Consider the following 115,343-nt stretch of genomic DNA (forward strand, 5'->3'; position numbering starts at 1 on the left):
GCCACGCCGCGTTCGCCCAGGGCGTTGGCGAACAGCTCACCCCGGTCGACCCCGCAGAACCTTGGTACCTCGTGCTGGTGCCGCAAGTGTCTGTCAGCACAGCGGAAATTTTTTCGCATCCAGAGTTGACACGTGATTCCCTCCCCCTTAAGATGCGCCCCGTTCCCGAGGGAAACAGTCGAAATGACTGCCAACCGGTAGTTGAGCAACGGTATCCAGAAGTTCGCAATGCGTTGAATTCACTGGGTAAATACACCGAAGCCCGAATGACCGGAACTGGAAGTTGTGTGTTTGGGGCCTTCCCAAGCAAAGCCGAAGCTGATAGAGTTCTGGCCCTTCTTTCAGAGACCCAAACAGGGTTTGTGGCGAAAGGAAGCAATGTTTCGATGTTGCATCGCAAGCTGCAAAGTCTGCTCAAGAAGTCGAGTTCATAAGAGCTCGCAGCAATAGATACAGGGGCGTCGCCAAGCGGTAAGGCAGCAGGTTTTGATCCTGCCATGCGTTGGTTCGAATCCAGCCGCCCCTGCCATTTCTTATACTCATCCAGGTTACCCTCAGCCTTCAGGTACTGCGCGTGTCCAAGATGATGGTCTTCACGGGGAATGCCAACCCCGATCTGGCTCGGCGTGTCGTACGTCAGCTGCATATTCCACTGGGTGATGTGTCTGTCGGCAAGTTCTCCGACGGCGAAATCAGTGCTGAAATCAATGAAAATGTTCGTGGTAAGGACGTCTTCATCATTCAGCCCACCTGTGCCCCAACCAACGACAATCTGATGGAACTGGTAGTGATGGCCGATGCCTTCCGCCGCTCCTCAGCGTCGCGAATCACCGCCGTGATTCCCTACTTCGGATACGCCCGCCAGGACCGCCGTCCGCGTTCGGCACGTGTAGCCATCAGCGCCAAAGTCGTCGCTGACATGCTCACTGTCGTGGGTATCGACCGTGTACTCACCGTCGACCTGCACGCTGACCAGATCCAGGGTTTCTTCGATATCCCCGTCGACAACATCTACGGCTCGCCCGTACTGGTCGACGACATCGAAGACCAGCGTTTCGAGAACCTGATGATCGTCTCCCCGGACATCGGTGGCGTGGTACGTGCCCGTGCCGTCGCCAAGTCCCTGGGTGTCGACCTGGGTATCATCGACAAACGCCGCGAGAAGGCTAACCACTCCGAGGTTATGCACATCATCGGCGACGTCGAAGGACGCACCTGCATCCTGGTAGACGACATGGTCGACACCGCCGGCACCCTGTGCCACGCGGCCAAAGCCCTGAAAGAACACGGCGCTGCCAAGGTTTACGCCTACTGCACGCACCCTGTCCTGTCGGGCCGCGCGATCGAGAACATCGAGAAGTCGGTACTGGACGAGCTGGTGGTGACCAACACCGTTCCGCTGTCCGCCGCTGCTCAGGCCTGTGACCGTATCCGCCAGCTGGATATCGCACCGGTCGTCGCTGAAGCGGTACGCCGCATCAGCAACGAAGAATCGATCAGCGCGATGTTCCGCTAAGCGGAACACTCGCTGACGAAAAGCGCCCCGCCCCGACACTGGTTGTTGGGGCGGGGCTTTTTTGCCATCCCCGTTGGCGCTGGTCGCAAACGCCCTCGGGAGGCTATTTTGGAGAAACAAAATGACTGACTTCATCCTGAACGCCCAAGCGCGTACTGACCTGGGGAAAGGTGCGAGCCGCCGCCTGCGTCACTCCGCCAACATCCCTGCCGTTGTCTACGGTGGCGATAAAGAAGCCCAATCCCTGACCATCGTGGCCAAGGAAATCGCCAAGCTGTTCGAAAACGAAGCTGCCTTCAGCCACGTGATCGAACTGAACGTCGATGGCGCCAAGCAGAACGTCGTGGTCAAGGCCATGCAACGTCACCCAGCCAAAGGCTTCATCATGCACGCCGACTTCGTTCGCGTCGTTGCTGGCCAGAAGCTGACCGCCAAGGTACCGGTTCACTTCATCAACGAAGAAGCCCCGGTCAAGAAAGGCGGCGAGATCTCGCACGTTGTTTCCGAGATCGAAGTGTCCTGCGAAGCCAAGGACCTGCCTGAGTTCATCGAAGTCGACCTGGCCAAGGCCGAAATCGGCACCATCATCCACCTGTCGGACCTGAAAGCTCCGAAAGGCGTAGAGTTCGTCGCTCTGGCCCACGGTGATGACAAAGCTGTTGCCAACGTCCACGCCCCGCGCGTTGCCGCTGACGCTGCTGAAGGCGCTGCCGAGTAATCCACTCGCACGCCGGCGTTGATCGGGTTACAGTGCCGCGCGCACGGTAACCCACCAACTCCAAGGAAGAGCCCCTGACGTGACCGCCATCCAGTTGATCGTCGGCCTGGGTAACCCCGGCCCCGAATACGAACAGACCCGGCATAACGCAGGGGCTCTTTTCGTTGAACGCCTTGCCAGCGCCCAGCGCGTTTCGCTGTCCGCTGACAAAAAATATTTCGGCCTGACGGCTAAGTTCAGCCATCAGGGCAACGATGTTCGCCTGCTGATCCCCACCACCTACATGAACCGCAGCGGCCAGTCCGTGGCGGCATTGGCCAATTTCTTCCGCATCAAGCCGGAAGCGATCCTGGTGGCGCATGACGAACTCGACCTGCCTCCGGGCGTCGCCAAGCTCAAGAAGGGCGGCGGCCACGGTGGGCACAACGGCCTGCGCGACATCATCGCGCAGCTCGGCAACCAGAACGACTTCCACCGCCTGCGGCTTGGCATCGGCCACCCGGGCGACGCCAAACTGGTCTCCAACTTCGTCCTGGGCCGCGCGCCGCGCGCCGAGCAGGAGAAGCTCGACGCCAGCATCGATTTTGCCCTCGGCGTGCTGCCGGACGTGCTTGCCGGCGACTTCGCCAAGGCCATGCGCGAGCTGCACAGCCAGAAGGCCTGACTCTTTAGAAAGGGGAATTCCCATGGGTTTCAATTGCGGCATCGTCGGCCTGCCCAACGTCGGCAAGTCCACCCTGTTCAACGCCCTGACCAAGTCCGGCATCGCGGCGGAGAACTTCCCCTTCTGCACCATCGAGCCGAACAGCGGCATCGTGCCGATGCCCGACGCGCGCCTGGCGGCACTGGCAGAGATCGTCAAGCCTAACCGCATCCTGCCGACCACCATGGAGTTCGTCGACATCGCCGGCCTGGTCGCCGGTGCCTCCAAGGGCGAAGGCCTGGGCAACAAGTTCCTCGCCAACATCCGCGAGACCGACGCCATCGCCCACGTGGTGCGCTGCTTCGAAGACGAGAACGTGATCCACGTTTCCAACAGCGTCGACCCCAAGCGCGACATCGAGATCATCGACCTCGAACTGATCTTCGCCGACCTCGACAGCTGCGAGAAGCAACTGCAGAAGGTTGCGCGCAACGCCAAGGGCGGTGACAAGGACGCCCTGGCGCAGAAGGCGATCCTGGAGAAACTGATCCCGCACTTCACCGAAGGCAAGCCGGCGCGCAGCCTGATGAAGCACATGGCCGACGACGAGAAGGCCTTGATCCGCGGCTTCCACCTGCTGACCAGCAAGCCGGTGATGTATATCGCCAACGTTGCCGAGGACGGCTTCGACAACAACCCGCACCTGGACGTGGTCAAGGCCATCGCCGAGGAAGAAGGCGCGGTCGTGGTGCCGGTGTGCAACAAGATCGAAGCCGAGATCGCCGAGCTGGACGACGGCGAGGAGAAGGACATGTTCCTCGAGGCCCTGGGCCTGGAAGAGCCAGGCCTGAACCGCGTGATCCGCGCCGGTTACGAGCTGCTCAACCTGCAGACCTACTTCACTGCCGGCGTGCAGGAAGTCCGCGCCTGGACCGTGCGCGTGGGCGCCACTGCGCCACAGGCAGCCGGCGTGATCCACACCGACTTCGAAAAAGGCTTCATCCGCGCCGAAGTGGTGGCCTACGACGACTTCATCCAGTTCAAGGGTGAGAGCGGCGCCAAGGAAGCCGGCAAATGGCGCCTGGAAGGCAAGGACTACATCGTCAAGGATGGCGACGTGATGCACTTCCGCTTCAACGTCTGAGCCAACAGCCCACGCTGGGAAAAGCCCCTTGAGCGTTCGCGTTCAAGGGGCTTTGTTTTTTTGCGGGTTAGGTGAGCGTTTCGCTGACTGACTGCCAGCAGTTTTGCATTTATCGCCCCCGCAGCCGGGTTCAGGCTAGACGCTTTTGCGCAGACAGGACTCGCTCATGAAGCCCCCTCGCCCCCAGGCTATCCCCACCGTGCAGGTGGACACCGACGAAGTGATCGTCACCGAATGGCGCTTCGCCCCTGGCGCCGAAACCGGGCGTCATCTGCATGGCCATGACTATGTGGTGGTGCCAATGACCGACGGCACCTTGCTGCTGGAGACGCCGGAAGGTGAGAAACGGGCGGCACTGGTGGCGGGCCAGAGTTATTTTCGCAAGGCGGGGGTCGAGCACAACGTGATCAATGCCAGTGACCACGAGATCGTGTTCATCGAGACCGAATTGAAGTAGTTCACGTGTGCAGCCCGGCTCCTGGAGGGTCGGCGCCGCACCTTCACCCACCGTGCGCAACCGTCTACAATTGCTCCTGCTTGAACCGGGATAACCGAAGCACTGCCTCGAAACCCGATGGACCTGACCCTTGCCGGTCACCCGTCGGGACAAATGGGTCCGGACCTTGGCCGGCCTGTTTATCGGAGGCAACACATGACCCCGCGTATCTGGCTGCTGGCCCTGGCGACCTTCGTCACGGGCATGGCTGAAAACATCACTGTCGGCATCCTGCCGTCCCTGGCCAATGGCCTGGCCGTACCGCTCGGCATCGCCGGGCAACTGACCACGGTCTTTTCCCTGAGCTTCGCGCTCGCCGCCCCCTTCTCCCCGCTGTTGACCACCCGCTTGCCATTGCGACGCCTGCTGTGCATCAGCTTGGCGTTGTTCGCCTTGTGCAACCTGGCCGCGGCACTGGCGCCAGGCTACGGCGCCTTGCTGCTCGCCCGAATCGGCATGGCCGCCAGCAGCGCCCTGACCTGCCTGACCTGTACCCTGATGGCCACGCGCATGGTCCCCGAGGCCCTGCGCGGGCGCGCCATCGGGGTGATTTTCATGGGTATCTGCAGCTCGCTGGTGCTGGGCGTGCCCGCCGGCATGCTGCTGTGCGAGGTGCTCGGCTGGCGTGGCGTGTTCGCCGGGTTGAGCCTGCTGGCACTGGCCGTGCTGCTGATGGCCTGGCGCGGCCTGGAGCAGCTGCAGAGTAGCGAGCGCATCGCCCTGGGCAGTTACCTGCGCCACCTGCGTAACGGCCGCCTGCTCGCGGCCCAAGGGGTGTCGCTGCTGATGATCGCCGGGCACTTCACCGTGTTCGCCTACCTTGCGCCCTATGCCCTGCAGGTCGCCGATGTCCCCGCGCAATGGCTGGCGGCGCTGTTCGCCGCCTTTGGCATCGCCGGGGTTTCGGGGGGGTATGTCGGCGGCTGGATGGCGGACCGGCTCGGCCCGAGCACCTCCATCGCCCTGGCCCCCCTGCTCTACCTCGCCAGCCTGCTGGTGTTGCCGTTGAGCGCCGACACCCCCTGGCTGTTCCTGCCGATCATGATGCTGTGGGGCGCCTTGAGCTGGACCACCTCGCCGGTGGTGCAGAACTACCTGGCTAGCCGTGGCCCGGACACCTTCCCCGCGGGCATGAGCCTGAACATGTCCGCCATGCACCTGGGCGTAGGCCTGGGTTCGGCCATTGGCGGGGCGGTGATCGGCACGGCGACGCTGTCGGCCACCCCCTGGGCGGGTGCCGCACTGACCGCCGTGGCCGCGGTCCTGGCACTCTGCTCGGCGCGTCCGGCGGCCTCGACGGCGTTCAGCGAGCGCGATGTGGCCGCGTAGCCGCCTGCTCTTGCTCGAACGCCTCGGCCAGGAAGTCGATCAGCTTGCGCACTGCGGGCATCAGCCCGCGCCGGGAAGGAAACAGCGCCACCACCTCACCTTCCCGTGGCGCCCAGCCGTCGAGCACCAGCACCAACTGCCCGCTGGCCAGGTCGGCGGCGACCGCCTCCTCGGGCAGCAACACCACGCCGACACCGGCCAGGGCGCCCTCGCGCAATACCGCCAGGTCATCCGAGACGATACGTGGGCGAAACGGCACGGCGGCTTCGGCGCCCTGCGGGCCTTCCAGCAGCCAGGTGAAATCCTGCACGTTGACGCCCCAGCACAGGCTGGGCAGTGCCTGCAACTGCTCGGGCCGTTGCGGCTTGCCGTGCGCGGCCAGCAAGCCGGGCGACGCCACCAGGCACTGCCGGCTCGGCGCCAGGCGGCGCATGATCAGCTCACTGCTTTCCAGCGGCTGGTGACGCACGCTGAGCACCAAGTCGAAGCCTTCACCAATTACATCGACGCGGCGGTTGTAGCTCTTGACCAGCAACTCGACCACCGGGCATTGCGCCATGAAGCGCGCCAGCATCGGTGCCAGCCGCGAATCGAGCAGCGCCGTGCTGCTGGCCAGGCGTACGATGCCGCGCGGCTCGGCGCGGTTGCGCTCGACCGCGTCCTCGGCCGCCACGGCCTGTTCAAGCATGCCCAGGCAGTGGCGGTAGTACTCCAGCCCCACCTCGGTAACCTGGAACTGCCGCGTCGAGCGCTGCACCAGGCGCACGCCCAGGCGTTCCTCGAGCTTGGCCAGGCGCCGGCTCAGGCGCGACTTGGGCAGGCCCAGGATGCGCCCGGCCGGGGCGAAACCGCCGTGCTCCACCACCTTGGCATAGAGGTACAGGTCGTTCAGGTCGAACATCGGCAACGCACGTCCACGGGCCACTGCGCCATCCTCGCTCATGGTTCGAGGATCGTCACGGTGGCGGTGGTACCGGCGCGCAGCACCGGCCCTTGCCCCGGGTCCAGGCGCAGGCGCACCGGCACGCGCTGGGCCAGCTTGACCCAGGTGTAGTTGGGGTTGACGTTGGCCAGCAGGCGATTGCCGGGCTGGTTCTCACGGTCGGTGATGGCGTAGGCGATGCTTTCCACTCTGCCCTGCAGGGCTTCGCCGCTCATCAGCACCACCCTCGCCCGGCTGCCGACCTGGATCCGTGGCAACTTGGTTTCCTCGAAATAGCCACTGACATGGAACGAGTCGCTGTCCACCAGCGCCAGCAACGCCGCGCCCGGCTGGGCGAAGTCACCCTGGCGGGTCAACAGGTTGGTGACATGGCCGTTGACCGGCGCCAGCACCCGGGTGCGCTGCAGGTCGAGACGGGCCTGTTCCAGGGTTGCCTCGGCCAGCTGCACGTTGGCCTGCGCCAGGCCCAGGCTGGACTGCTCGCGCAACAGGTCGGCCTGGGCCACCGCCACCTCGGTGCGTGACTTCTCCCACTCCTCGGCGGAAATCGCCGACAACGATTGCAGCTTGCGCCGGCGCTGTTCCTCGCTGCCGCGCTGTTTGAGCAGCGCCTGGTTGGCGACGATGTTGGCCTGCGACTGCCCCAGTGCCGCGCGGGCCACTTCGACCGCGCGCTGGGCGTGCAGCACCGCCAGCTCATAGCGCGCCGGGTCGATCTGCAGCAGCAGGTCGCCCTTGTGCACGAACTGGTTGTCCTGCACCGGCAAGGCCACGATCGGGCCACTGACCTCCGCCGCCAGGGTCACCACGTCTGCGCGGACCCGGGCATCGCGGGTCCAGGGCGCCTGGGTGTAGTGCACCCAGGCGAACCAACCCAGCACGATGGCCAGCGCCACCACCACCAGGGTCAAACTGCGCGACAGCAAGGGTTTGATCGACGGCATCTACACACGCACTCCCATCCACAACAGCAAGGCCGCACATAGGGCGGCATACACGGCGCCCTGGAACAGCGCCGGGTGCCAGACGAACGCCAGCACCCCCAACCGGCGCAGCACGGCATCGACCAGCAGGAACAACGGCAGCGCCAGCAACAGCGCCTGGGCGATGGGTGGCAGGTATACCCCACCCACCTCGAAATCAATGGGCATCGGCCACCTCCGTCAGTGGCGCCGGGACATCCGCCGCCCATACACCGCGATAACGCGCCAGCAGTTGCCCGGCGACCGCCAGCGCGACCCGCAGGATGAACAGCTGGCGCAACGCCTCACGCCCGCCGGGCACCAGCGCGCCATGCAGGGTGTCGAGCACCTGGCCCTGGCGCTCGACGTCCTGCAGCAGTACGTCGAGCTCGACCCGGCCACGACCGCCGATCACCTCGGCCATCGCCTGCAAACCTTCGAGCAGGCGCTGGCGGGTCAGCAACGGCAGGGCCAGTTCGCTCTCGCACAGGTTACGCGCCTGCGCCAGGGCGATGGCCAGCGCCGGGCACACCAGCGCGCAGTCGAAACGTTCGCGCGAAGCGCTGTCGGTGGCCGCCGGCAGCACGCCAAGCATGGCCGACAAGCGATCCAGCTGGCGGCTCTCGAAGGCGAACTGCCCGGCCAGTGTGCCTGGGTCACTGACCTGCCGGTAGACATCCTCGCGGGTCAGGCCGAACAGCCGGGCGATACGCCGTTGCGGGTTGAACGGGAAGACCAGGGCGAACACCGTCATCGCCAGCACCCCGGCCATCAGGTAGCCCCCGGCGAACTCGAACCACTGGATGTCGCTGTTGTGGTAGGCACCGACATTCTGCGGCCCGATCATCAACAGGCTGATCAGGCCGATGCCCATGCCGATCCCGGCAGTCATTGGATTGGCCAGGCCCACCGCCGCCAGGTAGAGCAAGGGCACCAGGCACAGCGCCAGCATCTCGAAATCGGTGAACAGCGGCAGCAAGGCGAACTGATACAACGCCGACAAGCCCATGCCCACCAGCAGCCCGCGGTTGTAGTTCTGGCTGGCCAGCAAGGGCCGTGGCAGGGTCGCCATCAGCGAGCACATCACGCCCATCAGGATCACCGCCGAACGCGCGCCATCCCAGGCGGTCTCGATCCACAGCCCGCCGATCAGCAGCAGCGCCAGGCAGGCGCGCACGGCGTTCATCCCTGCCAGCGGCCAGTCCAGGTGCAGCGCGCCGGCGCGGCCAGGCGGTTGCGGGCAACTGGCCAGGCGCCCCTGCTGGATCGCCTCGTTCAGCTCGATCAGCTCGTCCAGTTGCTGCAGCAGGCGCGCCTGCTCCCAGCGCAGGGCCCAGGCCAGGGCACGCAGTTGCGCCGGCAAGGGTTCGTTGAGGAACTCGGCGCGGTCGGCGGCTTCATCGAAGCCTTTGTGCAGGGTACGCAGGGTTTGCCGGTGCTGCGCCGACAGGGCCATGCCCTCCCGGGCCAGCGCCTCGAGGCTGTTCAGCTCGGCGTCGCGCAGCAGCTGGATATCCGTGGGCAGCGGCCCCTGCCAGTGCGCCTTGACCAGCTCTCGCTGCTGGCGCAACACCAACAGCCGTGACACCAGCAACACCAGTTGGTTGGCGAACAATTGCACCAGCCCGTCGCCACTGCGCAGGTGCGGCGCGTCGAAATACAGGTGCCGGCGCAGGCCCTCCAGGGCGCTGATCTCGGCGATCAACTGGGCCTGGCGCTGACGGAAGGCGGCCTCGTCTTCTTCGGTGCGGACCACCTCGGCGGCATGCCGGGCAATCAGCTTGAGCAGGCTGTCGACCTTGGCGAAGTAGCTGCTGGCCACCGCCTGCGGGCGTGCCGTCAGCAGGCTGACCACCGCCACGCAGCCCACCGCCAGCAAGGTTTCGGTCACCCGGGTGACCGCCAGCATGAAGGTGCCCTCGGGCTCCGGCACGGCGAGCATGGCCACCACCACGGCGGTGAAGCCACTGAGCACGAAGGCATGGGAATCGGTATAGCGCAGCAAGGTGCCGCCAGCGGTGCACAGCCCCAGCCACAGGGCCAGGGCGACCACCAGGGTGTAGGGCATCTGGGCGAACAAGGCCATCAGCAGCACCGCCACCGCCGCGCCGACCACCGTGCCCAGCACCTGGGCCAGGCTGCGCTTGAGGGTCATACCGGCCAGCGGCAGGCTGATGATGATCACCGTCATCAGCGCCCACTTGGGTTGTTCCAGGTCGAACACGAACGCCAGGTAAAGACACAGCAGGCCGGCTACCACGGTGCGCAGCGCAAACAGCAGCACATCGCGACCGGGCTTGAGCGCCAGCCTGAAATAGGCAATCAGTGGGGCCATCCATTACCTCGTAACCGGGGTGACGCGCCCGGGCCCGCGCACGAGCCCGGGCAGGCGGTCACTTGTTCAGCTTGTCGAAGCTGGTCATCAGGTTACGGTAATCCGGGATGTGGTTGGAGAACAACGTGCCGAGCCCTTCGATGTCGTTGCGCCAGTCGCGGTGCAGCTCGCAGGCCACGCCGAACCAGGTCATCAGTTGCGCCCCGGCCGCTTCCATACGGCGCCAGGCCGAGTCGCGGGTCAGTTCGTTGAAGGTGCCGGAGGCATCGGTGACGACGAACACATCGAAGCCTTCCTCCAGCGCCGACAAGGCTGGGAAGGCCACGCACACCTCGGTGACCACGCCGGCGATGATCAGTTGCTTCTTGCCGGTGGCCTTCACCGCCTTGACGAAGTCCTCGTTGTCCCAGGCATTGATGTTGCCGGGGCGGGCGATGTACGGCGCATCGGCGAACTGCTCCTTGAGCTCGGGCACCAGCGGGCCGTTGGGGCCGCTCTCGAAGCTGGTGGTGAGGATGGTCGGCAGCTTGAAGTACTTGGCCAGGTCGGACAGCGCCAGCACGTTGTTCTTGAACCGGTCCGGGTCGATGTCGCGCACCAGTGACAGCAGCCCGGTCTGGTGGTCGACCAGCAGGACGGCAGCGTCGTTCTTGTCCAGACGCTTGTATTGGAATGCCATGGTGGATCTCCTTGCGTGGATTGAAAAGGGTGGCTTAGCTGCGTTGCGAGTCGAGCTGTTGGTGTTCGGTGACCACGGCCTGGGCCTTGGCGTAGCTCTCGATCAACAACTGGTAGTGGGGGAACACCGCGCTGTAGGCCTCGGCCCACTCGGCGGCATCCGGGCGGTTCCAGGTGCGCTGCACCTCGGAGCACACGGCAGCGGTGTCCATCGGCACCACGCCGGCCTGGACCACGCGCGCCAGGGTGACTTCCTGGGCCATCTTGGAGTAGGTGCCTGACGCATCGATGACAGCGAACACCTGGTAGCCGGCGGCCACTGCGCTGATGCTGGGGAAGGCCATGCACACGCTGGTGATGGTGCCGGCGATGATCAACTGCTTGCGCCCGGTGGCCTTCACCGCAGCGACGAACTCGGGGTTGTCCCAGGCATTGATCTCGCCCTTGCGCGCCACGTATTGCGCGTGCGGCGCGGCCTCGTGGATTTCCGGAATCAACGGGCCGTTGGGGCCCTGGGGCACCGAGGCGGTGGTGATAAGCGGAATCTGCGCCAGGCGGGCGACCTTGGCCAGGGTGATGGCGTTGGCCCGCAACTCGGTCATGGGCATGTCCTTGACCGTCTGGAACAGGCCGCTCTGGTGGTCGATCAACAGCATGGCGGCGTTGTCGGGGTCGATGCGCGGTACTTGGCCTTGGAAATTGGCAGCTTGCGAGAATGGGCTCATCGTTCTCTCCTCTCGTATCGAGAACCGGCCGTCCTGGCCTTGGCGGGCGAACCGCGCCCCACACAAATCCGCGGTGGGGATTATCAGAGTAGGCAACGCTGGCTGAGCGAAACGACCGTCAGTCGGCGGGCCCTGGCAGATGCCCGTGCGGCCTGTGGCCAGCCGGGCGACAGGGCTAACGGTAGAGAGCCCGGACGCAGGCCGGTAGGCCTATCGGTGCACCCTCAGCGTTGCGCTGGGGGAACGATGAATCACCCGGCGCCGCAAGGGCCTCGACGGCCCCCATTGGTTCACAAATCCCTGAACTGATTATTTGCCCACAGCGATTTGACGCCCTGCCTGCCGCCAGCAGAATCGCTTCGCCATAATCAAAATAATCGCGCCGGTACACACCATGACCCCTTCTCACTACATCGACGGCCACTGGGTCGAAGGCCAGGGCAGCGACTGCATCGTTGTCCATGACCCATCCGATGCCCAGCCGTTCGCCGAACTGCTGGCCGCCAGCAGCGCACAGGTCGACCAGGCCGTGGCTGGCGCACGTCGCGCCCTGGCATCCTGGAAAACCGTCAGCGCCGCCGAGCGCGCCGCCTACCTGCGCGGTTTCGCCGAGCAACTGGGCCTGCGCCGCGACGCGCTGATCGCCCTGCAGATGCGCAACAACGGCAAACCGCGCCACGAAGCACAGATCGACCTGGACGATGCCATCGCCACCTTCGCCTACTACGCCGACCTTGCCGAACAGCTGCCGGCGAAGAACCGCGACGTACCCCTGGCCGCCCCAGGCTTCAGCGCCCGCACCCGCCTGGAGCCAGTGGGGGTGGTCGGCCTGATCGTGCCCTGGAACTTCCCGCTGGTGACCAGCGCCTGGAAGCTCGCCCCGGCCCTGGCCGCCGGTTGCACCGTGGTGCTCAAGCCCTCGGAAGTCACCCCGCTGGTCGAACTCGCCTACGGTCAGATCGCCGAGACGCTAGGCCTGCCGGCCGGCGTGCTGAACATCATCAATGGCAAGGCCGAGACCGGCGCTGCGCTGAGCGGCCACAACGGCCTGGACAAGCTGTCGTTCACCGGCAGCAATGGCGTCGGCAGCCAGGTGATGCGCGCCGCCGCCGCGCAATGCCGGCCCGTCACGCTGGAGCTGGGCGGCAAGTCGGCGATCGTGGTGTTCGATGATTGCCAGGTCGACCAGGCGCTGGACTGGATTATCGCCGGCATTACCTGGAACGCCGGGCAGATGTGCTCGGCCACCTCGCGCCTGCTGGTGCAGGACGGCATCGCCGAGGCCTTGCTGCCGCGCCTTCGCCAGGCACTGGCGGCGTTGCGGGTGGGCAACCCGCTGGAGCAGGAAGTCGACATGGGCCCGCTGACCAGCCAGGGGCAATGGCTGAAGGTGGCTGGCTACTTCGCCACGGCCCGGGAAGAGGGCCTTGAGTGCCTGACCGGCGGCACGGCGCTGGATCGCGAGGGCTGGTTCGTCAGCCCGACCTTATATGTGGATGTTCCTGAAGACAGCCGCCTGTGGCGGGAGGAGATCTTCGGGCCGGTGCTGTGCGCGCGGCGCTTCGCCAGCGAAGCCGAGGCCATCGCCCAGGCCAACGACAGCCGCTTCGGGCTGGTGGCCACCGTCTGCAGCGCCGACCTGGACCGCGCCGAGCGCGTGGCCGACGCGCTGGAGGTGGGCCATGTGTGGATCAACTCGGTGCAGGCGGTGTTCGTCGAAACGTCGTGGGGCGGGACCAAGGCCAGCGGCATCGGCCGCGAGCTTGGGCCCTGGGGGTTGGCGGGGTATCAGTCGGTGAAGCATGTGACGCGGTGCCTGGGGTAGACCGCTCGCGATGCACGTGGGCGCTGCCCCACAGCGACTTGCTTGCACGATCCCTGTAGGCGCGGCCTTGTGTCGCGCCTACAGGGGCGCGGGAGCGCGCCGATGCGACCGGCCGCGCGAGGGCATCAAGCGGGCTCGTCGGCCGGTCGCCCATTCTCCTGCACCAGCACCATGCTCTGCGGCGACGACAAGGCGATGCCTGCCTCGCGCAGGCGCGCAAGAATGGTGAACAACAGGTCGCTGCGCGTGCTCGACACCTGGCGCGGCGAGCCCACGTAGCCGCTGACCGCGATCACCATGCCACTGCTGGTCAGGTCCTTGAACGTCACCGAAGTCGCCGGTGCGTCGAGGATCGCGTCATGCTCCTTGTACGCCGCCAGCAGCAACTCGCGCACCTGGCTGGCGTCGGTCTCCAGCGGCAAGGTCAGGGTCACGCCGACCACGCCCAGGGCATTGGCCATGGTCACGTTGCGCACGTTCTGCGAAATGAACTGCGAGTTGGGCACGATCACCGTCGAGCGGTCGGACATCTGGATCTCGGTGGCGCGCACGTTGATCCGCCGAATATCCCCCTCCACGCCCGCCAGGCTCACCCAGTCGCCCACCTTCACCGGGCGCTCGGTGAGCAGGATCAGGCCGGAAATGAAGTTCTGCACGATTTGCTGCAAGCCGAAACCGATACCCACCGACAAGGCACTGACCACCCAGGTCAGGCTGGTCAGGTTGATGTGCAGGGTGGACATCACCAGCATCGCCAGGAACAGGAAGCCCAGGTAGCCGACCAGGGTCACCAGCGAGGCGCGCATGCCGGCATCCATGTCGGTTTCCGGCAGCAGGCGCTCGCTCAGCCAGCGCTTGACCACGCGGATGGCGAACCAGCCGCCGAGGAAGATCGCCACGGCCAGGAGGATGTCCTGGGGCACGATCTTCAGGTTGCCGAGCACCTTGCCGCCGCTGCCGTCCCAGTCGGCCAGGCTCAGCAGCAACTCGCCCGGGCTGGTGCCCGAGGGCATGAACACCAGCAGTGCCGCGGCGAACAGCAACAGGGTGCGGCCGATACCGGCGAGAATGGTGCTGGCCTGGGCCTGGTGGCGCTGTTGCAAGCCCAGCGCCGAGGCCAGGGCCAGGCCCCCGGGCTGGCGCGGCGACAGCAGGGTTTCGCACAGGTCGCCGAACACCGTGACCAACAGGTAGGCACAGGTGGTGACCACGCTGACCCACAGCAACTTGCCAGTCAGGTAGAACGCCAAGGTGAGGTAGCCGGCGAGCAGGGTCAGCAGGATCAAGCCCACCCACACCACGATCACCGCCGGAATCAGCCCGGCCAGGCCGGTCGGACGCGGCAGCTCATGCTTGCGCAAGGTCCGCCGGTAGCGCACCAGGGCGAAGACGAACAACAGCGACACCACCAGCGCGGTCAGGCCGTTGGTGGCCAGGGTCAGCGCCAGGCTGGTGCCGATCACGCTGTTGATGCGCTCCTGGGTCAGCATCACCATCAGCACCAGGGCCAAGACCTTGGGGAACCAGCCCAGGGCACTGGCGACCTCGTCGGGGATCGGCGGCAGGCGCCAGGAAGGCCGCTGCAGCATCAGCATGGCGCGGCCCAGGCCGGAAATGAACGCGCTGAACACCACCAGGGTGAGCACATGGTTGGTCAGGCTGGCGATATCGGTGCCCAGCTCGGCACTGCTTTCCAGGCCCCAGCGCAGCAGCGATACCGAGCCGGCGATGGTGCCCAGGGTCGCCAGGCTCACGCTCAGGGCCAAGGCGCTGCGGCGCAGCCGGCCTTCGGGCAACCAGCGCACCATGGCGTCGGCCAGCAGGCGCTCGAGCATCCGCCGCACCCAGGTCCAGACCAGCACGGCGGCAATCAGGGTGCTGAAAAAGAACCAGCGGTGCTCGGCGCTGGTGGCGCTGGCCAGGGCATCGGCCGCTTCGCCGCGCAAGTCGCGCAGGCGCGCCAGGTCTTCGTCGGTGGGGCGGATCAGGCTCGACCAGAACGCCGGGCTCAAGGGGCTGGCTGCGCGGCTGGTGACCTGCGAGTTGAACAGGCTGCGGCGCAGGTTGACGATCTGCGTGGAGAGGTCGCGGGCCGACTGGGTCAGCTGCGTCGCTTCCTTCTGCTCGGCCTGTACCGCGTTCTTCTCCGCGGCCAGTTGCTGGCGCTGGCGGGTCAGGCTCTCGGCCTCGTCTGGCTGTGGCGGGCCGAACACATTGAGCTGGTCGTCGAGGCGTTCGACGTCGGCGGTGCGCTGGGTCGCCAGCACATCGGCCTGGCGCTGCACCTGCAGGGCCTGCTGGCGCAACTGCGACAGCAGGTCGTCGTTGGCATTGGCACTGACGCCCTGGCGGATCTGGTCGAGGTGCTCGCTCAGTTGCTCCAGGCTTGCGTCTTCGTCCAGCACCTGCTGCTCGGCCACGGCCAGGCGCGACACCGGCGTGGCCGGGGCGGCCCAGGCGGGGAGCGCCAGCCACAACAGCAGGGCTAGAACGCATGGGTAAAATCGGTCAAGGCTGACACGCCTCATCGAATGTTCCTCTATACAACTCGACAGGGCGCAAATTCTACGCGTTCCGCAGGCTCAGGAGTGTGCCGTTTCTCGGGCCAGCAACTGGCGTTTGCGCTCCACGCCCCAGCGGTAGCCGCTGAGGTCGCCGTCGCGGCGCACCACCCGGTGACAGGGGATGGCCACGGCGATGGTATTGGCCGCGCAGGCCTGGGCCACCGCCCGCACGGCCTTGGGCGCGCCGATGCGCGCGGCGATCTCGGTATAGCTGACCTGGGTACCCGCCGGCACTTCGCGCAGCGCCTGCCAGACCCGCTCCTGGAACGCCGTGCCCTGCACATCCAGTGGCAACGCCAGGCCCAGCGCCGGCGCCTCGACAAAGCCGATCACCTCGGCGACCAGGCGCTCGAAGGCCTGGTCGCCGCCGATCAGGGTGGCCTTGGGGAATTTGTCCTGCAGATCCTGCAACAAGGGCTCTGGCTCGTCACCCAGCAGGATCGCGCAGATCCCCCGCTCGCTCTGCGCCACCAGGATCGCCCCCAGCGAGCACTGGGCCAGGGCGAAACGGATGGTGGCGCCCTGGCCGCCGGCGCGGTACTGCCGTGGGCGCATACCCAGGCGCGCGTCGGCGCTTTCGTAGAAGCGGCTATTGGAGTTGTAGCCCGCCTCGTAGATCGCCTCGGTGACGCTGGTCCCGGTATCCAGCTGCTCGCGCAGGCGCCGGGCGCGAAAGGCCGAGGCATAGGCCTTGGGCGTGAGCCCGGTTTCGGCCTTGAACAGGCGGTGCAGGTGGAACGGGCTGACATTCAGTTCGGCGCCGAGCTGATCGAGGTTCGGCGCCGTGTCGCTGGCCTCGATCAGCCGGCAGGCGCGGGCCACCCGTTCGCTGCGGCGGCTGCCAAGGCCGGCCTTGCAGCGCTTGCAGGCACGGTAGCCGGCGGCCTCGGCCTGGTCGGCGTCGGCAAAGAACTCGACGTTCTCGCGCTTGGCCAGGCGCGAGGTGCAGGCCGGTTGGCAGTAGATTCCAGTGGTGCGCACGGCGTAGACGAAGTGGCCCGTGGCGCCGCTGTCGCGGGCCTGCACGGCGTGCCAGCGCTCGGCGTCGGTGGTGTAGGTCGCGGTGGGTTTCATGGGCCTCTCCTGGAGTTCGATGCCGTCAGCCTGGCAGGGCCGGCGCTGCGCGTAACTCCGAATCTTGCGTTGTTTTCAGCGGTCTGATTGCCCGCGAACACCGGCATGGCCGGTGCATCGCCTGGTTCGCCAGCAAGGCTGGCTCCTACAGGTATTGCAGGCCGTAACCGTTGTAGGAGCCGGCCTTGCCGGCGAACACCGGCACAGCCGGTGCCATCCTCCGCGTCGCCTGGTTCGCCAGCAAGGCTGGCTCCTACAGGTATTGCAGGCCGTAACCGTTGCAGGAGCCGGCTTGCCGGCGAACACCGGCGCAGCCGGTGCCATCCTCCGCGGCGCCTGGTTCGCCAGCAAGCTGGCTCCTACAGGTATTGCAGGCCGTAAGCGTTGTAGGAGCCGGCCTGTAGTGGTCCAGTTTTTTTGGACCACGACGTAGGAGCTTTTAGGCCGCCAGCTCCTCAAAAGTAGCTGGTGGCAGATCGTTCGAAGCGTAGTGACAGCGGTGATGGTTGTAGTGAGCAATAAACTCCATCACATCTTTCTCCGCCTCTCTGTGATTTGTATAACCATCCTCCGGTACCCAGTCCTGCTTCAACGTCCTGAAGTAGCGTTCTACAACGGCGTTATCCCAGCAATTGGCTCGTCGGCTCATGCTCTGCACGATACTCTTTTCAGCCAAATACCCTACAAAACGATCAGAGGTGTACTGACACCCCTGGTCAGAATGAAACATCAATCCAGAACCCGGTTTGCGCAGGGCAACAGCTAACCGCAAGGCCCGGAGCGAGAGATCGGTATCAGCTGTTTTCGAACAGGCCCAACCCACGATCCGGCGGGAAAACAGGTCCATCACCACTGCCATGTACAGCCAGCGTCCACCTGCCCGTATGTAGGTGATATCTCCCGCCCACCGCACGTTGGGATGCACGGGGTTGAAGCGGCGATCCAGGAGATTGGCAGCTGTAGGGGCTGGTTTCGTGGCTCGCCGATAATGCGCGTAGCGCGGGCGTTTCCAGTGCAGATCCAGCCTCTTCATCAAGCTACGCATGCGATAGCGCCCGACCGCGAACCCTTTTTTTCGCAGTTCCTTGGAAAAACCTCGACTACCCAAAGCACCGCGAAATGTCCTGTGCAATTGGCGTATTTCCTTTTCCAAGCGTCGCTCAATGGGCTTGATCAGCCGAGGCTTACGGCTCGCGTAGTGACTGCTACGTGGCACGCTCAGAAGTCGACACAAATGACGCGTGGACAGTCGACCCTTGAGCCGTGCGATCACTTTCTTCGGCAGAACAGTGCCCTCAGATGAGAGGGCAACTGCTTTTTTAGAACGTCGTTCTCGGCCTCCAGCAGCTCTAGTCTGGCCTTCAGTGAATCAATGAGTTCCTGGTCTTGAGGCCGAGTCGTTTGCGTGGCTCCTTCATGCTCCTTGCGCCATGCTCGAACCCAGCGTCGCAGGGCTGTGGGCCCCACTCCCATCTGCTCACATGCCTTGGGCACGGAGTAGTTCATTTCCACGACCAAGCGAACAGCTTCGGCCTTTTCTTCAGCAGGAACGTTACGAAAACCCATGATGCGTCCTTAGGTTGATGCTCCTACATCATGGTCCAAAAACATTGAGCCACAACAGCCTTGCCGGCGAACACCGGCGTTGCCGGTGCCATCCTCCGCGGCGCCTGGTTCGCCAGCAAGGCTGGCTCCTACGGGCATTGCAGGCCGTAACCGTTGTAGGAGCCGGCTTGCCGGCGAACACCGGCGTGGCCGGTGCCATCCTCCGCGTTGCCTGGTTCGCCAGCAAGCTGGCTCCTACAGGTATTGCAGGCCGTAACCGTTGTAGGAGCCGGCCTTGCCGGCGAACACCGGCATGGCCGGTGCCATCCTCCGCGGCGCCTGGCTCGCCAGCAAGCTGGCTACAGGAGGAGCGTCTGCGCCACGACTGGGCCTTCACGCTCGCCACAGATACCACGCCGCCACCGTGCGATACGGGCGCCAGGCCATTCCCAGCCCGCGCATCTGCGCGGGTGTCGGGGCCTTCTCCAGCCCTTTGAGGCGCCGATAGCCTTCGCGCACGCCAAAATCATCCACTGGCAGGATATCCGAACGCTCAAGGCTGTAGATCAACAGCATCTCCACCGTCCAGCGTCCCACCCCGCGCAGGGCCACCAGCCGTTCGATCAAGGCTTCGTCTTCCAGCACCAGGGCCTGCGCCCGACTCGGCACTGTCCCGTCCAGGCTGGCCTGGGCGATGCCGTGCAAGGTTGCCGTCTTGCTCGCGGAAAATCCGCAGGCGCGCATGGTCTCAGGCGTCACTGCCAGCAATTGCGCAGGCGTGGGGAATGCCGCTTCAGCAAACAGCGCCAGCAACCGCCCGAGAATCGCCTGCGCCGCCCGCGCATGCAACTGCTGGTAGGCAATTGCCCGGACCAACGCCTCGTAGGGCTCGCGCCCAGGCGTGGCGCGGTGCAAGCAGGGCCCGACGGTAGCGATATGCCGCGCCCAGTCTGCATCCAGCCCAGCGAGGGACTGCGTGGCCTGCATGACAGCGTGTGGCGAAAGGTCTGCAAGAATCATCGATGGCATCCGGCCCGGAACAAACCTGCAGCCTAGCCCAGCCGTCCAGTACTGAAACGCCGGATCTTGCGCAGTGACTCGCGGCTCAATCCACCGCCGCCTGCAGCTTGCCAGCCCGCCGATAGGCCTGGCGGGCAAAGCACACGAACAACCCGGCCATCAGCGCCAGGGCCATCGGCAAGCCATGGGGCGCGACGTCCATCGCCGCGCCGCTGACCAGCGGCCCGACCAGGCTGCCCACGCCCCACAGCAAGCCGACGCTGGCGTTGGCGGTCACCAGGTCCTGCCCCTTGAAGCGCTGGCCGATCAGCACCAGCGCCAAGGTGTAGATCCCCCCGGCCACCGCCCCCAAAACCACCAGCAATGGCCACAGCAGCCAGGTCAGTTGCAGCAGCCAAGGCAAGGCGATGCCGATCGCCATCGCCGCCAGCCCGCACACCAGGTGCAGGCCGGTGCGTTCGACCCGGTCGGCGAGCCAGCCCAGCGGCAGCTGGAAGATCATGTCGCCGGCAAACACCACGGTCACCATCAGCGCCGCCACGCCTACGGCAAAACCGTGGCTGGTGGCATACACCGGCAACAGCGACAGCACCACCGCGTCGAAGAACGAGAAGAACAGCACCGCCACGCACAACGCCGGGGCCACGCGGAAGAAGCCGGCCAGGCCGAAACTCTTGGCGTCCTCGGCATGCTCGACGTGGTCGTTGGGCACGGTGAACAGGATGCACAGCAGGGCCAGGCCGTAGCACAGGGTGACCACCCCGGTCAGCCACGGGCTGTCGGCGCCGAGCAGCGCCAGCAGCGCCGGGCCGAGCACCTGGAAGCCGGTGAAACTGGTGGCGTACAAGGCCATGATCTTGCCGCGGTTGTGCTCCGGGCACAGCTCGTTGACCCACGACTCGCCGAGGATGATCGCGATGCCCATGCCAAGGCCCAGCCCCAGGCGCAGCAGCGCCAGCCACAGCATCGAGTCGAATGCCCACTCCAGCAAGGCGATGCTCAGGGTGCACAGGCTGAAGCTGAGCAGGTAGATGACCCGCCGGGTCAGGTGCTTGCAGCAGGCATCGACCATGAAGGCCGAGAGCATCATGCCCGCCGCCGGGATCGCCGAGATGACACCGATCTCCAGCGTCCCCGCCCCCGCTTGGTGCAAACGCAACGACACCAGCGGCAGGCTCGCCCCGAGGCTGAAACCGACCACCGACACGGCGAACAACAGGCCCGCCAGCAAACGCATGTTCATGTACCACTCCTTGCAAGCCGGCGCGCAGGGGCTGTGGCCCTGGCCGACTGGAAACTCCGCTGAAAGATGTTCGAACGCAGGCGCCCGCGGTTACGCCGGGATGGCGCAGGACACAGGGGCGCGGATCAGTTCAGGGCAAGGTGTGGCGAGAAGGTGAAGGCGAACAACACGCTGCGCCGGCGCTTGAGCACCGTGTCGCTCGGCCACGCACGGCGCGCTGTCGGGGCGACAGACGGGCGGGGCGAACAGAAGACATCGGTACGGCGCATCGCTTGAACTACGCAGGTCAAAGAATGGAGGCGGCACTCTAGGCCAGGGGGGGCGTTACGTCAATCGCAGGGCAAGCCCGCTCCCACGCAGGGTTGTGGGAGCGGGATTGCCCTGCGAGTCCTTCAACGTTTACCGGTGGACGGCAAGAACACCGCCAGCAAGCCGAACAGCGGCAGGAACGAGCACAGCCCATACACGTACTCGATACCCCGCAGGTCGGCCACATACCCCAGCAACGCCGCGCCGATGCCGCCGAAGCCGAACATCAGGCCGAAGAAGATCCCGGCAATCATCCCCACGTTGCCCGGCACCAGCTCCTGGGCATACACCACGATGGCCGAGAAGGCCGAAGCCAGGATGAAGCCGATCACCACGCTGAGCACGGTGGTCCAGAACAGGTCGGCATACGGCAGCGCCAGGGTGAACGGCGCCACGCCCAGGATCGAGAACCAGATTACCGCCTTGCGCCCGATACGATCGCCAATCGGCCCGCCGAAGAAGGTCCCGGCCGCCACGGCGCCAAGGAACAGGAACAGGTGCAACTGCGAACTGGCCACCGACAGCTGGAACTTCTCGATCAGGTAGAAGGTGAAGTAGCTGGTGAAGCTGGCCATGTAGAAGTACTTGGAGAACACCAGCAAGCCCAGCACCAGCAATGCCAGCATCACCCGCTTGCGCGAGATGCCATGGTTGGCTTGCAGCGCCTTGCGTGCCTTGGCCTGGTTGAGGTGCTCCTTGTACCAGCGGCGCAGCATCAGGGTCACGGCCAGGAAGAACAGCCCGGCCACGCCGAACCAGGCCACATGGCCCTGGCCAAACGGAATGACGATCGCCGCCGCGAGCAAGGGGCCGAGGGCGGAACCGGCGTTGCCACCGACCTGGAAGGTCGACTGGGCCAGGCCAAAGCGCCCGCCCGAGGCCAGCCGGGCGATACGCGAGGTTTCCGGGTGGAAGGTCGAGGAGCCGATCCCCACCAGCGCCGAGGCCAGCAGGATCATCGGGAAGCTGCCGACGAAGGCCAGCATCACGATCCCCACCAGGGTGCACAGGGTGCCCATGGGCAACAGGTTGGGGGTCGGGTGCTTGTCGGTGAAGAAGCCAACCCATGGCTGCAGCAGCGAGGCGGTGATCTGGAAGGTCAGGGTGATCAGGCCGATCTGGGCGAAGCTGAGGTCATAGTTGGCCTTGAGCATCGGGTAGATCGCCGGCAGCACCGACTGGATCAGGTCGTTGATCAGGTGGGCCAGGGCACAGAAGCCGATGATGCGCATCACCAGCGGGTTGGCTGGGTTGCTCACGGGAGGGGGCTGGGTACTGCTGGTGGCCATGGGCTGATATCCGAGCACAGGGTGGGATCCGATTATCGTGAAACAAATAGATACGAAGCTAGCTTTTTATTCGCTCGCCGGGTGCCCAACCGCGGCGCAGGTTTCACCAGCAAGGCGGGGGCCTACGCAATCGTTCTCCCCATCTCACGCACTTGCAAATAATTCTCAATATAATTAGCATCCTTGGCATCATTATCCCCCCGTAAACACTGGGCCAACCCGCCCTCCCCCGCGAGCAGACCGATCCCATGAGCCCGATGCCCGCCCTGCAGCCGCCTGTCGATCCTGAACACGAAGCCCTGGAGTGGTTCACCCGCCTGCGCCAGCCCGGCTGTGACGAACGCTTGCGCCAGGCCTTCGCGGCGTGGTGCCAGGAGCCACTCAACGCCCATGCCTACGCAGCGCTGGAAACCTACTGGCAACAGTTGCAGGTACCCGCGGCGCGGCCACGGCCGCGCATCGTCAAGCTGCGTCAAAGCCGCATGGGCCTGCTGCTGGGGCTGTTGTTCCTGATGCTGCTGGCACTGCTGGCCTGGCTCTATTGGCCCATGCTGCAACGCCTGGGCAGCGAACTGCACACCGACGTCGGCGAGCGGCGCAGCGTGCGCCTGGCCGACGGCTCGACCCTGCACCTGGACAGCGCCAGCGCGATGAACGTCGACCTGCGCGGCCGCACCCGCCAGTTGCAGCTGGTTCAGGGCCAGGTGTACCTGGAAGTGATGCTCGATGGCCGGGCCCTGGAGGTGCAGGTCGACGACACCCGCATCCAGGTGTTCGGCAGCCGTCTGCAGATCGCCCGCCACGGCGATCATGACGAGCTGGTGGTGATCAAGGGCAAGGCTGCGCTAAGCCAGGGCGGTGACCTGCGCATGATCAACGCGGGCGAGCGCGTGACCTTCAACGCCGCGCATATCGAACCGGTGGCCAAGGTCGACACGCAAGCGGTCGATGCCTGGCGCAACGGCCAATTGAAAGCCAGGGACTTGCCGTTGGCGCAAGTGCTGGAACGTCTGGCCGGGTATCAAGGCCAGCGCCTGTGGTTACTGGACGAGCAGGCCGGGTATCGCCGCGTCAGTGCCGATTTCGACCTGGATCACCCGGCCCAGAGCCTTGCCAGGCTGGCCGACCAACAGCAGCTGCGCCTGCACAGCGTACTCGGCCACTGGCTGATCGCGCGCTGAGCCGGGTATTCCCGCTAAGTTTTTGAAAGGTTGGGAAAATTTTTTTGAAAACGTTGTTGACAGGATGGCGATTCACGCTAATAATGCGCGCCAAGTTGGCTACATAGCTCAGTTGGTTAGAGCATAGCATTCATAATGCTGGGGTCCGGGGTTCAAGTCCCTGTGTAGCCACCACCTTTTAAAAGGGCTTATCGAAAGATAAGCCCTTTTTCTTTGCCTGCGAAAAAGCTACTTCACGCCTGCCACCACCACGGCCAGCCCCAGGCCGATCAACGCCACGCCGATGACCCGGTCGACCACCTCCTGGCGCTCGATCATCGCCCGACGCAGCAAGTGGTTGGAAAAAAACACCGCCACCAGGCTGAACCACACCCAATGGGCGAACGACATGAACGCGCCATAGGCGAAGTCCAGCGCCAGCGGGCTGCCGGGCTGCACCACTTGGGTGTAGGCACTGACCACGAAGAGCATGGTCTTGGGGTTCAGCGCGTTGGTCAGAAAGCCCGTGCGCAAGGCGCTCGCCACATTTGTCTCGCTGTGCGCCAAGCCGTCGAGGCTTATACGCGTGGTATTGGTCAGCGACTTGTAGCCGAGGTAGATCAGGTACCCGGCGCCAAGCACTTTCATGGCCAGGAACAACACCGGGCTCTGGCTGATGATCACGGCGATCCCGAGCACGGTATACAGCACATGCACCTGCACCCCCAGGGCAATCCCCACCGCTGCGGCCAGGCCGGCCGTGCGGCCCTGTGCATAACTGCTGCGGGTGACCATGGCAAAGTCGGCGCCAGGGCTGATAACGGCCAGAAGGGTGAACAGGGCGACGGCGATGAGTTCGTTCACAAACAGGTATCCTCGATGAAAATTCACTGAAAGTGGGATTATCCCGATGCCTGGAACGAGTAAAAATCGATTTATAGTGAAGCTAATCTGCTAGTTTTCCTGACACAACCACGAGAGCGCCGGAACAGCCCAGCACATGAAACTGCCGCCCCTCAACGCCTTCCACTACTTCGACATTGCCGCCCGCGGCGAGAGCTTCGTGCGCGCCGCCGAACAGCTGCACGTGACCCACGGCGCCGTCAGCCGCCAAGTGCGCCTGCTCGAGGAAAGCCTCGGGGTGGCGCTGTTCGAGCGGCGCAACCGGGCCGTGTTCCTCACCGCCGCTGGCCGCGAACTGCACGACACCACCCAGGCGCTCTTCGGCCAACTCGAAGCCACCGTGCAACGCCTGCAACAACAGCCGGCGGACACCGTGCTGGTGGTGTCCTGCGAACCGACCATCGCCATGCGCTGGCTGATCCCGCGCCTGCCGCGCTTGCAGGCCGCCCACCCCGACCTGCAACTGCACCTGGTGGCCGCCGGCGGCCCGGTGGACTTCGCCCGCGGCGGCATCGACCTGGCCCTGCGCCGCGACGATTTCCACTGGGATCGCCAACTGCACAGCCTGAAGATCTGCGACGAATGGATCGGCCCGGTCTGCGCCCCCGGCCATCCAGTCCGGCGCCTGCTGCACAGCGCGACCCGCCCCGACGCCTGGGCCACCTGGCAACGCCTGAGCGGCCAGGCCATCGGCCAGGGCGAGCGCAGCGACTTCGAGCACTTCTACCTGTCGATCCAGGCCGCCAGCGCCGGCCTGGGCCTGGCCATGGCCTCGGCGCTGATGGTCCACGACGAACTGCACAGCGGCCAGCTACAGGCGCCGTTCGGCTTCCTCAAGGAAGGCTCTGGCTATCACCTGCTCAGCCCGCAAGCGCTGGACGATGGCAGCAAGCGCCAACGTTTCGCCGACTGGGTCCGCAGCGAATGCCAGGCGTGCCTGGCTCAGTTGGGCTTGCTGCAGAACGACGAGCTGGCGCTGCCATCGCCGCCCCAGGTGCGATAGCCCGCCGTGTCGAGGTGGATGCGCCCCGACGGATAGCGCCCCAGCCCCATGTTCCAGGCCTGGCCATGCTGCTGCCAGAAGCGGCACAGCGGGTTGGGGTCGGCCCAGGCCGGCAACAACAGGTCGACGGCGAAGGCGCGCATGTGTGCGCTGCTTGGCGCGCCACCGGCACAGGCGTTCAAGCGCGGATCGCGGTATGCCGACACCACTTCGAACTGGCGCAGGGCACCCTGCTCACCCAGCAGCTTGATCAGCGCCAGGGTCGAGCGCACCGCCGGCCAATGGCTGGCCGGTGGTACCGCGAACGGCGCAGCCCTGCACAACCGCCAATCCGAGGCCGAGCGCAGCAACTGGTGGATCGGCACCACCCCATACAGCCGTGCGTCCACCAGCATTTCACGAAAGCGGCGGTTTTCATGATCCCCCGCCCACTGGGCGAACATCCACAGGTCGCGCTCGTCAGCCTGGGCCATGCCCGGGCCGGACAGCGCGATAGCCAGTAGCCAGCACTTGGCGCTTTTCATGCCCCACCTCTTCATCCACCATGTGTCGCGCCCGCCGTCCTGGCGGCCACTGACAAGGAGTTAAGCATGCACAAGATGGCTGTATCGGGCCTGGCCGCCCTCACCTTCAGCGGCCTGGCCATGGCCGACGCGCAGATCGACCTGGGCGACGCCCAGCGCGTGACCCGGCTGTTCGCCTACCCCAACAACTGCAACGTCATCTGCTACCGCGACTGGACCCTGGAACAGACCGTCGAGCACTACCTGAGCCAAAGCGTGCAGCGCGACGGCTACGCCAACGCCAAGGTCAAGGTGAGCCGCGAGCATGACCAGCTGCACGCCAGCATCAGCGGCGTCCCGGCCAGCTACACCGAACCCCTGCGCAAGCTGCTCGACAGCGGCGAGCTGGCCTACCAGGGCGCGACCCAGCTCAACCAGAAAGGCGGCTGGGACTATAGCTGGTACCTGTTCCTGCCCCTGGGCATGGCCCTGGAGAACCGCCGCAGCATCGAGCTGCTGCACTTCCCGCCGGATTATTCGCTGACCCGCTACCAGGACTACCTGAAGTCCAACACCACCGACCGCTGGGCCCAGCTGCTGACCTTCAACGGCGTCGAGGCCACCCAGACCCCGGCCTACCAGACCATCGTCGACATCGCGCCGATCGCCGCCCCGGCCAGCGCCGGCAAGGACCTGGAAGGGGTCTACAGCTACTTCAACGAGTATCAGGTGCGCATGGTCAAGGAGGTCGCCCTGACCCACAACGGCAAGGCGGCCCTGCCGATGGTCGCCTTCGGCGCGCCGGTGCGTGCCTGGATCGAGCAGCAGTATGGGCCGAAGGTCAACGTGCTGGGGCTGGTGAGCATCAGCCCCGAGACCGCCAGTGCCAAGGTGCCGGTGCTCGGCGCCAACCACCCCAGCGCGATCTGGTACGCCGCCGACCCGAAAAGCTACGACGGCGACCAGGACAAGGCCGACGCGGCGGGCTTGAAGATGATGGGCCAGGACCTCTCCGCCGCCTGCTGGCAGGCCGGCATGGGGCGCAACCCACAGGCCGACGCCAAGCTCACCCTGGATGCCTGCACCAGCAAGTGGCAGGTAACTCAGAAGAAGCAGACCTGCGAGTTGTTCTACCGCACCATCCGCGAGATGACGCCAGAGCAGGCCGCAGCCAAGTGCAATAGCGGGCCGGTGACGCGCAGCCTGCGGGATTTGCGCAAGCCGATCGAAGTGGAACACCCGCAGATCTGAGCCGGTGCGCGAGGGGCCACCAATCTCAAACCTGGCGCGCCCCTTGTGGGAGCGGCCTTGTGTCGCGAAAGGGCCGCAAAGCGGCCCCGGCGATCTTTATGCGAACACTGAAATCCTGGGGCCGCTACGCAGCCCTTTCGCGACACAAGGCCGCTCCCACCGTGGCACGGTGATGCCACGGCGGGAAAGAGCCCTTCAAATACAGAGAACGCTGCTCAGTCTTCGAGCAACGTGCAGGCCATCACCAGCGCATCCTCGCGCCCACCCGCCAGCGGGTAGTAGTCGCGGCGCCGACCGATCTCGTTGAAGCCATAGCGCTCGTACAGGCGATAAGCCGACTGGTTGCTGGCCCGCACTTCGAGAAAGCACTCCCGGCCATTGAGCTGGTAGGCCCGCGCCATCAGGTGCTCGAGCAGCCGCAAGCCCAGCCCGCGCCCCTGGTTCTCAGGCTTGACGGTGATATTGAGCAGGTGCGCCTCGTCGATGATCACGTTGATCACGCCATGGCCAACCTGCTGCTGGCCGTCGAACATCAACCACACTTCGTAGGACTTCAAGGCGTCCTGGAAGATACCGCGGGTCCAGGGATGACTGAACGCGGCGTATTCGATCTTAAGCAGGGCATCCAGATCCGCCTCGGCGGCCGGGCGGAAACTGATCGAGTCACTCATTCAACGCTCTTCCAGCGCGCCATCAGCTGGCGCATGGCTTTCCAGACGTCCGCCTTGCGCTGCGGCTCGTCCATCAACAGTTCAAGGCCGGGCAAGGCCCAGGCATCGCCGAGCAGCTCGACCTTGAGTTCTTGGTAATAGGCCTCGGCCTCGGCCTGGCCGGCGTAACGCATGGCCGGCAGGCCGATCAGCCACAGGCAGGTGCAGGGGGCTTCCTCCAGGCGCGCTGCAATAAAGCCCTGGACGAAATCGCGCGCGGCCTCGGGCCCCTGGTCCATGTTGCCGCGCACCAGCAGTGGCCAGCGCACCGGCTCGCCGATGATCTGCGGCGCGTCCGGCAAGCCGGCGGCGCGCAGCATGTCCTTGAGCAGCAGGTAGGACGGGTCGCGGCTCTGAAACGGCTGGCCGGTGGCCAGCTCGACCAGCAGCAGGCAGCTGCCGGCACGCAGCAACTGCAGGGCGAAGCGTGGTGGCGGTACCGGCGCCGGGCGTGGCGCGGGGGCCTCCTGCTCGGCCTCGACCGGCTTGGCGGCCGGTTTCGGTGCGCTGCCCGGGCGCGGGATCTCGATCTTCGGCCGCTCGGCACGCGCCGGAGGGGCCGCCGGGGTGGCGCTCGACGCAAGCGCGGGAGCGGCCGGGCGCACCTCGAAGTCGACGTCCTCGACCGGCGCCACCGGCAACAGCAGCTCCGGCCGCGACGGGGCGGCGAACGGCAGTTCGGCGCGCGGCAGCCAGTGCACCACTTGCATGGCGGACAGGTAGGCGCGGCGGCGGGACTCGATCAGCAAGGCGCGGGTATCCGGTGGACGAAATCAGGCGGGCATTCTAACGCCGTTGCCCAGGATGCGCCGCAACAGATTGTCAGCCATCGCGGGGCAAGCCCGCTCCCACGGTGCCTGGTGGGCCAGTGAATCCCCCTTTGCGCCTCAGGGTTATCCCCATAACAGACCAAGGGGTGAAATCCTCCCCCCTGGATGCAGTACAATCGCCCCTTTTATTTGGCAACGAGTCGACCCGCCAATGATCGAACCCAAGCGCGTCCTGCGCGCCCTAGCCGAACACTGGGCCTTGATCGAGCCGCTGTGCGAGCGCTTCGACCAGGGCACCCTGAGCCTGGTCGAGCTGCGCCAGCAGCTGGCCCGCCAGCAGGTGGAAAGCACCCCGCAGGACATCACCCAGCTGCTCGACGTATGGATCCGCCTGGACATTCTGGTCCCGGTGGCCAAGAGCCCGAACCGCTTCGAGCTCAACGCGCAGATCCACGACTTCCTCGCCTACCTGCGCCGTGAGCACCGCCTGGGCCTGTGCCTGGAGATCGAGGCCTACCTGCGCCACCTGGAACGCCTGGCCGGGCATATCCAGGATGCCTTCGACAACCGCGACAGCGACGACCTGGCGCGCCAGTTGCGCCTGCTCGACATGCGCGTGCGCGACGTGCTGAAAAAACTCGACAACGACGAGCAGGCCCTGCAGGCCGTGGCCGAGCGGGCCAAGACCAGCAACCGGCAGATCCCCCTGCGCCAGCGCTACGCCGAAGTCCTGGCGACCTGGGACGAATACGTCGAACCGATGATCCAGCTGGTCAACGCCGACGGCGCCTTCGAACAGGGCGTGCGCAAGGTCGAGACCGTGCTGCTGCGCCTGCTGGGCGAGCAGGCGCGCCTGGGCCACCTGGTCGACGACGACATGCTGCTGCGCACCCACGCGCGCATCCTCGAAATGCAGACCAGCGCCCAGCTGACCCTGCGCCATGCCCGCGAGCTGCTGCTGCCGCTGCGCGAGGAAGCCCGCCGGCACAACGCGGTGACCCGCGGTGCCGCGCTGGCCCTGTCGGTGATTCGCAAGAAAGGCATCGACGCCGTGCCGCAAGCGGCCATGCCGATGTTCACCCGCCCGCAGAGCACCTTCCTCGGCAGCGCCAGCCAGGTCGAGGCCTACGTCTACGCCCTGGCCCGCTTCGAGCCCAAGCCGGCGCGCTTCCCCAAGGCGCACAAGACCCACAAGGGCCCGATCCCGCGCGCGCCGCGCACGGTCAAGGAAATGCTCGAGCGCTGCGAAGACGCCCTGCCGCTGCCGGACCTGATGGTCTGGCTGCTGGAGCAGGAGCCCGAGGGCGCCACCGACGAGCTGCTGTACTGGTTCTCGCGCCTGTCGCGAGAAAAGCGCTTCAGCCGCCAGCGCCTCGACCGCCAGCAATACACCACCCGCGAACACCTGGTCAGCCTGCGCTCCTTCGCCCTGACGTCCAGCCGCGCAAACCCGCCGGCCACCACGACCGAATCCACCGCGAGCCCCACCCATGCATCTTGATCTTTCCGAACTGTCCCAGCTCGCGCCGATCTTCCGCGAGCTGTTCAAGGGCTTCCACGTCAGCCGCCGCGACCCGGAGCTGTACGCCCAGCTGTCGAACTTCCAGGACCAGTACCGCACCCTGTTCAAGGCCCTGGGCTTCGAGCTGGTGTGCGACACCCGCGGCTTCTACTACTTCGTCCCCGAGCAGGCCGCCGCGCAGGTGAACAAGACCGCCCAGCGCCTGTCGCTGTTCACCTTCATCCTGGTCGAGCACCTCGCCGACCAGGGCCGCGACCCGATGGTGGTGCTCGACGGCGGCAGCATCGGCCGCGACGAGCTGCCTTCGCTGCTGGACAAGTACCGCGACCTGTTCCTGCAGGCCGAGGTGCAGACCGTCGAGGAGCTGGAAGAAAAGATCCTGCGACGCATGACCCAGCTCGGCTTCGCCCACGAGGAAGGCGGCATCTACCGCTTCCTGCCACCGATGCACCGTTTCCTCGACGTGTGCCTGTCGGTGCAGCAGGACCGCGACCTGGCCGCCACCCTGCACAGCGACCTGCCGCTGCCGGTGCCCGTGCTGGTGGTGGAAGAGACGCCCGAAGAACTCAACCGCACCGACGACCCGCTCGACCTCACGCCGTTTGCTGGTGAGGAAAGCGAAGAGGATGCCCTGGCCCGGGCGATCCGCGAAGAGCAACAGGAGATTGACGCATGAGCCAGGAACGCTACGGCATCCGCCGCTTCGCACTGCTCAACACCGCCGGCTACAGCCTCGGCCTGTTCCCCCTGGAACACCCGCTGTCGGTCTATGGCGCCAACAACCTGGGTAAATCGGCGTCGATCAACGCCCTGCAGTTCCCGATCCTGGCGCGCATGTCCGACATGAGCTTCGGCAAGTACAGCCTGGAGCAGTCGCGGCGCTTCTACTTCGCCAGCGACACCAGCTACATCCTCACCGAACTGAACCTGCCCCACGGCCCGCACGTGATCGGCGTGGTCGGCCGCGGGCCGGGCGGCGGCTTCGGCCACCAGTTCTTCGCCTACCAGGGCGAGCTGGACCTGGCCCACTACCAGAAAGATGACACCTGCCTGCGCCAGAAGGAGCTGTTCACCAACCTCGAGCGTCATGGCCTTAAAGCCTACGAGCTCAAGCCGGACGAACTGCGCCGGCTGCTGGTCGGCGGCCACACCTCGGTGCCGCTGGACCTGACCCTGATCCCACTGCGTTCGACCAGCGAACAGAGCCTGAAGACCTTCCGCGCCCTGTTCATCAACCTGCTGCACATGCGCGAGATCACCGCCGCCAAGCTCAAGCAGCTGTTCCTCGACGCCTTCGAGCACAGCCTGCGCTCGGGCAGCGTCGACTACATCGCCGCCTGTGAAGAAGCCTTCCGCGACGTGCGCCGCATGGAGGGCGACTACAACGCCCTGGTGGCTGCAGGCCCGCTGGTCGAGGCCCTGGCCGGCGGCGTGGCCCAGCGCGACATCCTGCGCGGCAAGCTGCACCGCATCTCGCCATTGCTCGACAACCTGCTGGGCACCTGGCAGGAATACGCCATGGCGCGCAAGGAAGAGCTGGTGATCCAGTCCGAGCACTACCGTGGCGAGCAGGACCGCCTGCAGAACGACCAGCGCGGCGGCACCCAGGAGCTGATGCGCCTGGAGCGTGAAATCACCGGCATCCAGCGCTGGCTGGGCGAGCTGTCGGTGCTCAAGCACCGCTTCGCCCTGGTCGACGACGTCAAGGTCCTGGAGCAGCAGTTGCTGGCGGCCAAGGACGCCCACGACGAACTGGCCGGCGCCCTGGCCCAGTCACGGCAGTTCTCGGCAGAAGACCTCGACGAGCGCGTGCGCGACCTCGAGAAACGCGTCAAGGCGGTCAAGCAGCAGCTCGACCACGCCGACAACAACAGCTATGCGCGCCTGCGCGAAGAGTTCTCGCAGCAGGACGTCGACCGCCTGATGCGCCTGTTCAACGGCGCGCTGTTCAGCCTGCCGCTGGGTGAGCGCGGCATCGAGCTGGACGAAAGCGATGTCTGGGTGAAAACCCTCGAAGGCGTGCTCGATCGCTTCAAGGGCGAACGCTTCGAAGTACCGGGCCTGTCCATCGACATCTCGCACATCGACCCGCCCGCACTGCAGGCGCTGGCTGACCGCGCCGCCCTGCGCGACCAGAAAGAGCGCCTGGAAAAGGAGCTCAAGCAGCTCAAGACCCAGCAGGCCGTGGCCCTCGACCGCGCCGCCAGCAAGGCCCAGACCGAAGCCCTGTACCAGCAGGTGCTGGATGCGCAGAAGGCCCTGGAAGACTACCGTCGCACCGAGACCCTCAGCGCCGAAGAGCCGGAGAAGCTGGAGCAACTGGGCCAGCTGGAAGCCGCCCAGGACGAGCTCAAGCGCTCCAGCGACGCCTTCACCGAGCGCGTCCAGCAGCTGTCGGCCAAGCTGCAACTGGTGGGCCGGCAGATCGCCGACCTGGAAGCCAAGCAGCGTACCCTGGAAGACGCCCTGCGTCGTCGCCAGCTGCTGCCGGCCGACCTGCCGTTCGGCACGCCGTTCATGGAAGCCATCGACGACTCCATGGACAACCTGCTGCCCCTGCTCAACGACTACCAGGACAGCTGGCAGGCCTTGCAGCGCGTGGACAACCAGATCGAGGCGCTGTACGCCCAGGTGCGCCTGAAAGGCGTGGCCAAGTTCGACAGCGAAGACGATATGGAGCGCCGCCTGCAACTGCTGATCAACGCCTACTCGCACCGCACCGAGGAAGCGCTGACCCTGGCCAAGGCCCGCCGCGCGGCGGTCACCGACATCGCCCGGACCCTGCGCAACATCCGCAGCGACTACGACAGCCTCGAGCACCAGTTGGCCCTGTTCAACCGCGAGATCAACAAGCGCCAGGTGTCCAACCTGGAGAGCTTCCGCGTGGTGCTGGCGCCGAACAAGGAAGCGCTCAAGCACATCGACCAGATCATCCACAGCGCCGGCCAGTACGAGGAAGGCGAAACGCTGTCGGTGTTCGACCTCACGCAAAGCGCCGAGCAGGATCACAAGAACGAAGAGGCCAAGGAGTACCTGGCGCGGCTGGTGGCGGCCAACCACAACCAGCTGGGCCTGAAGGACCTGTTCGAACTGGCCTTCGAGATCACCAAGATCAACGGCCAGCCGGTGATCCATGCCGACATCGACGGCGCGGCGTCCAACGGCACCACCATGACCATCAAGGCGCTGACCAACATGTACCTGTTGCTGCACCTGATGGACCGCGACCTGGCCGGGCGCATTCGCCTGCCGTACTACCTCGACGAGGCCGCGGACATCGACGAACGCAACCAGGCCGCGTTGCTGGAGACCAGCCAGCAGCTGGGCTTCGTGCCGATTCTGGCGAGCGTGAAGCCGCAGGTGTCGGCACGGGTGGCGATTGACCTGGAAGGCGGTAGCGGGCCGAACGGCATCTACATCGACGAGGCGGACTGGAAGTACATCAGCCGGCTGGACGAAGTGAAGGCCATCGTGCGCGAGGATGAGGCCGAGGAACTGGCCTGACATCTGTGTACTGGGGCCGCGTTGCGGCCCTATCGCGACACAAGGCCGCTCCTACAGGGATATGCGTTCCCCTGTAGGAGCGGCCTTGTGTCGCGATAGGAGGCCAAAGGCCTCCCGGCGATCTACCAGGCTATCAGTGAGCCCAAGGCAGGATCGGGATCGCAGTCACCGCATTCTGCGGGCTGCCTTCGATCATGCGGTCGCTATACACCAGGTACACCAGGGTATTGCGCTTCTTGTCGAGAAAACGCACCACCTGCATGGTCTTGAACACCAGCGAGGTGCGCTCCTTGAACACCTCCTCGCCATCCTTGAGCTCACCCTTGAAGTGGATCGGCCCAACTTGACGGCAGGCGATCGACGCCTCGGCACGGTCCTCGGCCAAGCCCAAGCCCCCTTTCAAGCCACCGGTCTTGGCCCGCGACAGGTAGCAGGTCACGCCGTCGACCTTGGGGTCGTCGAACGCCTCGACCACGATACGGTCATTCGGCCCGACGAACTTGAACACGGTGGACACCTGGCCGACTTCCTCGGCCCCGGCCAGCATTGGCAGCGCCAGCGCCGCCATGGCGATGATCCTTTTCAGCACGCTAATCTCCTTCAGACCAGAACCAGGTTGTCGCGGTGCACCAGCTCAGGCTCGGCGCTGTAGCCGAGCAGGCCCTCGATGGCGTCGGACGGCTGGCCGATGATCTTCTGCGCCTCCAGGGCGCTGTAGTTGGCCAGGCCGCGGGCCACTTCCAGGCCGTCGGGGCCGACGCAGACCACCATCTCGCCACGGCGGAAGCTGCCCTGTACGGTCTTCACCCCCACCGGCAACAGGCTCTTGTTCGATTCGCGCAACGCCTTCACGGCCCCGTCGTCGAGCACCAGGGTGCCGCGGGTTTGCAGGTGGCCGGCCAGCCACTGCTTGCGCGCGGCGAGCATGCCACGCTCGGGCGACAGCAGGGTGCCCAGGCGCTCGCCGGCCTTCAGGCGATCCAGCACGCGCTCGATACGGCCACCGATGATGATGGTGTGGGCACCGGAACGGGCGGCCAGGCGCGCGGCGCGCAGCTTGGTCTGCATGCCGCCACGCCCCAGGGCGCCACCGGTACCGCCAGCCACCGCGTCCAGCGCCGGGTCGTCGGCACGGGCTTCATAGATGAGCTGGGCTTCGGGGTTGTTGCGCGGGTCGGCGTCGAACATGCCGTCGCGGTCGGTGAGGATCACCAGCAGGTCGGCTTCCACCAGGTTGGCCACCAGGGCGGCCAGGGTGTCGTTGTCGCCGAAGCGGATCTCGTCGGTGACCACCGTGTCGTTCTCGTTGATCACCGGCACCACGCCCAGGTCGACCAGGGTGCGCAAGGTGCTGCGGGCATTGAGGTAACGCTTGCGGTCGGAGAGGTCGTCGTGGGTCAGGAGGATCTGCGCGGTGTGCTTGCCGTGCTCGCCGAAGCTCGACTCCCAGGCCTGCACCAGGCGCATCTGGCCGATGGAAGCCGCGGCCTGCAGCTCGTTCATCGCACTCGGTCGCGAGGTCCAGCCCAGCTGGCTCATGCCCGCCGCGACGGCCCCGGAGGAGACCAGCACCAGTTCCACGCCCGCTTCACGCAGGGCCACCATCTGCTCGACCCAGACCGCCATCGCGCCGCGGTCGAGGCCCTTGCCATCGGCGGTCAGCAACGCGCTGCCGATCTTCACGACCCAGCGCTTGGCGCCCGTCACCTTGCTTCGCATCTTCTCTTCCAACCTATGTCGAATCTGTAGATACCGTGGATACAAAAACGCCGCTCCAGAGAGCGGCGTTTAGTGTACTGCAACCGATCAGTCGCGCACGTAAATGATTTCCGGGCCGTCTTCGTCGTCCTCGAAATCATCCCAGTCGTCATCGTCGCCGATGTCGTGCACGCTCTTGACGCCGGTGCGGCGCAGGGTGCGGGCGTCGTCCAGGGCCTGCAGCTGGGCGCGGGCCTCGTCCTCGATGCGCTGGTCCAGCTCGGCCAACTCGGCGGCGTAGGCCGGGTCGTTGGCCAGGCGGTCGGCGCGGTCTTCGAGGTAACGCATCAGGTCGTGGCTGAGCTTCTCGGTGCCCTGCTTGGCGATGGCCGAGATCACGTACACCGGGCCGTCCCAGTTCAGGCGCTCGACCACTTCCTTGACGCGCGCGTCCTTCTCGTCGTCCATGATCATGTCGGCCTTGTTCAGCACCAGCCAGCGCTCACGATCGACCAGCGCCGGGCTGAACTGCGCCAGCTCGTTGATGATGATCTCGGCGGCATCGGCCGGGCTGCTGTCGTCCAGCGGCGCCAGGTCGACCAGGTGCAGCAGCACGCGGGTACGGGCCAGGTGCTTGAGGAAGCGGATACCCAGGCCGGCGCCTTCGGAAGCGCCTTCGATCAGGCCGGGAATGTCGGCGATGACGAAGCTCTTCCAGCGGTCGACGCTGACCACGCCCAGGTTCGGCACCAGGGTGGTGAACGGGTAGTCGGCGACTTTCGGCTTGGCGGCAGAAACCGAGCGAATGAAGGTGCTCTTGCCGGCGTTCGGCAGGCCCAGCAGGCCGACGTCGGCCAGGACCTTCATCTCCATCTTCAGGTCGCGCTGGTCACCCGGCTTGCCTGGGGTGGTCTGGCGCGGCGCACGGTTGGTGCTCGACTTGAAACGGGTGTTGCCCAGGCCGTGCCAGCCGCCCTGGGCGACCATCAGCTTCTGGCCAGGGGTGATCAGGTCACCGATGACTTCCTGGGTCGAGGCGTCGATCACGGTGGTGCCGACCGGCACGCGCAGGAACAGGTCCTCGCCCTTCTTGCCGGTGCAGTCGGTGCTGCCGCCGTTCTGGCCGCGCTGGGCTTCGTGGTGACGGGTGTAGCGATAGTCGACGAGGGTGTTGAGGTTCTCGTCGGCCACCATGTACACCGAGCCGCCATCGCCACCGTCGCCGCCGTTGGGGCCGCCGTTCTCGATGAATTTCTCGCGGCGGAAGCTCATGCAACCGTTGCCGCCATCACCGGCTTTTACCCGGATCGATACTTCGTCTACAAACTTCATTCAAAACCGCCTCTCGTCGGACGACGAGTCGAAAACCAGAAAAACCTGAGGCTCTTGCAAAGATGAGCGCGGCGGCCCCGTACGAACCAGAAACCAACGCCGGCAGCCCATTCAAACAGCTTTGCAAGAGGCTCACCACAAACGAAAAAGCCCCGTCGCATGACGGGGCTTCTGGAGCGACGTCGCGATTAAGCGGCGACGATGCTCACGTAACGGCGCATGAACTCGCCTTTCTTCTCGAACTTGATCACGCCTTCGATCTTGGCGAACAAGGTGTGGTCCTTGCCCATGCCAACGCCGTAGCCTGCGTGGAATTCGGTGCCGCGCTGACGGACGATGATGTTGCCCGGCTTGATAACCTGGCCGCCATACATCTTCACGCCAAGGCGTTTCGATTCTGAGTCGCGACCGTTACGAGTACTACCACCAGCCTTCTTGTGAGCCATGGTTCAATTCTCCAATAAATTCAGGGGATCGAGGCGATTAAGCCTGGATACCGGTGATTTTGATTTCGGTGAACCACTGGCGGTGGCCCATGCGCTTCATGTGGTGCTTACGACGACGGAACTTGATGATGCGAACCTTGTCGTGGCGGCCTTGGGAAACGACTTCGGCCACTACTTTAGCGCCAGCAACCACTGGAGCACCGATGGTGACTTCTTCACCGTTGGCGACCAGCAGAACGCGATCGAAGGTCACGGATTCGCCAGTGGCGACTTCCAGCTTTTCGATCTTGAGGAATTCACCTTCAGCGACTTTGTACTGCTTGCCGCCGGTAACGATTACTGCGTAAGACATTTTGAATCTCCGATAATCCTGCTCACCCAGCGCTTTATATGATGAGTATTGGCTGGCATGGCTGCACAAGGCTGGAACGGCCCGGTGCAATTGCGTAAGGCAGGTGCTGCCCAGGAAAGTTAGGGTGCGCGATTGTACGCAACCCAAGAAATGCTTGCAAGTGCCGGCCCCGGGCCACGGCCTGCGCGCCTTGACACACCGGGACCTGCGACCTAGCATGCCGCGCAACCTCAATGGAGCAGCCGATGCAACCCCAATCTTTCTACCGCGCGGTAGCTGACGATTTCAGCGCCGTCGACGAGATCATCAAGAAGCAGCTGACCTCGCGCGTGCCGCTGGTATCGAAGATCGGCGACTATATCACGTCCGCCGGCGGCAAACGCCTGCGCCCGCTGCTGGTGCTGCTGTGCGGCAAGGCCCTGGGTCGCGAAGGCGACGACCTGCGCCTGCTGGCAGCGACCATCGAATTCCTGCACACCGCCACCCTGCTGCATGACGACGTGGTCGACATGTCCGGCATGCGCCGTGGCCGCTCCACCGCCAACGCCCTGTGGGGCAACGCGCCGAGCGTGCTGGTGGGCGACTTCCTGTACTCGCGCTCGTTCGAGATGATGGTCGAGCTGGGCTCGATGCCGGTCATGCAGATCCTCTCCAAGGCCACCCGGGTGATCGCCGAGGGCGAAGTGCTGCAGCTGTCGCGGGTACGCGACGCCAGCACCACCGAAGAGGTGTACATGGACGTCATCCGCGGCAAGACCGCGATGCTGTTCGAGGCCTCGACCCACAGCGCCGCGGCGCTGGCCGGCGCCAGCGACGAGCAGCGCGAGGCCCTGCGCACCTTCGGCGACCACCTGGGCGTGGCCTTCCAGCTGGTCGACGACCTGCTGGACTACAAGGGCGACTCCGAGACCCTGGGCAAGAACGTCGGCGACGACCTGGCCGAAGGCAAGCCGACCCTGCCGCTGATCTACACCATGCGCGAAGGCACCGCCGAGCAAGCCGCGCTGGTACGCCAGGCCATCCAGAAAGGCGGCCTCGAGGACCTCGAGCAGATCCGCGTCGCCGTCGAGGCCTCCGGCGCCCTGGACTACACCGCGCAAATGGCCCGCGACTACGTCGCCCGCGCCATCGCTTGCCTGGAAGTGCTGCCCGCCAGCGAGTACCGGGATGCGCTGGTCGAGCTGAGCGAATTTGCCGTAGCACGCACGCACTAGAACGAATCGCGTCGCCTTCTTCGCGGGTAAACCCGCTCCTACAGGTACTCCACTGCGCTTGAAAGCATGGTCTACCTGTAGAAGCGGGTTTACCCGCGAATGCTTTTGCACAGGCAAAGCACATTTCCCAGGCAAAACCTTATACAATGTGCGCCTTTGTTCGTCTGTACTTGAAAGGAAAAGCCGTGAGCACTCTGCCACCCTGCCCCAAATGCAACTCCGAATACACCTATGAGGATGGCACCCAACTGATCTGCCCCGAATGCGCCCACGAGTGGTCGGCCAACGGCGAAGCCGAAGCCGCCAGCGACGACGTGGTGAAGAAGGATTCGGTCGGCAACATCCTCCAGGACGGCGACACCGTCACCGTGATCAAGGACCTCAAGGTCAAGGGCTCGTCCCTGGTGGTCAAGGTCGGCACCAAGGTCAAGAACATCCGCCTGTGCGATGGCGACCACGACATCGACTGCAAGATTGACGGCATCGGCGCGATGAAGCTGAAGTCGGAATTCGTGCGCAAGGTCTGATCCCCTGCCCCTCGGGGCTGCCCAGCGGGCGGCCCTGACAGATCCTGCAACAGGATCGGCTGCACCCTTGGGAAGAAATCTTCCAATAGTCTCTTGCTATTTTGATAATAAGAATTATTCTCATTGGAAACATTATCCAAGGAGAGTAGCCATGACTTATCTGATCGACGCCTGGCTCGACCGCCCCCACCCCTACCTGCGCATCCTGCACCGCGAGACCGGCGAGGTCTGTGCCGTGCTCGAGGAAGACGCGCTCGACGAACTGCGCGACCAGGGCGACCTCGACCTGATGGGGCTCAATTCCAGTGAACCGGGGGTGCTCAAGGAGCTGGTGCGCAATCTGTTCCTGTTCTGCTATGCGCGGGCATTGCGCCCGGGGGGAACCGATTGGAACTGAAAAAGCTTCGCCGGCAAGCCGGCTCCTACGGGACGCATGGGCAATCTGCAGGAGCCGGCTTGCCGGCGAACGGGCATTACAGAACGTCGAGCAGCTCGACGTCGAACACCAGGGTGCTGTGCGGCGGGATGCTACCAACGCCCTGGGCGCCGTAGGCCAGCTCGCTCGGCACGTACAGGCGCCACTTGCTGCCGGCGTTCATCAGCTGCAGGGCCTCGGTCCAACCGGCGATCACGCCACCGACCGGGAATTCGGCAGGCTGGCCGCGCTCGTAGGAGCTGTCGAACACGGTGCCGTCGATCAGGGTGCCGTGGTAGTGGGTACGCACGTTGTCTTCGCGGGACGGCTTGGCGCCTTCACCTGCGCTCAGCACTTCGTACTGCAGGCCCGAGGCCAGGGTGACGATGCCTTCGCGCTTGGCGTTTTCGACCAGGAATTCCTTGCCGGCGGCAGCGGCGGCTTCGGCCTTGGCAGCGGCTTCGGCCTGCATCACTTCGCGGATCACCTTGAAGGCGGCCGACAGGTCTTCTTCGCTGACGCGGCTGTCGGCGCCATTGAAGGCGTCGGTCAGGCCGGCCACGATGGCGTTCAGGTTGACGCCCGGTGGCGGGTTGTCACGCAGCTGGCCGCCCAGCTGACGGCCGATGCCGTAGCTGACGCGGGATTCGTCGGTGGACAGGTTGAGTTCGGACATTGGCTTGCTCCACGTAAGGGCGCACTGCTTCCGCGCCCTTGTTGAAAAGGGCGAGCAGCCTAGCACACTGGCGCCGCGCGAAGCAGCTACCAGGCCGAACGCTGGGAAATCGGGACCTTGAGGTCTTCTTCCGGGTGCACGCCAAGGCCGCACATCTCGTCCTGCACGGACCAGTGCACCAGGTTCATCGACAGCAGCGGCAGGGCTTGCAGCAGCAGGCGCGCATCCTCCACCGAATGCACCCGCAGGCGCTGGCCACGGGTATCGTCCAGGGGATGGGCGCGGCCCTTGACCCGGGCCTCGAGCAGGTAATCGCCGCCTTCGATGGCGATCAGGTTCAGTTCGTCGACATGGCCAGCCCTGGCCTCGGTGTTGAGCTGATGCAGGTTCATGGGCGCACCTCGCTGCGGGAACCACGCATGAGTGCTCATTTTTTGTACGACAACGGCGAAAGCACAAGCTGCCGCCGGTCAGAAAGATCGCGGGGCAAACGGATCAGTGCTTGGTGATGCGATCCAGGTAACCCATGACGAACGCCGAGATGACGAAGGTCATGTGGATGATCACGTACCACATCAGGTAGTCGGTGGAGATGTTCTGCGCATCCATGAACACCCGCAGCAGGTGGATCGAGGAAATGGCCACGATCGAGGCGGCGACCTTCATCTTCAGCGACGAGGAATCCATCTTGCCCAGCCAGTTGAGCTTTTCCTTGCTCTCGTCGATGTCCAGCTGCGAGACGAAGTTCTCGTAGCCGGAGATCATCACCATCACCAGCAGGCCGCCAACCAGCGACATGTCGATCAGCGACAGGATCACCAGGATCAGGTCGGCTTCGGCGAGGGTGAAGACGTTGGGCAGGACATGGATGATTTCCTGGAAGAACTTCAGGGCCAATGCCAGCAGGCCCAGCGAGAGGCCGAAATAGATCGGGGCGAGCAGCCAGCGCGAGGCATACATCGCGTTTTCGAGGATACGTTCCATGGACAGTGATTGACTCGTGAGGTGACTGGAAAAGCGAGGGCGAGTATAGCCAGCCACCTGTGCCAGCAAAAGCCTATGGTCGTTTCGCGATACACCTGTAGGAGCCAGCCTTGCTGGCGAACCGGGGCCGCAGAGGTTCGCCAGCAAGGCTGGCTCCTACAACGCAAGCAATAGGATCAGGTTTCCGGGTGGAACTGGTAGTCCCCAAGATTGCGGCAGCGCTCGCCGTTGATCCGGCGCAGTTGCGCCTGCAGGTGCAGGCACCAGATCTGCGGATCTTCGGCAACCTGGTAACCATGCAGGGTGAGGCTGTCGACAATGGCGTTCATCACCGACTCGGCCACCATCGGCCCATGGAACGGGCCCTGGGCCTTGATTGCCGAGGGTTGTTCGCCGGCCATGCCGGCGGCGAACAGCAAGGTCCACATGCCAGTGTCGCCAGCCAGCGGACGGATGCTGCATTCGATGCGGGTCACCAGGCCCAGGCACTGGCGGGTGAGGCTGAGGTTGCGCATGGCGGCGTCCCCTCTGTAAAGCCTTGTTCAGCCTGAAACCGCCAGGCTGTTTCCATCCTGAACCCTGACAACGTCCTTAAGTTCCACTGTAGCCGACCTGCGGAAAAAGTTAGAAAACCGGCGCTGAACGGTAGCACTTCGCCGCTAGCGCCGGTTTATTGACTCAAGCCGGCTTGGCCTGGGCCACCATCTCTTCCAGCCGTTCCTTTTCGGCCTCCTTGATCTCTTCCTCGCTGATCATCTCGGCGATCTCGCGCAGGCGCTCGACCACCCGCGCATTGACGCTGCCCTCGACGAACTGGCCCTTGTCGTCCAGCGCGCCGGCCTCCTCGCCCACCAGCAGGCTCAAGGCTTCGTCGGCCTGGCTGACCGCATACACATGGAACTGCCCAGCCTCGACCGCTTGCAGCACGCGCTCGTCGAGCATCAGCGTGGCGACGTTGGCGCGCGGGATGATCACCCCCTGCTCGCCAGTCAGGCCACGGGCGTCGCACAGGCGGAAGAAGCCCTCGATCTTCTCGTTGACCCCACCCACCGCCTGCACTTCACCGAACTGGTTGATCGAGCCGGTGATGGCAAAGCACTGCTTGAGCGGCGTGCGCGACAAGGCCGAGATCAGCGTGCAGGCCTCACCCAGCGAGGCGCTGTCGCCATCGACATAACCGTAGGATTGCTCCAGGGCGATGCTCGCCGAGATCGCCAGGGGGAATTCCTGGGCATAGCGGCTGCCCAGGTAACCGGTGAGGATCATCACCCCCTTGGAGTGAATCGGCTGGCCCAGGTTGACCTCGCGCTCGATGTCGACGATGCCGCTGCCGCCGGGGTAGACGGTGGCCGAGATGCGCGCCGGCATGCCGAACGCCGAGTCGCCGACCTCCAGCACGGTCAGGCCGTTGCACTTGCCGATCGCCGCGCCCTCGGTGTCGATCAGGATGATCCCGGCGAGCATGTCGTCGAGCACCCGCTGCGAGACCCGCCCGGTGCGCGTGGCCTTGGCCTTGAGCGCGCGCTCGATGTGTCCGGCGTCGGTCATCGCCTCGTTGGCCAGCTGGCGGATGAAGTCGGCCTCGCTGACCAGCTGGAACAAGTCGCCGATGCGCGCCGACAGCCGCGACTGGTTCTCGGCCAGGCGCGCGCTGTAGGTGGCCAGGCGCGCCACCGCGTCGCTGGTCAGCGGTGCCATGCCTTCCTCGTTGGTACGGGTGCGCAGCAACTGGGCGAACTGCTCCAGGTTCTCGTCGACCATGGGCATGTCTTCGTCGAAGTCGACCAGCACCCGGAACATCTCCTGGAAGTCCGAATCGTGGTCTTGCAGCGCGTAGTACAGCTGGCGCGAACCGATGATGATCAGCTTGACGCTGAGCGGGATCATCTGCGGCGTCAGGCTCACGCTGGCGACCCGGCCCAGCTCGCCGAGCGGCGACTCCATTTTCAGCTTGCGCGACTGCAAGGCGCGCTTGAGCGCGTCCCAGACGAACGGCTCGCCGAGCATCTTCTCGGCCTCCAGGATCAGGAAGCCGCCGTTGGCACGGTGCAGCGCGCCCGGGCGCAACTGGCGGTAGGAGGTGTACAGCGCGCCCTGGTCGGTGCTGTATTCGATGCGCCCGAACAAGTTGTCGTAGGTCGGGTGCGGCTCGAACACCACCGGCGCGCCGCCATTGCCGCAGTGGCCGACCACCAGGCTGGGGGCGTACTGCTCCTCGAGCATCTTGCGCGCCACCGCGTCGGTCTTGGCGTCGTCGACCAGTTGCTCGACCACGGTGCGCAGCAGGTTCAACTGCACCGATTGCAGGTAGGCGCATACCGCGGCGTTTTCCGCGTACTTTTCCGACAGCGGCGCCAGCAGCGGCTGCAAGGCCAGGGTGATGGTCTCTTCGTTGAGCTGGCGCAGCTGGTTGTTCGACTCGCGCTTCCACTGCGGCAGGCTCGACAGCTCCTCGTTGAGGCGCTCCTCGAGTTCGGCGATGTCCTCATGGAAGCGCTCGCGCACGTCCTCGGGCAGTTGGGCGAACTCGGCCTCGTCCAGGGCCTTGCCGTCGGCCATGGGGGTGAAGGCGACGTTGCTGCTGTCGCGGTACAGGGCCACGTCCTTTTCCAGCGAGGCGCGCTCGATCACATCGAGGGCGCGGTCGTAGCGCTGGTTGAAGGCACGGTCGATGGCGCTTTTCTTCTGCTGGTACGCGGGGTGTTCGAATACCGCCGGGAAGGTCGCCAGCAGGTTGTCGATCAGCCCGCCCATGTCGCTGATGAAGGCGTGCGCGCTGCCGGCCGGCAGCTCCAGGGCACGCGGCTCGCGGGAATCCTCGAAATTGTTGACGTACAGCCAGTCGGCCGGGGTCTGCTGACGCTTGCCCTCGGCCTTCAGGTAGCGCTTGACGAACGAGAAGCGACCCGTGCCAGGCTCGCCCATGACGTACACGTTGTAACCGGGGCGCGGCATGGCCACGCCGAACTGCAGGGCCTCGACGGCACGCTCCTGGCCCAGGACTCCACGAAACGGCTCCAGATCGTCGGTATTGGAAAAAGCGAACTGCTCGGGGGAGAAACGCCGGGTCAGGGCTTCGGGCGCGAGACGCAGGCGCGAGGCGACAGGATCGGGCATTGGGTTTCCTTACTTCGGCGGGGCGGATGAAAGGCATTCTGGCGCTGCCAGCGCCTAGCGGCAAGGCTGCGCGAGACTTTATGTCGCAGGCCGGCGGCGCGCCGCGGCTATGCAATTTTTCGCAATAAACAACGCAACCTTTGGATCGTGCCTAAACTCCAAGCTGCGCGGGGGGATGCAAATCCCCCTGTCCTGGCAACCGCGTTGCCAGAACCCTGACCATTGGTACGTCACTTGAGAAAGAGAACAACGCTATGAAACGGATTCTTCTGGGTACTCTGTTCGCCGCTGTCTCGATCAACGCCATGGCCGAATCGCCAGGCGGCCCGAACTGCGGCTGGGGCAACCTGCTGTTCGAGGGCCAGCGCGGCACCCCGGCCCACTTCCTGGCTTCCACCACCAACGGCACCTCCGGCAACGCAACCTTCGGCATGACCTCGGGCACCAACGGCTGCTCGACCAAGGCCGCACTCACCTATGGCGGCAAGTCCTGGTTCGCCATGAACGGCATGATGAACGAGCTCTCCGAAGACATGGCCCAGGGCCAGGGCGAAGCCCTGACCACCTATGCCGTGGTCCTCGGCGTGGCCCCTGAAGACCGCGCGCACTTCGCCGCCGTCACCCACGAGCACTTCCAGCAGATCTTCAGCAGCGCCGACGTGACTGCCGAAACTGTCCACAGCAACACCCTGGCCGTGCTCAAGAGCGACCCGCAACTGGCCAAGTACGCCACCGAGGCTTGAGTCTCACGCCTCCCGCCCCGGCCTCGGGGCGGGTTTGGCGCTTACCTTCCGGCATCATCAGGATGTAGTTGCCCGACATGCTCAAACGCCTCGCTCCCCTGGCGCTCCTGTTCAGCGCCGCGCTGCACGCCGCACCCCAGATCGATTCGGCCCGTGTCCAGCAACTGGCGGCCACGCCCTACTGGATCGCCCTGGGCCACTACGAGACCGCCAAGCTTGGCGGCTGGCGCAGTTACGTCGATGACCCGCGCTTCTTCCTTGCCGAGGACGGCGCCCATCATCCCGAGCAGGAACTGCAAGCCACGGTCGCCGCGCTGTACGCCCCGGCGAGCCTGGGCGACCGGCATGCCCAGTGCGTGTTCCCGGCGCGCACCCGCTGGCTGCGCGAGCAACTGGCGCTCAGCGACCTGCCGCGCCCGGCCTGCCAGGAGTTCAGCACCTGGTACCAGTCGATCGACCCGCACAGCGCGGCGCTGATCTTCCCGGCCGCCTACCTCAACAGCCCCTCGTCGATGTTCGGCCACACCCTGCTGCGCATCGACCAGTCCAGCACCCAGCGCAACGACACCACGCTGCTGAGCTACGCGATCAACTTCGGCGCCTATATCGAAGGCAGCGACAACAGCATTCTCTACGCCTGGAAAGGCCTGATGGGCGGCTACCCCGGGCTGTTCGCGATGATGCCCTACCAGGAAAAACTGTCCGAGTACCGCAGCCTGGAAAACCGCGACCTGTGGGAGTACCAGCTGGACCTGACCCCGGAGGAGACCGGGCGCATGGTCGAGCACGTGTGGGAGCTCAAGCAGATCAAGTTCGATTATTTCTTCTTCGACGAAAACTGCTCCTACCGCCTGCTGGAGCTGCTGCAGGTGGCACGCCCGAGCCTGGACCTGACCGCGCAGTTCCCGCTGACCGCCATCCCCACCGACACGGTCAAGGCGGTGAAACAGTCTGGCCTGGTCGCCGACGTGCGCTACCGGCCATCGCGCGAGCGCGAACTGCTGGCCCGCGCCGAGCCGCTTGCGCCTGGCGAAAAACAGCAGGTGCTGGCCATCAGCCGCGACACCGCCTACCTGCAAGACCCCGCCTTCACCGCCCTGCCCCGCGAACGCCAGGCCCTGATGCAGGACGCCGCCTACCGCCTGGAGCGCTACCGCGCCAATGGCCAGGAACGCGACCCGGCCCAGGCCGGGCGCAGCTATGAGCTGCTCAGGGCGATCAACCGCAACCCGCCGCCACCCTTGCAGATCGAACGCCCCGGCCTGCCCGAGGACGGCCACCAGTCGCGCACCTGGCAACTGGGGGTAGGCAGCCGCGAAGACCGCGCCTACGCCGAATACGGCCTGCGCATGGCCTACCACGACCTCAACGACAACCTCTACGGCTTCCCCCTGGGCGCACAGATCGAGATCCTCCAGCTCAAGCTGCGCCAGTACGAAGGCAACGACTGGCAGGTGCAGCGCCTGGACCTGGCCACCATCCGCTCGCTGACGCCACGCAACGCGCTGCTCAAACCCTGGTCGTGGCAGGTTGCCGGGGGCCTGGAACGGGTGCCGGGCAAGCATGACGACGAGGTGCTGGTCAGCCAGGTCAATGGCGGCGCCGGCGGCACCTGGCAACTGGGCGACGAGCTGCTGGGCTTCGCCCTGGGTACTCTGCGCATCGAGCACCACAACGACTTCGCCGAGTTCGTCGCGCCCGCGGCCGGGTTCAACGGCGGCCTGCTGTGGCGCAACCCGCTGGGCAACCTGACGCTGGAGGCCAAGGGCGACTACTTCAGCAATGGCGAGGTGCGCCGCAGTGTCAGCCTGAACCAGCAGTGGGAAGTGAGCCAGAACCTAGGGTTGCGCTTGAGTGCATCCCGCCAGTTCAGCCACCTGGCCACGGCGCAGAACGAGGTGATGCTGGAGTTGAAGTGGTATCACTACTGAGGGCCCCATCGCCGGCAAGCCGGCTCCTACAGGTACAGCACAGGCCAGAAGCAAATGCGCTACCTGTGGGAGCGGCCTTGTGTCGCGATGGGCTGCGCAGCAGCCCCAACGATTTTGCATAATGCCGAGATCCTGGGGCCGCTGCGCGCCCCATCGCGACACAAGGCCGCTCCCACAGGGATAGCGTCAGCTTCACAAGCTGCATCCGTGACCCAACCGACTCTTTGACACTGTTTTGACACCTCCCCGACAAACCGCCACCTAGACTTTGCTGCATTACTCTCGAGGTCTTGTGGTCATGTCGCGGTATTGGCTGGGCTTGTGCTTCACGTTGTTGCTGGCCGGGTGTGAAACCACCCACCAACAGATGGTCCAGCAGGGCTACCCGCCCGCCTACGCCGACGGCTTCGACGACGGTTGCAGCAGCGGCCGCCAGGCCGCCGGGCTGATGGTCGGCGAGTTTCGCAAGAACGTGCCGCGCTACCTGCACGAGGCTCAGTACGAAACCGGCTGGGACGACGGCTTTCGCCAGTGCCACGCCATGCAGAGCAACCAGGACACCCGCCAGTACCGCGAGCGTTACTGGGACGAGCGCGACCGCGACTGGCAACGCGAGAAAGACCAGGGCGCCGCCCGCGCCTACCGGCCGAATTGACGTCGCAAACAGACAACCGTTGAAACCCGCTACCTGCCACCATGGTCTCCAGCACAAGGAGGCCCGCGCATGAGCCGAGCATTCGTCAACGAAGACCAGGCCGCCGCCCAGGCCAGCCAGCCGGTGGAGCGGCGCGTCAGCGACCAGCCCAACTACGTCACCGCCAGCGGCCTGGCCCAGCTGCAGCAACGCGTGGCAGCGCTCAATGCCCTGCGCAGCGAACTGCAGGCCCAGGGCGAACGAGCCGACAAGCAGCGCCTGGCCGATGCCGAGCGCGACCTGCGCTATTTCAATGCGCGGGTACAGAGTGCCCAGCTGGTGCCGGCGCCGACGTCTACCGAAAAGGCACAGATTGGCAGCCGGGTACGCTTCGTCGACGAGGCCGGCCAGGAGCAGGAGGTGCGGCTGGTGGGCGAGGATGAAGCGGATGCCGTTCACGGGCTGATCAACTGGGGCTCGCCGCTGGGGCGGGCGCTGTTGGGGGCAGGGCCTGGGGATGAGGTGCTGTGGCGCAGGCCGGCGGGGGATCAGATGATCGAGGTGCTTGAAGTCAGGGTTGAGACTTGAGGGCCATGGGGCTGCCTTGCAGCCCTTTCGCGACACAAGGCCGCTCCTACAGGGATACGCGATGGCTCAGGCTATCGTGTTCCCTGTAGGTGCGGCCTTGTGCCGCGAAAGGGCCGCAAAGCGGCCCCAGCAGTTCCGGATCAGACCACGCCTTGCGCCAGCATGGCATCGGCCACTTTGACGAAGCCGGCGATGTTGGCGCCCTTGACGTAGTTCACCGTGCCATCGGCCTCTTCGCCGTAATGCACGCAGGCATGGTGGATCGACTGCATGATGTTGTGCAGCTTGCTGTCCACTTCACCGGCCGTCCACAGCAGGCGCATGGCGTTCTGCGACATCTCCAGGCCCGACACGGCCACGCCGCCGGCGTTGGACGCCTTGCCCGGCGCGTAGAGAATGCCGGCCTCGATGAAGATATCCACAGCCTCCAGGGTGGTCGGCATGTTGGCGCCTTCGGCCACGCAGATGCAGCCATTGCGCAGCAGGGTGCGGGCGTCCTCGGCGTTCAGCTCGTTCTGGGTGGCGCACGGCAGGGCGATGTCGCAAGGCAGCGACCATGGTGTCTGGCCCGGGCGGAACTCCAGGCCGAACTGCCCGGCCAACTCGCTGATGCGGCCACGCTTGACGTTCTTCAGCGCCATCAGCGCCTCCCACTGGGCATCGTTGAGCCCGGCTTCGCAGAACAGCGTGCCCTCCGAGTCAGACAGCGAAATCACCTTGCCGCCCAGGTCCATGACCTTGCGCGCGGCGTACTGGGCCACGTTGCCGGAGCCGGAGATGGCCACGCGGCGACCATCGATGCGTTGCTCCTGGCGCTTGAGCATCTCCTCGGCGAAGTACACGCAGCCGTAGCCGGTGGCTTCCGGGCGGATCAGGCTGCCGCCGTAGCTCATGCCCTTGCCGGTCAGGACCGAGGTGAACTGGTTGGCCAGGCGCTTGTACTGGCCGAACAGGAAGCCGATCTCGCGGGCACCGACGCCGATGTCACCGGCCGGCACGTCGAGGTCGGCGCCAATATGGCGGTACAGCTCGCTCATGAACGCCTGGCAGAAACGCATCACCTCGGCATCGCTCTTGCCCTTCGGATCGAAGTCCGAACCACCCTTGCCGCCGCCCATGGGCAGCGAGGTCAGGGAGTTCTTGAACACCTGCTCGAAGGCCAGGAACTTGAGCACGCCCAGGTTCACCGACGGGTGGAAGCGCAGGCCGCCCTTGTACGGGCCAATGGCGCTGCTCATCTGGATGCGGTAGCCGCGGTTGACCTGGACCTTGCCCTGGTCATCGACCCACGACACACGGAACAGCACCGCGCGCTCGGGCTCGACCATGCGTTCGAGGATGCCGGCTTGAAGGTAGTGGGGGTTTTGCTCGAGGAACGGCCACAGGCTGCGCAGCACCTCTTCCACGGCCTGGTGGAATTCGGGCTGGGCCGGGTCGCGCTGTTGCAGGCGGGCCAGGAAGGCGTCGACAGATTCGATCATGGTAGACATCTCACCAAGAGGGATTGTTTTTGGTTTTTTCAGGAATGTACCAAGAACCAATCGCACTGGAACAGGGCGAAATGTCGTTTTTATGAAATTATTTGGTGCAATTTATATAAGTGTATACAGGATCAATGACTGGATCGTGGGAGCGGGCTTGCCCCGCGATTGCCTGAACACGAGCCATCGCAGGGCAAGCCCGCGCCCACGCAAACAAAAACAAACAGCCTGTCCAGGCACAAAAATGGGGCCCCTGAGGGCCCCATCCTTGTGCAGCGAAAACCGGCTTACTGGGCCAGTTTCTTGTGACGCACACGGTGCGGCTGGGCGGCGGCATCGCCCAGGCGCTTCTTGCGGTCGGCTTCGTACTCGGTGTAGTTGCCCTCGAAGAACACCACGCTCGAATCGTCCTCGTAGGCCAGGATATGCGTGGCCACACGGTCCAGGAACCAACGGTCGTGGGAAATCACGATGGCGGCGCCGGGGAAGTCCAGCAGGGCTTCTTCCAGGGAACGCAGGGTTTCGACGTCGAGGTCGTTGGACGGTTCGTCGAGCAGCAGGACGTTGCCGCCCTCTTTCAGGGTCAGGGCCAGGTGCAGGCGGCCACGCTCACCACCGGAGAGGTCCTTGACGAACTTCTGCTGGTCGCCGCCCTTGAAGTTGAAGCGCCCGACGTAGGTGCGCGACGGGATCTCGTAGCTGCCGATGCGAATCTGGTCGGAGCCGTCGGAAATCTGCTGGAACACGGTCTTGGCGCCGTCCAGGTCCTCGCGGCTCTGGTCGACGCAGGCCAGTTGCACGGTTTCGCCGATCTCGATGCTGCCCGAGTCCGGCTGCTCCTTGCCCATCAGCATGCGGAACAGGGTCGACTTACCGGCACCGTTACCGCCGATCACGCCGACGATGGCGCCCTTGGGCATGGCGAACGACAGGTTGTCGATCAGCACGCGATCGCCATAGCCCTTGGTGACGTTCTTGAACTCAATGACCTTGTCGCCCAGGCGCGGACCGGCCGGGATGTAGATCTCGTTGGTCTCGCTGCGCTTCTGGAATTCCTGCGACTGCATTTCTTCGAAACGCTGCAGACGGGCCTTGGATTTGGACTGGCGGGCCTTGGCGCCTTTGCGCACCCACTCCAGTTCCTCTTTCATGGCCTTCTCGTGGGCGCTCTGCTGCTTGGATTCCTGCGCCAGACGGTCCGACTTGGCTTCCAGCCAGCCCGAGTAGTTGCCTTCGTACGGGATGCCCGCGCCGCGGTCCAGTTCGAGGATCCAGCCGGCGACGTTGTCGAGGAAGTAGCGGTCGTGGGTGATCGCCACCACGGTGCCCGGGAAGTCGTGCAGGAAGCGCTCCAGCCAGGCCACCGAGTCGGCGTCCAGGTGGTTGGTCGGTTCGTCCAGCAGCAGCATGTCGGGGGCCGACAGCAGCAGGCGACACAGCGCCACGCGGCGCTTCTCGCCACCGGACAGGTGCTCGATCTTCGCCTCCCAGGCCGGCAGGCGCAGGGCGTCGGCGGCGACGTCCAGCTGGCGCTCGAGGTTGTGGCCGTCGGCGGCCTGCAGGATCGCCTCGAGCTTGGCCTGCTCGGCGGCCAGCTTGTCGAAGTCGGCATCGGGATCGGCGTAGGCGGCGTAGACCTCGTCCAGGCGGGCCTGGGCGTCCTTGATCACGCTGACCGCTTCCTCGACCACTTCACGCACGGTCTTGCTCGGGTCCAGCTGCGGCTCCTGGGGCAGGTAGCCGACGTTGATGTCGGGCATCGGACGGGCTTCGCCGTCGAATTCCTTGTCGACGCCCGCCATGATCCGCAGCAGGGTCGATTTACCCGCGCCGTTCAGGCCCAGCACGCCGATCTTGGCGCCGGGGAAGAACGACAGGGAAATATTCTTGAGAATTTCCCGCTTCGGCGGCACGACCTTGCTCAGCCGATGCATGGTGTAGACGTATTGAGCCAAAACCAAGCCCTCTAATTAGATAGGTAAAGACATCGACGCACGCCCAGGCACAGGCCCGGGGGATGTGTTTACGGGGTGTCGTTGAACAAAGTGGGCCATTCTACGCCAAGTCGCGGCGTTGCACAGATGGGGTAGATGGCAGGGCCGCTGCAAAGGCCAAGCGGGGCGAGCCCGCCCCACGCCAGCAGGCGTGGGGCGGGCTTGGCGCGGATTCAGACGTGCGCTTGCCGGGCCTTGCCACGCGGCAGGCGGCAGCGGTCCGATTGCTCGGCCAGGCGCGCGGCCCAGGCCGCCTTGACGCTGAAGCCGCCGCTGCGGGCGGGCTTGCCAGCCGGCTTGCTCACGGCCTTGGCCGGGGCGGCAGCGGGCTTAACGGCCGCTTGCGCGGCAACCTGGGCAACCGGCGCGGCGCCAGCCTTGGCCGACTTGCGCAGCTCGGCCAGCGACGGCGCCTTGGTGGCGCTGGCGGCGGCCGCGTCCGGCTTGGCCAGCGAGCGCTGGCAGGTCTTGCAGGATACGTCCTCGGTCACGGCAGTGCTGACCAGGGTCTGACTGCTGCGCCCACAGGCGGAATCGAGGCCATTGGTGGAATAGTGGGTAACCAAAACCGTACATCTCCGTTGCGTTGACTATTGAAGCGGGCGGCATTCTCGCACAGCTGGCAGGGACTTGCCGAACCGGCATGAACGGCTGCAGGTCGGCCAACGGACACACGGACTGGCACTTTGCCATATTTGAAGGCATGCTAGTCGGCTGGCATGTGCCACCTTATAGTGCGCCGAAGCACGGCACGCACCGTGCATATGCCACGACCTTAGCCCCCTGCCATCGCCAGCCCTATCGCAGGACCAACGCTTGACCAATCTCACGCACTCGCCCCTTCCGCGTCCTGCCGCAACCTCGGCCGGCAGCCACCTGCGTGGCTCGCTCAAGGGGGCGTTGGCCCTGCTCGCCCTGGTTTTGCTGGGGTTGCTGCTGTGGCAACTGTTCGCGCAGTTTCGCCACACCCAGGCCGACCTGCGCGAGCAGAGCCTGGCGACCAGCGCCGAACTGGCCGATCACCTGAGCCTGAACATGGCGCTGAAGTCGCAGCAGGCGCTGAACCTGGTCCAGCCCTACGTCAAACCTCCGACGCCTGCCGCCTTGCCGTCCCTGCTCGCCACCTTGCAGTCGCGCCTCCCGGCCCTGCGCGGCCTGGCCTGGCTCGATGGCGACGGGCAGGTGCGCAGCGACTCGCTGGTCGGCACCCCGGACCGTCAGCAGATTGACGAACTCCTGTTGCTGAACCAGGGGCGCGCCTTCTTTTATGGCAATGCCCCCGACAACCAGCAGGTTTACCTGCTGCTGCGCCAGGCCGCCGAGCAGGATCGCGGCTACTGGCTGCTGCGCCTGAGCCCAGGGTACTACCGCGAGCTGACCGTGCACCTGGACAGCCCGACCCACCCGCTGTGGCTGCTGGAGAACAGCCGCAATGGCCAGGTGCTCGAACGCCATGGCCACAAGCCCGGCAGCGGCGAGCCGCTGCAAAGCGTGATGCTGGCGTTCATCGACAACAGCACCTGGCAGTTGCGCGGCCTGTTCGACGCAGGTCTTGCCCGCGACCGCTTGCTCCCGGCGCTGATCGGCAAGTGCCTGCTGGTGCTGTTCTGCGCCCTGCTGCCGGTGCTGGCGCTGATCAACATGCGCCGGCGCCAGCGCGCCTTGCAGGAAGACCGCCGGCGCTACCAGGAAATCTTCGAAGGCACCGGCGTCGCCCTGTGCGTGCTCGACCTCTCCAGCCTGCCCGGCCAGCTCGACCGCTACCACCTGCGCAACCGCGCCGCGCTCAAGCAGAGCCTGGCGCTGGACAGCAACCTGCGCCGCACCTTGCTGCAAGAGCTGAAGATCACCGAGATCAACCAGGTGGCCCGCCAGCTGCTCAATGTCGAGTGCCACGAGGGCGCCTGGCAGCGCCTGATCGATGGCAGCGGCGATGGCCGCGACAGCGTCGGCATGCAACTGATCGACGCGCTGATCGAACAGCGCCAGCAGCTGGAACTGGAAGTACGCCTGCCCGCCCCAATGGGCGGCGAGCTGCACCTGTGGCTGATGGCGCGCCTGCCCCAGCAGCGCCGTGATTTCCAGGCGGTGATCCTGAGCATCAGCGACATCACCAGCCGCAAGCAGGTGGAGCTGTCGCTGCTCGAGCGCGAGGGTTTCTGGTCGGACGTAGTGCGCACCGTGCCCGACCAGCTCTACGTGCAGGACGTGAACAGCCAGCGGATGATCTTCAGCAACCGCCACCTGGGCCAGACCCTGGGCTACGACCGCGCCGAGCTGGCGCAGATGGGCGAGCGCTTCTGGGAAATGCTCCTGCACCCCGACGATGCCGAGCACTACCGCGCCCTGCGCCAGCAGCAGCGCGACACCAGCTACGGTGCGTCGCTGCACTGCCAGTTGCGCTTCCGTCACCGCGACGGCGGCTGGCGCTGCTACGAGATCCGCGAGCAGGTGCTGACCCGCGACGCCGAGGGCCTGGTCAGCCGCATCATCGGCGTGGGCAAGGACGTCACCGTGCAGATCGAGGCCAGCGAATCGCTGCGCGACAGCGAGCAGCGCTACCGCATGCTCGCCGAAAGCATCAGCGACGTGATCTTCTCCACCGACAGCCAGTTGCAACTGAACTATGTCAGCCCCTCGGTGCAAGCGGTGCTGGGCTACCAGGCCGACTGGATCTTCGCCAACGGCTGGCAGTCGATCATAGCCAACCCCGGCCAGCTCACCGGCGTGTACAGCCTGCTCGAACGGGTCAGCAAGGCCGTGGGCGACCCCGCGCAACTGGCCCAGCTGCGCGATACCCTGCCCACCCAGTTGTTCCTGTTCGACTGCCTGCGCGCCGACGGTCGCAAGATTCCCATCGAGCTGCGCCTGGTGCTGGTGTGGGACGAGCATGGCAGCTTCGAAGGCGTGCTCGGCGTGGGCCGCGACATCAGCCAGCAGCGCCGCGCGGAAAAAGACCTGCGCATGGCCGCCACGGTATTCGAGCACTCCACCTCGGCCATCCTGATCACCGACCCGGCCGGCTATATCGTCCAGGCCAACGAGGCGTTCAGCCGGGTCAGCGGCTACGCGGTGGCCGAGGTGCTCGACCAACTGCCGGGCATGCTCACCGTCGAGCAACAGCAGAACGCCCACCTGGGCTATGTCCTCAAGCAGCTCAACCAGCGCGGCAGCTGGGAGGGCGAGGTGTGGCTCAAGCGGCGCAACGGCGAGCACTACCCGGCCTGGGTCGGCATCACCGCGGTGCTCGACGACGAAGGCGACCTGGCCAGCTATGTGTGCTTCTTCACCGACATCAGCGAACGCAAGGCCAGCGAGCAGCGCATCCACCGCCTGGCCTACTACGACGCCCTGACCCACCTGCCCAACCGCACGCTGTTCCAGGACCGCCTGTACACCGCCCTGCAACAGGCCGAGCGGCACAAGGCCTGGGTGGTGCTGATGTTCCTCGACCTCGACCGCTTCAAGCCGATCAACGACTCCCTCGGCCATGCCGCCGGTGATCGCATGCTCAAGGACATGGCCGAGCGCCTGCTGGCCTGCGTCGACGACGACGACACCGTAGCGCGCATGGGCGGCGACGAATTCACCCTGCTGCTGCAGCCGCGGGCAACCCGAGAACAGGCGCTGAACCGCGCCATCCACGTGGCCGAGAGCATCCTCGGCGGGCTGGTGACCCCGTTCGTGCTGGAGAACCGCGAGTTCTTCGTCACCGCCAGTATCGGCATCGCCCTGAGCCCGCAGGATGGCAGCGAACTCAGCCAGCTGATGAAGAACGCCGACACGGCGATGTACCACGCCAAGGAGCGTGGCAAGAACAACTTCCAGTTCTACCAGACTGACATGAACGCCAGCGCCCTGGAGCGCCTGGAGCTGGAAAGCGACCTGCGCCATGCCCTGGAGCAGAACGAGTTCACCCTCTACTACCAGCCGCAGTTCAGCGGCGACGGCAAGCGCCTGACCGGCGCCGAGGCGCTGCTGCGCTGGCGCCACCCGACCCGCGGCCTGGTGCCGCCGGGCGACTTCATCCCGGTGATCGAGGAGCTGGGCCTGGTGGTGGATGTCGGCGACTGGGTGCTGCGCGAGGCCTGCCGCCAGCTCAAGGCCTGGCACAAGGAGAAGGTGCGGGTGCCGAAGGTGTCGGTGAACATTTCCGCCCGGCAGTTCTCCGACGGCCAGCTGGGTACGCGCATCGCCACCATCCTGGAAGAGACCGGCCTGCCGCCGGCGTGCCTGGAACTGGAGCTGACCGAAAGCATCCTGATGCGCGAGGTCAACGAAGCCATGCAGATCCTCGACAGCCTGAAGAACCTCGGTTTGAGCATCGCGGTCGACGACTTCGGCACCGGCTACTCGTCGCTCAACTACCTCAAGCAGTTCCCCATCGACGTGCTGAAAATCGACCGCACCTTCGTCGACGGCCTGCCCGAGGGCGAACAGGACGCGCAGATCGCCCGGGCGATCATCGCCATGGCCCACAGCCTGAACCTGGCGGTGATCGCCGAGGGCGTCGAGACCCATGAGCAGCTGGAGTTTCTGCGCGAGCATGGTTGCGACGAAGTGCAGGGCTACCTGTTCGGCCGGCCGATGCCGGCCAACCAGTTCGAGGCGCAGTTCAGCAACGAAACGTTGTTCATGTTCCAGTGAGCAGGTGCCATACGGTCCCTGTAGAAGCGGCCTTGTGTCGCGAAAGGACCGCGCAGCGGTCCCGGCGATCTTGGCGTAAATGCTGACATCCTGGGGCCGTTGCACGGCCCTTTCGCGACACAAGGCCGCTCCTACAGGGGCAGGCGCAGCGCGTTAAAAACGGACCCCAAAGTCAACTCCAGCCCAGACACGGCGCGGCCTGCAACATGAGCCCCATTGGTCCGCGACTTGATGCCACTTCATATGCCAGCGGCGAATCAATCGGTTAGAATGCCCACCCAATTCAGCCCGATCCTTGAGGACCGCCATGTTCAGCCGTGATTTGACCATTGCCAAGTACGACGCCGAGCTCTTCGAAGCCATGCAGCAAGAAGCTCTGCGCCAGGAAGAGCATATCGAGCTGATCGCTTCGGAAAACTACACTAGCCCCGCTGTCATGGAAGCCCAGGGTTCGGTACTGACCAACAAGTACGCCGAAGGCTACCCAGGCAAGCGCTACTACGGTGGTTGCGAGTACGTCGACGTCGTCGAGCAACTGGCCATCGACCGCGCCAAGCAACTGTTCGGCGCCGACTACGCCAACGTCCAGCCGCACGCCGGTTCCCAGGCCAACGCCGCCGTCTACCTGGCCCTGCTGTCGGCCGGTGACACCATCCTGGGCATGAGCCTGGCCCACGGCGGCCACCTGACCCACGGCGCCAGCGTGTCCTCCTCGGGCAAGCTGTACAACGCCATCCAGTACGGCATCGACGCCAACGGCCTGATCGACTACGACGAAGTCGAGCGCCTGGCGGTCGAGCACAAGCCGAAGATGATCGTCGCCGGCTTCTCGGCCTACTCGCAGGTCCTGGACTTCGCCCGCTTCCGCGCCATCGCCGACAAGGTCGGTGCCTACCTGTTCGTCGACATGGCCCACGTGGCTGGCCTGGTCGCCGCTGGCGTGTACCCGAACCCGGTGCCGTTCGCCGACGTGGTCACCACTACCACCCACAAGACCCTGCGCGGTCCGCGTGGCGGCCTGATCCTGGCCCGTGCCAACGCCGACATCGAGAAGAAGCTCAACTCCGCGGTCTTCCCAGGCGCCCAGGGCGGCCCGCTGGAGCACGTCATCGCCGCCAAGGCGATCTGCTTCAAGGAAGCGCTGCAGCCTGAGTTCAAGGCCTACCAGCAGCAGGTAGTGAAAAACGCCCAGGCCATGGCCAGCGTCTTCATCGAGCGTGGCTTCGACGTCGTTTCCGGCGGTACCGAGAACCACCTGTTCCTGCTGTCGCTGATCAAGCAGGAAATCTCCGGTAAGGACGCCGACGCCGCCCTGGGCAAGGCCTTCATCACCGTCAACAAGAACTCGGTCCCGAACGACCCACGTTCGCCGTTCGTCACCTCGGGCCTGCGTTTCGGCACCCCAGCCGTCACCACCCGTGGCTTCAAGGAAGCCGAGTGCCGCGAGCTGGCAGGCTGGATCTGCGACATCCTGGCCGACCTGAACAACGAAGCGGTGATCGACGCCGTGCGTGAGAAGGTCAAGGCCATCTGCAAGAAGCTGCCGGTGTACGGCAACTGATTGGCAGACGCCTGATGTGAAAAAGCCCGGCTATGTGCCGGGCTTTTTTGTGCCCTGTGGTCTATAGGCATGCAGATCCGACAGAACCTTGAATGTGAGTGTTTAATCCTCCGCGACGAGGCAAGGTATCGCTGACACTTTTCCCGGAAAATCACCTCGCCCCCCGCCTCCGGTTTCGGACATACCTGCGCTTTCCTGCAATGCACACTGCTTGCTCCACCATTGCAGGAAGTGTTTGACATGGCAGTCACTCGAAATCGATACACCCATTACAGGAACATGATTCAGAAGTCCGAGGCGGACTGGCAGGCATCGTATGCCAAGCATCTTTCCGGATTGCAGGTGCACGCCATTGCCAGGAATCTACTTCAGGACCAACACGGCAGGACGCTACAACACTTCTGTACGACCTCTTATCTTGGGCTGGACTACCACCCGGATATCCTGCAAGGGGCTATCAAAGAGCTGGAAAACTCACGCACCCTACGTATCGCCAACTCGCGTAATCGCTGCCAGCTTCAAGTGCTGGGCCAATATGAGGCTGAACTGTCCGAGTTGTTTGGATGCGAGTCTCTGGCCACATTGTCATGCAGCGAAGCAAGCTCAGGAATACTGCCTCTCGTTGCAGCAGGAATTTTCACCAATGGCATCTCACCCCATATGGTGTTCGACAAGTTTGCCCACTACTCCCTGAACCATATCAAAGCAGCCTGTGCGGATGAGACCGAGGTCCAGACGCTCCCGCATAACGACATGGACCAGCTCGAGAGCATCTGCCGGCAACAGGGAAGGGTCGCCTATATCACAGACGGCTACTACAGCATGGGCGGGACGGCACACATGGACGCCTTGCTGTACCTCAAGGAGCGCTACGGTTTGTTCTTGTACTTGGACGACTCACACGCCCTTTCTACGGTAGGTGTTTTTGGGCAGGGCTTTGTCAGGGGGCAACTACAGGAGCTGGATGAAGGGGTCATAATTGTAGCGTCCTTGGCGAAAGCGTTTGCCGCAAGCGGTGGCCTGGTGATGCTGGCAAATACCCAACAGAAACGCCTTGTACAAAGATATGGCGGTCCTACCAACTGGTCCCAAAGCCTCAATGCCGCAGCTATCGGTGCAGGACGGGCGTCTGTTCGACTGCACTCCAGCCCCCTGCTGAATACGCTGCAGCAGGCGTTGAAGCACAATATCGAACTGTTCGACAGGCTGATGCCTACAGCTCACGCTGGATCACTTTCTCCCGTCAGGCTAATACCGCTTGGAGAGGCTGAGCGCGCCATTGATGCGTCGACCTACCTGGCCAACAGTGGATTCCTCACCTCGGCCGTGTTCTTTCCTGTCGTACCCAAGAATGCTGCAGCACTGCGAATTACGCTCAGAGCAGATATGCAGCCTGGTGAAATCGAAAGCTTCTGCCGGTGTGTCGCGCAGTACCTGAACAACAACCCTGCCATCGCCCCACTGCTGAACACGCAGCCATGACCAAACGGCGAATTCTCTACTTCAGTTGCTTAGCCGTACTGTTGTGCCAATCGGGTATAACCTTCTACCTGCCCATGCTCCCGGCCATTGCTAACGACCTGAATGCAACAGCAGAATTCGCCGCACTCAGCCTGAGCCTGTTTCTTGTAGGAATGGGGGTATGCGTAATGCTGTGGGGACGGTTGGGAACCACGCTCGGTTCTGGCCGTATGCTGACCTGGACGCTACTCCTCTACGGCTGCTGCACACTGCTGCTCGCAGCATCACCCGTTGACTGGGCATTTCTTGCTCTACGCCTGCTTCAGGGAGCCCTGGCAGGTGGTATATCAGTTGCAGCTCGCGCGCTGCTGGTCGAGCAGTATGATGGCAAGGATTTAACACGCGCCTATAGCAGCCTTTCACTTTGCTTCGTACTGTCCCTCGGCGCCTCGCAGTTTATCGGGGCAATGATTGCTACGCTGACGAACTGGCGAATGGCCATGCTGCTCGTCGCGTTACCCTGTGTACTAATGGCAACCGTGAAGGGCTTGGATGTCGCGGCTCAGCATAGGGTGCTTACACGCCGAATTGGTGAGCGCCCCCATCTCCATAAGCTCATTGTGCAACCACGCTTCATTCTACCTGTGCTTGCTGGAGGTTTTGGGTACTCCATCATCGTCGTATTTAGCAGTACAGCGCCCTTGCTTTTCCAACAATCCTTCAACTGGTCCATGTGGGAATATGGGCTATTAGGATGGCCAATCAGCATTGCCTATCTGCTCGGTACTCGTCTGGCGAGCACCCTTGCAACCGGTCACAACGAAGTAATGATGCTTCGATTTTCGAGCGCTTTGCTGTTACTTGGCGCACTCATCATGCTTATTGCATCATCACTGTTGAAAAACTCGGCTTACGCGATCTGGCTACCCTATTGCCTGATGCTTGTAGCTCAGGGAATGGCATACCCAGTGAGTCTGTCACTGGCAAGCAGGCAGTCAACAGGAGCTGCTTCTCCTGCCATGGCACTGATCGCGCTTGTTCACCAACTGCTGGCTGCCCTGACGAACTTGATATCCAGCTCCGTGGGTACGAGTCCCACTGTGCTGGTTATGTTATGCGCTGGATTGGCGTCACTCGCCTGGTTGGCAACTCGTGCCAACCCCTGAACGCCATCGTCGCTTGCGATGTGAATCTTCTTGATGCATTGCATCAATTGCCAGATGAGCACCTGCTTGAATGCCGCCTCAGATACCGCTTCAGCCAGGCCCTCCTCCAAAAGGAAGCCATCAAAATCCGTCCCTTTGTGAAGGTTCACTCGGTCTTCCTCGCGTGAGTAAGTAGAGGTAAAAAAATGCCGCCATAAGGCGGCATTAGCAAGTCAGATGCTTCTGACTCCCTCGTGACTCAACGCCTCAAACCCCGCCCGAATCTTCTCCTCCGGCAGCTCATCGGCGATGAACACCATCACGCTTTCCCGGGTCTCGCCGTCCTTCCACTCGGCGTCCCAGTCGAAGCCATACAGCTTGAGCACACCCTGGAACACCAGGCGACGATCTTCCCCGGCAATGTTCAGCACCCCCTTGTAGCGCAGCAATTGCTTGCCGTGCTCTTCCAGCAGCTCGTTCATGAAGTCGCTGAGCCGATCGATGTCCAACGGTGTTTCAGTGCGCAGCACCAGCGTCGAGATGCGGTCCGGGGTGGCCGGCTTGAGCAGCGGGCGCAAGGTGGGCTTTGGGCTGATGCCCAGGTCTGGGTTGAGGTTGAAGCCGCGCACATCGAGTAGCTCGGCCAGGTCGATGCGGCCGTGCTCGACCACGCGGATCGCCGCCCGGCCATTGATGCGCGACAGGCGCTCGCGCAGGGCGTCGACCAGCTGCGGCTCGACCAGGTCGGTCTTGCTCAGCAGCAGGCGGTCGGCGAAACCGACCTGGGCCTGGGCGATGGCCTGGGTCAGGTGCAGCTCGGCGTGCACGGCATCGACCAAGGTGATGATGCCGTCGAGGATATAGCGCTCGCGCAGTTCTTCATCGATGAAGAAGGTCTGTGCCACCGGCGCCGGGTCGGCAAGGCCGGTGCATTCGATGACCAGGCGATCGAAGGCGATTTCACCGGCATCCTGGCGTTCGAGCAGCAGGTACAGGGCACGGGTCAGGTCGCCATGGATGCTGCAGCACACGCAGCCATTGGCCAGGGTCATGACCTGCACCGGTTCATCGCCCAGCAGTTGGCTGTCGATGCCGGCCTCGCTGAATTCGTTCTCGATCACGGCGAGCTTCAGGCCATGCTCGGCCTTGAGCATGTGCTTGAGCAATGTGGTCTTGCCGGCGCCAAGAAAACCGGTCAGCACGGTAACGGGAATAGGTGTCTGCACGCAGAACATCTCCTGTGCAGTGGGAATTTGGAAGGTGGGCGCGGCCCTTGGGCCGCGCCGGCAGCGGGTTCAACAGCACTTGGGCCCGGACTTGCCACCGTATCGTGCTTCCTGACGCTCGCGGAAGAACTCCTCATACGTCATGACCGGCTTGTCCGGGTGCTTGTTGCTCATGTGCTCGACATAGTTGTCGTAGTCGGGCATGCCGACCATCAGGCGGGCTGCCTGCCCCAGGTACTTACCCAGTCGACCCAGGTCGTTGAACATCACGGCAGTCCTCTCAAGCGTCAGGCAGGGCCTGGAACGGGGTTTCCTTGTCGCTGCGCTCCTTGCGACCCAGGGCGGCGTAGCCGACCTTGATGGCGAAGAACAGCACGCTGAACACCACCACCAGGAACAGGATGGTCAGGCCAGCGTTGGTGTAGGCGTTGAAGATCACGTGCTGCATCTGCCCGATGTCCTTGGCCGGGGCCAGGACCTGGCCGGCGTCCAGCGCGGTGCTGTACTTCTTGGCCAGGGCCAGGAAGCCAACCGCCGGGTTCGGGTCGAACAGCTTGATCAGGCCTGCCGCCGTGGTGCAGATCAGCAGCCACACGGCCGGCACCAGGGTGACCCAGATATAGCGCTCGCGCTTCATCTTGATCAGCACCACGGTGCCGAGCATCAGGGCGATACCGGCCAGCATCTGGTTGGAGATGCCGAACAGCGGCCACAGGGTGTTGATACCGCCCAGCGGGTCGATCACGCCCTGGTACAGCAGGTAGCCCCACAGCGCCACGCAGCCGGCGGTGCCGACCAGGTTGGCGGTCCACGACTCGGTGCGCTTGAGGGCCGGCACGAAGCTGCCCAGCAGGTCCTGGAGCATGAAGCGCCCGGCACGGGTACCGGCGTCCACGGCGGTGAGGATGAACAGCGCTTCGAACAGAATGGCGAAGTGGTACCAGAACGCCATGGTGTTCTCGCCCGGCAGCACCTGGTGGAGGATCTGCGCGATACCGACCGCCAGGGTCGGCGCACCGCCGGCACGGGCCAGGATGGTGTGCTCGCCGATGTCACGGGCCACCGCCTCGAGCTGCTCGGGGGTGATCAGGAAGCCCCAGCTGCTGACGGTTTGCGCCACCGAGGCGACGTCGGCACCGACCACCGCGGCCGGGCTGTTCATGGCGAAGTACACGCCCGGCTCGATCACCGAGGCGGCGACCATGGCCATGATGGCGACGAACGACTCCATCAGCATGCCGCCGTAGCCGATGTAGCGGGCGTTGGTTTCGTTGTCCAGCAGCTTGGGCGTGGTCCCCGAGGAGATCAGCGCGTGGAAGCCGGACACCGCGCCGCAGGCGATGGTGATGAACAGGAACGGGAACAGGGTGCCCTTCCACACCGGGCCGGTGCCGTCGGTGAACTGGGTCAGCGCCGGCATTTTCAGCTCGGGGGCGATGATCAGGATGCCGATGGCCAGGCCGACGATGGTGCCGATCTTGAGGAAGGTCGACAGGTAGTCACGCGGCGCCAGCACCAGCCACACCGGCAGCACGGCGGCAACGAAGCCGTAGCCCACCAGCATCCAGGTGATCTGCACGCCGGTGAAGGTGAATGCCGGGCCCCACACCGGATCCGCGGCGATCTGGCCCCCCAGCCAGATCGACAGCAGCAGGAGCACCACGCCGATGATCGAGATCTCGCCGATGCGGCCCGGGCGGATGTAGCGCATGTACACGCCCATGAACATCGCGATCGGGATGGTCGCCATCACCGTGAACATGCCCCATGGGCTCTCGGCCAGGGCCTTGACCACGATCAGCGCCAGCACCGCGAGGATGATGATCATGATCAGGAAGCAGCCGAACAAGGCGATGGTGCCCGGGATGCGGCCCATTTCCTCGCGGACCATGTCGCCCAGCGAGCGGCCGTTGCGGCGGGTGGACAGGAACAGGACCATGAAGTCCTGCACCGCGCCAGCCAGCACCACGCCGGCGATCAGCCACAGCGTGCCGGGCAGGTAGCCCATTTGCGCGGCGAGCACCGGGCCCACGAGGGGGCCTGCGCCGGCGATGGCGGCGAAGTGGTGGCCGAAAAGAATGTGCTTGTTGGTCGGGACGTAGTCCAGGCCATCGTTGTTGAGTACCGCGGGCGTGGCCCGGCGGGGGTCGAGCTGCATCACCTTGGTGGCGATGAACAGGCTGTAGTAACGGTAGGCAACCAGGTAGATGGCCACTGCCGCGACCACGATCCACAAGGCGTTGATCGCCTCACCGCGACGCAGGGCAACCACACCCAGCGCGCAGGCCCCTATGACTGCCAGCGCCAACCACGGGATGTGGCGTAGCAGGCTATTATTGTTGTTCATGGTTTACTTCCAGCTGGTGGATTGGAAAGACCGCCCATCGAGTCTAGGGCGAGTCAAGACGCATTGCCACACTTGCTTTGGTCTAGAGCCTCTGCGGCCAGATTGCGGTACCTGATGCACCTCCCCAACTCACTATAGTCAGGGTGTCACCCGGAGAACTGCCATGAGCGACCACGACGAACGCCGCCGTTTCCAGCGCATCGCCTTCGATGCCCCCACCGAGCTGCGCCAAGGCGAGCGGCGCTGGCCGGTCACCCTGCTCGACCTTTCGTTGAAGGGGCTGCTGATCAAGCGCCCCGAACCTTGGGACGCGGACCTGACCCAGGATTTCGACGCGATCATCCATCTGAACGACAAGAAAACCCAGGTGCTGATGCAGGTCGAACTGCGCCATGAGGAACCTAACCGCCTAGGTTTCATTTGCCTGCACATCGACATCGATTCAATGACTCATTTGCACCGTCTTGTGGAATTGAACGTGGGCGACAGCACCGAAATGATGCGCGAGCTGCGCGAACTCATCGAAGATTGATATCTCTTAGCCTGCTAACAATCTGGCCGTGACGGCTTTCTTGTCCGGCCAGACAGCTTTCACTCGATTTCCGGCCCTCTTGTACACATCCCTCTAGGACAGCCTTCGACACGTTGGAACGCAACGTGCATCAGGGTTTCGTGCACCCTGAAGGCACCCCTGCCGGCGCTACGATCAAAACTTTGTATACAATTCTTGTGGCAATGTTTTGTCAGACTTGTCTACAGTAGCGCCACAACAATAAACAGAGAGCCTGCTCCATGACCACGTCCCCCAGCACGTCTCCCGCCCCGCGCCCCGAGGACGAGAACCTCGGCCTTGGCGCCAACCTGGCCTACGGGCTGCAGCATGTCCTGACCATGTATGGAGGGATCGTCGCGGTACCGCTGATCCTCGGCCAGGCCGCCGGCCTGGCCCCGGCGGAAATCGGCCTGCTGATCGCGGCCTCGCTGTTCGCCGGCGGGCTTGCGACGTTGCTGCAGACCCTTGGGCTGCCGTTCTTCGGTTGCCAGCTGCCACTGGTCCAGGGCGTCTCGTTCGCCGGCGTGGCGACCATGGGGGCGATTCTCGGCAGCCAGGGTGGCGGTGGCCTGCCGGCGGTGCTGGGCGCGGTGATGGCGGCCTCGTTGATCGGCTTCCTGATCACCCCGGTGTTCTCGCGTATCACCAAGTTCTTCCCGCCCTTGGTGACCGGTATCGTCATCACCACCATCGGCCTCACCCTGATGCCCGTTGCCGCGCGCTGGGTGATGGGCGGCAACAGCGCCTCGCCGGAGTTCGGCAGCATGGCCAACATCGGCCTGGCGGCGCTGACCTTCGCCATCGTCCTGCTGCTGAGCAAGCTGGGCAGCGCAAGCATTTCGCGCCTGTCGATCTTGCTGGCGATGGTCGCCGGTACCTTGATCGCCTGGTCGCTGGGCATGGCCGACTTCAGCAAGGTCACCGAAGGCCCGATCTTCGCCTTCCCCACCCCGTTCCACTTCGGCATGCCGACCTTCCACATCGCCGCGATCCTGTCGATGTGCATCGTGATCATGGTGACCCTGGTCGAAACCTCGGCCGATATCCTCGCGGTCGGCGAGATCATCGACACCAAGGTCGACTCCAAGCGCCTGGGCAACGGCCTGCGCGCCGACATGGCATCGAGCATCCTGGCGCCGATCTTCGGCTCGTTCACCCAGAGCGCCTTCGCCCAGAACGTCGGCCTGGTGGCCGTGACCGGGGTCAAGAGCCGCTACGTGGTGGCCACCGGCGGCGTGATCCTGGTGGTGCTCGGGCTGTTGCCGATCATGGGCCGGGTGATCGCGGCCGTACCTACCCCGGTACTCGGCGGCGCCGGTATCGTGCTGTTTGGCACCGTGGCCGCCAGCGGCATCCGTACCCTGTCGAAAGTCAGCTACAAGAACAACGTCAACCTGATCATCGTCGCCGCCTCGCTGGGCTTCGGCATGATCCCGATCGCGGCGCCGAACTTCTACCACAGCTTCCCGAGCTGGTTCGAAACCATCTTCCACTCCGGCATCAGCTCGGCGGCGATCATGGCGATCGTGCTGAACCTGATGTTCAACCACTTCACCACCGGCAACTCGGAAAACCAGTCGGTGTTCGCCGCGGCCTACGAGCGCACCATCCAGTACTCGGACATCTCCGCCCTGCGTGATGGCGACTACTTCAAGGATGGCAAGCTGTTCGACGCCGAGGGCAACGAGGTACCGGTGATGGAGCTGGACGAGCATGGCAACGAGGCGCCCCGACGCAAGGCGGTCGCCGAACACTGATCGCTGACCACGACGGTCATCGAGGGGAGCCGCACGCGCATCGTCGGCTCCCTTTTTTGTGCATGCCAGCCCGCGCCCTCGATCAACCCGCCGAGTCGCCCTGGCCGGGCGCCGCGAAGTACCCATTCAACACCTGCAAGTCCCCCGCCTGCAGCACCCCCGCCAGATAGCGCAGCTGCAACCACGCCCGCAGGTACTCGTGCCGCGCCTGGGCCAGGTCGCGGCGGGCGCCGAACAACTGCTGCTCGGCGTCCAGTACATCGAGGTTGACCCGCTCGCCGCCCTGCACGCTCTTGCGCGTGGCCTGCACCAACGCCGCGGCCGCCTTCACCGCCAGGTCGTAGGCGCGAACCTTCGCCGTGCCGCTGGCGCACAGGTTGAACTGCCGGCGCAACTGGTTGAGCGTGTCGTGCAACTGCGCATCCAGCTCGAACCCCGCCGCATCGCGCTGCGCCCGCGCCTGGCGCACCGCAGCCGAGACACCACCGCCGGCGAACAGCGGCAGGTTGACCTGCAGGCCGATGCTGTCGGTGTCATAGCGCTGGTTGTAGCTGCTCTCGGAACTGGAACTGGAAATCCCCTTGCTGGCGTAGGCACTCAGCGACGGCAGATGGCCGGCGCGCTGGCGCTCGATGTTCTGTTCGGCCACCTCCAGCCCGTGGCGCTGGCTGGCCAGCTCGGCGTTGTGGGCCACGGCCAGGTCGCGCCAGGGTTCGAAGCGCGCAGGCGCCAGCGGCTGGATATGGAAATCGCCGGTCATCGGCGCCAGGTCCTCGACCCTCACCGCCTCGCCGATGATCGCCTGCAAGCTGCGCAGCGCCGCGTCCAGGTTGTCCCCGGCCTCGATCTCCTGGGCCTGGGCCAGCTCGTAGCGGGCGCGGGTTTCCAGCACATCGGTGCGGGTGCCCTCGCCACCCTTGAGGCGTCGCTGGTTGAGCTGCAACTGTTCGGCATAGGTGCGCCGCTGGGCCTGGGCCAGGGCGATCTGCTCGTTGGCGAACAGCGCCTCGCTGTAGGCGCCGAACAGCCGCACCATCAACGCCTGGCCACGCCCGCGAAAGCGCTCGTCGGCCAGGGCCGCCTGGGCCAGGCCGCTGCGGTACTGGCTCCAGGCGGCGTAGTCGAACAGTGGCTGTTGCAGGGTCAGGGTCGAGGTGTAGCTGCGGTAGTCGCGCTGGCTGGTGATATCGCCGAACGCGCTGCGCTGGGTCACCTCGGAGTCATTGCGCGCGCGGTTGTAGCGGTACGACAGGTTCGGCAGCAGGCCGGCCCGGCCGATCGCCAGGTGCTCGAGCCCGGCCAGGCGTTCGGCCGCCGCCGCCTTGAACGTCGGGTCGTTGCGCAGGGCCAGGGCATAGGCGTCACCCAGGTCCAGGGCCAGGGCCGGCCCACTCAAGCCCAACAGCAGGGCCAGCACAGCCAGACGCATGGGCATCATTCCTCCGCCAGGGCGACATGCACCCGGTCGGCCAACGGCTTGAACAAGTAGTTGAGCAACGAGCGCTCGCCGGTCCGCACGAAGGCCTCCACCGGCATGCCTGGGCGGATATCAAGCCCGGCGAGCTGGCGCTGGCCGGCTTCGCCGACCTTGATCCGCACCTGGTAGTAAGGCTGCTGGGTCTTGTCGTCGAGCAGCCGGTCGGCCGACACCAGGGTCACCTCGCCGGTCACCCGGGGCGTGGTGCTCTGGTTGAAGGCGACGAACAACAGCTCGACCGCAAGCCCCGGCCTGAGCCGGTCCACCAGCTCCAGCGGGGCGCGGGCGTCGACCAGCAGCGGCGCATCGCCGGGGACGATCTCCATCAGCGACTGGCCACGGCCGATCACGCCACCGTTGGTGAACACGCTCAAGCCCACCACGGTACCGGCCACCGGCGCGCGCACCTGGGTATGGGCCAGTTCGAAATCGGCACTGCGCAAGCGGTTGCCCAGGTCCTCGGCGCTGGCCTGCAACTCGCTCAACTGCTGGCGCACGTCGTTCTGGAACTCCTGGCGGCGCTGGCTGCCACGTAGCTTGAGCTCCTGCACCTGGCGCCGGGTGCGGCCGATCGCGCCCATGTCCTCGGCAATCGAGCCATTGACCTGGGCCAGCAAGCGCTCGCTGTCGAGCAGGCGGTTGCGCGCGATGTAGCCGTCCCGGGCCAGCTCGCGCAGCCCGCCAAGCTGCTCATCGAGGGCATCGCGCTGGGCCTGCTTGCTGGCCAGCGAACCTTGCAGGCCGAGCAGCGAGGCCTCGGCGCCTGCGATGCTCTCGTCGAGGCCGGCCAGCTCCATCTGCAAGGCTTGCCGGCGGCTGGCCAGCAATTGCCGCTGGGCCTCCAGGGCGTTCGCCACCCACGGCGTGGCGGCCTGCTCGCGCAACGCCGCAGGGAAGTCGATCAGCGCCTGGCCGTCCCGCTCGGCCAGCAGCCGCGCCTCGCCGGCCCGGGCATTGACGTACTGCACCCGCAACGAGCCTTGCTGGGCCTGGGCCTGGGTGGCATCCATGCGCAACAGCACCTGGCCGGCGCCCACCTGGTCGCCGTCGCGCACCAGCAATTGCTCGATCACCCCGCCGGTGGGGTGCTGCACCGCCTGGCGACTGCCCGCCACCACCAGGTTGCCGCTGAGCGGCACGCCTTTGTCCAGCGGCGCCAGGGCACCCCACAGCAAAAAGCCGCCAAGGCCGACAAGCACCAGCCAGCGCCCGGCCCGTGCCGGGCCCCGGGCATCGTCGCGCAGGGGATGAAGGTTGTGCGCCGCGGCTGGCGCGGCAGAAAACAACGGATGCACGCTCATGCTCAGGATCTCTGGCTGCCTTGGTTGAAGCTGTAACTGACGCCGCCGCGCGCAGGCGCGACGGCTGGGCGCGCGGCCGCCTGCAAGACCCGGGCGGTCGGCCCGAAGTTGAGCATCTGGCCGCCTTGCAGCACCAGCAGCTTGTCCAGCCCCACCAGCAGGCTCGACTTGTGGCTGATCATCACCACCGTGCGCGCCTGCGCCTTCAGCGCTGCCAGCGCCGCCAGCAGGGCCCGCTCGCCGGGCTCGTCGAGGTTGGCGTTGGGCTCGTCCAGCACCACCAGGGCCGGTAGCCCGTAAAGCGCGCGGGCCAGGCCGATGCGCTGGCGCTGGCCGCCCGACAGCCCGGCGCCGCCCTCGCCCAGCACGGTGTCATAGCCCTGGGGCAAGGTCAGGATCAGTTCGTGCACCCCAGCCAGCTGCGCCGCCGCCACCACCTTGTCGGCATCCACCGGGCCCAGGCGGGCGATGTTCTCGGCGATGCTGCCGGCGAACAATTGGACATCCTGGGGCAGGTAGCCGACATGCTGGCCCAGCTGTTGCCGGTCCCACTGGGCCAGCGCCGCGCCGTCCAGGCAAACCTTGCCCGCCGCCGGGCTGGCGGCGCCCACCAGCAGGCGCGCCAGGGTGGTCTTGCCGGAGCCGGACGCGCCGATCAAGCCCAGCGACTCGCCGGCCGCCAGCTCGAAGCCGATACCACTCAGGCACGGGCGCTCGGCGCCCGGCACCCGCCCGGCCAGTTGCTCGACCAGCACCTGCCCGCGCGGCGCCGGCAACGGCATGCCGGCAGCCAGCGGCGGATAGGCCTGCAGCAGCGCAGCGACCCGCGCATAGGCCTGGCGCGCGGCGCCCCACTGGCGCCACACCGCGATCAACTGGTCGATCGGCGCCAGCACCCGGGCCATGAGGATCGAGCCGGCAATCATCATGCCTGGGGTGATCAACTGCTCCAGCGCCAGCCAGGCGCCCAGCCCCAGTACCAGCGATTGCAACGCCAGGCGGACCACCTTGGACAGCGCCGTGACCGCGGCCATGCGTTCGCTGCCAAGGTTCTGCAAGGCCAGAAAGCCCTGTTGCACAAGGCTCCAGCGCTGCCGCACCACCCCAAGCATGCCCATGGCGGCGATCGCCTCGGCGTTGCGCAGGTTGCCCGCGGCCTGCTGCATGGCCTGCTGCGACAAGCGCCCGGCCTCGGCGAACGGGCCCTGGGTCAGGCGCTCGTTGAGCCAGGCCAACCCGGCCAGCAGCAGCGCGCCGACCAACGCCAGCAAGCCCAGCCAGGGGCTGAACAGGAAGATCACCAACAGGTAGAGCGGGAACCACGGCGCATCGAAGAAGGCGAACAGCGCCTGCCCGGTGGCGAACTGGCGCAGGCTGGTGAGGTCGGCCAGCGCCTGTTGCGCGCCGTCCCGATGCCCGGCCAGGCTCGCCTGGCTGGCGGCCTCGAACACCCGCGGCGCCAGGCGCAGGTCCAGGCGGGTGCCCAGGCGGATCACCACCTGGCTGCGCAGCCACTCCAGCGCGCCCATGAAGGCGAACAGGCCCAGCACCATCAGGCTGAGCATCAGCAGGGTCATCTCGTTGCCCGACGATAGCACCCGGTCGTAGACCTGCAGCATGTACAGCGCCGGCGCCAGCATCAGCAGGTTGATCACGGCGGTGAACAGGGCGACATTGCCCAGCCCGCCACGGCACGCCAGCAGGGCCTGGCGCAATTCGCCGGTGGCTTTGCGCGGTGTCTTCATCGAAGGCCTCGACAAGCGTGGCGAGCGCGCCATTGACCCGGCGGCGCTCGCCTCGCAGAATTCGCTGGCACCACGGCCTGGGCCCGACAAGACACGGGCCGTGGTGCGCTTTCAGCGGCCAATGGCGGAGCGATCTGCCATTGGCCTTTTTCATGCCTGGCTTCAGGCCGCCAGGGCCAGGTCCTCAGGCAGCGCCTGCACACCCACGGCCTCGGCCGAGGCAACGCTGGCGGCACCGCCACCCAGGGCCGCGGCAACCACGTCGAAGGTGTCGTTGGTCGACACCCCATAGCTGGCCAGCAGGTTGTCCAGCACCCCTTCCAGGGCCGAGGTGTTGCCCTGCATCAGGCCGTAGATCACGCTCTGCACTTCGTTGCCGGCACGGCCAGCGCCCTGCGCGGCATCCAGGTCCAGGCCATTGAAGCTGACCACGTAGTTGCCCAGGCTGAAGTCGCTGCCATTGCCGCCCCCCAGCACCTCGCCCAGCGAGACGTTGTCCAGCGAGCCCCACAGGTAGTGGTTGAGGTTGTCGCCCGGCGCCTTGGACGGGTCGAACACATAGTGCAGGCCGTTGGCGCTGTCGCTGTCGGCGACGAAGGCGTAGTCGGAGTTGTTGCGACCGTGGGTGGCGTACTGGTCGCCATCGAAGGTGCCGTTGCTGAAGCCGCCGGTGTTGCTGTAGCCATGGCCGGCGGTGACGAAGCCTGCGCTCCAGAACGCCAGGTAGTCGTCGATGGTCGAGCTGGCGAAGGCGGCATCGTAGTTGACAGTAATGCTCATGACGGTTCCTCGTTGTTGCACAGTGATGACGAAGGCGTGCTGCGTGCCTTCGCGTCGCCCGGAATGGGCAAACCCGGTTGGATCAGAAGCGGTACTCGAGCATGCCGCTCAAGGTGCGGCCACGGGCCAGCGACAGGTTGTTACCGTCGCCCATGGCCACGAAGTAGGCCTCGTCGGTGGCGTTTTCCAGCGACAGCGCCAGGTTCAGGCTGGGGGTCATCCAGTAGCTGGCGTACAGGTCGTAGACCGTGTATTGCGGCCATTGGGCCTGGTCGATCTGGTTATAGGTGTGGCTCTTGAGGTTCTCGCCGTTGCCCTCGCTGTAGCGCATGCGCATGCCCACATCCAGGGTGCGGTCGAGCAGGCGCATGCCCAGGGTCAGGGCGCCGCGGTCGGCCGGCATGTACGAGGCGTTGCCCATGATGTCGCCGCAACTGACGATGCTGTTGGTGTCGGCGGCGCCCTCGGCGCGGGACACGCGCACCGGCAACATGATGATGCGGCTGCCCACCCGCACCGGGCGCATGACGGTACCGGCGCTGACCAGGCGTTGCGCGCCGCCCATGTAGAACTGGTTGGAGCAGAACCTGTTGCTGCCGATCATGTGGGTGTAGCTGAGCTGGCCGTAGTAGGCGCCGGCATCGTAGTCCAGGCTGTATTCCACCCCGCGAAAGCGCGTGGTTTCCAGGTTGTTCTGGTAGGCCGAGCGGCCCATGGCGATGCCCGCCACGCTGCCGCCGGGCAGCGAGACGTTGGTGTCGAGGAACGAGAAGTTGTCGATGCGCGTGTCGAAGTAGGCGACCTTGGCGCCGAAGCGGTCGCCGTCGCGCAGCAGCGACTGCTTGAAGATGTTCACCCCCAGCTCCCAGTTGTGCGACTCCTCAGCCTTGAGGAACGGGTTGGGGTAGACCATCTCGGCGCTGCCGCCGGCATGCGGGCGGCCGCTCATGAACACTTCGGTCACCGCCGGTGGGCGCCAGCCACGGCCCCAGCGGGTGTAGAGCTGCAACCAGTCCGGCCCAGGCTTGAGCGCGACGCCGAAGGTCGGCGAAAAACGCCCCTCTTCGGTTTCCTCGTCGAAAAGCAGATGGGTCTGCCGGCGGGTCAGGCCCACCTCGGTGACGCCTTCGGGGTACATCCAGGTCGTGACCCCGGTCTTGCCGCTCAGGCGGTAACGGTCGTAGCGCAGGCCGGCATCCAGGGTGAGCCAGTCGTCATGCTCGTAGGTGAGGTTGCCGAACAGGCTGGCCATCACCCGCTTGCCCTTGGGGTTGGCGCCCTGCACGTAGGGCAGCGACTCCACTTCGTTGACCGCGGCGATGCGTTCGGTGCTGGGGCGGAAGCTGTCCTGGAACAGCTCGCTGCCGTAGTTGAAGCTCAGCGTATCGGCCTGGCCCAGGTGCCAGCGCGAGGTGTTCTGCAGCTGCAGGCCCCAGGTGTCGGTCTGGAAGCGGTCGGTGTAGGCCTCGACGCGGTTGCCGGTGCCGACGCTGGACAGGTTGTCGGCGTTCCAGCGGTCCTGGCGAGTGGTGACGAAGTACAGCTTGGCCTTGAAGTCGACCAGGTCGTTGTCCGGGGTGAAGCTGTAGTCCAGCGCGGCGTTCTTGGCGTTGATGTCGTTGCTGCCGGTGACCCGGTAGTAATAGCGGTTGGTGTTGCTGTCGTTGTAGGTCCAGGCGTCCTTGCTGTCGGTATCGGTCTCGAAGTAGCTGAACTGCAGGCGCTGGTCGTCGGCCAGGTTCAGGCCAAGCTTGAACAGTTGCGAGCGGGTGACGCTGTCCATTGCCCCCACTTCGCCGTGCAGCCAGCTCTTCCAGGCTTCGCGGTTCTCCAGCTTGCCGCGGATCTGCGTGCCGAGGTTGTCGGCGTTCTGCGTGCCGCTGCGGTAGTTGCCAAAATGTCGCTCGCTGTGGCCGAGCAGGATGTCGCCGGCCTGGTTGCCCACGGCGAACAGCGCACTGCCATTGAAATAGGTGCCGTTGCCCAGCTCACCGATGCCGTGGCCGGCACGCAGGCGGCCGCCGAGCTCCTTGTCCGGGCCGAGCAGGTCGCGGGCCTCGACCGTGTTGAAGCTGGCGATGCCGCCGATCACCCCGGCGCCGCCCATGCCGGCCGAGGTGCCCTTGTCGATCTCCACGCCCTGGATGAACTCCGGGTCGATGAACATCACGCCGTTGCGCTGCTGGTGGCCGTTGACGTTGAAGTTCTGGCGCATGCCGTCGATGTTCATGTTGACCCGGCCATAGTCCTGCACGCCGCGGATGTTCACCGACAGCCCGGGGTCGCGCTGGTTGACGGCGGTGTACACACCCGCCGTCTGCTCGAGCAGGTCGGCGGCATGGCGCGGCGCGCGCTGCTCGATCTGCTCGCGGGTGATCACGCTGACCGAACGGGGCGCCTGGTACACCCAGTCGCCATCGCGCTGCGAGTCGACATGGGTGGTGTCCAGCTCCAGCGCCGCGTCGGCGTCGGTGACGCGCTCAAGGCCAACCTGGCCGGCGGCACTGAAGTGATAGCGCACCGGCGTGCCACGCAACAGCTGGCGCAGGCCGTCCTCGATCGGATGGCTGCCCTGCAGCCCGGCGCTGCGCAGCCCCGCCAGCTTGCGGCTGTCGAAGAACACCTGCACCCCGGATTGTTCGGCATAGGCCAGCACCGCGCGGTCGAGCGCCTGGGCCGGGATATCGAAGCGGATCAGTTGCCGGCTGCTGCCCTGCGGCTCGGCGGCCTGGGCCATGCCGCTCGCCATCGGCAAGGCGCAGCTGCCCAGCGCCAAGCTACCGGCCAGGGCGAGGTGCCCCAAGGGGCGCAAAGGTTGTTGTCGTGGCGTGCTCACTGCGATTGCTCGTCCGTTGTTGGCGTTTTCTAATAATGAAAATCAATCTCAACAATCAGACGAGCAACGCGGATAAAGTCAGTAAGCGAAAACCAAAGTTTTTTTGCCCAGGCGCTTTTTCAGTAGAGCAACGCCAGCCCCGCAAGCTCGACCAGGCTGGCCTGCAGCTCATTGCCGAGGACCGCGGGCACGCTGTCCAGGTGGTCCAGGCGGAACACCCCACTGACCTGGCGCTGCGCCAGTTGCGCGCTGGCCACCACGATCCGCCCGCGGCGGTATTGGTTGAGCCGGGCCACCACCTCGCCCAGCGGCTGGCGCTCGAACACCAGCACGCCGCGCTGCCAGTCGGTGGCCCGGCGCAGGTCGTGCTGCGGCCAGGGCCGCAGCCCCAAGCGCTGGTCGTAGCGCAGGCTGTCGCCCTCCTCCAGCACCTGGCTGGCCCGGCCTTGCTGCGGCGCTGATTGCAGCTCGACCGCGACACGGTGCTCGAGCATGCCGACCCAGCCGCCCTCGCCCGCCGCCCCGACCACGAAACGGGTGCCCAGGGCGCGGCTGGTGGCGCCGGCGTACTCGACCACGAACGGCCGGGTTTCCTGCGCCGTGACCGGCGCGGCGCTGAACACCGCCTCGCCGGCCAACAGCCGCACCCGGCGTTCCTGGTCGGTGAAGGCCAGCTCGATGGCGCTGTGGCTGTCCAGGTCGACCTGGCTGCCATCGGCCAAGGTCACCTGGCGCACTTCCCCGCCGCCGGTGCTGTAGTCGGCGCGCAAGCCCTGCCAGGCCTGGGGCGCCCAGTGCAGCGTCAGTACCGCCAGCAACAGCGCGGCGGCGCTGGCCAAGCCTTGGCGCAGGCGCGGGCGACGGCGCCTGCCCAGGGCACGGGCGGGGGGCGCGAGCGCCAAGGACGGCGCGGCGCCAGGCAAGCCCGCCAGCTGCCCGAGGTCGGCCCAGGTCGCCTGGGCCAACCCATAGGCCCGAGCATGGCGTGGATCACTGCCGCACCACTGCGCCAAGGCCTGCTGCTGCGCCGGGCTCAAGGGGCCGGCGCACTCCCGCACCACCCACTCGGCGGCCTGCTCGCGGATGGCTTGCTCGTTCTGGCTGCTCACAGGGGTCTCTCGCGATCTGGTTATGTCTGGGCTGACGTCTGAGGCGGCATTTGTCAGTAAACCGTTGGTCATTCGGTTTCCTGCAGGCACTGCATCACATAGGCCAGGGCCTTGGCCAGGTGCTTTTGCACGGAACTGTCGGAGATCCCCAGGTGACGCGCGACCTCGGCGTGGGTCATGCCCTCCAGGCGGTTGAGCCGGAAGACCTGGCGGGTACGCTCGGGCAACTCGCCAAGGATCGCCTGCAAGCGCCGCAGGTGCTGCTCGCGGGCGGCCTGTTCGTCGAGCCCGGGGCGCTCCTCGACGATGCCCTCCAGGGCTTCGTGGGGCACCAGGTCGGTCTTGCGCCGCTGCTGCTGGCGCACGTGGTCCACCATCAGGTTGTGCGCGGTGCGATACAGGTAGGCCTGGGCGTTGTCGATCGGGTCGACCCGCTGCTGCTCGGCCAGGCGCAGGAAGCTGTCCTGCACCAGGTCGGCGGCCAGCTGCGGGTCGCGCACCTTGCGCGAGAGCAGGCCCTGAAGGTTTTTCGCGTGCTTGAGAAACAGCCGCTTGAGGTCTAACTCCGCCACACGCACTCCATGGGGTGGTCGCAAGGTGGCGGTATGCTACTTGTTGTTGAGAATCAGTTGCAAGAAACCAAGTTATTCGAACAAGGCATCCAGCGCCTGCTCCAGGCGGGTCACGGCGATCACCTGCAAGCCGGCGGGCGACTCCTTGGGCGCGTTGCCCTTGGGCACGATGGCGCGCTTGAAGCCGTGCTTGGCAGCCTCCTTCAGCCGCTCCTGGCCGCTGGGCACCGGGCGTACCTCGCCCGACAGGCCGATCTCGCCGAACACCAGCAGGCCATGGGCCAGCGGGCGGTTGCGCAGGCTCGACATCACCGCCGCCAGCAGCGCCAGGTCTGAGGCGGTTTCCAGCACCTTGACCCCGCCGACCACGTTGAGGAACACGTCCTGGTCGTGGGTCGGGATGCCGCCGTGGCGGTGCAGCACCGCCAGCAACATGGCCAGGCGGTTCTGGTCCAGGCCCAGGGTGACCCGTCGCGGGTTGGCCAGGTGGCTGTCGTCGACCAGCGCCTGGACCTCCACCAGCATCGGCCGGGTGCCTTCCCAGGTGGCCATGACCACGCTGCCGGGCACTTCTTCCTGGGTGCGGTTGAGGAAGATCGCCGAGGGGTTGGAAACCTCCTTCAGGCCACGGTCGGTCATGCCGAACACGCCCAGTTCGTTGACCGCGCCGAAGCGGTTCTTCACCGCCCGCAGCAGGCGCAGGCGGCCATCGGACTCACCCTCGAAATACAGCACGGTGTCGACCATGTGCTCGAGCACCCGCGGGCCGGCCAGCGAGCCTTCCTTGGTGACATGGCCGACCAGGAAGATCGCTGTGCCGCTCTGCTTGGCGTAGCGCACCAGCAGCGCGGTGCTCTCGCGCACCTGGGCCACCCCGCCCGGCGCCGATTGCAGTTGCTCGGTGAAGATGGTCTGGATCGAGTCGATCACCATCACCCGCGGTTTTTCCTGGCGGGCGGTGGCGATGATGGTCTCGATGCAGGTTTCGGTCATGACCTTGAGCTGGTCCTGGGGCAGGCCCAGGCGGCGCGAGCGCATGGCCACCTGCTGCTGCGATTCCTCGCCGGTGACGTACAGCGCCGGCATGTGCACGGCGATGTTGCACAGGGTCTGCAGCAGGATGGTCGACTTGCCGATGCCGGGATCGCCGCCGATCAGCACCACCGAGCCATCCACCAGGCCGCCGCCGAGCACGCGGTCGAGCTCGGTGCTGCTGGTGGTGAAGCGCGGGATCTCCTCGACGCTGACCTCGGCCAGGGTCTTGATCTGCGCCTGCTGCCCGGTCCAGCCGGCCCGCCCGCTGGGCGCCGCGGCGCCGCCGCTTTCGATCATGGTCTCGACCAGGGTGTTCCAGGCCCCGCACTCGCCGCACTGGCCAGCCCATTTGGGGAAGGTCGCGCCACACTCGGTGCAGCCATACAAACGCTTGGCCTTGGCCATGGGCGGGGTCTCCTGGAAAAAACCGCCATGATAGCCGAACGCGGACGTGTCCCGGAGCCGTTGCCGAGCGACAAAACTATTCGTTCTAAGTGCAGTCTGTTGCTGCGAACGTCACGCATGAAGCGTTTTAGTGGCTTACACTGCGTTTACCTCTCCATTCGTAACAAAGGAATACAGCATGGGCATGCTCAGTGAATTCAAGGCCTTCGCGGTCAAGGGAAATGTCGTCGACATGGCGGTGGGTATCATCATCGGCGCGGCCTTCGGCAAGATCGTCTCGTCGTTCGTCGGCGACGTGATCATGCCGCCGATCGGCATGCTCATCGGCGGGGTCGACTTCAGCGACCTGGCCATCACCCTCAAGGCCGCCGAGGGCGATGTGCCGGCGGTGGTCCTGGCCTATGGCAAGTTCATCCAGACCATCCTCGACTTCATCATCGTCGCCTTCGCCATCTTCATGGGCGTGAAGGCGATCAACCGCCTCAAGCGCGAAGAGGCCGTGGCCCCGAGTGCGCCGCCGGTGCCGAGCGCCGAAGAAACCCTGCTGACGGAAATTCGCGACCTGCTCAAGGCGCAGAATCGCCAGCCCTGAGGCGCAGGCAGCGGCCACACAGCACAAAGGCGACCCGAGGGTCGCCTTTGTCGTCAAGCACGAGCGAAATCGTTACTTCTTTTTACGCACATACAGGACCAGATTGTGGTCCACCAGCTCGAAGCCGTGTTCGGCCACGATCTCCTTCTGGCGCCGCTCGATCTCGGCATCCATGAATTCGATGACTTCGCTGGTATCCACGTTGACCATGTGGTCGTGGTGGCCACCGTCCGCCAATTCGAATACCGCGTGGCCGCCGTCGAAGTTGTGGCGAACCACCAGACCCGCCGCTTCGAACTGGGTCAGGACGCGATACACGGTTGCCAGACCGACGTCTTCGCCAGCCTCCATCAGTGCCTTGTAGACATCCTCGGCACTCATGTGACGCTGCTCGGTGGAGTCGAGCATCTGAAGAATCTTGACCCGAGGCAGGGTTACCTTCAGGCCCGCTTTGCGCAATTCGCTATTTTCAACCATGGTCAGCTTTCTCGCCGATGCTGCTTCGCAGCTTCTCTTAATACGGGTATGATCGGGGTTTACGTTGTCCAGCCAAGATAGTGGAAGTCGCCCACCGATGCAAAACACCAAGCTCTTGCTAACCAGCCTCACCCTCGTGGGACTGCTCGCACTCGCCGGTTGCTCGTTTCCCGGGGTTTACAAAATCGACATCCAGCAGGGCAATGTCGTCACGCAGGACATGATAGACCAATTGCGCCCGGGAATGACCCGCCGGCAAGTAAGGTTTATCATGGGCAACCCACTGCTGCAGGACACCTTCCACACCAATCGCTGGGACTACCTGTACAGCCTGCAGCCAGGCGGCGGCGAGCGTCAGCAGGAACGCATGAGCGTGTTCTTCAACGACAGCGACCAACTGGTCAACCTGTCCGGCGACTTCATGCCGGGCGTCAGCCGCGACCAGGAAATCCTCGGTGGCAGCAGCGACACCACCGTCAGCCCGAACCAGCAGCCGAGCCAGGAAAAACCGGCCAAGGCAGGTTCGCTGGAAGATACCCTGCAAAAAGAAATCGACAACGTCGAGACCACCCCGGTGCCGACCCCAGCACCGCTGGAAACCGCCCCGCAGTAAAGGCGGCGCGACGAAAAAGCCCGGACCAGGTCCGGGCTTTTTATTGCCTGCAACAAGCGTCAGCCTTCGCGCGCGCCCCTGGCCTTGGCCGCGCGCCGCTTGCGCGCCTCCAGCGGGTCGACCAGCAAGGGCCGATAGACCTCCAGCCGCTCCCCCGCCTGTACCTGGCGTACCGCCGGATCACTGACCTGCTTGCCAAAGATCCCCACCGGGCAATGCGTCAGGTCCAGCCCCGGCACCTGTTCGGCCAGGCCCGACAGACGCAGCGCTGCGCTCACCGAGGTCCCCGCCGGCACTTCGCAGGCCAGCAGCCACTGGTGCTCGGCCGTGGCATAGACCACCTCGATGGCGATGGCCGCCTCAGCCATAGAGCTGCTTGGCGCGCTGGCAGAAAGCATCGACCATGGTGTTGGCCGCCTGGTTGAACAGCGGCCCCAGGGTCGCGCGCACCAGCGCGCCGGCGTAGTCGAACGACAGGTCCAGGCTGATCTTGCAGGCTTTCTCGCCCAATGGCTTGAACACCCACAGCCCGTGCAGCTGGGTGAAAGGCCCCTCTTCGAGGTTCATCTCGATCGACTGCCCCGGCACCAGCACGTTGCGCGTGACGAACTGCTGGCTCATGCCACCCTTGGCCACCTCGAGCTTCGCGCGCATGTGGGTGTCGCTGGCCTCGATCACCGTCGAGGCCGAACACCAGGGCAGGAAGTCCGGGTAGCCGGCCACATCGTTGACCAGGTCGTAGAGCGCCTGGGCAGGGTATGGCAGCAGGGCGGAGCGTTGAATATGGGTAGTCATCCAGGCGTCACTTCCAAACGGGGCGGCGGCGCACGACAGCGCCGTGAAAAACCGTTCCGCGCGGCGGAACGAGGCCTGTATTGTCCGGGATTCACCGAACAGGCTCAAGCGCACCTAAACCCCATAGCCGAGCACGCACTGACTGCCTATAATGCCGCCCCTATGGCTAAGCAAAAGAAACATCCGACCGGGACCATCGCGCAGAACAAGAAGGCGCGACACGATTACTTCATCGAACACAAGTTCGAGGCCGGGCTGGTCCTGTCCGGCTGGGAAGTAAAGAGCCTGCGGGCCGGCAAGGCGCACCTGACCGACAGCTACGTGCTGCTCAAGGATGGCGAAGCCTGGCTGTTCGGCAGCCACATCACCCCGCTGACCACCGCCAGCACCCACGTCATCGCCGACCCGATCCGCACCCGCAAGCTGCTGCTGAACAAGCGCGAGCTCGAGCGCCTGGAAGCGGCCGTGGCGCAGAAGGGCTACACCTGCGTGGCGATGTCGCTGTACTGGAGCAAGCACCTGATCAAGTGCGAAATCGCGCTGGGCAAGGGCAAGAAGGAGTTCGACAAGCGCGACACCGTGCGCGAGCGCGACTCCAACCGCGAGCTGCAGCGCACCATGCGCAACAAGGGCAAGGAAGAGTAACGCCCAGCTTGCCTGGTCCACCCGCTGGGCCTCCTGCTGCGCTTCCTGCAGTGCATGCCGCCGGCCTGACGCCCCACGCATCCCTTGTAGGAGCGGCCTTGTGTCGCGAAAGGGCCGCAAAGCGGCCCCGACGATCTTGAGTGGTGCAAAGATCCCGAGGCCGCTGCGCGCCCTTTCGCGACAAGGCCGCTCCTACACAAAGCAGCGCACGCCGCAGCAAGCGAGTGTCAACGCCCGCTGCGCCTCCTGCTGCGCTTCCTGCAGTGCATGCCGCCGGCCTGACGCCCCACGCATCCATGCCGCAAAGCGGCCCGACGATCTTGAGTGGTGCAAAGATCCCGAGGCCGCTGCGCGCCCTTTTCGCGACACAAGGCCGCTCCTACACAAAGCAGCGCACGCCGCAGCAAGCGAGTGTCAGCGCCCGTGCCGCCCGCTGGGCCTCCTGCTGCGCTTCCTGCAGTGCATGCCGCCGGCCTGACGCCCCACGCATCCCTTGTAGGAGCGGCCTTGTGTCGCGAAAGGGCCGCAAAGCGGCCCCGACGCTCTTGAGTGGCGCAAAGATCCCGAGGCCGCTGCGCGCCCTTTTCGCGACACAAGGCCGCGCCTACACAAAGCAGCGCAGGCCGCCGCAAGCGAGCGTCAGCGCCCGCTGCGCCAGTCCGCCCGCTGGGCCTCTTGCTGCGCTTCCTGCAGTGCATGCCGCCGGCCTGACGTCCCACGCATTTTCGCGACACAAGGGCAAAGCGCCCCGACGATCTTGAGTGGTGCAAAGATCCCGAGGCCGCTGCGCGCCCTTTTCGCGACACAAGGCCGCTCCTACACAAAGCAGCGCACGCCGCAGCAAGCGAGTGTCAGCGCCCGTGCCGCCCGCTGGGCCTCCTGCTGCGCTTCCTGCAGTGCATGCCGCCGGCCTGACGCCCCACGCATCCCTTGTAGGAGCGGCCTTGTGTCGCGAAAGGGCCGCAAAGCGGCCCCGACGCTCTTGAGTGGTACAAAGATCCCGAGGCCGCTGCGCGCCCTTTTCGCGACACAAGGCCGCGCCTACACAAAGCAGCGCAGGCCGCCGCAAGCGAGCGTCAGCGCCCGCTGCGCCGCTCCGCCCGTGCCACCCGCTGGGCCTCTTGCTGCGCCTCCTGCAGCACCTCCTGCACGTAAAGGATGTGTCGGCTCGACACCTCCCGCGCATCGTCCGCCCGCCCCTGGACAATCGCCAGGTACAACTCGCGATGCTGGCTGATCAGCATGTCGCGGGTCTCGCTGCGCTGCTGGTACATGCCGCCGATATTGGTCACCACGTTGCGCTTGAGCAGGTCGAACAACCCGCGGATGGTGTGCAGCAACACCGCGTTGTGGCTGGCCTCGGCAATGGCCAGGTGGAAGCGCGCATCGGCCGCGCCCTCCTCTGCCCGGCTGACTTCGTCGACCCGGTTGTAGCAATCCTGCAGCGCGTCGAACGCGGCCTTCAAACGCTGGCGATCGGGCTCGGTGGCGCGCTGCGCGGCGTAATAGGCGCAGGACGCCTCCAGGGTATGACGAAACTCCAGCAGGTCACGCTGCGCCTCGGGGCTGCCTTCGAGCAGCTTGAGCAGCGGGTCGCTGAAGGTCGAGCCCAGCGACTCGGCCACATAGTTGCCACCACCCTGGCGGCTGACCAGCAACCCCTTGGCCACCAGCTTCTGGATCGCCTCGCGCAACGACGGGCGGGACACGCCGAACTGCTCGGCCAGGGCACGCTCGGCCGGCAGGCGCTGGCCTGAGGTGAGGGTGCCCTCGAGAATCATCCCTTCCAACCGATCGACGATGTCGTCGGACAGGCGCCGCTGGCGGACCTGATCAAAAACCATCACATGCTCTCCACGAACCCCGGGGTGCAGATCCGGGGGCCGCCTATTCTGCGCCTATCGCGCCCAGGCCGACACCCACCAGATGGCGATTTTCAGCACCGCACAGAGGCCCACTCATCGGTATCCGCGCAAAGTTTTCCCCAGGACAAATTGACACACCCGCAATGGCGCTCTTAACCTAGCGACCAGCCATTGTAAATTGGTCTTACCAATTATCCAATGCCAGTGCCTGACCAACAACAATTAGGGGCCACCCCATATGCAAACCTGGCAACAACTCTATAGCCCGCTTGGTAGTCTTGGCCTGTCCGCACTGGCGGCGGTCATCCCCATCGTGTTCTTCTTCCTCGCCCTCGCCGTGTTCCGCCTCAAAGGCCACGTCGCCGGCAGCATCACCCTGGCGCTGTCGATCCTGGTGGCCATCTTCGCCTTCCAGATGCCGGTCGACATGGCCCTGGCCGCCGCCGGCTACGGCTTCCTCTACGGCCTGTGGCCAATTGCCTGGATCATCGTCGCCGCGGTGTTCCTCTACAAACTCACGGTCAAGAGCGGCCAGTTCGAAGTGATCCGCAGCTCGGTGCTGTCGATCACCGACGACCAGCGCCTGCAAGTGCTGCTGATCGGCTTCTGCTTCGGTGCCTTCCTCGAAGGCGCGGCCGGCTTCGGCGCCCCAGTGGCCATCACCGCCGCGCTGCTGGTGGGCCTGGGCTTCAACCCGCTGTACGCCGCCGGCCTGTGCCTGATCGCCAACACCGCGCCGGTGGCCTTCGGCGCCCTGGGCATCCCGATCATCGTCGCCGGGCAAGTCACCGGCATCGACGCCTTCCACATCGGCGCCATGACCGGCCGCCAGCTGCCGCTGCTGTCGCTGTTCGTGCCGTTCTGGCTGGTGTTCATGATGGATGGCCTGCGCGGCGTGAAAGAAACCTGGCCCGCCGCCCTGGTGGCCGGCCTGAGCTTCGCCGTGACCCAGTACTTCACCTCCAACTTCATCGGCCCGGAACTGCCGGACATCACCTCGGCCCTGGCCAGCCTGATCGCCCTGACCCTGTTCCTGAAAGTCTGGCAGCCCAAGCGTGCGTTCAGCCAGGCCCAGGGCAGCGTCGGCGCCGCGGTGGTGCAAGCGAGCGGCAGCCAGCCTTCGCCGTACAGCTTCGGCGAGATCTTCAAGGCCTGGTCGCCGTTCCTGATCCTCACCGTGCTGGTGACCATCTGGACCCTCAAGCCATTCAAGGCGGCCTTCGCCCCAGGCGGGGCGATGTACAACTTGGTGTTCAACTTCGCCATCCCGCACCTCGACCAACTGGTGATCAAGACCGCGCCGATCGTCACCGCGCCAACCGCCATGCCGGCGGTGTTCAAGCTCGACCCGATCTCCGCCACCGGCACCGCGATCTTCCTCTCGGCGCTGATCTCCATGGCGGTGCTCAAGATCAATTTCAAAACTGGTCTGACCACTTTGAAAGAGACGTTCTGGGAACTGCGCTGGCCGATCCTGTCGATCGGCATGGTGCTGGCCTTCGCCTTCGTCACCAACTACTCGGGCATGTCCTCGACCATGGCCCTGGTGCTGGCCGGCACCGGTGCGGCGTTCCCGTTCTTCTCGCCGTTCCTGGGCTGGCTGGGCGTGTTCCTGACCGGCTCGGACACCTCGTCCAACGCCCTGTTCAGCTCGCTGCAGGCCACCACCGCGCACCAGATCGGGGTCAACGACACCCTGCTGGTGGCGGCCAACACCAGCGGCGGCGTGACCGGCAAGATGATCTCGCCGCAGTCGATCGCCGTGGCCTGCGCCGCCACCGGCCTGGTGGGCAAGGAATCCGACCTGTTCCGTTTCACCGTCAAGCACAGCCTGTTCTTCGCCACCATCGTTGGCCTGATCACCCTGGTTCAGGCCTACTGGCTCACCGGCATGCTGGTTCATCACTAAAGTGAAAGGGCCCGGGCGCGAGCAGCGCCCGGGATCGTCCTTCAACCCACGCTGCGAGAATCCATGATCATTTCCGCCTCCACCGACTATCGCGCCGCGGCCCAACGCAAGCTGCCTCCGTTCCTGTTCCACTACGCCGACGGCGGCGCCTACGCCGAGCACACCCTGCGCCACAACGTCTCGGACCTGGCCAGCATCGCCCTGCGCCAGCGGGTGCTGAAGAACATGTCCGAGCTCAGCCTCCAGACCCAGCTGTTCGACGAGACCCTGAGCATGCCCGTGGCCCTGGCCCCGGTCGGCCTCACCGGCATGTACGCCCGCCGCGGCGAGGTGCAGGCGGCGCGCGCGGCGGCGGCCCATGGCATTCCGTTCACCATGTCCACCGTGTCGGTCTGCCCGATCGAAGAAGTGGCCCCGGCCATCGACCGGCCGATGTGGTTCCAGCTCTATGTGCTGAAAGACCGCGGCTTCATGCGCAACGCCCTGGAGCGGGCCAAGGCCGCCGGGGTGAAGACCCTGGTATTCACCGTCGACATGCCGGTGCCCGGCGCCCGCTACCGCGACGCCCACTCGGGCATGAGCGGCCCGAACGCGCCGCTGCGCCGCGTGTGGCAAGCCATGACCCACCCGCAATGGGCCCTGGACGTCGGCCTGCTCGGCCGCCCCCATGACCTGGGCAACATCTCCAAGTACCGCGGCAACCCCACCGGCCTGGCCGACTACATCGGCTGGCTGGGCAACAACTTCGACCCGTCCATCTCCTGGAAGGACCTGGAGTGGATTCGCGAATTCTGGGACGGCCCGATGATCATCAAGGGCATCCTCGACCCCGAGGACGCCCGCGACGCGGTCAAGTTCGGCGCCGACGGCATCGTCGTCTCCAACCACGGCGGCCGTCAGCTCGACGGCGTGCTGTCCAGCGCCCGCGCGCTGCCGGCGATTGCCGATGCGGTGAAGGGCGAGATCAAGATCCTCGCCGACTCCGGCATCCGCAACGGCCTCGACGTGGTGCGCATGGTCGCCCTGGGCGCCGACACGGTGCTGATCGGCCGCGCCTTCCTCTATGCCCTGGCAACCCATGGCGAGGCCGGGGTGAAGAACCTGCTCGAACTGTTCGAGAAAGAAATGCGTGTGGCCATGGTGCTGACCGGCGCCAAGTCGATCAGTGAGATCAGCCGCGACTCGCTGGTCCGCGAACTGGGCGCCTGAGCGCCCGCCCCCGATACCGCCTGATTGCCCGGGGCACGCCGCGCGCCAGACGCCGCGGCCCCACGAGGAGACTGCATGAGCCTGCCCGCCGCGTTCCTGCGTGATGCCGAGCGCTTGATCCCCGCCGAACGCCGCTTCGACGACCCCACCTCGACCCTGGCCTTCGGCACCGACGCCAGCTTCTACCGGTTGATTCCCAAGCTGGTGGTGCGCGTCGAGTCCGAGGACGAAGTGGTCGAACTGCTCAAGCTGGCCCAGCGCGATCGCGTGCCGGTGACCTTCCGCGCCGCCGGCACCAGCCTGTCCGGCCAGGCCATCAGCGACTCGGTGCTGATCGTGCTCGGCGATAGCTGGGGCGGTAAGGAAATCCGCCGCCAGGGCCAGCAGATCCGCCTGCAGCCCGGGGTGATCGGCGCCCAGGCCAACGCCTGGCTGGCCCCGTACGGGCGCAAGATCGGCCCAGACCCGGCCTCGATCAACGCCTGCAAGATCGGCGGCATCGTCGCCAACAACGCCAGCGGCATGTGCTGCGGCACCGCGCAGAACACCTACCACACCCTGGCCGGCCTGCGCCTGGTGCTGGCCGACGGCACCCGCCTGGACAGCGAAGACCCAGCCAGCGTCGCCGCCTTCGAAACCACCCACGCCGAGTTGCTCGCATCCCTCGCCCGCCTGGGCCGGGAAACCCGCGCCAACAGCGACCTTGCCGAGCGCATCCGGCACAAGTACCGGCTGAAGAACACCACCGGCCTGTCGCTCAACGCCCTGGTGGACTACGACCAGCCGCTGGACATCCTCCAGCACCTGCTGGTCGGTTCCGAAGGCACCCTGGGTTTCATCAGCGCGGTCACCTACGACACCGTGCCCGACCACCCGCACAAGGCCAGCGCGCTGCTGGTGTTCCCCAGCGTCGAGAGCTGCTGCCGCGCCGTGACCGTGCTCAAGCGCCAGCCGGTGTCGGCGGTGGAACTGCTCGACCGCCGCAGCCTGCGCTCGGTGCAGGCCATGCCGGGCATGCCCGGCTGGGTCAAGGACCTGTCGGCCAACGCCTGCGCCCTGCTGATCGAGTGCCGCGCCGCCAGCCAGAGCCTGCTGCACGAACAGCTCGAGCAGGTGATGGCCGCGATCGGCGACTACCCGCTCGAGCAGCAGGTCGCGTTCAGCGAAGACCCGGCGGTGTACAACCAGCTGTGGAAAATCCGCAAGGACACCTTCCCCGCCGTCGGCGCCGTGCGCCAGACCGGCACCACGGTGATCATCGAGGACGTCACCTTCCCCATCGAGCAACTGGCCGAAGGCGTCAACCGCCTGCTCCAGCTGTTCGACAAACACCACTACGACGAGGCGATCATTTTCGGCCACGCGCTGGAAGGCAACCTGCACTTCGTCTTCACCCAGGGCTTCAACAGTGCCGAGGAAGTGGCCCGCTACCAGGCCTTCATGGACGACGTCGCGCAACTGGTGGCGGTGGAGTTCGGCGGCTCGCTCAAGGCCGAGCACGGCACCGGGCGCAACATGGCGCCGTTCGTGGAGCTGGAGTGGGGCCACGATGCCTACCAGCTGATGTGGCAGCTCAAGCGCCTGCTCGACCCCAACGGCATCCTCAACCCCGACGTGGTGCTGAGCGAAGATCCCGACATCCACCTGAAAAACCTCAAGCCGCTGCCCGCCGCCGACGAGATCGTCGACAAGTGCATCGAGTGCGGTTTCTGCGAACCGGTGTGCCCATCCAAGGGCCTGACCCTCAGCCCACGCCAGCGCATCGTCATGTGGCGCGACATCCAGGCCAAGCAACGCGCTGGCCTGGACACCCGCGAACTGCTGCAAACCTACCAGTACCAAGGCATCGACACCTGCGCCGCCACCGGCCTGTGCGCCCAGCGCTGCCCGGTGGGCATCAACACCGGCGAGTTGGTGAAGAAGCTGCGCGCCCAGGCCGCCGACCACGCCAAGGCCGCCGACTGGCTGGCCGAGCATTTCCACGCCACCCTGCGCGGCGCGCGCTTCACCCTCAGCGCCGCCAACACCGCCCGCAAGCTGCTCGGCGCGCCACGCCTTGGGCGCCTCAGTGCAACACTGAGCAAGGCCAGCAAAGGCCGCCTGCCCCAGTGGACCCCGGCCATGCCCCAGCCGTTGCGCCCCCTGGACTTCGGCCCCGCGAGCAACGACGCCCGGCCCCGCGTGGTCTACCTCGCCGCCTGTGTTTCCCGCGTGATGGGCCCCGCCTATGCCGACCGCGAGCAGAGCTCGCTGCTCGACAAGACCCGCGCCCTGCTGGAAAAAGCCGGCTACCAGGTGGTGTTCCCCGACAACGCCGACAGCCTGTGCTGCGGCCAGCCGTTCGCCTCCAAGGGCTACCCCGAGCAAGCCGAGCACAAGCGCCAGGAGCTGATCACCGCGCTGCTGCACGCCAGCCGCGGTGGCCTCGACCCGATCTACTGCGACACCAGCCCCTGCACCCTGCGCCTGGTGCAGGACCTGGGCGAAACCCGGCTGGACCTGTACGACCCGGTGCGCTTCATCCGCACCCACCTGCTGGACAAGCTGGAGTTCACCCCCCAGGACGCCCCGGTGGCCGTGCACGTGACCTGCAGCACCCAGCACCTGGGCGAAAGCCAGGCGCTGATCGACCTGGCGCGGCGCTGCAGCAAGCAGGTGGTGATCCCCGAAGGCATCCACTGCTGCGGTTTTGCCGGCGACAAGGGCTTCACCACGCCCGAGCTCAACGCCCACTCGCTGCGCACGCTCAAGGACGCGGTGCAGTATTGCGAGGAAGGGATCTCCACCAGCCGCACCTGCGAGATCGGGCTGTCGAGCCACAGCGGCATCGACTACCACGGGCTGGTGTACCTGGTGGACCGGGTGACCCGAGCGCGCAAGGCCTGACCTTGCGCCAACCGCTTCGCCAGCAAAGCTGGCTCCTGCCTGATCGCGCCAGGCTGTAGGAGCCGGCTTGCCGGCGAACCACCTCCAGACCTTTCTTACCAGTCATTCAGCCCCGGCTGAATAGCCGCGCGCCCCCTCCAGTGGCATCGTTCCATGCCTCGGCTCCTGGCTCCCCAGGGCCCCGCGAGGGAAGCGCGCATGCCCGTCGACAAGAGCTATCAAGTCATTACCCCGCACGGCGTTGTCTTCGACGTGAACGCGTTGGTGATTGCGCCCGAGCAATGCTGTCACCTGCGTACCCTGAGCTTGCCGTTCGTGCACCAGGGGCATTATCAGGTCGTCGAAAAAGTGGCGCAGCTGTACGACAGGATGCTGCCCGGCAAACTGCCGTGCCATATGCGGGTCGCCGTGGCGCGGCCACTCAGTCGTTTGCAGGGGGATCGGTTGAATGAGCAGCGCCACGACATCTTGAATCTGCTGGGTGCCTCAGTCAGTCAAGCGGTAACGACCCTTGTCGGTGGCCCGGCAGGGTTTGCCGCCGGATTGGTTGCCGGAGGCGCAGCCGGCACCACGACTAGCCAGTTGGCCAAAAGCAGGCTTCCCACGTTTCATGCCGGTGATGTGCTGGTTTCCCTATATGCCCGAGTTAATGGCGGCATAGGCCCACAAACGTCCTCCATGCTCCTCATAATCTGACCAGGCACGCCATGACGACACTCTACTTCCTCACTTGCTTGATGATCACGGGCGTCTTGCTCGACTGGGCCTTCAAATCAAGAACCATCAGATGCGTGCTTTATGTCGTGCTCACCGCGACAGGCATTACCACCTGTACTCAACTGCGCGAACAACAGGTGTGGCATCTCGATGGCGGCGACTGGGGAACACTGTTGGCGCTCGTAGGCTACCGACTGCTTTTCAAGCGATCGCGCTATTTTCGCGAAGATGATGAGTAACAACGTCCAAGGCACAAACGGGGCGGGCGTGCCCCGCGCGATACAGCCCTCGCATCGCCCCGACACCAGCGCCTCACACCGGAGCCCTCTCACGCCGATTGAACCCTTGCCCACTGTCGACCGTCCACCGTTCAGGCCCACCCTCCAGAGGCCTGCACAAGGAGATTCCCATGAAAGGCACTGCGCTATCCGCCCTGTTCGCGGCCGCGACCCTGCTGGCCTCGCCTGTGTTCGCCGCCGACGACCTGTGCGCCATCAACCTGCAGAAGATCGACGACAGCATGGCCACCGTCGGCGCCACCTCCGAAGGCCTGGACAAGGCCATCACCGAGCACGTCGACAAAGCCAAGGCCGCCCAGGCCGCCGGTGACAACAAGGAGTGCATCGCCATCACCAGCAAGGTGCTCGAACGCCTGGAAAAAACCGAGAAAGGCAGCGGCTCGGCCGGTGGCAGCGGCAGCTGATGCAGCGCCGGGCGGCCCGCCTGTCGACGCCGCCCGCGCAAAGGCGTATACTCCACCTCGCATCCTGTAAAAGGGACGCCAGCTAGAGCTGAGTGTGGGGCCGATTAGGATTCGACGCCGGTAGCGAAACTCTAGGTGCATGCCGAGTTGGTAACAGAACTCGTAAATCCACTGTTGCAACTTTCTATAGTTGCCAATGACGAAAACTACGAGGGCTACGCTCTCGCTGCGTAAGCAGCTGAGCCCGCTCTCCTGGTAGCTTCGGCTCCAGCAATCATCAGGGGATGCCTGTAAACCCGAAATGATTGTCATACAGAACAGGATCGTCGTGCAGCACGTTGGGGGCGAAGCGACTAAAACTTACCCAACTCGTCCAAAGCACCCTGCCCGTCGGGCGGCTGCGGATTAACTCAGTAGACACGGCTAAGCATGTAGTACCGACAGCGGAGTACTGGCGGACGGGGGTTCAAATCCCCCCGGCTCCACCAAATCCTAAAAAGAAGACGCCCTTGGGCGTCTTTTTTTGTGCCTGGCATTTAAGGCCGCAGGCTTGCAGGCCGCGCATTTTTGTCTCGCCAATCGTATCGACAAAGGGCTGTCAACCAGCTCGACAGTGCCGCCTTCACCCCTCCCCCTCCTTCGCCGCCTCCAGCTTGCCGAACTGCTCGCTGGCCAGCCGACTGATGATCCGGATTGCCTGGTGAATACCTGCCGTATTGCGGAAGCTCAGTTGCGGATTGTGCTCGCACTCTAATACCTCATCATGCTGAACCAGCGCCTCGCCGAGCAGTTCGAGGGTCCAGACGTAGCTCTGGATGGAAGACAAGCGTTCACGGTCAGTCATGTGCCACCTCTCGGTTTGCGCGAGACTGGCTTTCGATTGGGAAAAAGATCAGGGATCGTGTGGCCGCGGAAGCCCGGCGGCGGGGAGCGGATGCGCGGATCCTGCTCAGAATGCGAATAAGCATGCATGAGACTCCAAGTTTGAGATTGGAGCTACCACGATCCTTCCTACGGGATTGGGTGGCAGCTGTGCATGGGGTAGGAATACCGGAAACTTGGAACCCGGCCAGGCCGAAGCCTGCCCACACACAGCCGCCATGACATCACAGCAGGCACAAAAAAAGCGCCAGCCGTGGTGATGGGGCGCTTAGTGCGTGCGCCAAGTTTACCAGCAGGTTCCTACACCTGGTCGCAGATTTTGCTACGACCCGGGTAATGTAGCCTTAGGCCGGATCGATTCGCAACAGCTGGTGTGGAAGGAAAATTCCTGTAACCGAGAAGGAAAAAGGTTGAGCCGCTTGATGCGGTGGATCTCCCAAGGGCGACTTGCATCCGGCAGATCGCCCGGTCACCTCAGAGATGATGGGTGTTCTTTAACCTCATGGCCTTTGTGCGCCAACTACACCGTACTGGGCTGTCCAGCAATCTATTCGCTTGGCCGATTCTTATGCCCGTCTCTTTTTTGAACAGAGACGGGCGCTCCTACCACTGCTGCAGCCCCAATTGTACATGGCTTTGCGGCACTCCCCATCGTGACGATCGGCATGACGAACACCGATGTCACCAGCAACAGCGATGTAGATGATGGTGCCGCAGACCAAGGAATGGACTGCACCTGACTGACAGTCAGGCATGCCCCGGTCATCGCATTGCTGCTTGCACATGGCTCAGGATCTTCAGGCGCTGGTTTAGTCACAGCCCCTGAGGGAACGCGCCGAAGCCTTATTGGGTTACGGACAGCTACCGTAAACTAGACCGCCAATCCTGCCATCTGACGCTTTTTCGCATTACAGAAGCGCCTTCCTTTATCATCCCCAACATCGTGTAATGGTTGACTTCCCGGTTATAGGTTTAGGGCTCTCTGCTCTCGTATCCGATGGAGTACGGCATGCACTGATGCGGCTGAGTGGCGCTGGGTTGCCGATGCCGACGCCAAGCCGACAGAACATCATGTGCTGCCGGGATGCAGCCATTCCCCCCAAATTTTAGCGGCTAGAATCGCCGCATTCGCGCATTAGCGATCTGGACAGTGGTAAACCATGAATGCAGTAGAAATTGAGTCCGCCATTTCGGACCTAACCCTAGAACCCTTTGACGCGGCGGATTTTCCGTTCACTTTCCTGGCCGCATTCGGCAACAAGGAAACCGCGCTCAAGCGCCTGCGTGCTGGCAACAACAACGCCTCGGACATACCCGGCGGCGTATTATTGCGCAGCAACATTCATATCGCCGCATGCGAGCCTGGCAGCGTGGGGGAAACGCTCAAGGCGTTGCGTACCAGCCCGGCCACCACAAAAGCCAAAGCCAAATTCATCCTCGCCACCGACGGACAAACGCTGGAGGCCGAAGAACTGATCACGGGTGAAACCATCGCCTGCGACTACACGGACTTCCCTAACCACTTCGGTTTCCTGCTGCCGCTGGCCGGCATCTCCACCATCAAGGAGATCAAGGACAACCCCATCGACGTGCGCGCCACCAGCCGCCTGAACAAACTGTACGTCGAGCTGCTGAATGAGAACCCGGACTGGGCCAAAGCCGAGCGCCGCGCTGACATGAACCACTTTATGGCGCGCCTAGTGTTCTGCTTCTTTGCCGAAGACACAGACATATTCAGAGGCGACAGCTTGTTCACACGTACTATGGAGCGTTACAGCGAGCGCGAGGGATCCAATACCCACCAGGTGCTGTCGGAAATTTTCCGCGCAATGAACATCAAAGACGTCGAGCGCGCCATCACACAGCCTCGACTTCCTAGTTGGGCCAGCAGCTTTCCCTATGTGAATGGTGGCCTGTTCTCAGGCAGCACCGAGGTGCCACGCTTCACGCGAATGGCTCGCACGTATTTGCTACACGCCGGTAACCTGAACTGGAAAAAAATCAACCCAGATATTTTCGGCAGCATGATCCAAGCCGTTGCCGATGATGAAGAGCGTGGCGCACTGGGAATGCACTACACCAGCGTGCCCAACATCCTCAAGGTGCTGAACCCGCTGTTTCTGGATGACTTGCGCGCACAGCTGGAGGCTGCTGGTGACAATAAGGCCAAACTGCTTAACCTGCGCAAACGTATAGCTCGCATCCGAGTGTTCGACCCTGCATGTGGCTCCGGAAACTTCTTGGTGATTGCTTATAAACAGATGCGCGAGATTGAGGCTGAAATCAATCGTCGCCGAAGCGAGGCTCACAATAGGTCGGAAATACCGCTGACCAATTTCCGCGGTATTGAACTACGCGACTTTCCGGCAGAAATTGCCCGCTTGGCTCTAATCATCGCTGAGTTCCAATGCGACGTGCTATATCGCGGCCAACAAGATGCTCTGGCTGAGTTTCTGCCGCTGAATGCGCAGAATTGGATTATCTGCCACAACGCTTTGCAACTAGATTGGCTGAGTGTGTGCCCGCCTGCAGGTACGGGCGTAAAACTGGCCAACGATGATTTGTTCAATACAGCACTAGATCAGACAGAAATAGACTTTGCTAACGAAGGAGGAGAAACCTATATCTGTGGCAATCCGCCCTATCTTGGTTCTACTTGGCAGACTGATGAGCAGAAGGCGGACCTAGAGGCCATCTTTGCCTTCCGCACCAAGAACTGGAAGTCACTAGACTATGTGGCAGGCTGGTTCATGAAGGCTGCCGACTATGGCAGTAAGACAAAGGCAAAATCTGCATTTGTATCCACAAATTCAATTTGCCAAGGGCAACAAGTACCAATTCTCTGGCCGCAGATATTTGCTACAGGCCACGAAATTTCCTTTGCGCATACGTCCTTCAAGTGGACCAATCTCGCCAGTTACAACGCGGGCGTCACAGTTGTGATAGTGGGTCTTTCGTCACAATCCAAAACACCAGCTCATCTTTATTCTATCGCCAATAGCGGCAAGGGCGACGTAGTAGATGTGAAAGAGGTTGAAAGCATCAACGCTTACTTGGTACCGGGAACCAATGTACTGGTTGAAAAATCATCTCGCCCACTAAGCAGACAGTCGGAAATGAGCTTTGGAAACAAGCCCGTCGACGGTGGTAATCTTCTCCTTTCCAGAGATGAAGTCGATGCGCTTGGCTTAACATTAAAGCAACATGAACGTTTCATTCGTCGAATCTATGGATCTTCAGAATTCATTCGCGGCTTAGAGCGTTATTGCTTATGGATAGAAGATTGCAACTTAGAGGAAGCTATGAGCATCGAGACCATTAGGCCTCGTATTGAAAACGTTCGAGCGATGCGATTGGCGAGCAGAGACAGTGGTGCCAACGAAATGGCTGCGCGGGCACACCAGATGAGGGAAATGAAAATTGCGCAAAAATGGACGATTACTGTTCCTAGAACCTCATCTGAGAACCGTCCATTTTTACCCAATGGGTTAATCGATTCTCGAAGCACTGTGACGAGCGAAGCCTTCGCTCTCTATGACGCTCCGCTCTGGAATATGGCACTCATTGCTTCACGACTACATCTGGTCTGGATTGGAACTATTTGCGGAAAACTAAAAACCGATTTTCGCTACTCCAATACTGTCGGCTGGAACACCTTCCCAGTACCGCTGCTGACCGAACAGAATAAAGCTGATCTGACGGCCTGCGCCGAGAACATCTTGCTGGCCCGCGAAGCACATTTTCCTGCCACCATCGCCGACCTGTACGCCCAGGATGTAATGCCGGATAACCTACGCCACGCCCACGAGCGCAACGATGAAGTGCTGGAGCGTGTCTATATCGGTCGTCGCTTCAAGAACGACACCGAGCGGCTGGAGAAACTGTTTGACCTCTACACCAAGATGACAGCAGACACAGCAAAGGCCTCGCCGAAGAAGTCCCGAGGGAAAATGGCATGAGTCGATCTATGGAAAGTGGTCCTGCCAGCTTGACCAAGGCACCCTTAGGTTACGGCGAGTGACTGACGGATCTCAAAGGCCGCATCCACAACGCCCAGCAGCGCGCCACACTGGCGGTAAACCGCGAGTTGGTGCAGTTGAACGGGCAGATCGGCATCGATATTTTGAACCGCCAGGCACAACAAGGCTGGGGGGCTAAAGTGATCGAGCGGAGGGCCCATGACCTGCGCACTGCTTTTCTTGAGATGAAGGGTTTTTCCCGGGCCAATCTGATGTATATGCGCGCCTTTGCCGAGGCCTGTCCGGATGCGACAATTGTCCAACAGGCGGTTGAACAAATACCTCGTGGACACAACCTGATGCTGCGGCCCCGACTGAAGGCCCCACAGAAGTACTTGGCCTATGCCCAGAGCGCCATTGCGAACGGCTGGTCGCGCAATGTGCTGAACATCCACATCGAAACCCATCTGCTGGAGCGCAGCGGCACGGCTGTCACCAACTTCGATGTCAGCTTGCCAAAGGCGCAGTCTGACCTGGCCCGCGAGTCGTTGAAAGATCCGTATCGCTTTGACTTCCTTGGCCTTCGCGATGAGGCGCAGGAGCGCGATATCGAATATGCCCTAGTCAAACACATCACCGAGTTTCTGTTGGAACTGGGCGCAGGCTTTGCGTTTGTTGGGCGGGAGGTGCTGCTGGACGTAGGCGGCGATGAGTTCTTTATCGACCTACTGTTCTACCACCTTAGGCTACGCTGCTATGTGGTGATCGAGCTCAAATCCGGTAAGTTCAAGCCCGAGCACCTGGGACACCTTGGGGTTTATATGACGGCAGTGGATCGCCAGGTCAAAGGCGTGCAAGACCACCCCACCATCGGTCTTTTGCTCTGCAAGACCAAAAATAATATGGTTGCCGAATATGCGCGGGGCGATAAGACCCAGCCCATGGGCATTGCCGAGTACAAATTGCTCGAATCTCTGCCTGCAGAATTGCAAACCAGCTTGCCCAGCATTGAACAGATCGAACGTGAACTGGCAAGCAACGGCACCCTCATGAAGGACGAAGCACAGTGACGAACACTACCAACCCAACCAACAGCTACACAGTGCCGTCGGTATCCATTACTACAGCGCACACTGGGGCATCCAGCAAAGCCAATGAGCTAGGCATGCGTACCATGCAGGAACGTGCCTATACCAAGCGCGGAGAACAGTACCTGCTGATCAAATCGCCACCCGCATCGGGCAAGTCTCGTGCCCTGATGTTTATCGCTCTGGACAAGCTGAATAACCAGGGCCTGCAACAGGTCATCGTCGTTGTGCCTGAACGCTCTATTGGCGGTAGTTTCGCCGATGAGTCGTTGAGCCAGTATGGTTTCTACTGGGACTGGCAGGTGGTCCCGCAGTGGAACCTGTGTAATGCCCCTGGCATCGATGAGCCGCGCGTGGCCAAGTCCAAGGTAGATGCCGTGCGCGCCTTCCTAGACAGCCGCGACAAGGTGCTGGTCTGCACCCATGCCACCTTCCGCTTTGCTGTAGAAGAGCTGGGCATCGACGTTTTCGATAACCGCCTGATTGCCATCGACGAGTTCCACCACGTTTCAGCCAACCCAGACAACAAACTGGGTAGCCAACTGAGCGCGTTTATCAACCGCGACAAGGTGCATCTGGTTGCTATGACCGGTTCCTACTTCCGTGGTGACAGCGAGGCCGTACTGGCTCCGTCGGAAGAAAACAAATTTGAGACAGTGACGTATACCTACTACGAGCAGCTCAACGGCTATCGCTGGCTCAAGTCGCTGGATATTGGCTACTTCTTCTACACCGGCAGGTACGTGGATGCGGTGGCCAAGGTGCTGGACCCGTCACTGAAAACCATCGTCCACATTCCAAACGTAAATGCCCGCGAGAGCCTCAAGGACAAGGAGCGCGAGGTTAACGAGATCATGAGTGCGCTCGGCGAGTGGCAGGGTGTAGACCCGACCACGGGCTTTCACCTGATCAAAGCCAAAGATGGCCGTACGCTGAAAGTGGCCGATCTGGTAGATGACAGCGACCCAGCCAGGCGCTCCAAAGTGCTAAGCGCACTGAAAGACCCTACTCAGAAGAACAACCGCGGCAACGTGGATGTTGTTATTGCGCTGGGCATGGCGAAGGAAGGCTTTGACTGGATCTGGTGCGAGCATGCGCTGACCATCGGCTACCGTTCGAGCCTGACCGAAATCGTGCAGATCATTGGCCGTGCCACCCGCGACGCCGAGGGTAAGGAGCGCTCGCGCTTCACCAACCTGATCGCCGAGCCTATGGCCGATCAAGCTGCCGTTGCCGAGGCGGTGAACGATATGCTCAAGGCTATTTCAGCCAGCCTGCTGATGGAACAGGTGCTGGCCCCGCGTTATGAGTTCACTCCGAAAGACACCGGGCCGAAAGAGGGTTTCATTTATAACGGTGGCGAGGGCTACCAATTAGGTGGTACCAACCTGGGCGTGAATGAAACCACCGGTCAGTTCCATGTTGAGATCAATGGCCTGACCCCACCGCAGAGCACAGAAGCCACGCGCATCTGCAAAGAAGATTTGAACGAAGTAGTTACCAGCTTCCTGCAGGACAAAACCGTCTTGGAGCGTGGGCTGTTCGACAAGGAAAACACCTTGCCGGAAGAGCTGACCCAACTGCGCATGGGCAAGATCGTGCGCGAGCGCTACCCCGACTTGAGCGAGGTTGACCAGGAAGCCATTCGCCAACACGCCATCGCCGCCATGAACATTACTCAACAGGCCAAACTGGCTCTGGCGCAGACAGATGCTAACGGTAGCGACAACGTGCAAGGCAGCGCAGCGCTTCTGGATGGCGTGCGCAAGTTCGTTAACGTGCGCGAGCTGGACATCGACCTGATTGACCGCATCAGCCCCTTCGATGCGGCCTATGCAGTACTGGCGAAGGCGATGGATGAAAGATCCCTACGCCAGGTGCAGGCCAGCATTGCGGCCAAGAAGGTGAGCATCCCCGAGGATGAGGCGCGAGATCTGGCCAAGCGTGCTTTGCAGTTCAAGAACGAGCGTGGCCGCCTGCCTGATATCAACTCAGCCGACGCCTGGGAAAAGCGCATGGCTGAAGGCGTAGCCGCGTTGGCACGCTACCGTGCCCAGGCCAAAGCGACGCAGGGGGAATCCGCCAATGGCTGAAATGAACGATGACGACCTGCTGGATGCGCTGGGGGTAGAAGTCCCCCCGCTCAAGACAGTCACTCGGACCCCTCGTGAAGAACGCATCATCGCTGGCTTCGAGGACATTCAGCGCTTCTATCAGACACACGACCGCGCCCCACTGCATGGCGAAGACCGCGATATCTTCGAGCGCTTGTATGCCGTGCGCCTGGATCAGTTGCGCAAGCTGCCGGAAGCCCAAACCCTACTGGAAGGCCTGGATACTCACGGCCTACTGTCAGGCACTGTGGTCGCCGCAGTAAATGTAGATGACCTAGATGAGGACGCCTTGCTCGCCGAGCTGGGCATCGGCAGTGAGTCCGTCGACCAGGACGACATCACCGTGCTACGACATGTACGTTCCAGCGCGGCAATCAAGGAGGCAGAAGAAATTGCCGCTCGGAACCCATGTAAAGACTTCGAGAAGTTCAAGCCGCTGTTTGATGAAGTAGAAGCAGGCCTCAAGCAAAAACTCTGGGTGACCAAGCCCTTTGGCAAGAACGCTAGCATTGAGGCCGGGAATTTCTTCATTCTGAGTGGTCTCATTGCCTATGTCGCCGAGATCGGCGACACCTACAAAACGCCGAATGCAGAAACAAATGGGCGTTTGCGCGTGATTTACTCCAATGAGACGGAAAGCGATCTACTGCTACGATCCCTACAACGGGCGCTTTACAAGGACAGTGACGGTCGTGCCGGATCTCGGCTCATCAAGGTAGATTCCGGCCCACTGTTCAGCGACATAGCAGAGCCGGACGACATAGAAAGCGGCACTATCTATGTGCTGCGCAGCCAGTCCAGCCATCCCTTCGTAGTCGAGCACCGCGAGCTGATCCACAAGATCGGCGTGACCGGTGGCAAGGTGGAAACTCGCATCGCCGGGGCGGATAAAGACGCTACATACCTGCTGGCTGATGTGGAGGTGGTCGCTACTTACAAGTTACACAACCTGAACCGAACAAGGCTGGAGAACATCTTCCATCGCCTGTTCGGCGCGGCGCAGCTAGACTTGACCATCGAAGACCGCTTCGGCCATCCGGTCAAACCTAGGGAGTGGTTCCTGGTACCGCTACATGTGATCGATGAGGCGGTTCAGCGCATTCGGGATGGATCGATTACCGATTTCGCATATGACCCGCAAACGGCTCGCCTGATCGGCTAAAGCGCAGCTAAATCGGGATGATCAAATCCGGGCGGAAGCCAGTCTCTTCGCCCGGATACCCCTCGGATTACAAACTACACGGGGTGCCCGCTACGTCAAAGTTGACGGCGGGGTGCGAATGCCCACGCACCCATAGCGCCATCTCTGTCCGCCCCTATAAGGCTTTCCCAGCGATGGCATATGCGCATCCATGTGAGGCCGCCATGCAGGCTCGTGGACAATTTCAGCGCGACTTAACCTACGTTAGCCTCGACCAGTCGCAAAGGAGATGACGGTACATCCAGCATGTACTGCCTGGTCGCCATCTCTGCCGTAAGCCCGGTAGCTGTCAAAACCCGTTTCCAGGTACCGTAATCCAGGAGATTGATCGCCCTCTGTACCAGCATAGGCAACGCCATAGGGATCAACTCGTCAAACTCTTCGTGCTTCGTGAGTAAGCGCTCCATGAACCCCACATTCAAAGCGCTTAGCTGATCTCCGATGCTGTGCTCCCGATTTCTTTCTGGAGCCCGCACGCCATGATGCGTCCCGACGCTAAAGTCGAAAAAGTCTATCTCTACCCCAAGCCAGTCGACTTCCGAAAGTCCATTGACGGTCTGGCCGCACTGGTTGAACTGGATATCAAAGTGGCGGTGTTCGACCCCGTGCTCTTCGTGTTTCTCAACAAAACGCGAAACCGCGTGAAGATCCTGTATTGGGAGCGAAACGGCTTCTGCCTCTGGCTCAAGCGTCTCGACTCGGAACGCTTCAAAACATCGCCAGACCCCACCGACGAGGCCATTGTCCTGACCGTCCAGGAACTCAATTGGCTACTCGACGGCTTTGACCTCTGGCGTAACCGCCCACATCAAGTTCTGACGCCTCGCTACGTCGCCTGATCCAGTATAATCCGCGGCATGATTTCCATGCCCGACACCCTCCCTGACGATCCGGTTTTGCTCAAGCAACTGCTTGAGCAGATGATCAATGAGCGCGCGTCTGATAAGGGCAAGATCGTTCATCTGGAAGAAGAGGTGGCGCTGTTACGCCAGCGGTTGTTTGGCCGCAAGACCGAACAGACCAGCGATTCGGCTACGCCGCAACTCCCTCTGTTTGACGAAGCAGAAAGCCTGGCAGAACCGGCCGACGAGGCTTCGGAAGAAGAAGTTGTTGCACCAGGCAAACGCCGTGGCAAACGCAAGCCGCTGCCCAATGATCTGCCGCGTGTCGAGGTCATTCATGAACTGCCTGAGCATGAACTGACGTGTGCATGCGGCTGCCGCAAGCATGCCATTGGCGAAGAAGTCAGCGAGCAGCTTGAAATCGTCCCGATGCAAATTCGGGTCATCAAGCACATCCGCAAGGTTTATGGTTGCCGCGACTGCGAGTCAGCGCCGGTGACTGCGGATAAACCCGCTCAGATGATCGAAAAAAGCATGGCCAGCCCCAGCGTGCTGGCGATGTTGCTGACCACCAAATACGTGGACGGCCTGCCACTTCATCGTTTCGAGAAAGTGCTCGGACGCCACGGCATCGATATCTCGCGTCAAACCCTGGCACGTTGGGTCATCCAATGCGGCGAGCACTTTCAGCCGCTGCTGAACCTGATGCGCGACAGCCTGTTGAATAGCCGCATCATTCATTGCGATGAAACTCGAGTCCAGGTTCTGAAAGAGCCTGATCGAGAAGCCAGTAGCCAATCCTGGATGTGGGTACAAACCGGCGGCCCGCCTGACAGGCCGGTGATTCTTTTTGATTACTCCACCAGCCGAGCGCAGGAGGTACCGACTCGCCTGCTGGATGGGTATCGCGGCTATGTGATGACCGACGATTATGCTGGCTATAACACCCTCGGCGCGCAGGAAGGGGTCGAGCGCCTGGGCTGCTGGGCCCATGCGCGGCGTAAGTTCGTCGAAGCACAAAAAGTACAACCCAAGGGCAAGACCGGACGCGCTGACATCGCGCTGAACCTGATCAACAAGCTCTATGGTGTCGAGCGCGACTTGAAGGACAGCAGTGATGAAGATCGTAAGGCTGCCCGTATGGAGCGCAGCGTGCTATTGCTGAGTCAGCTGAAAAGCTGGGTAGAGAAAACGCAGCCTCAGGTGACGACGCAGAATGCGCTGGGCAAGGCCATCGGCTATCTGGCCAGCAACTGGAGCAAGTTGGAGCGCTACGTCGAGCATGGCTACTTGCCGATCGACAACAACGCTGCCGAGCGCGCCATTCGCCCGTTTGTCATCGGGAGAAAGAACGGGCTCTTCAGTGACACGCCAAAAGGCGCCACTGCCAGCGCACAGCTTTACAGCCTGGTCGAAACGGCCAAAGCCAACGGCCAGGAGCCCTATGCGTGGCTGCGCCACGCACTGGAGCGCCTGCCGCAAGCGTCATCAGTTGAAGATTACGAAGCCCTGCTGCCGTGGAACTGTTCGCCGCGATCACCTAGCTGATCCCAGCCCATCTTTGGTCAGGTGGGGTTTGTGGAGCGCTTACGCCTAAAAAGCGAGAACTCTACGGAAAAACGGGCTTCCAGAGGCTTCGGTGAGATTTAAAAGGTTTTCATACAGAACCGGTTAGACCACATACGCGGACCGCCAAGCCGAGAGTTGTGCCTTGAATGGCTGCATCCGGAGGTATGCCCGCTTTGACAAGTCCAATTGGTACTTTAAGCTCTTTCTAATCTCTGCGTGAATGTGTATCGCATTGCGCGCTTCATAGAACTCGATCAGCTCATCCTTGAGCCAAGGCTCAATCATTCCAAGCGCGGCAGCACATTCGGCTTTCTTGTCGAATCGGACCTTGGTGTCATCAGTCCTCCCAACGGCCTCATACGTAGGGATGATCTTCTTTCCATCGTGTTCAAGATACTTCTCAAGCAACGCGAGGCTAGCCGGCGGAATTGAAATCTGCTTCTTCGTGGGGAACTCCGTAAGAGCGACAACTCGTGGTTCTGTACCAAGAAAATCAAAGAGCAAGTAATGAAGTACTGCTTCGTAAATGGAAGCATATGACATTACTTGCAGCCGTATCTGTGATCGCAGCATCCAGTCATCGGCTTCAAGCCCTTCCAGGATTTTGTAGATATAGCGCGTAGAGATAAACTCCTCACCAAGGCGTTGAGCAAGAGTCGCGTCACCAATGAAGTCGAAGTACGCGGTATGCCAAGCCTCGTCGGCAACGTGCGCTGAAACATATGCATTAATAGTTTTCTGAATTTCTGCATCGAATGCCATGGACTTTCCCTGTTGTGGTCTAACGCTGGAGGTAGCCAGCGCGGGGGACACCCAATCGGCACAGCCGCTGGGCGTCCGCTTGATCGAAGGATTAGGTTAAATAGGCATAACCACCGAGCCGGGCAATTGTGAAAGCTACGAAATCTCCAACAACTCTCGGATCGTCAGTAGAAATTACGCCCTCGATCGTTAAGAGGCCACAATCGACGATGACGGGATTTATGGAAGCAATTATTCCAAATATCCGATTTCGTCATCCACCCAACTGCTCGACTCCAACTTTCTGGCTTGGATTACCCGAAAAAATTTCGTCACAAGGCTCCTCATCATCAAGGAGCGGGCTAAATGCAAACTCGAAGTCAGCATCGGGACTTGGTATGTTTCTCTCGTCGACCCTGAACTCATTCTTTACACACAAACATGTGCTGTCAATCTCAATTTTTGCTTCAAGACAAGGGCCATCAGTCGAAATAAAGCGTGCAAGAGGCATAAGCAACCTAACGATTAAGCTAAGGGATGGCGGAACGCCGCCTCAGCGAACGAAGTGAGCGATTTGAGCGATTTGAGCGATTTTTTATACACTGCCGAGAATTTGAACTGTAGCTTGGAGCAAAATTGAAACTGCGGCGAAAAAGCACCGGCGGCATTCCATTTTAGCTTCCATGGCACCGCACTCCTAATGAATTGAGCCTAGACACAAAGTCGCAGATAACTCACAGGACGGGCCTGATGTATAACATTCCTTGTTCCTTTAGCTATCCGTGTCTAGGCTGAGGCTTTCAGCGTGCAGATGAGCGTATAAGGAAGCTATACACCACGCATGAGCAGCCATGCTTGCTCGACCACACGTGGGAGTAAATTCGCCTGCGACATTACTCGATTCGAACCGAGCGTGTCTATTGCAGGTGGGTTACGTTGCGCGGCAGGAAAAGGTCCGTTTAGGTTGAGGCAGCTCATACGAATTTCGTAGTGTGTGCCTCCACCTTCACCAGTACTTAGCACCAGGGGTCTTCTGCTTTGATCCTGACCGTCAGCTTCTGGTGGTGCAGTACCTGAGAATTAAAGCCTAAGAGTTAACTGTCACCGTCACAGTCTTAGATTAGCCCGCGCATCGTGAAATCGGGCTCTCGGTATTCCATAACAACTTTTTGAACAGCGGCTTTTCAAAAAAAATCGGGGCTTAGCAAATCAATTCTGATCACCCCGGCCCAATAAAAAGACGCCAATTGGCGTCTTCCCAACACCCCCATCAATCCAACGGCTTCCTCAACAAAATATCCACCGCAAACACCCCCAACACCGCCCCAGACACCCACCGCTGTGTCCGCATCGCCGCAGGCCGGGCGGTCAGGAAGCGGCTCACCCGCGCCGCCGCCAACACAATCAACCCATTAACCGTCACCGCAATGACAATCTGCACCAACCCCAGCTGCATGTACTGCTGCAAGGTCGACCCCACCGTCGGGTCGATGAACTGCGGAATCAACGCCGAGTACATCAACGCGATCTTCGGGTTCAGCAGGTTGGTCACCAGCCCCATGGTGAACAATTTGCGCGGCGAATGCGGCGGCAGTTCCCGTGCCTCGAAAGGCGAGGCGCCGCGGACCATGTTCCAGGCCAGGTAACCCAGGTAGAAGGCGCCGGCAATGCGCACCACGTCATACGCCACCGGCACGGCCTTGAACAGCGCCGACAGGCCAAGCCCGGAGGCCACCAGGTAGCAGATGAACCCCAGCGCCACGCCGGCCAGGGAGATCATCCCGGCCAGGCGGCCCTGGGAAATCGCCCGGGATGTCAGGTAGACCATGTTCGGGCCGGGGGTCAAGACCATGCCCAGGGCGATGATCGCCACACCTATCAAATTCTCCAACGGCATCTCAACATGCTCCTTCGCATGGCTGGGTGGCCCAACGGCGCTGCAAGGCAGCGCCGCGGCCGGCATCGTTCAATGTAGCCGGGGCGCGCGGCGCGGCCCTCATGCTTGCAGGCTCCAGGCGTGGGACAACTGCGCGAAGATCGACTCGACATCGCGCTCCAGCGCCTGGCGGTCGAAGCTGCGCAAGCGCAGCCGGGTCTTCGCCCCTTCATAAACACCGCTGGCACTGCGCTGCAGCTCCTGGGGCTGCGACCAATACAGCGTGCCCAGGCCTGCGTCGGGCGTGCTGGCACGCCGGCCAATCACCCAGGCGCCGCGCTCGCCATGCAGCGGGCGGCCGTCGCGGCTGCGGCTGCGCGCCTGCTCGCGGTAGCGGCTGGACGCCTCGGTCTGCAACTCCCAGGCGATGCCCACCAGGTCGATGTCGCGCACCTCGCGCCAAAGGAAGGGGATTTCCGCGCCGCCGACGCGGGCGCCGATCTCGAGAAAGCGCAAGGTATCGCCGTCAGCGAACAGCTCCAGGTGAAAGACAATCTCGCGCCCTGGCGCGAACGCCGCCAGCAGCTCGGCAACGCGGCTGGCGATGCGGCGCTCGTCATCGCCTTCGGCAAGCTCGATGCTGCCCAACGGGCTGTCCGGGCCGAAGTCGGCGCAGCTGTTCACGTAGCGCGATGCGGTCAGCACCACCACCTGCTCGCCATCCCACCAGCCATCCACATGCAAAATCGGCGCGGCGCAGAACACTTGGACCATCATCGGCTCTGGCTGCGCGTCCTGCAGCAGCGCCAGGTCCTGCGCCTGGCGCAGGATCCTGACGCCGCGGCTGGCGGTGCCGAAGCGGGGCTTGAGCACCAGTGGGTAGCCGTGGCGTTGCAGCAGCTGGCGCACCCCCTGCGCGTCGTCGGCGGCCACCGCCGGCAGCACGGCGATGGCCGTCTGCCGGTTGGCCACCGCGAGCATGCTGAGCTTGTCGCGAAAGCGCTCGACCCAGGCCGGCGCGTCGCCGTGGATGGCCCAGCGCTCGCGGATCGCGGCGGCATTGAGCAGGTCGCCTTCGTTCAACGCCACCACGCGCTCGGGCACGCCGTACTGGGCGATCACTCGCCCAGCCTCGGCCATGACCGCGTCGGCATCGTCCAGCGAGGCCAGCGTCGAGCTCGACGCCAGCCGCGCGGCCGGCAGCGAGCCGAGTGACTCGGGCGTGCAGATCGCCCGGATCACCCTGCCAGCGGGCAGCTCATACTCGTCGTAGAGTGCCTGGCGCCCTACCCAGCGATGCAGGCAGAGCACGTAGCTCATGCCTGGGGCTCCTGGATGAAGTGCACGGCGGCGACCAGTTCATCGCCGATGCGCACCGCGTCCTCGCGCGAGGTGCCGGTGGCCAGCACATAACCGGAAACGCAGTCGGCCACGGTGTCCAGCGGCGGGATCACATCGCCTTCGTGCTTCTGGATGACCACCGCGCGCTCGGCCTCGCCCAGCTCGAACAGGAACGGCAGGAACACCAGCGGCGTCTCGCCTGGGCGGGTGTGGCGCACGTCGACGTCAGGCTTGAGGTCGAGCTCGACCTTGCGCACCTTGCCCGGGGTCGGCACGAAGAACTGGATCGCGGCGCCGGCCTTGGGCTCTGGCGACGCCAGCGGCAGTTCGTCGATGCCCAGCGGCACGGTGAGGAACATGCGGTTCAGGTCCAGGCCGAAGGCGCGGCGCACCAGTTCCGGGGCGCCGGAGCCGGCCAGGCGGGCATGGGACTCGAGCACGCGCGGGCCCTTGGCGGTGAGGACGAACTCGCTGTGCGACGGGCCCTCTTCCAGCTCCACCGCATCGAGCAGGCGGCAGGTCATGTCCTTGAGCTCGGTGAGCCACTGCTTGGCGTCGGTGCTGGGGGTGCTGACTTCCCACTCGACGTACTTGTCGTTCATGCGGTACTGCGAGTAGCCGATCGGCAGGTGGCGGCGCTTGAAGGAGAACGAGTCGACGCTGACCACCGGGCCGTCCAGGTACTCTTCGATGATGATGTGGCGCACCTCGGCCTCCTTGAGCGCCTGCCAGGCACGGGTGGCGCTGGCGGCATCCTCGCAGGGGTGGATGTGCAGGCTGGCGACGCCTTCGGCCGGCTTGAGCACCGAGCGGCCATGCTCGGCGACGAACGCGATGGCGTCCTCGGCGCAAGTGACGTGGCGGAAGGCCACCGGGCTCAGGTCGTGCTTGGCCAGCAGCTCGCGCATGGCCACCTTGTCCTTGAGCAGGTGCGCGGTCTTGTAGGAAACACCGGTCAGCTTGAAGTGGTCGACCACCTTGCCGGTGGACTCGCCGGCCACCTCGGTGGTGGTGATGATGCGCTCGAACGGGCGCTCGCGGTGCAGCGGCTCGAGCACCTTGATGATTGCCTCGGCATCGTCGATGCGGGCATGCACCACGCGCTCGCAATGGCTGACGATCTCCTGCTCGTAGTCACCATCCTGGTGCACCAGCACGACATCGATGCCCATTTCCTTGGCCCCGTGGATAGGCGCCGGACGGCCACCGATAACTGCAATACGCTTGTTCATGCAAACTCCTTGTTCGTCGTGAGATTTGTCAGCAAAGCATCAGCTGCCGTAGACCCGGCGCAACCAGCGCGCCTGGCCATCGGGCAGGGGTTTGAACGCCTTGCGCCGATGCAGCACGCGGGCGTTCTTGAAAATGAAGAAGTCACCGGGCTGCAGCACCAGCTCTATGCCCTGGATATCCTTGAGCACCTGGCGCAGCAGGCTGAGCGCGGCCTGGGCGGGCGCGGCGCTGGCGCTGACGATGCCGTCGTCGAAGCGCAGCCGATAGCCGTTGGCGCCACGTTCGAGAATCGGCATCACCCGTTGCTCGCCGTCATAGCCTTCGTTGGAGGCCGGCGCGCCGAAAGCGAAGGCCGACTGGCTGAGTTCCTCGATGGCCCAGGCCGGCAGGCATGACAGCACATGGTCGACACAGACGATGTCGGTGGAAGCCTGCTCGTGGTTACGCACGGCGATGAACGCCAGGTAGTTGGGCACGCTGCGGGCGACATCGCTGGCCTGGTCGTCGAATGGCCAGTTGGGGTTGTCGGTATGCCACGAGAAATCCACATCCGCGCCCCAGGAACTGGTGGTGCCTGCCGCTTGCGCCACCGGCACCACATTGCGCACCAGCTTGCCGTGGTTCTCGTACTCCACGGCGTGGGAGCGCACCCCCAGCAGGTTGAGCATGCCGAAATGCAGCAGGTCGAAATCCAGCACGCACTGGGCATCGGGCAAAAACCCGTTGCTCGGCGACGGCACCGCGGTGGACAGCCCAATGCCGCGCAACAGCAGGGCCTTGTGGCTGCACCCGGCAAACCCGCGGATGCTCTCGACCAGGGTCGGGCCAAGCAGCGAGCGCAGCCAGTCGGCACCCACCGCGCCGACGTTGTCGGCGCGGTGCGGCATGCTGGCCAGGCGTTCGCGGCAGGCGGCCAGCCCGGACAGGTCGGCATCGCTCACGGTCAGCACCTGGACCACCGAGGCCTGGTGCACATCCAGCGCCATGAGGCTCATGATTGGCGCTTCAGGTAGGACGTGACCTTGGGATCCGGACGATGGGCAAACCGCGCGCTGCGCCGGAACAACACACCGAGAGGCAAGATCAGGTAGAGCAGAACGTATTCCATGTTGCACCTTCCCTAGTAGATGAAATGTTCAGTCCAGCGGCACGGTCTCGCGCCAGTCGACCGCTTCCTCGAACCGTGGCTGCTGGGCTTTCTCGAGGTAGAAATCGCCGATGGCCAATACGTCCATGTTGGTGCGCATGAAGCAGCGGTAGGCCTCGAACGGTGTGTTGACGATGGGCTCGCCACGCACGTTGAACGAGGTGTTGACCAGCGCCGGGCACCCGGTGCGCTGGTGGAAGCGTTCGAGCAAGGCGCGAAAACGCGGGTTGCGCTCGCTGTCGACGGTTTGCACCCGCGCCGAGAAGTCGACATGGGTGATCGCCGGCAGGTCGCTGCGCACCACCTTGAGCAGGTCGATGCCGGTCAACTGCGCCTGGTGCCCGGGCACGCTCTTGCGAATCGCCTGGGCCACCGGCGACACCACCAGCATGTAGGGGCTCTCCTCGACGATGTCGAAGCAGTCGGCCGCGCGCTCGGCCAGCACCACCGGGGCGAACGGGCGGAACGACTCGCGGAACTTGATGCGCAGGTTCATCGTCGACTGGGTGTCGGAGCGCCGTGGGTCACCGAGGATCGAGCGGTTGCCCAGCGAGCGCGGACCAAACTCCATGCGCCCCTGGAACCAGCCCACCACGCCGCCTTCCTCCATGCTCAGGATCACCCGGTGGTCGAATTCCTCCTGGCTCAGCTGCTGGTACACGGCGCCGCATTCATCCAGTTCGGCGCGGATCTGCTCGGCGCTGTACTGTGGCCCGAGCAGCGAGCCGCTCATGCCATCGACCGCTTCGGGCAGTTCGCGCTGGCTGACCTGGCGCTGCCGGCGATCGGTGAGCAACGCCGCCCCCAGCGAACCACCGGCATCACCGGCAGCCGGTTGAATCCACAGGCGCTCGAAGGTCCGCTCGCGAGACACCACGCCGTTGGCCACGCAGTTCAGGGCCACGCCACCGGCCATGCACAGGTTGCGCTCGCCGGTAAGCTCGCGGGCGGTCTTGGCCAGGCGCGAAACGATCAGCTCGGTGACTTTCTGCACCGAGGCCGCGAGGTCGAACTCACGCTCGGTCAGCGGCGCCTCGGGCAGACGCCGCGGGCCGCCGAACAAGCGCACGAAGGCTTCGCCGGTCATCACTTCACCGCGGATAAACTCGAACTTGGTCCAGTCCAGGCGGAAGCTGCCGTCGGGCTTCACATCGATCAGCTCGGCGAGGATGCGCTCGGCGTACACCGGCTTGCCATAGGGCGCCAGGCCCATGAGCTTGTACTCGCCGGAGTCGACCTTGAAGCCGCAGAAGTAGGTGAACGCCGAATAGAGCAGGCCAAGCGAATGCGGGAACGAAAGCTCCGCGACTTTCTCCAGGCCCTCGGGCTTGCCGTGCCAGAGCGTGGTGGTGGCCCATTCGCCGACGCTGTCGATGCACAGGATCGCCGCCCGTTCGAAGGGGCTGGGGAAAAAGGCCGAGGCGGCATGGGAGGCATGGTGGCCATGCACCTCGATGCGTCGGTCGGCGCGGTCGCCCATCTCCTTGAGGTGGCGCAGCACTTCTCGGTCCATGCGCCGCTTGGTGGTGAGCCAGTCGGCCAGTACCGGGGCGTAGGTGCGCACCGCCGACAGGCCAGCGACCGCCGCGGTGGACAGCACCCGGCGAAATTTCAGGGCCGGGTCCTCGTAGTAGGCCACGTGGTCGACCTGGTCCAGGCGCAAGCCGGCCTCGGCCAGCACGAAGGCAATGGCCTGGCGCGGGAACCCTGGGTCGTGGCGGATGCGGCTGAAGCGTTCTTCCTGGGCCGCGGCGACGATGCGGCCATCGATCACCAGCGTGGCCGCGCTGTCGTGGTAGAAGGCGGAGATGCCGAGTGTGCAGGTCATAGCAGCGACCTCATGGTTTCCTTGAACTTGTCCAGCATGGTGTCCTCCCTGGGTGGATTGAGCGCGACGTATCCGGTACGGATACGCGCCCATAGTTCGTCGCGGTCGCGTGTAGAAAATGCGCTGAGGTAAGCGTCCAGGCTGGCGGCAGCCCAGGCGCTGTGGCCGGTGGAAATGTTGTCGATGGCGTTGTGCAGGTCGACGAACAGGGTCGGGTAGCCATAGGCGACCAACGCCTTGTGGGTGCGCCGGTAGCCACCGCCCACGCCGGACAACTCCATCGCCAGGTTGAGCCCGAGGATTTCCGGGCAGTAGCTCTGGGGATAGCGGCCGATGGCCAACCAGAACACCGGCAGCTCGAAGTCCTCGTCGGCGAAACACTCGGCAGCGGCGTAGCCTGGCGCGGCGGTGGCCGGTAGTTCGCCATGCACCGCCCGCAGCAACTGGCGGTAGATCACGGGGTGGTTCTGTGCCTCGAGGCCGTTGCCCAGCTCGTCGTACAGGGTCTCGAACAGGCGGCTGCCAAAGGCCGAGGCCGCCAAAGACGGATGGGCGAAACCGGCCAGCCAGGCGCCGTCGATCATGGTCAGCGGCGCCAGGGCGACGATGTCGGCAATCACCTCTTCGCGGCTGGGCAAGTCCTGGGGCTGCTCCAGCGCCTGGTTGGACAACGCATGCTGCTGTTGCAGCCACTCGCGCAGCACGCCCGGGGCCCAGTGTTCGGGTAGCGGGCAGCGGCCCTTGGCCACTCCGCGGGCGGCCTTGACCAGCCAGCGGTTGACGTAGTGCCGGGCATGGTTCTGCTCGGCCGGGGTCAGCTCGACGTGCAGCAAGCGCGGGTAGGCTTGGCGCGGTGCCAGGCGAGTCGCCAGGATCGGCGCCTCGACCTCCTCGCCCAGCAGCCCGGCCAGCAGGCCGTCATCCTTCCACAGCGCGCGTGCCGGCTGTGGCTGAGGTTGTTCGGCGTAGGGCAGCCCGGCAATCCAGCGCTCGAGGATGGCCAGGTCGTCGCGGCTGAAGATGCGGAACATCTTGCCTCGCGGCGATACCAGCGTGGTCAGCAACGGGCTGCCTTGCGGGTTGCCGGCGCGGACATAGGCGCTGGCGGCCAGATGCTCGAGAAACCGCAGCGAGTCATCCTCCTCCAGCAGCGAACGCATCGGCACTTTGTTCAAGCGGGTTTTTTCGTGGTACTGGCAGGCATCCGGGCGTCGCCGGCTGATCAGGTCACGGGCGGCCTCGCGGGGGTCGAGCCAGCGCTCCAGCACGGCGAGCAGCGCGCTGTTCGCCGACTCGACCTGCCAGCGCGCCCAGCAATACCCCTGGCGCATGCCTTGCTGGGCCGCGGGCCCGGCCTGGGCGAGGTACTCGCGTACCGCGGCCTCGGCCAGCGCCGCCAGGTCTTGCGCCGAACCGGACGGGTCGCGGCGCAGGTCGAGCAGGCGCTCGCGCTCAGGCTGCCCATCGGCGATGAAGGCGAACATCGGCAACACGCCACAGTGGCGCAGGTAGAGGTTGGCCCCGAGGATCTGCGGCAACAGCGACTCGGGAAAATGCCCGAGCAGCACCAGCATCGCCGCCAGGTTGAACGCGCCGTCGCAGACGCCGGAATCGTCACCGATGGCCTGGGGATCCTCGCCGGCATCCGACGGCGCCAGCTCACGCATCAGCTCGCGATAACGCTGGATACGACTGGCGCCGGGCCGGCCACCGCCAACATCCAGCGCATGGACCTGCAACATGGCCATGGCATAGCGCGCTTCGTTGTTCCAGCTGGCGCAGACGGCGTGGATCAGGTGCTGGCTGCCAAGCAACAGCGGCGCAGCCTCACGCACGGCCTTGGCGCGCAGCAGCTGGCCCTCGTGCTCGCCAAGACGCTGCTGCAGCCGCTGCCAGCCCTGGCCGATGGCCTGCAGGCGCTGGGCGGCGTCCGTGGCCAGGCCGGCCAGCTGCTGCGGGCAGGCGAAGTCGGTCTCGACCTGCGCGGCGCCGGGCGCGGCGGCGAGGCAGGCGCGCAGGCTGGCGGCTGAACACATCCGCCGGGCCTGGTCACCCGACTCGGCGCCGAGCAGGCTGGAAAATAACTGCCGATGGCTGTTCATCAGTGCATTGGATAAATAGAGGAATTGTTCTTTTTCTTGGACTTCTTCTTGCGTTTGAAGAGCGATCCGAGGGCCTGGCGAATACGTTTGAACATGGTCTTTTCCTCACATGTCATTGCAGATGGTGATGAATGGCCTGCGCCACTACATCGTTTCCAAGGTCGGTAAAGTGCGCGCGGTCGACAAAGAACCATTCATCCGCCGGGCGCGCTTGCAACGCATCGACCAAGTTGCTGAACGGGATGCCCAGGGCATGGCAGCCGCTGGCGAGTTTGTCCGCATACTGGGCAGCCACCGCCGGGTCGGAAATATCACCGTACAAGTGTTGCCACGTCCCCAGCCGAGAAATACGGTCCAGTTCGTCAAACAACTTCTGTTCTTCGGCGCAGGGCGAACGCACCCAGGTGGCCAAGGGTTGCATGACGAAGGAAAGTTCCGCACCCAGCGACTGCGCCAGGCACTTCCAGGTTTTCAGGCAGTTCAGCGTATCGGCCGTGGCCCGCGCCAGGGTCTGCGCCACAGGCGGCACCGCGGTGGTTTCATTGGGCCACTTGGGAAGTTTTGCCGGTGGCAGTTTCGCCCCATGCTCCTCGGCGATCTCGTCGAACTTCTCGTAATAGTCGCCGCAGAAATAAAACGCTGGCAGTTCACCGCGGACGAACTCTGGCAGGCGCGCCATCACCAGGGTGTTGAAGCCCCCCATGACCACGATCCGGTGGATTTTCGGCAGCCGGTGCATATGCAGCATGAACAGCGTCAGCTCTTGGGTGGCGTTGAAGCAGTGGCCGGCAAAATTCAGCCAGGGGGTGCCTTGCGGGTCATGCGCCGCCAGCCGGCTCACCACCGAGGTGGCATCGCTGGAAGCCCCGTACCCCAAGGCCGGCGACGCGCCGACAAGAATGTTTACCGGGCCATCGGCACAGGCTTGGAGCTGGCCGGCACTGATCGCCCGGCCTTGCTTGTCGTGGGCGAAACGAAAGCCCAGGCGGTCGGTGTTGATCGACGCCGATTGATAGCCCGCGGCATTGAAGCTCATGACATAGGGCAGGTATTGCGAACGGCCGCGATTGGCGAAACGGTCGTAATCGAGCATTTGCGGCGTAAGTTTTACGCGCTCGAGCGAAGGATCATCAAGCGCAACGGGTTTGCGACTCTTGAACATGGTCAAGCCACTCCATTGGATTACAATTTATTCCATTAACGGCGCTGCCTTTATTACGAGCAAACAATAGCCGTCAAAGTATCGATCTACTTTTTTCGAGCACCCAGTACTTGCCAACCCTGCCCCAGCGGGCACGGCAGACTAAGTTTCAGGCACGAGGCGGCCCCACGTCTTTTTGTGAAAAGTCAGTGGTCGCGCGATAAATGGGCAGGATTAACTAAAAGGCAGGGTGTGGCGAAAAGGAGGCGTGGTGAGCGGCTATCCGTGCAAGGAAATCCATACTGGAAGCAGTTGTTTTTATTTTCAGGTGCTGCCAAAGACATCCAAGCATTATCATTATCCCTTGTTATATTTTCTTCGGTTCCAACCGAAGCGACGCTCAGGCCACCGATTTTTGAGGAGCCTGCGGCAGCTGTCAATACGTGCAAAGTCGCATTTCATCGATTAAATAAAAAGTTCACGTTCAGTGCACAGGCGTAACCACTCAAATGAATAACATTGCGCTTGCGAAACACACCATTGATTAGCTAAAGCGCTCATGTAACATTCAGATGACATCACGCCTGCGGCAAAAGCATCAGTTCGCCACTATTGAATACGCCTGGCCTCGATGCTTGGCCACCGCCGTGACCCGCCCTTGCGAAGGAGCCCACCAGGATGCGCGTCAGCTGCACCGTAAAGACCTGGGGCATGGCCCTGCTGCTGAGCCTGTTCAGCAGCGTCACCTTGGCGGCGGCGCAAGTGCTGCAGCTTGGCCGGGCCCAACCCTACGACTTGCTTGCCTACAGCAATGCCGACCCGCTGCGCCCCGAGCTGGCCGAACGTGCCGTGGTGATCGTCCACGGCGTGCGCCGCAATGCCCAGGACTACTACGCTGGCGCGCAGCAGCTGCTGGCCAACGCCGGGCTCGGCGGCTCGGCCGTGTTGCTGATCGCGCCCAACTTCCTCAGCGCCGACGATTCGCCAGCCACCGAGGCCATGCCGCTATGGCCCAAGGACCAGTGGATGCAAGGCAGCGAATCGAGCGCCGGTCGCCGCGGCATCGCCACCTTCAGCGTGCTCGACGACCTGCTGGCCTACCTGGCCGACAGCAGGCGCTTCCCGCGTCTCAAGGAGGTCGTGCTGATCGGCCACTCGGCCGGTGCCCAGCTCATGCAGCGCTACGCCGTGCTGGGCAAGGCGGTCGCGGGCCTGCCGGTGCGCTATGTGATCTCCAGCCCGTCCTCGTACCTGTACCTGGACGCCAATCGGCCAACGCCCACGGGCTTCGCAGCGCTACCGGGCAAGCAGTGCCCGGGCTACAACCAGTATCGCTATGGCCTGGAGCAGCCTCCCGCCTACCTGGTCAGCCAAGGCCTGGATGCCAAGCAGTTGTTTCGCCGCTATGCGGCGCGCAACGTGACCTACCTGGTAGGTGCACGCGATACCCATGCTGCCAGCCGCATCATGGACCACAGCTGTGGGGCGCAGGCGCAGGGGCGCAACCGCGTCGAGCGCCAGCTCGGCTACCTGCGTTACGAGGGGTTTCTTTCGCGCGCCTGGGCTGTCGACATCGCTCATCGGCAGTTCGTGGTGCCCGGGGTCGGGCACAATGCCACGCACCTGCTGACCAGCCCGCAGGTGGCTCGCTGGCTGTTTCCCGGCGAGCGTTAGGGGGCCAGATAGAAGGCCCCACCTGCGGCCTCGGTCCGTATGCTGGCGAAGCAGGCGACGCGGTGCCTGGCACCGGCTGCGCCGGTGTTCGCCGGCAAGCCGGCTCCTACAACGCGTACGGCCTGCAACACCTGTAGGAGCCAGCCTTGCTGGCGAACCAGGCGACACGGTGGATGGCACCGGCGCAGGGTCATGCTTGGGCGGCCACGCTACGGCCGTGGCCGCGGCTGGTGACGATGCCGAGGAACGAAATCACGATCGCCAGGCTCAGGGTGGCGGTCACCTCGGCGCGGTGCTCCTCGGTGAACATCATCACCGCCAAGGCGCCGCTGATGAACAGGATCACCGCCCAGGTCAGGTAGGGGAACAGCCACATGCGAAACTTCAGGTTGGCGTTCTCGCGCTCCAGGCGCCCACGCAT

At 64.1% G+C, this 115,343-nt stretch carries 97 protein-coding genes, 2 tRNA genes, 1 other RNA gene and 1 pseudogene (2 of these 101 only partly in view); 46 read left to right on the top strand and 55 right to left on the bottom strand.

Annotation, left to right across the window (positions count from 1 at the left end):
* The 8 genes from ispE to KSS95_RS23845 all read left to right on the top strand — a co-directional run.
* Positions 1-434: the 3' portion of a 4-(cytidine 5'-diphospho)-2-C-methyl-D-erythritol kinase gene (gene ispE, locus KSS95_RS23810; protein ID WP_217850259.1), read on the top strand. 427 nt of this gene lie to the left of the window's left edge; 434 of the gene's 861 nt are visible here — the last part of the coding sequence; the start codon falls outside the window, past its left edge; its stop codon occupies positions 432-434.
* 20 nt (positions 435-454) lie between these two features.
* A tRNA-Gln gene (locus KSS95_RS23815) sits at positions 455-529 on the top strand.
* A 45-nt stretch (positions 530-574) separates the two neighbouring features.
* On the top strand, positions 575-1,516 hold the full coding sequence (locus KSS95_RS23820; RefSeq protein ID WP_016391678.1) for a ribose-phosphate pyrophosphokinase: 942 nt from the start codon (positions 575-577) through the stop codon (positions 1,514-1,516).
* Positions 1,517-1,637: 121 nt separating this feature from the next.
* Entirely contained in the window at positions 1,638-2,234 is a 597-nt protein-coding gene (locus KSS95_RS23825; RefSeq protein WP_217850261.1) for a 50S ribosomal protein L25/general stress protein Ctc, read from the top strand.
* Positions 2,235-2,313: 79 nt separating this feature from the next.
* A complete protein-coding gene (gene pth, locus KSS95_RS23830) occupies positions 2,314-2,898 on the top strand; it encodes an aminoacyl-tRNA hydrolase (protein ID WP_134694009.1) in 585 nt (194 codons plus the stop codon).
* Positions 2,899-2,920: 22 nt separating this feature from the next.
* The gene (gene ychF / locus KSS95_RS23835) at positions 2,921-4,021 is read left to right on the top strand and encodes a redox-regulated ATPase YchF (RefSeq protein WP_134694008.1); all 1,101 of its coding nucleotides are present in this window, start codon (positions 2,921-2,923) and stop codon (positions 4,019-4,021) included.
* A gap of 166 nt (positions 4,022-4,187) precedes the next feature.
* Positions 4,188-4,478, top strand: coding sequence for a cupin domain-containing protein (locus tag KSS95_RS23840; protein WP_217850263.1), 291 nt, complete (start codon positions 4,188-4,190; stop codon positions 4,476-4,478).
* 195 nt (positions 4,479-4,673) lie between these two features.
* Entirely contained in the window at positions 4,674-5,846 is a 1,173-nt protein-coding gene (locus KSS95_RS23845) for an MFS transporter (protein ID WP_217850265.1), read from the top strand.
* Here KSS95_RS23845 and KSS95_RS23850 read toward each other — a convergent pair.
* Genes KSS95_RS23850 through KSS95_RS23875 form a run of 6 tightly spaced genes read right to left on the bottom strand, consistent with a single transcriptional unit; the run spans position 5,821 to position 11,489 of the window.
* Positions 5,821-6,747 (bottom strand): LysR substrate-binding domain-containing protein, encoded by a 927-nt coding sequence (locus KSS95_RS23850; RefSeq protein ID WP_217854073.1) that lies wholly within the window; start codon positions 6,745-6,747, stop codon positions 5,821-5,823. The two genes, KSS95_RS23845 and KSS95_RS23850, sit on opposite strands and share 26 nt — an antisense overlap.
* A gap of 38 nt (positions 6,748-6,785) precedes the next feature.
* Positions 6,786-7,733, bottom strand: coding sequence for an HlyD family secretion protein (locus KSS95_RS23855; protein WP_437179566.1), 948 nt, complete (start codon positions 7,731-7,733; stop codon positions 6,786-6,788).
* A complete protein-coding gene (locus KSS95_RS23860) occupies positions 7,734-7,940 on the bottom strand; it encodes a DUF1656 domain-containing protein (protein ID WP_217850267.1) in 207 nt (68 codons plus the stop codon).
* On the bottom strand, positions 7,930-10,086 hold the full coding sequence (locus tag KSS95_RS23865) for an FUSC family protein (protein WP_217850269.1): 2,157 nt from the start codon (positions 10,084-10,086) through the stop codon (positions 7,930-7,932). The genes KSS95_RS23860 and KSS95_RS23865 overlap by 11 nt, the downstream gene beginning before the upstream one ends.
* A gap of 58 nt (positions 10,087-10,144) precedes the next feature.
* Positions 10,145-10,765 carry an isochorismate family cysteine hydrolase YcaC gene (gene ycaC, locus KSS95_RS23870; RefSeq protein ID WP_217850271.1) on the bottom strand — a complete coding sequence of 207 codons (621 nt, stop codon included), beginning with the start codon at positions 10,763-10,765 and terminating at the stop codon, positions 10,145-10,147.
* Between the two features lie 34 nt (positions 10,766-10,799).
* Complete coding sequence (locus tag KSS95_RS23875; RefSeq protein ID WP_217850273.1) at positions 10,800-11,489, bottom strand: hydrolase; 690 nt, start codon at positions 11,487-11,489, stop codon at positions 10,800-10,802.
* A 394-nt stretch (positions 11,490-11,883) separates the two neighbouring features.
* Between KSS95_RS23875 and KSS95_RS23880 the strand changes: the two genes are divergently transcribed.
* Complete coding sequence (locus KSS95_RS23880) at positions 11,884-13,314, top strand: aldehyde dehydrogenase family protein (RefSeq protein WP_217850275.1); 1,431 nt, start codon at positions 11,884-11,886, stop codon at positions 13,312-13,314.
* Between the two features lie 125 nt (positions 13,315-13,439).
* Here KSS95_RS23880 and KSS95_RS23885 read toward each other — a convergent pair whose 3' ends face one another.
* The 7 genes from KSS95_RS23885 to KSS95_RS23915 form a co-directional block, all read right to left on the bottom strand.
* Positions 13,440-15,842 (bottom strand): DUF3772 domain-containing protein, encoded by a 2,403-nt coding sequence (locus tag KSS95_RS23885; RefSeq protein ID WP_217850277.1) that lies wholly within the window; start codon positions 15,840-15,842, stop codon positions 13,440-13,442.
* A gap of 54 nt (positions 15,843-15,896) precedes the next feature.
* Positions 15,897-16,952 carry a bifunctional DNA-binding transcriptional regulator/O6-methylguanine-DNA methyltransferase Ada gene (ada, locus tag KSS95_RS23890; protein WP_217850279.1) on the bottom strand — a complete coding sequence of 352 codons (1,056 nt, stop codon included), beginning with the start codon at positions 16,950-16,952 and terminating at the stop codon, positions 15,897-15,899.
* A 439-nt stretch (positions 16,953-17,391) separates the two neighbouring features.
* Complete coding sequence (locus KSS95_RS23895) at positions 17,392-18,225, bottom strand: IS3 family transposase (RefSeq protein ID WP_217848111.1); 834 nt, start codon at positions 18,223-18,225, stop codon at positions 17,392-17,394.
* Positions 18,222-18,518: a transposase gene (locus tag KSS95_RS23900; protein ID WP_217848088.1), complete on the bottom strand. Its 297-nt coding sequence runs from the start codon at positions 18,516-18,518 to the stop codon at positions 18,222-18,224. The genes KSS95_RS23895 and KSS95_RS23900 overlap by 4 nt, the downstream gene beginning before the upstream one ends.
* Before the next feature lie 372 nt (positions 18,519-18,890).
* The gene (locus tag KSS95_RS23905; RefSeq protein WP_217850281.1) at positions 18,891-19,517 is read right to left on the bottom strand and encodes a DNA-3-methyladenine glycosylase family protein; all 627 of its coding nucleotides are present in this window, start codon (positions 19,515-19,517) and stop codon (positions 18,891-18,893) included.
* A gap of 85 nt (positions 19,518-19,602) precedes the next feature.
* Positions 19,603-20,760: an MFS transporter gene (locus KSS95_RS23910; RefSeq protein ID WP_217850282.1), complete on the bottom strand. Its 1,158-nt coding sequence runs from the start codon at positions 20,758-20,760 to the stop codon at positions 19,603-19,605.
* A 392-nt stretch (positions 20,761-21,152) separates the two neighbouring features.
* Positions 21,153-22,358, bottom strand: coding sequence for an MFS transporter (locus KSS95_RS23915; RefSeq protein WP_217850284.1), 1,206 nt, complete (start codon positions 22,356-22,358; stop codon positions 21,153-21,155).
* Positions 22,359-22,606: 248 nt separating this feature from the next.
* On the opposite strand from KSS95_RS23915, the gene KSS95_RS23920 reads away from it, so the two are divergent.
* Positions 22,607-23,539 carry a FecR family protein gene (locus tag KSS95_RS23920; RefSeq protein WP_217850286.1) on the top strand — a complete coding sequence of 311 codons (933 nt, stop codon included), beginning with the start codon at positions 22,607-22,609 and terminating at the stop codon, positions 23,537-23,539.
* A gap of 97 nt (positions 23,540-23,636) precedes the next feature.
* Positions 23,637-23,713, top strand: a tRNA-Met gene (locus KSS95_RS23925).
* 54 nt (positions 23,714-23,767) lie between these two features.
* Here the strand turns inward: KSS95_RS23925 and KSS95_RS23930 are convergent.
* On the bottom strand, positions 23,768-24,382 hold the full coding sequence (locus KSS95_RS23930) for a LysE family translocator (RefSeq protein ID WP_217850288.1): 615 nt from the start codon (positions 24,380-24,382) through the stop codon (positions 23,768-23,770).
* A gap of 136 nt (positions 24,383-24,518) precedes the next feature.
* Between KSS95_RS23930 and KSS95_RS23935 the strand changes: the two genes are divergently transcribed.
* Positions 24,519-25,424, top strand: coding sequence for a LysR substrate-binding domain-containing protein (locus tag KSS95_RS23935; RefSeq protein ID WP_217850289.1), 906 nt, complete (start codon positions 24,519-24,521; stop codon positions 25,422-25,424).
* Here KSS95_RS23935 and KSS95_RS23940 read toward each other — a convergent pair.
* Entirely contained in the window at positions 25,364-25,948 is a 585-nt protein-coding gene (locus KSS95_RS23940; RefSeq protein WP_217850291.1) for a D-Ala-D-Ala carboxypeptidase family metallohydrolase, read from the bottom strand. The genes KSS95_RS23935 and KSS95_RS23940 overlap by 61 nt on opposite strands.
* Positions 25,949-26,014: 66 nt before the next feature.
* On the opposite strand from KSS95_RS23940, the gene KSS95_RS23945 reads away from it, so the two are divergent.
* A complete protein-coding gene (locus tag KSS95_RS23945) occupies positions 26,015-27,178 on the top strand; it encodes a hypothetical protein (RefSeq protein ID WP_217850292.1) in 1,164 nt (387 codons plus the stop codon).
* 215 nt (positions 27,179-27,393) lie between these two features.
* On the opposite strand, the gene rimI is transcribed toward KSS95_RS23945, so the two are convergent.
* Positions 27,394-27,849 (bottom strand): ribosomal protein S18-alanine N-acetyltransferase, encoded by a 456-nt coding sequence (gene rimI / locus KSS95_RS23950; protein ID WP_217850294.1) that lies wholly within the window; start codon positions 27,847-27,849, stop codon positions 27,394-27,396.
* Entirely contained in the window at positions 27,846-28,637 is a 792-nt protein-coding gene (locus tag KSS95_RS23955) for an energy transducer TonB (RefSeq protein ID WP_217850296.1), read from the bottom strand. The genes rimI and KSS95_RS23955 overlap by 4 nt, the downstream gene beginning before the upstream one ends.
* Positions 28,638-28,869: 232 nt before the next feature.
* Between KSS95_RS23955 and mksB the strand changes: the two genes are divergently transcribed.
* Genes mksB through mksF form a run of 3 tightly spaced genes read left to right on the top strand, consistent with a single transcriptional unit; the run spans position 28,870 to position 33,684 of the window.
* Complete coding sequence (mksB, locus tag KSS95_RS23960; RefSeq protein WP_217850297.1) at positions 28,870-30,159, top strand: Mks condensin complex protein MksB; 1,290 nt, start codon at positions 28,870-28,872, stop codon at positions 30,157-30,159.
* Entirely contained in the window at positions 30,149-30,856 is a 708-nt protein-coding gene (gene mksE / locus KSS95_RS23965; RefSeq protein WP_217850305.1) for an Mks condensin complex protein MksE, read from the top strand. The genes mksB and mksE overlap by 11 nt, the downstream gene beginning before the upstream one ends.
* Positions 30,853-33,684 carry an Mks condensin complex protein MksF gene (gene mksF / locus KSS95_RS23970; RefSeq protein WP_217850307.1) on the top strand — a complete coding sequence of 944 codons (2,832 nt, stop codon included), beginning with the start codon at positions 30,853-30,855 and terminating at the stop codon, positions 33,682-33,684. Before mksE ends, mksF begins: the two co-directional genes overlap by 4 nt.
* Before the next feature lie 133 nt (positions 33,685-33,817).
* On the opposite strand, the gene KSS95_RS23975 is transcribed toward mksF, so the two are convergent.
* From KSS95_RS23975 to rplU, 5 genes are all read right to left on the bottom strand, one after another.
* On the bottom strand, positions 33,818-34,252 hold the full coding sequence (locus KSS95_RS23975) for a CreA family protein (RefSeq protein WP_217854075.1): 435 nt from the start codon (positions 34,250-34,252) through the stop codon (positions 33,818-33,820).
* A gap of 32 nt (positions 34,253-34,284) precedes the next feature.
* Positions 34,285-35,403 (bottom strand): glutamate 5-kinase, encoded by a 1,119-nt coding sequence (gene proB / locus KSS95_RS23980; protein ID WP_217850309.1) that lies wholly within the window; start codon positions 35,401-35,403, stop codon positions 34,285-34,287.
* An 87-nt stretch (positions 35,404-35,490) separates the two neighbouring features.
* The gene (cgtA, locus tag KSS95_RS23985) at positions 35,491-36,714 is read right to left on the bottom strand and encodes an Obg family GTPase CgtA (RefSeq protein ID WP_217850311.1); all 1,224 of its coding nucleotides are present in this window, start codon (positions 36,712-36,714) and stop codon (positions 35,491-35,493) included.
* A 188-nt stretch (positions 36,715-36,902) separates the two neighbouring features.
* Positions 36,903-37,160, bottom strand: a complete 258-nt coding sequence (gene rpmA, locus KSS95_RS23990; protein WP_003247464.1) for a 50S ribosomal protein L27 — start codon at positions 37,158-37,160, stop codon at positions 36,903-36,905.
* 37 nt (positions 37,161-37,197) lie between these two features.
* Positions 37,198-37,512, bottom strand: a complete 315-nt coding sequence (rplU, locus tag KSS95_RS23995; protein WP_003247466.1) for a 50S ribosomal protein L21 — start codon at positions 37,510-37,512, stop codon at positions 37,198-37,200.
* Positions 37,513-37,757: 245 nt separating this feature from the next.
* Here rplU and KSS95_RS24000 point away from each other — a divergent pair, with 245 nt between their 5' ends.
* From KSS95_RS24000 to KSS95_RS24010, 3 genes are all read left to right on the top strand, one after another.
* The gene (locus tag KSS95_RS24000; protein ID WP_217850312.1) at positions 37,758-38,726 is read left to right on the top strand and encodes a polyprenyl synthetase family protein; all 969 of its coding nucleotides are present in this window, start codon (positions 37,758-37,760) and stop codon (positions 38,724-38,726) included.
* Between the two features lie 185 nt (positions 38,727-38,911).
* The gene (locus tag KSS95_RS24005) at positions 38,912-39,253 is read left to right on the top strand and encodes a zinc ribbon domain-containing protein YjdM (protein ID WP_134693613.1); all 342 of its coding nucleotides are present in this window, start codon (positions 38,912-38,914) and stop codon (positions 39,251-39,253) included.
* Positions 39,254-39,404: 151 nt separating this feature from the next.
* Positions 39,405-39,650 carry a PA4570 family protein gene (locus KSS95_RS24010; RefSeq protein ID WP_038707330.1) on the top strand — a complete coding sequence of 82 codons (246 nt, stop codon included), beginning with the start codon at positions 39,405-39,407 and terminating at the stop codon, positions 39,648-39,650.
* A 76-nt stretch (positions 39,651-39,726) separates the two neighbouring features.
* On the opposite strand, the gene bamJ is transcribed toward KSS95_RS24010, so the two are convergent.
* From bamJ to KSS95_RS24035, 5 genes are all read right to left on the bottom strand, one after another.
* On the bottom strand, positions 39,727-40,344 hold the full coding sequence (bamJ, locus tag KSS95_RS24015; protein ID WP_217850314.1) for a BamJ family beta-barrel-assembly machinery protein: 618 nt from the start codon (positions 40,342-40,344) through the stop codon (positions 39,727-39,729).
* A gap of 86 nt (positions 40,345-40,430) precedes the next feature.
* A complete protein-coding gene (locus tag KSS95_RS24020) occupies positions 40,431-40,736 on the bottom strand; it encodes a DUF6482 family protein (RefSeq protein ID WP_217850316.1) in 306 nt (101 codons plus the stop codon).
* A 103-nt stretch (positions 40,737-40,839) separates the two neighbouring features.
* A complete protein-coding gene (locus KSS95_RS24025) occupies positions 40,840-41,328 on the bottom strand; it encodes a TIGR00645 family protein (RefSeq protein WP_023631146.1) in 489 nt (162 codons plus the stop codon).
* 176 nt (positions 41,329-41,504) lie between these two features.
* A complete protein-coding gene (locus KSS95_RS24030) occupies positions 41,505-41,843 on the bottom strand; it encodes a PA4575 family protein (protein ID WP_217850318.1) in 339 nt (112 codons plus the stop codon).
* A gap of 163 nt (positions 41,844-42,006) precedes the next feature.
* A complete protein-coding gene (locus KSS95_RS24035; protein WP_217850320.1) occupies positions 42,007-44,445 on the bottom strand; it encodes a Lon protease family protein in 2,439 nt (812 codons plus the stop codon).
* A 254-nt stretch (positions 44,446-44,699) separates the two neighbouring features.
* Between KSS95_RS24035 and KSS95_RS24040 the strand changes: the two genes are divergently transcribed.
* The 4 genes from KSS95_RS24040 to KSS95_RS24055 all read left to right on the top strand — a co-directional run bounded on the left by KSS95_RS24040 (position 44,700) and on the right by KSS95_RS24055 (position 48,341).
* Positions 44,700-45,188 (top strand): DUF3015 domain-containing protein, encoded by a 489-nt coding sequence (locus KSS95_RS24040; RefSeq protein ID WP_134693617.1) that lies wholly within the window; start codon positions 44,700-44,702, stop codon positions 45,186-45,188.
* 77 nt (positions 45,189-45,265) lie between these two features.
* Positions 45,266-47,119 carry an Lnb N-terminal periplasmic domain-containing protein gene (locus KSS95_RS24045; RefSeq protein ID WP_217850322.1) on the top strand — a complete coding sequence of 618 codons (1,854 nt, stop codon included), beginning with the start codon at positions 45,266-45,268 and terminating at the stop codon, positions 47,117-47,119.
* Positions 47,120-47,417: 298 nt separating this feature from the next.
* Positions 47,418-47,774 (top strand): hypothetical protein, encoded by a 357-nt coding sequence (locus tag KSS95_RS24050; RefSeq protein WP_217850323.1) that lies wholly within the window; start codon positions 47,418-47,420, stop codon positions 47,772-47,774.
* A 69-nt stretch (positions 47,775-47,843) separates the two neighbouring features.
* Positions 47,844-48,341, top strand: a complete 498-nt coding sequence (locus KSS95_RS24055; protein ID WP_217850325.1) for a GreA/GreB family elongation factor — start codon at positions 47,844-47,846, stop codon at positions 48,339-48,341.
* Positions 48,342-48,481: 140 nt separating this feature from the next.
* Here the strand turns inward: KSS95_RS24055 and gdhA are convergent, their stop codons facing one another.
* The 3 genes from gdhA to KSS95_RS24070 form a co-directional block, all read right to left on the bottom strand.
* Positions 48,482-49,822, bottom strand: coding sequence for an NADP-specific glutamate dehydrogenase (gdhA, locus tag KSS95_RS24060; RefSeq protein WP_217850327.1), 1,341 nt, complete (start codon positions 49,820-49,822; stop codon positions 48,482-48,484).
* Positions 49,823-50,109: 287 nt separating this feature from the next.
* Positions 50,110-51,777, bottom strand: coding sequence for an energy-dependent translational throttle protein EttA (ettA, locus tag KSS95_RS24065; protein ID WP_217850329.1), 1,668 nt, complete (start codon positions 51,775-51,777; stop codon positions 50,110-50,112).
* Between the two features lie 212 nt (positions 51,778-51,989).
* A complete protein-coding gene (locus tag KSS95_RS24070; protein WP_217850331.1) occupies positions 51,990-52,382 on the bottom strand; it encodes a hypothetical protein in 393 nt (130 codons plus the stop codon).
* A gap of 1,096 nt (positions 52,383-53,478) precedes the next feature.
* On the opposite strand from KSS95_RS24070, the pseudogene KSS95_RS24075 reads away from it, so the two are divergent.
* From KSS95_RS24075 to KSS95_RS24090, 4 genes and pseudogenes are all read left to right on the top strand, one after another.
* A pseudogene (locus tag KSS95_RS24075) lies at positions 53,479-56,463 on the top strand (sensor domain-containing protein); the annotation flags it as partial.
* Positions 56,464-56,770: 307 nt separating this feature from the next.
* On the top strand, positions 56,771-58,024 hold the full coding sequence (glyA, locus tag KSS95_RS24080; RefSeq protein WP_217850338.1) for a serine hydroxymethyltransferase: 1,254 nt from the start codon (positions 56,771-56,773) through the stop codon (positions 58,022-58,024).
* Positions 58,025-58,255: 231 nt separating this feature from the next.
* On the top strand, positions 58,256-59,506 hold the full coding sequence (locus tag KSS95_RS24085; RefSeq protein ID WP_437179630.1) for an aminotransferase class I/II-fold pyridoxal phosphate-dependent enzyme: 1,251 nt from the start codon (positions 58,256-58,258) through the stop codon (positions 59,504-59,506).
* The gene (locus tag KSS95_RS24090) at positions 59,503-60,651 is read left to right on the top strand and encodes an MFS transporter (protein WP_217850341.1); all 1,149 of its coding nucleotides are present in this window, start codon (positions 59,503-59,505) and stop codon (positions 60,649-60,651) included. Before KSS95_RS24085 ends, KSS95_RS24090 begins: the two co-directional genes overlap by 4 nt.
* Positions 60,652-60,863: 212 nt before the next feature.
* On the opposite strand, the gene yjiA is transcribed toward KSS95_RS24090, so the two are convergent.
* The 3 genes from yjiA to KSS95_RS24105 form a co-directional block, all read right to left on the bottom strand.
* Positions 60,864-61,856 (bottom strand): GTPase, encoded by a 993-nt coding sequence (gene yjiA, locus KSS95_RS24095; RefSeq protein ID WP_217850343.1) that lies wholly within the window; start codon positions 61,854-61,856, stop codon positions 60,864-60,866.
* A 69-nt stretch (positions 61,857-61,925) separates the two neighbouring features.
* Positions 61,926-62,123 carry a YbdD/YjiX family protein gene (locus KSS95_RS24100; RefSeq protein ID WP_145188604.1) on the bottom strand — a complete coding sequence of 66 codons (198 nt, stop codon included), beginning with the start codon at positions 62,121-62,123 and terminating at the stop codon, positions 61,926-61,928.
* Positions 62,124-62,136: 13 nt separating this feature from the next.
* On the bottom strand, positions 62,137-64,203 hold the full coding sequence (locus tag KSS95_RS24105; RefSeq protein ID WP_134693628.1) for a carbon starvation CstA family protein: 2,067 nt from the start codon (positions 64,201-64,203) through the stop codon (positions 62,137-62,139).
* Between the two features lie 163 nt (positions 64,204-64,366).
* Between KSS95_RS24105 and KSS95_RS24110 the strand changes: the two genes are divergently transcribed.
* Both KSS95_RS24110 and KSS95_RS24115 read left to right on the top strand, forming a co-directional pair.
* Complete coding sequence (locus KSS95_RS24110; RefSeq protein ID WP_217850351.1) at positions 64,367-64,735, top strand: PilZ domain-containing protein; 369 nt, start codon at positions 64,367-64,369, stop codon at positions 64,733-64,735.
* Between the two features lie 260 nt (positions 64,736-64,995).
* On the top strand, positions 64,996-66,513 hold the full coding sequence (locus KSS95_RS24115; protein ID WP_217850353.1) for a nucleobase:cation symporter-2 family protein: 1,518 nt from the start codon (positions 64,996-64,998) through the stop codon (positions 66,511-66,513).
* Positions 66,514-66,595: 82 nt separating this feature from the next.
* On the opposite strand, the gene KSS95_RS24120 is transcribed toward KSS95_RS24115, so the two are convergent.
* The 8 genes from KSS95_RS24120 to radA all read right to left on the bottom strand — a co-directional run bounded on the left by KSS95_RS24120 (position 66,596) and on the right by radA (position 77,773).
* Positions 66,596-67,942, bottom strand: coding sequence for a TolC family outer membrane protein (locus tag KSS95_RS24120; protein WP_217850355.1), 1,347 nt, complete (start codon positions 67,940-67,942; stop codon positions 66,596-66,598).
* Positions 67,943-67,947: 5 nt separating this feature from the next.
* Positions 67,948-69,291: an HlyD family type I secretion periplasmic adaptor subunit gene (locus KSS95_RS24125; protein WP_217850356.1), complete on the bottom strand. Its 1,344-nt coding sequence runs from the start codon at positions 69,289-69,291 to the stop codon at positions 67,948-67,950.
* A 2-nt stretch (positions 69,292-69,293) separates the two neighbouring features.
* The gene (locus KSS95_RS24130; RefSeq protein ID WP_217850358.1) at positions 69,294-71,036 is read right to left on the bottom strand and encodes a type I secretion system permease/ATPase; all 1,743 of its coding nucleotides are present in this window, start codon (positions 71,034-71,036) and stop codon (positions 69,294-69,296) included.
* 162 nt (positions 71,037-71,198) lie between these two features.
* Positions 71,199-71,816: a heme acquisition protein HasA gene (locus KSS95_RS24135; RefSeq protein ID WP_217850359.1), complete on the bottom strand. Its 618-nt coding sequence runs from the start codon at positions 71,814-71,816 to the stop codon at positions 71,199-71,201.
* A gap of 82 nt (positions 71,817-71,898) precedes the next feature.
* A complete protein-coding gene (locus KSS95_RS24140; protein WP_225935599.1) occupies positions 71,899-74,565 on the bottom strand; it encodes a TonB-dependent receptor in 2,667 nt (888 codons plus the stop codon).
* A 206-nt stretch (positions 74,566-74,771) separates the two neighbouring features.
* A complete protein-coding gene (locus tag KSS95_RS24145; protein WP_217850363.1) occupies positions 74,772-75,761 on the bottom strand; it encodes a FecR family protein in 990 nt (329 codons plus the stop codon).
* A gap of 68 nt (positions 75,762-75,829) precedes the next feature.
* Positions 75,830-76,333 carry an RNA polymerase sigma factor gene (locus KSS95_RS24150; RefSeq protein WP_217850365.1) on the bottom strand — a complete coding sequence of 168 codons (504 nt, stop codon included), beginning with the start codon at positions 76,331-76,333 and terminating at the stop codon, positions 75,830-75,832.
* A gap of 72 nt (positions 76,334-76,405) precedes the next feature.
* Entirely contained in the window at positions 76,406-77,773 is a 1,368-nt protein-coding gene (gene radA / locus KSS95_RS24155; protein WP_217850366.1) for a DNA repair protein RadA, read from the bottom strand.
* 178 nt (positions 77,774-77,951) lie between these two features.
* Between radA and mscL the strand changes: the two genes are divergently transcribed.
* Entirely contained in the window at positions 77,952-78,365 is a 414-nt protein-coding gene (gene mscL / locus KSS95_RS24160) for a large-conductance mechanosensitive channel protein MscL (protein ID WP_217850368.1), read from the top strand.
* A 72-nt stretch (positions 78,366-78,437) separates the two neighbouring features.
* Here the strand turns inward: mscL and fur are convergent, their stop codons facing one another.
* Positions 78,438-78,842 carry a ferric iron uptake transcriptional regulator gene (fur, locus tag KSS95_RS24165; protein WP_134692394.1) on the bottom strand — a complete coding sequence of 135 codons (405 nt, stop codon included), beginning with the start codon at positions 78,840-78,842 and terminating at the stop codon, positions 78,438-78,440.
* Positions 78,843-78,939: 97 nt separating this feature from the next.
* On the opposite strand from fur, the gene KSS95_RS24170 reads away from it, so the two are divergent.
* The gene (locus KSS95_RS24170) at positions 78,940-79,455 is read left to right on the top strand and encodes an outer membrane protein assembly factor BamE (RefSeq protein WP_134692392.1); all 516 of its coding nucleotides are present in this window, start codon (positions 78,940-78,942) and stop codon (positions 79,453-79,455) included.
* A 59-nt stretch (positions 79,456-79,514) separates the two neighbouring features.
* Here KSS95_RS24170 and KSS95_RS24175 read toward each other — a convergent pair whose 3' ends face one another.
* Both KSS95_RS24175 and KSS95_RS24180 read right to left on the bottom strand, forming a co-directional pair.
* The gene (locus KSS95_RS24175; RefSeq protein ID WP_217850370.1) at positions 79,515-79,823 is read right to left on the bottom strand and encodes an RnfH family protein; all 309 of its coding nucleotides are present in this window, start codon (positions 79,821-79,823) and stop codon (positions 79,515-79,517) included.
* A complete protein-coding gene (locus KSS95_RS24180) occupies positions 79,816-80,250 on the bottom strand; it encodes a type II toxin-antitoxin system RatA family toxin (protein ID WP_134692388.1) in 435 nt (144 codons plus the stop codon). The genes KSS95_RS24175 and KSS95_RS24180 overlap by 8 nt, the downstream gene beginning before the upstream one ends.
* A 162-nt stretch (positions 80,251-80,412) precedes the next feature.
* Between KSS95_RS24180 and smpB the strand changes: the two genes are divergently transcribed.
* Positions 80,413-80,895 (top strand): SsrA-binding protein SmpB, encoded by a 483-nt coding sequence (gene smpB, locus KSS95_RS24185; protein ID WP_011532120.1) that lies wholly within the window; start codon positions 80,413-80,415, stop codon positions 80,893-80,895.
* 1,076 nt (positions 80,896-81,971) lie between these two features.
* Here the strand turns inward: smpB and KSS95_RS24190 are convergent.
* Entirely contained in the window at positions 81,972-82,739 is a 768-nt protein-coding gene (locus KSS95_RS24190; protein WP_217850372.1) for an FCD domain-containing protein, read from the bottom strand.
* Positions 82,740-82,998: 259 nt separating this feature from the next.
* On the opposite strand from KSS95_RS24190, the gene KSS95_RS24195 reads away from it, so the two are divergent.
* The 7 genes from KSS95_RS24195 (at position 82,999) to ssrA (ending at position 90,672) form a co-directional block, all read left to right on the top strand.
* Complete coding sequence (locus KSS95_RS24195) at positions 82,999-84,669, top strand: lactate permease LctP family transporter (RefSeq protein WP_217850374.1); 1,671 nt, start codon at positions 82,999-83,001, stop codon at positions 84,667-84,669.
* 63 nt (positions 84,670-84,732) lie between these two features.
* Complete coding sequence (gene lldD, locus KSS95_RS24200) at positions 84,733-85,878, top strand: FMN-dependent L-lactate dehydrogenase LldD (protein ID WP_217850376.1); 1,146 nt, start codon at positions 84,733-84,735, stop codon at positions 85,876-85,878.
* A 75-nt stretch (positions 85,879-85,953) separates the two neighbouring features.
* Positions 85,954-88,764, top strand: coding sequence for an FAD-binding and (Fe-S)-binding domain-containing protein (locus KSS95_RS24205; protein ID WP_217850378.1), 2,811 nt, complete (start codon positions 85,954-85,956; stop codon positions 88,762-88,764).
* A gap of 198 nt (positions 88,765-88,962) precedes the next feature.
* The gene (locus KSS95_RS24210; RefSeq protein ID WP_217850379.1) at positions 88,963-89,460 is read left to right on the top strand and encodes a hypothetical protein; all 498 of its coding nucleotides are present in this window, start codon (positions 88,963-88,965) and stop codon (positions 89,458-89,460) included.
* Positions 89,461-89,471: 11 nt separating this feature from the next.
* Positions 89,472-89,720: a hypothetical protein gene (locus tag KSS95_RS24215; protein WP_217850382.1), complete on the top strand. Its 249-nt coding sequence runs from the start codon at positions 89,472-89,474 to the stop codon at positions 89,718-89,720.
* A gap of 170 nt (positions 89,721-89,890) precedes the next feature.
* On the top strand, positions 89,891-90,184 hold the full coding sequence (locus KSS95_RS24220) for a PA2433 domain-containing protein (RefSeq protein ID WP_134692374.1): 294 nt from the start codon (positions 89,891-89,893) through the stop codon (positions 90,182-90,184).
* Positions 90,185-90,280: 96 nt separating this feature from the next.
* Positions 90,281-90,672, top strand: a transfer-messenger RNA (tmRNA) gene (gene ssrA / locus KSS95_RS24225).
* Between the two features lie 134 nt (positions 90,673-90,806).
* On the opposite strand, the gene KSS95_RS24230 is transcribed toward ssrA, so the two are convergent.
* Entirely contained in the window at positions 90,807-91,028 is a 222-nt protein-coding gene (locus KSS95_RS24230; protein WP_217850384.1) for a hypothetical protein, read from the bottom strand.
* 1,198 nt (positions 91,029-92,226) lie between these two features.
* Here KSS95_RS24230 and KSS95_RS24235 point away from each other — a divergent pair.
* The 6 genes from KSS95_RS24235 to tnpC all read left to right on the top strand — a co-directional run bounded on the left by KSS95_RS24235 (position 92,227) and on the right by tnpC (position 101,818).
* On the top strand, positions 92,227-95,025 hold the full coding sequence (locus KSS95_RS24235; RefSeq protein ID WP_217850386.1) for a class I SAM-dependent DNA methyltransferase: 2,799 nt from the start codon (positions 92,227-92,229) through the stop codon (positions 95,023-95,025).
* 62 nt (positions 95,026-95,087) lie between these two features.
* Positions 95,088-96,095 (top strand): PDDEXK nuclease domain-containing protein, encoded by a 1,008-nt coding sequence (locus KSS95_RS24240; RefSeq protein WP_225935600.1) that lies wholly within the window; start codon positions 95,088-95,090, stop codon positions 96,093-96,095.
* Positions 96,096-96,190: 95 nt separating this feature from the next.
* Complete coding sequence (locus KSS95_RS24245) at positions 96,191-98,206, top strand: DEAD/DEAH box helicase (protein WP_263974805.1); 2,016 nt, start codon at positions 96,191-96,193, stop codon at positions 98,204-98,206.
* Positions 98,199-99,389, top strand: a complete 1,191-nt coding sequence (locus KSS95_RS24250) for a GIY-YIG nuclease family protein (protein ID WP_217850390.1) — start codon at positions 98,199-98,201, stop codon at positions 99,387-99,389. Before KSS95_RS24245 ends, KSS95_RS24250 begins: the two co-directional genes overlap by 8 nt.
* Before the next feature lie 518 nt (positions 99,390-99,907).
* On the top strand, positions 99,908-100,267 hold the full coding sequence (gene tnpB / locus KSS95_RS24255; RefSeq protein ID WP_225935543.1) for an IS66 family insertion sequence element accessory protein TnpB: 360 nt from the start codon (positions 99,908-99,910) through the stop codon (positions 100,265-100,267).
* A gap of 18 nt (positions 100,268-100,285) precedes the next feature.
* Positions 100,286-101,818 (top strand): IS66 family transposase, encoded by a 1,533-nt coding sequence (tnpC, locus tag KSS95_RS24260; RefSeq protein WP_217850392.1) that lies wholly within the window; start codon positions 100,286-100,288, stop codon positions 101,816-101,818.
* Between the two features lie 123 nt (positions 101,819-101,941).
* On the opposite strand, the gene KSS95_RS24265 is transcribed toward tnpC, so the two are convergent.
* The 8 genes from KSS95_RS24265 to KSS95_RS24300 all read right to left on the bottom strand — a co-directional run bounded on the left by KSS95_RS24265 (position 101,942) and on the right by KSS95_RS24300 (position 113,269).
* Positions 101,942-102,601 carry a hypothetical protein gene (locus KSS95_RS24265; protein ID WP_217850394.1) on the bottom strand — a complete coding sequence of 220 codons (660 nt, stop codon included), beginning with the start codon at positions 102,599-102,601 and terminating at the stop codon, positions 101,942-101,944.
* Between the two features lie 1,249 nt (positions 102,602-103,850).
* Positions 103,851-104,477, bottom strand: a complete 627-nt coding sequence (locus KSS95_RS24270) for a LysE family translocator (protein ID WP_134692356.1) — start codon at positions 104,475-104,477, stop codon at positions 103,851-103,853.
* Positions 104,478-104,576: 99 nt separating this feature from the next.
* Entirely contained in the window at positions 104,577-105,776 is a 1,200-nt protein-coding gene (locus KSS95_RS24275; RefSeq protein ID WP_217850396.1) for an ATP-grasp domain-containing protein, read from the bottom strand.
* Positions 105,773-107,029 (bottom strand): ATP-grasp domain-containing protein, encoded by a 1,257-nt coding sequence (locus KSS95_RS24280; protein ID WP_217850398.1) that lies wholly within the window; start codon positions 107,027-107,029, stop codon positions 105,773-105,775. The genes KSS95_RS24275 and KSS95_RS24280 overlap by 4 nt, the downstream gene beginning before the upstream one ends.
* Before the next feature lie 39 nt (positions 107,030-107,068).
* The gene (locus KSS95_RS24285) at positions 107,069-108,025 is read right to left on the bottom strand and encodes a TauD/TfdA family dioxygenase (RefSeq protein ID WP_217850399.1); all 957 of its coding nucleotides are present in this window, start codon (positions 108,023-108,025) and stop codon (positions 107,069-107,071) included.
* A 141-nt stretch (positions 108,026-108,166) separates the two neighbouring features.
* Positions 108,167-110,005 carry a carbamoyltransferase family protein gene (locus KSS95_RS24290; RefSeq protein WP_217850401.1) on the bottom strand — a complete coding sequence of 613 codons (1,839 nt, stop codon included), beginning with the start codon at positions 110,003-110,005 and terminating at the stop codon, positions 108,167-108,169.
* Complete coding sequence (locus KSS95_RS24295; protein ID WP_225935544.1) at positions 110,002-112,107, bottom strand: iron-containing redox enzyme family protein; 2,106 nt, start codon at positions 112,105-112,107, stop codon at positions 110,002-110,004. Before KSS95_RS24295 ends, KSS95_RS24290 begins: the two co-directional genes overlap by 4 nt.
* A 112-nt stretch (positions 112,108-112,219) precedes the next feature.
* On the bottom strand, positions 112,220-113,269 hold the full coding sequence (locus KSS95_RS24300) for a hypothetical protein (protein ID WP_217854078.1): 1,050 nt from the start codon (positions 113,267-113,269) through the stop codon (positions 112,220-112,222).
* 657 nt (positions 113,270-113,926) lie between these two features.
* Between KSS95_RS24300 and KSS95_RS24305 the strand changes: the two genes are divergently transcribed.
* Positions 113,927-114,922 (top strand): alpha/beta fold hydrolase, encoded by a 996-nt coding sequence (locus KSS95_RS24305; protein ID WP_225935545.1) that lies wholly within the window; start codon positions 113,927-113,929, stop codon positions 114,920-114,922.
* A gap of 190 nt (positions 114,923-115,112) precedes the next feature.
* On the opposite strand, the gene gabP is transcribed toward KSS95_RS24305, so the two are convergent.
* Positions 115,113-115,343, bottom strand: partial view of a GABA permease gene (gabP, locus tag KSS95_RS24310; protein ID WP_217850403.1) — the 3' end only. It continues 1,155 nt past the right edge of the window; 231 of the gene's 1,386 nt are visible here — the last part of the coding sequence; the start codon falls outside the window, past its right edge — the gene reads right to left on this strand; it ends in the stop codon at positions 115,113-115,115.

Source organism: Pseudomonas muyukensis (assembly GCF_019139535.1).
In the GTDB taxonomy this organism is placed as follows: domain Bacteria; phylum Pseudomonadota; class Gammaproteobacteria; order Pseudomonadales; family Pseudomonadaceae; genus Aquipseudomonas; species Aquipseudomonas muyukensis.

What these genes read in the sequence shown, in the direction of transcription:
- KSS95_RS23825 (WP_217850261.1), top strand. Translation starts at nt 1,638, where the DNA reads ATGACTGACTTCATCCTGAACGCCCAAGCGCGTACTGACCTGGGGAAA.
- ychF (WP_134694008.1), top strand. Translation starts at nt 2,921, where the DNA reads ATGGGTTTCAATTGCGGCATCGTCGGCCTGCCCAACGTCGGCAAGTCC.
- KSS95_RS23840 (WP_217850263.1), top strand. Translation starts at nt 4,188, where the DNA reads ATGAAGCCCCCTCGCCCCCAGGCTATCCCCACCGTGCAGGTGGACACC.
- KSS95_RS23845 (WP_217850265.1), top strand. Translation starts at nt 4,674, where the DNA reads ATGACCCCGCGTATCTGGCTGCTGGCCCTGGCGACCTTCGTCACGGGC.
- KSS95_RS23850 (WP_217854073.1), bottom strand. Translation starts at nt 6,747, where the DNA reads ATGTTCGACCTGAACGACCTGTACCTCTATGCCAAGGTGGTGGAGCAC.
- KSS95_RS23855 (WP_437179566.1), bottom strand. Translation starts at nt 7,733, where the DNA reads ATGCCGTCGATCAAACCCTTGCTGTCGCGCAGTTTGACCCTGGTGGTG.
- KSS95_RS23860 (WP_217850267.1), bottom strand. Translation starts at nt 7,940, where the DNA reads ATGCCCATTGATTTCGAGGTGGGTGGGGTATACCTGCCACCCATCGCC.
- KSS95_RS23865 (WP_217850269.1), bottom strand. Translation starts at nt 10,086, where the DNA reads ATGGCCCCACTGATTGCCTATTTCAGGCTGGCGCTCAAGCCCGGTCGC.
- ycaC (WP_217850271.1), bottom strand. Translation starts at nt 10,765, where the DNA reads ATGGCATTCCAATACAAGCGTCTGGACAAGAACGACGCTGCCGTCCTG.
- KSS95_RS23875 (WP_217850273.1), bottom strand. Translation starts at nt 11,489, where the DNA reads ATGAGCCCATTCTCGCAAGCTGCCAATTTCCAAGGCCAAGTACCGCGC.
- KSS95_RS23880 (WP_217850275.1), top strand. Translation starts at nt 11,884, where the DNA reads ATGACCCCTTCTCACTACATCGACGGCCACTGGGTCGAAGGCCAGGGC.
- KSS95_RS23885 (WP_217850277.1), bottom strand. Translation starts at nt 15,842, where the DNA reads ATGAGGCGTGTCAGCCTTGACCGATTTTACCCATGCGTTCTAGCCCTG.
- ada (WP_217850279.1), bottom strand. Translation starts at nt 16,952, where the DNA reads ATGAAACCCACCGCGACCTACACCACCGACGCCGAGCGCTGGCACGCC.
- KSS95_RS23900 (WP_217848088.1), bottom strand. Translation starts at nt 18,518, where the DNA reads ATGGGTTTTCGTAACGTTCCTGCTGAAGAAAAGGCCGAAGCTGTTCGC.
- KSS95_RS23905 (WP_217850281.1), bottom strand. Translation starts at nt 19,517, where the DNA reads ATGATTCTTGCAGACCTTTCGCCACACGCTGTCATGCAGGCCACGCAG.
- KSS95_RS23910 (WP_217850282.1), bottom strand. Translation starts at nt 20,760, where the DNA reads ATGAACATGCGTTTGCTGGCGGGCCTGTTGTTCGCCGTGTCGGTGGTC.
- KSS95_RS23915 (WP_217850284.1), bottom strand. Translation starts at nt 22,358, where the DNA reads ATGGCCACCAGCAGTACCCAGCCCCCTCCCGTGAGCAACCCAGCCAAC.
- KSS95_RS23920 (WP_217850286.1), top strand. Translation starts at nt 22,607, where the DNA reads ATGAGCCCGATGCCCGCCCTGCAGCCGCCTGTCGATCCTGAACACGAA.
- KSS95_RS23935 (WP_217850289.1), top strand. Translation starts at nt 24,519, where the DNA reads ATGAAACTGCCGCCCCTCAACGCCTTCCACTACTTCGACATTGCCGCC.
- KSS95_RS23940 (WP_217850291.1), bottom strand. Translation starts at nt 25,948, where the DNA reads ATGAAAAGCGCCAAGTGCTGGCTACTGGCTATCGCGCTGTCCGGCCCG.
- KSS95_RS23945 (WP_217850292.1), top strand. Translation starts at nt 26,015, where the DNA reads ATGCACAAGATGGCTGTATCGGGCCTGGCCGCCCTCACCTTCAGCGGC.
- rimI (WP_217850294.1), bottom strand. Translation starts at nt 27,849, where the DNA reads ATGAGTGACTCGATCAGTTTCCGCCCGGCCGCCGAGGCGGATCTGGAT.
- mksB (WP_217850297.1), top strand. Translation starts at nt 28,870, where the DNA reads ATGATCGAACCCAAGCGCGTCCTGCGCGCCCTAGCCGAACACTGGGCC.
- mksE (WP_217850305.1), top strand. Translation starts at nt 30,149, where the DNA reads ATGCATCTTGATCTTTCCGAACTGTCCCAGCTCGCGCCGATCTTCCGC.
- mksF (WP_217850307.1), top strand. Translation starts at nt 30,853, where the DNA reads ATGAGCCAGGAACGCTACGGCATCCGCCGCTTCGCACTGCTCAACACC.
- KSS95_RS23975 (WP_217854075.1), bottom strand. Translation starts at nt 34,252, where the DNA reads ATGGCGGCGCTGGCGCTGCCAATGCTGGCCGGGGCCGAGGAAGTCGGC.
- proB (WP_217850309.1), bottom strand. Translation starts at nt 35,403, where the DNA reads ATGCGAAGCAAGGTGACGGGCGCCAAGCGCTGGGTCGTGAAGATCGGC.
- cgtA (WP_217850311.1), bottom strand. Translation starts at nt 36,714, where the DNA reads ATGAAGTTTGTAGACGAAGTATCGATCCGGGTAAAAGCCGGTGATGGC.
- rpmA (WP_003247464.1), bottom strand. Translation starts at nt 37,160, where the DNA reads ATGGCTCACAAGAAGGCTGGTGGTAGTACTCGTAACGGTCGCGACTCA.
- rplU (WP_003247466.1), bottom strand. Translation starts at nt 37,512, where the DNA reads ATGTCTTACGCAGTAATCGTTACCGGCGGCAAGCAGTACAAAGTCGCT.
- KSS95_RS24000 (WP_217850312.1), top strand. Translation starts at nt 37,758, where the DNA reads ATGCAACCCCAATCTTTCTACCGCGCGGTAGCTGACGATTTCAGCGCC.
- KSS95_RS24010 (WP_038707330.1), top strand. Translation starts at nt 39,405, where the DNA reads ATGACTTATCTGATCGACGCCTGGCTCGACCGCCCCCACCCCTACCTG.
- bamJ (WP_217850314.1), bottom strand. Translation starts at nt 40,344, where the DNA reads ATGTCCGAACTCAACCTGTCCACCGACGAATCCCGCGTCAGCTACGGC.
- KSS95_RS24020 (WP_217850316.1), bottom strand. Translation starts at nt 40,736, where the DNA reads ATGAACCTGCATCAGCTCAACACCGAGGCCAGGGCTGGCCATGTCGAC.
- KSS95_RS24025 (WP_023631146.1), bottom strand. Translation starts at nt 41,328, where the DNA reads ATGGAACGTATCCTCGAAAACGCGATGTATGCCTCGCGCTGGCTGCTC.
- KSS95_RS24030 (WP_217850318.1), bottom strand. Translation starts at nt 41,843, where the DNA reads ATGCGCAACCTCAGCCTCACCCGCCAGTGCCTGGGCCTGGTGACCCGC.
- KSS95_RS24035 (WP_217850320.1), bottom strand. Translation starts at nt 44,445, where the DNA reads ATGCCCGATCCTGTCGCCTCGCGCCTGCGTCTCGCGCCCGAAGCCCTG.
- KSS95_RS24040 (WP_134693617.1), top strand. Translation starts at nt 44,700, where the DNA reads ATGAAACGGATTCTTCTGGGTACTCTGTTCGCCGCTGTCTCGATCAAC.
- KSS95_RS24045 (WP_217850322.1), top strand. Translation starts at nt 45,266, where the DNA reads ATGCTCAAACGCCTCGCTCCCCTGGCGCTCCTGTTCAGCGCCGCGCTG.
- KSS95_RS24050 (WP_217850323.1), top strand. Translation starts at nt 47,418, where the DNA reads ATGTCGCGGTATTGGCTGGGCTTGTGCTTCACGTTGTTGCTGGCCGGG.
- KSS95_RS24055 (WP_217850325.1), top strand. Translation starts at nt 47,844, where the DNA reads ATGAGCCGAGCATTCGTCAACGAAGACCAGGCCGCCGCCCAGGCCAGC.
- gdhA (WP_217850327.1), bottom strand. Translation starts at nt 49,822, where the DNA reads ATGATCGAATCTGTCGACGCCTTCCTGGCCCGCCTGCAACAGCGCGAC.
- glyA (WP_217850338.1), top strand. Translation starts at nt 56,771, where the DNA reads ATGTTCAGCCGTGATTTGACCATTGCCAAGTACGACGCCGAGCTCTTC.
- KSS95_RS24090 (WP_217850341.1), top strand. Translation starts at nt 59,503, where the DNA reads ATGACCAAACGGCGAATTCTCTACTTCAGTTGCTTAGCCGTACTGTTG.
- KSS95_RS24100 (WP_145188604.1), bottom strand. Translation starts at nt 62,123, where the DNA reads ATGTTCAACGACCTGGGTCGACTGGGTAAGTACCTGGGGCAGGCAGCC.
- KSS95_RS24105 (WP_134693628.1), bottom strand. Translation starts at nt 64,203, where the DNA reads ATGAACAACAATAATAGCCTGCTACGCCACATCCCGTGGTTGGCGCTG.
- KSS95_RS24110 (WP_217850351.1), top strand. Translation starts at nt 64,367, where the DNA reads ATGAGCGACCACGACGAACGCCGCCGTTTCCAGCGCATCGCCTTCGAT.
- KSS95_RS24115 (WP_217850353.1), top strand. Translation starts at nt 64,996, where the DNA reads ATGACCACGTCCCCCAGCACGTCTCCCGCCCCGCGCCCCGAGGACGAG.
- KSS95_RS24120 (WP_217850355.1), bottom strand. Translation starts at nt 67,942, where the DNA reads ATGCGTCTGGCTGTGCTGGCCCTGCTGTTGGGCTTGAGTGGGCCGGCC.
- KSS95_RS24125 (WP_217850356.1), bottom strand. Translation starts at nt 69,291, where the DNA reads ATGAGCGTGCATCCGTTGTTTTCTGCCGCGCCAGCCGCGGCGCACAAC.
- KSS95_RS24130 (WP_217850358.1), bottom strand. Translation starts at nt 71,036, where the DNA reads ATGAAGACACCGCGCAAAGCCACCGGCGAATTGCGCCAGGCCCTGCTG.
- KSS95_RS24135 (WP_217850359.1), bottom strand. Translation starts at nt 71,816, where the DNA reads ATGAGCATTACTGTCAACTACGATGCCGCCTTCGCCAGCTCGACCATC.
- KSS95_RS24140 (WP_225935599.1), bottom strand. Translation starts at nt 74,565, where the DNA reads ATGGCGAGCGGCATGGCCCAGGCCGCCGAGCCGCAGGGCAGCAGCCGG.
- radA (WP_217850366.1), bottom strand. Translation starts at nt 77,773, where the DNA reads ATGGCCAAGGCCAAGCGTTTGTATGGCTGCACCGAGTGTGGCGCGACC.
- mscL (WP_217850368.1), top strand. Translation starts at nt 77,952, where the DNA reads ATGGGCATGCTCAGTGAATTCAAGGCCTTCGCGGTCAAGGGAAATGTC.
- fur (WP_134692394.1), bottom strand. Translation starts at nt 78,842, where the DNA reads ATGGTTGAAAATAGCGAATTGCGCAAAGCGGGCCTGAAGGTAACCCTG.
- KSS95_RS24170 (WP_134692392.1), top strand. Translation starts at nt 78,940, where the DNA reads ATGCAAAACACCAAGCTCTTGCTAACCAGCCTCACCCTCGTGGGACTG.
- KSS95_RS24175 (WP_217850370.1), bottom strand. Translation starts at nt 79,823, where the DNA reads ATGGCTGAGGCGGCCATCGCCATCGAGGTGGTCTATGCCACGGCCGAG.
- KSS95_RS24180 (WP_134692388.1), bottom strand. Translation starts at nt 80,250, where the DNA reads ATGACTACCCATATTCAACGCTCCGCCCTGCTGCCATACCCTGCCCAG.
- smpB (WP_011532120.1), top strand. Translation starts at nt 80,413, where the DNA reads ATGGCTAAGCAAAAGAAACATCCGACCGGGACCATCGCGCAGAACAAG.
- KSS95_RS24190 (WP_217850372.1), bottom strand. Translation starts at nt 82,739, where the DNA reads ATGGTTTTTGATCAGGTCCGCCAGCGGCGCCTGTCCGACGACATCGTC.
- KSS95_RS24195 (WP_217850374.1), top strand. Translation starts at nt 82,999, where the DNA reads ATGCAAACCTGGCAACAACTCTATAGCCCGCTTGGTAGTCTTGGCCTG.
- lldD (WP_217850376.1), top strand. Translation starts at nt 84,733, where the DNA reads ATGATCATTTCCGCCTCCACCGACTATCGCGCCGCGGCCCAACGCAAG.
- KSS95_RS24205 (WP_217850378.1), top strand. Translation starts at nt 85,954, where the DNA reads ATGAGCCTGCCCGCCGCGTTCCTGCGTGATGCCGAGCGCTTGATCCCC.
- KSS95_RS24210 (WP_217850379.1), top strand. Translation starts at nt 88,963, where the DNA reads ATGCCCGTCGACAAGAGCTATCAAGTCATTACCCCGCACGGCGTTGTC.
- KSS95_RS24215 (WP_217850382.1), top strand. Translation starts at nt 89,472, where the DNA reads ATGACGACACTCTACTTCCTCACTTGCTTGATGATCACGGGCGTCTTG.
- KSS95_RS24220 (WP_134692374.1), top strand. Translation starts at nt 89,891, where the DNA reads ATGAAAGGCACTGCGCTATCCGCCCTGTTCGCGGCCGCGACCCTGCTG.
- KSS95_RS24230 (WP_217850384.1), bottom strand. Translation starts at nt 91,028, where the DNA reads ATGACTGACCGTGAACGCTTGTCTTCCATCCAGAGCTACGTCTGGACC.
- KSS95_RS24235 (WP_217850386.1), top strand. Translation starts at nt 92,227, where the DNA reads ATGAATGCAGTAGAAATTGAGTCCGCCATTTCGGACCTAACCCTAGAA.
- KSS95_RS24245 (WP_263974805.1), top strand. Translation starts at nt 96,191, where the DNA reads ATGCGTACCATGCAGGAACGTGCCTATACCAAGCGCGGAGAACAGTAC.
- KSS95_RS24250 (WP_217850390.1), top strand. Translation starts at nt 98,199, where the DNA reads ATGGCTGAAATGAACGATGACGACCTGCTGGATGCGCTGGGGGTAGAA.
- tnpB (WP_225935543.1), top strand. Translation starts at nt 99,908, where the DNA reads ATGATGCGTCCCGACGCTAAAGTCGAAAAAGTCTATCTCTACCCCAAG.
- tnpC (WP_217850392.1), top strand. Translation starts at nt 100,286, where the DNA reads ATGATTTCCATGCCCGACACCCTCCCTGACGATCCGGTTTTGCTCAAG.
- KSS95_RS24265 (WP_217850394.1), bottom strand. Translation starts at nt 102,601, where the DNA reads ATGGCATTCGATGCAGAAATTCAGAAAACTATTAATGCATATGTTTCA.
- KSS95_RS24270 (WP_134692356.1), bottom strand. Translation starts at nt 104,477, where the DNA reads ATGCCGTTGGAGAATTTGATAGGTGTGGCGATCATCGCCCTGGGCATG.
- KSS95_RS24275 (WP_217850396.1), bottom strand. Translation starts at nt 105,776, where the DNA reads ATGAGCTACGTGCTCTGCCTGCATCGCTGGGTAGGGCGCCAGGCACTC.
- KSS95_RS24280 (WP_217850398.1), bottom strand. Translation starts at nt 107,029, where the DNA reads ATGAACAAGCGTATTGCAGTTATCGGTGGCCGTCCGGCGCCTATCCAC.
- KSS95_RS24285 (WP_217850399.1), bottom strand. Translation starts at nt 108,025, where the DNA reads ATGAGCCTCATGGCGCTGGATGTGCACCAGGCCTCGGTGGTCCAGGTG.
- KSS95_RS24290 (WP_217850401.1), bottom strand. Translation starts at nt 110,005, where the DNA reads ATGACCTGCACACTCGGCATCTCCGCCTTCTACCACGACAGCGCGGCC.
- KSS95_RS24295 (WP_225935544.1), bottom strand. Translation starts at nt 112,107, where the DNA reads ATGAACAGCCATCGGCAGTTATTTTCCAGCCTGCTCGGCGCCGAGTCG.
- KSS95_RS24300 (WP_217854078.1), bottom strand. Translation starts at nt 113,269, where the DNA reads ATGTTCAAGAGTCGCAAACCCGTTGCGCTTGATGATCCTTCGCTCGAG.
- KSS95_RS24305 (WP_225935545.1), top strand. Translation starts at nt 113,927, where the DNA reads ATGCGCGTCAGCTGCACCGTAAAGACCTGGGGCATGGCCCTGCTGCTG.